Here is a 111,196-nt window from a genome sequence, read left to right as displayed (position 1 = left end):
CTCACCCTGCAACCGGGTGAGCGCGTCTCCATCGTCGGCAGCTCGGGCTCGGGCAAGACGACCCTGTTGAACCTGCTCGGCGGCCTGGACACCCCTAGCAGCGGCAGCGTCTGGCTCGATGGCGAAGAGCTGTCGGCCCTGAACGAGAAGGCCCGTGGCCTCTTGCGCAATCGTGCCATGGGCTTCGTCTACCAGTTCCACCACCTGCTGCCGGAATTCAGCGCCCTGGAAAACGTCTGCATGCCGTTGCTGATCGGCAAGGCTTCCATCGGCGAGGCCCGCGAGCGCGCCGCCAAGCTCCTGGAGCGGGTCGGCCTCGGCCATCGCCTGGGCCACAAGCCGGCCGAACTGTCTGGCGGCGAGCGCCAGCGCGTGGCCATCGCCCGCGCCCTGGTCAACCAGCCCAAGCTGGTGCTGCTCGACGAGCCCACCGGTAACCTCGACCAGCACACCGCCCACGGTATCCAGGACCTGATGCTGGAGCTGTCCACTTCGCTGCGCACGGCCTTCCTGGTGGTGACCCACGACCAAGCCCTGGCCGGCCAGATGGACCGGATGCTGCGCCTGGACGAAGGCCATCTGGTCGACGCCACGCTGGCCCGGCAGGTCTGAGGTCGTCATGTTCAGACCGCTTTCGCTGTTCATCGGCCTGAGATACACCCGCGCCAAGCGGCGCAAGTCGTTCATCTCCTTCTTCTCGCTGGTCTCCATGTTCGGCCTGGCCCTGGGCGTGCTGGCCATGATCCTGGTGCTGTCGGTGATGAACGGCTTCCAGGAAGAAATGCGCGGCCGCATCCTCGGCATGGTGCCCCATGCCTTCATCAGCGGCGCCCAGCCGCTGGACGATTGGCGCCCGCTGGCGGCCAAGGCCGAGCAGCAGCCTCATGTGCTGGCGGCGGTGCCCTATACCCAGTTGCAGGGCATGCTCTCGGTGCGCGGGCGCATGCAGCCGCTGCTGGTGGACGGCATCGATCCGACCCAGGAGAAGCGCGTCTCCATCGTCGGCGAGCGCATGACCCAGGGCAGTCTCGACGCCCTCAAGCCCGGCGAATTCGGCATCGTGCTGGGCGAGATCGCCGCGCGGCGCTTCCAGCTGGAGCTGGGTAGCCAGGTCACGGTGATCATCCCCGAGGTGGGTGCCACCGGCAGCATCACCCCGCGCCTGCGCCGCTTCACCGTGGTCGGTACCTTCAAGGTCGGCGCCGAGCTGGATGCCTCCCTGGCGCTGATCAACGTAGCCGATGCCGCGCCGCTCAAGGGCTGGCAGCCGGGACAGGTGGAAAGCATTCGTCTGGCGCTGGACGATCTGTTCCAGGCGCCGCGCATTTCCCGCGACGTGGCCAAGGTACTGGGTCCGGGCTACCAGGCCCGCGACTGGACGATCACCCAGGGCAGCCTGTTCCAGGCCATGCAGATGGAGAAGACCATGATCGGCCTGCTGCTCTTGCTGATCGTCGCGGTGGCAGCCTTCAACATCATTGCCACCCTGATCATGGTGGTGGCCGACAAGAAGGCCGACATCGCCATCCTGCGCACCCTGGGCGCCACGCCGGGGCAGATCATGGCGGTGTTCATGGTGCAGGGCACGGTGATTGGTCTGGTCGGTACCCTGATCGGCGGCGTGCTGGGCGTCATCGCGGCACTCAACGTCAGCGACTGGATTGCCGCCCTGGAGCGGCTGGTGGGCCACAAGCTGTTCGGCGGCGACATGTACTTCATCAGCAACCTGCCGTCACGGCTGGAGCTGGAAGACGTGGTGCTGATCGCCGTGGCCGCCCTGAGCATGAGCTTCCTGGCGACCCTCTATCCCGCTTGGCGCGCCTCGCGCACCTCGCCGGCCGAAGCCCTGCGCTACGATTGATCCCGGCGCCAGGCTACGTTGGCGGCTCTGCCCGTAGCCCTGGCTCTTCCCTCGCCAAGCTGCTCTAATCCGCGCATCTTAGACCTTTCGGTTCTCCACGGATGGAGTCCTGATGCGTGCCTCCCTGCTTGCCTTTGCCCTGGGCGTGCTGCTGCTGCGTGCCTTGCCGGTCCTGCCCTCGATGCCGCTGCTGGCGGCGCTCGCTGCCGTAGCCCTCATCCTGCTCGGCACCCGGCTGGCCGCTGTGGGCGCCTTCGGTCTTGGCCTGGCCTGGGCCGTGCTCCATGCCCAGTGGGCGCTGGACGATCGTCTCGATCCGGGGCTGGAACAGCGGGTGCTGTGGATCGAAGGGCGGGTGAGCGGGCTGCCGGCGGTGGACACCGATTCGGTGGGTTTCCTGCTCGCCGACGCCAGCAGCCGGCGCGACCTGAAGTTGCCGGCGCTGATCCGCCTGAACTGGTATGGCGGCCCCCGCCCCCTGGCGGGCGAGCGCTGGCGGCTGGCCGTGGAGCTGCGCAGTCCCGCCGGACTGGCCAATCCCCTGGGGCAGGATCGCGAGGCCTGGCTGCTCGCCCAGGGCATCGGCGCCACCGGGAGCGTCAAGGATGGCCAGCGACTCGTGGCCGTTAGCGGCCTGGCGACCTGGCGCGACGGCATCCGTCAGTACCTGCACAGTCGCGATCCGGCCGGGCAGGGCGGTCTGCTCGCCGCCCTGGTGGTCGGTGACGCCTCCGGTATCACCGATGCCCAGTGGCAACTATTCCAGGACACCGGCACCGTGCACCTGATGGTGATTTCCGGCCAGCACATCGGCCTGATCGCTCTGGGTGTCTATGCCTTGGTGGTGACCCTGGCGCGCCGTGGCTATTGGCCGAGCCGGCTGCCCTGGCGCCTGTCTGCGGCGGTGCTGACCATCGCCACCGCGCTGGGCTACGGACTGCTGGCCGGCTTCGAGGTACCGGTGCAGCGGGCCTGCGTCATGGTCACCCTGGGCCTGGTCTGGCAACTCGGGCGCCAGCAGGTGCGGCTGGCGGATGCCGTGCTGCTGGCCCTGGTGCTGGTACTGGTCGCCAATCCGCTGGTCAGTCTGCTGCCTGGATTCTGGTTGTCCTTTGGCGCCGTGCTGTTGCTGCTGTGGAGCTTTGCCGGCCGCCTGGGCCGCCTTTCCTGGTGGCTCACCCTCGGACGCGCCCAATGGTGCATGGCCGTGGGCCTGGCGCAGCTGCTGCTGGCGCTGGGCCTGCCCCTGAGTCTGAGCGGTCCGCTGGCCAATGCCCTGGCGGTGCCGCTCATGGACCTGGCCATAGTGCCCCTGGCGCTGGCGGGAACGCTGCTGTCCCTGCTCTGGTCGCCGCTGGGCGCTCCCGCGTTGTGGCTGGCCGGCGGCCTGCTCCAGGGCCTGCTCTGGCTGCTGGGCGGCTTGGCGCACCTGGCTGCGGCCTGGCAGCCGGTCCTCGCGCCCACCTGGGCGCTGTGGCTGGCGGGGCTGGGAGCGCTGCTGGCCCTGCTGCCCGCAGGGTTACCGCTGCGCGGCTACGGCGCGCTGCTCATATTGCCTGCCCTGTTTCCGCCTGTGCCTTTGCCAGCCGAGGGGCAGGCGCGCATCCGCGTGCTGGATGTCGGCCAGGGGCTGGCGGTGCTGGTGCGTACGCGTGACCATGCGTTGCTCTACGACGCCGGTCCGCGGCAGGGTGACTACGACAGCGGCGTCCGCGTCGTACTACCCAATCTGCGCGCCGCAGGCGTCGATCAGCTCGATGTCCTGCTGCTCAGCCACGCCGATGCCGACCACGCGGGCGGGGCGTCTGCCGTGGCCAAAGGATTGCCGCCAGGGCGGGTGCTCAGCGGCGAGTCCCGCCGACTGGAGCCCGGCTTGCGCGCCCAGGACTGCACGGATGGCGGCAGTTGGCGCTGGAACGAGGTCAGCTTCACCACCTGGTGGCGGCCCAGCGCGGATTCCAATGCCTCCTCCTGCGTGCTCAAGATCGACGCCAGCGGCGAACGCCTGCTGCTCACCGGCGACATCGACGAGCGTCGCGAGGCCGAGCTGGTGGCCAGCGGGCTGCCGCTCGCGGCGGATTGGCTCGCCGCCCCGCACCATGGCAGTCGCAGTGGCTCCAGCATCTGCTTCATCGATGCCGTCCAGCCCCGCGGCGTGCTGATCTCCCGGGGGCGGCACAATCGCTACGGCCATCCACATCCGCTCGTCATGGAACGCTATCGCGAGCGCGGTGTGTTGGCCTATGACACCGCTGAACTCGGCGCTCTGAGCTGGACCCTCGGACGCTGGGAGCGGCCCCGTGGTCAGCGCGAGAGGGCAGCTTGGTGGCGGCTATCCCCGCCGACACCCTGAGACGTTCATGCTAGAGTGGCGGCATTTTGCGGCGGGGGGTAACGGTCTCGTGTTCGAAATGGTCAAAGCTGGCGGCTGGATGATGCTGCCGATCATCCTCAGTTCCATCCTGGCCACGGCCATCATCGCCGAGCGGCTGTGGACCCTGAGACGCAGCCGGGTCGCGCCGCCCAACCTGCTCGCCCAGGTCTGGCGCTGGATCCAGGACAAGCAGCTCAACAACGAGCGACTGCGTGAGTTGCGCGCCGGTTCGCCGCTGGGCGACATCCTCGCTGCGGGCCTGACCAATTCCCGCCACGGCCGCGACATCATGAAGGAGGCCATCGAGGAAGCCGGCAGCCGCGTGGTGCACGACCTCGAACGCTATCTGAACACCCTCGGCAGCATCGCTGCCCTGGCACCGCTGATGGGCCTGCTCGGCACCGTGTTCGGCATGATCGACATCTTCAGCGCCTTCATGAACGACGGCATGGCCAATGCGCCGATCCTCGCCGGCGGCATCTCCAAGGCCCTGGTCACCACCGCCACCGGTCTGCTGGTGGCGATTCCCGCGGTGTTCTTCCATCGCTACCTGCTGCGCCGGGTCGACGAGCTGGTGGTGGGCATGGAGCAGGAAGCGGTCAAACTGGTGGACATCCTTCATGGCGATCGCGAGGTGGATGTCCGCGAAGGAGCCGCCGCGTGAAATTCCGTCGCCGCGCCGGGGGCGCCGCTCGCGAAGAGGTCTACATCAACCTGGCGTCCTTCATCGACGTCATCTTCGTCCTGCTGCTGTTCTTCGTGGTGACCGCGACCTTCAGCCGGCCCAGCCAGCTCAAGATCGAGCTGCCCGAGGCCGACAGCGCCGCCGCGGCCGCCAACCAGGGCAAGACCCTGGAGATCAGCATCACCGCCGACGGCCAGATGGCGCTCAACGGCCAGACCCTAGTGCGCAACGACCTGACCGGCCTGACCACCGCCCTGCAGCGGGAGTCCGGCGGTGACAACAGCCTGCCGTTGGTGATCACCGCCGACGGCCGCGCCACCCACCAGTCGGTGGTCATGGCCATGGACGCCGCCGGCAAGCTCGGCTTCAGCCAGTTGCGCATCACCACCCTCGAGGCTCAGGCGAAACGTCCGTGAGCCTGGGCCAACGCCTGGTTCGCGCCTGGTACCAGGGGCATCCCGCCCTGGGCCTGCTGGCGCCGCTCGAAGCCCTCTACCGCCGGGTCGCCCGGCGCAAGCGCCAGCGCTTCCTGGCGGGGCAGGGCAGTATCCATCGTGCGCCGGTGCCGGTCATCGTGGTGGGCAATCTCACCGTCGGTGGCACCGGCAAGACCCCCATGATCCTCTGGCTGATCGGCCATCTGCGTGCCCGCGGTCTCAAGGTCGGCGTGGTCAGTCGGGGCTATGGCGCCCAGCCGCCGAGCCTGCCCTGGCGCGTCCAGGCCACGGACGCTGCGGCAGTGGCCGGCGACGAACCCCTGCTCATCGTGCAGCGCACCGCGGTGCCGCTGGTGATCGATCCCGACCGCGGTCGCGCCGTCGAACGCCTGCTCGCCGATGAACAGCTCGATGTGATCCTCAGCGACGACGGCCTGCAGCACTATCGCCTGGCGCGGGATCTGGAGCTGGTGATGGTCGATGCCGCACGCGGTTTCGGCAATGGCCGCTGCCTGCCGGCCGGGCCCCTGCGCGAACCCCTGGAGCGCCTGGCCGAGGTGGACGCCGTGATTCATAACGGCGCCGCCGTCGATCCTGCCGATGGCTACGGCCTGATCCTGCAGCCCAGCGCTCTGATCAATCTGCAGAGCGGCGCAGCTCAGCCCCTGGATTTCTTCCCGCCCGGCCAGCGCCTGCATGCCCTGGCCGGCATCGGCAACCCCGGACGTTTCTTCGCTACCCTCGAAGGACTACACTGGCAACCGGTACCCCATGCCTTCGCCGATCATGCCGCCTACAGCGCCGCGGACCTGGCCTTCACGCCGGAGCTGCCGCTGGTGATGACCGAGAAGGACGCGGTCAAGTGCCGGCCCTTCGCCGCCGCCGACTGGTGGTACCTGGCGGTGGACGCCCAGCCCTCGGCCGCCTTCGTCGCCTGGCTGGATGGGCGCCTCGACCGCCTCCTGCCCGAACACTCTCTCTGACGGAACCTTCGCCCATGGACCTCAAGCTGCTGGACATCCTCGCCTGCCCCCTGACCAAGAGCCCGCTGATCCTGAGCGACGATAAAAGCGAACTCATCAGCAAGGCCGCCGGCCTGGCTTTCCCGATTCGCGATGGCATCCCGGTGATGCTGGAAAGCGAGGCGCGCGTCATCACCACGGACGAGCGCCTGGACAAATGAGCACCGCCTTCACCGTCGTCATCCCGGCGCGCCTCGCCAGTACCCGGCTGCCCAACAAGCCGCTGCTCGACATCGCCGGCAAGCCGATGATCCAGCACGTCTGGGAGCAGGCCCGGCGCAGTGGCGCCGAGCAGGTGGTGGTGGCGACCGATCACGACGACATCCTGCGCGCCTGCGAAGGCTTCGGCGCCCAGGTGCTGCTGACGCGGGCCGACCATGCCTCGGGTACCGATCGCCTGGCCGAGGTGGCCGAGTTGCTGGGGTTGGCCGACGAGGCCCTGGTGGTCAACGTCCAGGGCGACGAGCCGCTGATCCCCCCGGCGGTGATCGATCAGGTGGCGGGCAATCTCGCCGCCCATCCCGAAGCCGGCGTGGCCACCCTGGCCGAGCCCATCCACGACGTCGACAGTCTGTTCAATCCCAATGTGGTCAAGGTGAGCACCGACGTGAACGGCCTGGCGCTGACCTTCAGCCGGGCACCGCTGCCCTGGGCGCGCAACGCCTTCGCTGGCGACCGTACGCAACTGCCTGCCGGCTTTCCCTATCGTCGCCACATTGGCATCTATGCCTATCGCGCCGGCTTCCTCGCCGATTTCGTCAGCTGGGGCCCCTGTGCCCTGGAAGAGACCGAAGCCCTGGAACAGCTGCGCGCCCTCTGGCATGGCGTACGCATCCATGTCGCCGATGCCTTGGAAGCGCCCCAGGCCGGCGTGGACACCCTGGAAGACCTCGAGCGCGTCCGCCGCCTGCTGGGAGCCTAGATGAGCCTGCGCATCCTGTTCGTCTGCATGGGCAACATCTGCCGTTCACCCACCGCCGAAGGCATCCTGAGGGCCAAGCTGGCAGCGGCCGGTCTGGCCGAGGCCGTAGAGTTGGATTCCGCGGGCACCGGCGACTGGCATGTCGGCAAGGCCCCGGATTCCCGTGCCATCCAGGCCGCCGCGGGTCGCGGCTACGACATCAGTGACCTGCGCGCACGTCAGGTCACCACAGAAGACTTCCAACGCTTCGACCTGATCCTGGCCATGGATCACGACAACCTCGCCTGGTTGGAGCAACTGCGCCCCGAGGGTGGCGTGGTGCCCGAGCTGTTCCTGGCTCGCCAGGGGCTCGCGGTGGACGAGGTGCCCGATCCCTATTACGGCGGCGCAGCGGGTTTCGAGCGGGTCCTGGATCTGCTCGAAGATGCCTGCGATGGCCTCGTCGCCGAGGTGGCCGCTCGTCATGGTCGCTGAGCTGCAGCAACAGGTCCCGCTGCAGGGACTCAATACCTTCGGCCTGGTGGCCGAAGCCGACCGCTATCTGGAGGCCGCCAGTGATGCCGAGGTCCAGGAGGCCCTGGCGCTGGCCCGGCAGCTAGGCGTGCCCCTGCGGGTGCTGGGCGGTGGCAGCAACCTGGTCCTGCCCGAGCGGGTCGAGGGCCTGGTGCTGCGCCTGACCTCGCGCGGCATCCGCCTGCTGGCGGAAGAGGGCGACGCCTTGCTGGTGGAAGCCGAAGCTGGCGAACCCTGGCATCCCTTCGTCATGACCACCCTTGCCAATGGCTGGTACGGGCTGGAAAACCTCAGCCTGATCCCGGGCACCGTGGGCGCTTCGCCGATCCAGAATATCGGTGCCTATGGCGTCGAACTCAAGGACAGGTGCGCCGGGGTGACAGTCCTCGACCGCCACAGCGGCGAACTCCAGGACCTGGCGCCAGAGGACTGCGCCTTCGCCTATCGCGAGAGCCGCTTCAAGGCCGAGGCCGGGCGCTGGATCGTACTGCGGGTGCGTTTTCATCTGAGCCGCCAGCCACAGCTGGTGCTGGACTATGGCCCGGTGCGCCAGGCGCTGGCCGAGGCCGGCGTCGAGCAACCGACACCTGAGGCCGTCAGCGCGGCGATCTGCGCCATCCGCCGCAGCAAGCTGCCCGACCCTGCAGTGCTGGGCAACGCCGGCAGCTTCTTCAAGAATCCGGTGGTCACCGCGGCTGCCGCCGCCGCACTCAAGGAAGCCTATCCGACGCTGCCGACCTATCCCCAGGCCGATGGCTCGGTCAAGCTGGCCGCCGGCTGGCTGATCGACCAGGCCGGCTGGCGTGGCTATCGTGACGGCGCCGTTGGGGTACATGCCGACCAGGCGCTGGTGCTGGTCAACTTCGGCGGCGCCAGCAGCCGCGATGTCCTGGCCCTGGCGGAACGCATCCGCGCCTCGGTACGGGAGCGCTTCGGCGTCACGCTGGAAATGGAGCCGGGAAGCCTGACGTGACCGACGACTCGCCCGATGCCCGGCGTCGCCGCCTGCTGATCGCCACCACCTCCGCCGTAGGCGGCCTGGGTCTGGTGGCGGGTAGCGTGCCCTTCGTCTGCGCCCTGCGGCCCAGTCGTTCGGCCCAGGTGGCGGCGGAACCGGTGCAGGTCGATATCTCCGCCTTGCGCGAAGACGAGCAGCTCACGGTGCAGTGGCGGGGTCAGCCGGTCTGCGTGCTGCGGCGCAGCGTGGCGGATCAGGCGCGACTCCTGGCAGACGAGGCCGGCCTCGCCGATCCAGACTCCAAGGAATCCAGCCAGCCGTCCTATGTCGATCCACGGCTGAGATCGCGGCGGCCGGACATCTTCGTGGTCACCGCCATCTGCACCCATCTGGGCTGTATTCCCTCGCTGGACACCGCCGCGACGAACAAAGGCTATCTCTGCCCCTGCCATGGCTCCCATTTCGATCTCGCCGGGCGTGTCTATCGCGATCAGCCAGCACCTCTGAATCTGGCCGTGCCTCCCTATCACTTCAAAGGCGAGAACCTGCTGGTGATCGGCAGTGACGGGGAGGGAGCAGCGTGAAAGACCGCGAGCACGACTGGCTGGAGCGCCGCCTGCCACTGCGCGCCTTCTGGCGCCGCCACGTCAGTGACTATCGCGTGCCGCGCAACCTAAACGTCTTCTATCTATTCGGTGCCCTGCTGGTCTTTATCCTGGTGCTGCAGGGGCTGACCGGGCTCTGGTTACTGTTCGGCTATGAGCCCACCGTGAAGGGCGCCTTCGCGTCGGTCCAGCTGTTCATGCGCGAGGTGCCCTTCGGCTGGCTGATCCGCTACCTGCACGCGGTAGGCGCCTCGGCGCTGTTCGTCTGCCTTTATCTGCACTTGCTGCGCGGCCTGTTGTACGGCTCTTATCGCGCCCCGCGCGAGCTGGTCTGGAGTTTCGGCGTGCTGCTCTATGTCCTGCTATTGGCCCAGGCCCTCTTCGGTTACCTGCTGCCCTGGGGGCAACTGTCCTACTGGGGTGCCCAGGTGTCCCTGAGTGCCGTCGAGGCGCTGCCTTTGGTGGGCCCAACCCTGGCCGACCTGCTACGGGGCGGAGTGGTGCTGTCCGATGCCAGCCTGCGCCGCTTCCAGGCCCTGCACGTGGTGGGGCTGCCGCTGCTGATTCTGACCCTGGTGGCGTTGCACATCATCGCTCTGCGCCAGACCGGCTCGAACAACCCCGAGGGTGACGACCGCGACCTGCGCGGTGCTGCAGGGGTGCCTTTCCATCCCTACCTGACGCTCAAGGATCTTTGTGGATTGGCGATCTTCCTGCTGGTCTTCCTCGCCGTAGTGCTGCTGGCGCCGGACCTGGGCGGGCTGGTGCTGGAACCGGCCAACCAGCAACCGGCCGATCCACTGGTCACCCCCAGCCACATTGCTCCGCCCTGGTATCTGGCACCCTTCTATGCGCTGCTGCGGGCGGTACCGAGCAAGGCCGGTGGTCTGGGTCTGGCAGCGCTGGCCGTCGCCCTGTTGTTCGTGTTGCCCTGGCTGGATCGCAGTGCAGTCCGCTCGGTCCGTCGCAAGGCCTGGCCGGCACGGCTGGGCTTGTACGTCGGTTGCCTGGCCTTCGCCGCGCTGGGTGTTCTAGGCGTGGTGTCCCTCACCGACGAACGCCTGTTGCTGGCACGCCTGGCCGCCGTCGTCTATTTCGCCAGTCTGCTGGGCATGCCTTGGTATAGCCGTCTGGGGCGTACTCGATCGCTCCCGGAGCAGATGCCATGAAATACCTGCTGTTGAGCCTGCTGCTGTGCGCGGGTTTGGCGATTGCCGCCGAGCCGGGTGATCCACGTGCGGGTGCCATTACCTTCGGCCGCTATTGCCTCGCCTGCCATGGTCAGGAATACCAGCGCTTCGATCGCGTCGCCGCCGATCTGCACTTGGATCTCGCCAGCTGGGCACCCGGCCGTACCGCCAGTGCGACCATGCTCAGCCTGCTCAAGCCCGAAGACGCCCGCCGCGCCTTCGGCAGCGTGCCGCCCGATCTCACCCTCATCGCTGCCGTGCGCGGCGAAGCCTGGCTGCGCGCCTTCCTGCAGGAATTCTATATGGCTCCGGGTCGCCCGCTTGGGGTCGATAACCTCACGGCTCCCGGTACCCGCATGCCCGACGTCCTGGCCGCCCTGCGCGGTCGGCAGGTGCGTGACTGTGGCGACGGGCGTTGCGTGCTGCGCCTGGAACCCGGCAGCGGTGCCCAGACGCCCGAGCAATTCGCTCGGACGGTCGAGGATCTGGTCGCCTATCTGGGGTATTCCGCTGCTCCCGAACGCGGCCTGGCCTGGCGTCTCGCGCCCTGGGTGCTGGGTTATCTGGTGCTGTTCGCCGTCCTGGCCTTCTGGCTCAAGCGCGAATTCTGGCGGCGATTGCCCGACGATGAGCGATGAGACTAGGTTGCAGGTGGCAAGGTGCGAGATAATCCCGCCTTTACAGCTTTGCCCCCACCGGGGGAGGGACCCATGGGCGCCATAACCCGCCTGACCTGTTTCCACGATCCCGAAGATCACTATAGCCACCGCATTCGCCTGATCCTGGCGGAGAAGAACGTCGAGTGCGAGCTGGTTGCCGTGCGCCGGGGCGAGTGTCCGCGGCAGCTGGCCGAGCACAATCCCTATGGCACCGTGCCGACGCTGATGGATCGCGACCTGGTGCTCTACGGCACCGAGGTGCTCATGGAGTACCTTGAAGAGCGCTATCCGCACCCGCCGCTGCTGCCGGCCTATCCGGTCACGCGCGGCCAGTCCCGGCTGTTGATGCACCGCATCGGCCGTGATTGGTGCAGCCTGGCGGATGCCATCCTGCAGGCGGCGCCCGGTGCCGACCTGGCGGTCAAGCGCAAGGAATTGCGGGAAAGCCTGACCGGCGTGGCGCCGATCTTCGCGGAAAAGCCTTTCTTCCTGAGCGACGACTTTTCCCTGGTGGACTGTTGCCTGCTCCCCCTGCTGTGGCGACTACCGCGCCTGGGCATCGAGCTGCCCCGGGCGGCCAAGCCGTTGCAGGACTACATGGATCGTATGTTCGCCCGCGACAGTTTCCGATCCAGCCTTTCGGTCACCGAGCGTGAGATGCGCTAGAGGAGAACCCCATGAATTCCAGTCGCCCTTACTTGGTCCGCGCGCTCTATGAGTGGATCGTGGACAACGACTGCACGCCGCACCTGCTGGTCAACGCCGACTACGCCGAGGTGCGGGTGCCGCCGGGCTATGCCAACGACGGCCAGATCGTGCTCAACGCTTCGCCCAGTGCCGTGCGCGACCTGCACATGGACAACGAAGCCGTGAGCTTCAATGGCCGCTTCGGCGGCGTGGCCTACAACCTCTATATCCCGGTGGGCGCCATCCTCGCCATCTATGCGCGGGAGAATGGCCAGGGCATGGTCTTCGACAGCGAGCCGACGCCACCCGATGATCAGGGGCCGGACAAGGGCGGCAGCAAGCCCGAGGCGCCCAAGCCGGCTCCCGCGCGACCGAGTCTGAAAGTGGTCAAGTAAGCCTGGCCGATACCCCGTCGCAGATCACCTTTGCGGCGGGCATGAAAAAGCCCCTGACGGCAGCGCCGGCAGGGGCTTTTTCGTGATCGCTACAGGCTTAGCGCTTGAGCGAAGCCGGCAGGTGCGGCTGGATCTGGGTCAGCAGCCCGCGGAAGCACTTGGGGTTGCCGGCGACGATGTGGCCCTTCTCGAGGAAGTCATGACCGCCGTTGAAGTCGCCCACCAGGCCACCGGCTTCCTGCACCAGCAGGGCGCCTGCCGCCATGTCCCACTCAGACAGGCCCATTTCCCAGAAGGCATCGAAGCGACCGGCGGCCACGTAGGCCAGGTCCAGGGCGGCGGAACCGGCGCGGCGGATACCGGCGGTCTGGCCAATCAGGCTGCGGAACATGCCCAGATAGTTGTCCAGGTGATCGACGTCATTGGCGCGGAAGGGGAAGCCGGTACCTAGCAGGGCGCCGTCCAGGCTGCGACGGTTGGTGACGCGGATGCGCCGACCGTTCACTGCGGCGCCGCGGCCGCGGCTGGCGGTGAATTCTTCCTGGCGCACCGGGTCCAGGACCACGGCGTGTTCCAGGCGGCCCTTGTACTTGCAGGCGATGCTCACCGAGAAGTGCGGGACGCCACGGAGGAAGTTGGTGGTGCCGTCCAGCGGGTCGACGATCCAGACGTAATCCGCGCCTTCGCCTTCACCGGCCAGGTAGCCCGATTCCTCACCGTAGAAACCATGGGTGGGGTAGGCCTTGCGCAGGGTGGCGAGAATGGTCTGCTCGGCGGCACGGTCCACTTCGGAGACGAAGTCGTTGGCGCCTTTTTCGTCGACTGTGATCACGTCCAGGCGCTCAATCGAACGGAAAATCAGTTCACCGGCGCTGCGGGCCGCGCGCAGGGCGATGTTCAGCATGGGCTGCATGGATAGATCACCTGGGTTGTATAAGGAAAGCCGGCAATGATAGCAGACTTCGCGGCGCGGGAAGGGGTATTCGTAGCATGCGGGCGCCGGTGGGCGTAGTATACGGCGCCGATTTCCCGCGTCCGCTCGAGGATAGCCACGTGCTGAATAACATCCGTGTCGTTCTGGTCAATACCAGCCATCCCGGCAACATCGGCGGTGCCGCCCGGGCGATGAAGAACATGGGCCTGTCGCGCCTCTATCTGGTCGAGCCCGAGGACTTCCCCAGTGGCGAGGCCAATGCCCGCGCCTCCGGCGCCAACGATGTGCTCGATGCCGCCATCGTCGTCGATACCCTGGAAGAAGCCCTGACCGGTTGCAGCCTGGTGCTGGGTACCAGTGCCCGGGATCGCCGTATCCCCTGGCCGCTGCTGGATCCGCGTGAGTGCGCCACCACCTCCCTGGCCCAGGTGGAGCAGGGTGGTGAGGTGGCTCTGGTGTTCGGTCGTGAGTACGCCGGCCTCACCAACGAAGAGTTGCAGCGCTGCCACTACCATGTGCACATCCCCTCGGACCCGGCCTTCGGTTCGCTCAACCTTGCCGCCGCGGTCCAGGTGCTGGTGTACGAGGTGCGCATGGCCTGGCTCGCCGCGCAGAATCAGCCGACCAAGATGAACAAGGTCGAAGCCACCGCCATGCTCAACACCCAGCCGGTGACGGTGGAGGAGCTGGAACTCTATTACCAGCACCTGGAAGAGACCCTGGTGGAGATCGGCTTCCTCGATCCGGCCAAGCCACGCCACCTGATGAGTCGCCTGCGTCGACTCTATGGTCGCGCCGGCATCAGCAAGCTGGAGATGAACATCCTGCGCGGCATTCTCACCGAAACCCAGAAGGCCGCCCGCGGCGAATCCCATCCGCGGACTATCCCGCCGATAGATAATGCCTGAGTGATTTGCTCGGTTTTAAAGTTGACCTTTTTTGTCGGGAATCCGATAATTGCGTCATCCGATGCAACCCGCTCGAGTTCGTCATGAGACTGACCACCAAAGGCCGCTACGCCGTCACCGCCATGCTCGACCTGGCGCTGCATGCCCAACGGGGCCCGGTGTCGCTGGCCGACATTTCCGAGCGGCAGGGCATTTCGCTGTCCTATCTGGAGCAGCTGTTCGCCCGGCTGCGCCGCGGCTCCCTGGTCAACAGCGTGCGCGGCCCCGGCGGCGGTTACCAGCTGGCGCGTGACATGAGCGGTATCCATGTGGCCCAGGTGATCGATGCCGTCAACGAGTCCGTGGATGCCACCCGTTGCCAGGGCAGCGGCGGCTGTCACCAGGGTGATACCTGCCTGACCCACCATCTCTGGTGCGACCTGAGCGATCAGATCCACACCTTCCTGAGCGGCATCACCCTGGCCGACCTGGTCGCCCGCAACGAGATCCAGCAGGTTGCCAAGCGTCAGGACACCAAGGTCTGTGCCAGCAAGCAATCGCCTTTAGCGGTCGAAAAAATCGAAGCGTCCACCATCGACTGAGCAGAGACGCCCGTCTGATTAGGAGTAACCGATGAAATTGCCGATCTACCTAGACTATTCCGCCACCACCCCCGTCGATCCGCGCGTCGCTCAGAAGATGAGCGAGTGCCTGCTGGTGGACGGCAACTTTGGCAACCCCGCATCGCGCTCCCATCTGTTCGGCTGGAAGGCCGAGGAAGCTGTGGAAAATGCCCGTCGTCAGGTGGCCGAACTGGTCAACGCCGACCCGCGCGAGATCGTCTGGACCTCCGGTGCCACCGAGTCCGACAACCTGGCCATCAAGGGTGCCGCGCACTTCTATCAGAACAAGGGCAAGCACCTCATCACCTCCAAGATCGAGCACAAGGCGGTGTTGGACACCACTCGTCAGCTCGAGCGCGAAGGTTTCGAGGTCACCTACCTTGATCCGGGCGAAGACGGTCTGATCACCCCCGACATGGTCGCGGCGGCCCTGCGTGAAGACACCATCCTGGTGTCTATCATGCACGTCAACAACGAGATCGGCACCGTCAACGACATCGCCGCCATCGGCGAGCTGACCCGTTCTCGTGGCGTGCTCTTCCACGTTGACGCCGCCCAGTCCACTGGCAAGGTCGAGATCGACTTGGAGAAGCTCAAGGTCGACATGATGTCCTTCTCGGCGCACAAGACCTACGGTCCCAAGGGCATTGGTGCCCTCTACGTCCGCCGCAAGCCGCGCGTCCGTATCGAGGCCCAGACCCATGGTGGCGGTCATGAGCGTGGCATGCGTTCGGGTACCCTGGCGACCCACCAGATCGTCGGCATGGGCGAAGCCTTCCGCATCGCCAAGGAAGAGATGGTCCAGGAAAATGCCCGTATCAAGGCCCTGAGCGAGCGTTTCTACCGTCAGTTCGAAGGCCTGGAAGAGGTCTACCTGAACGGCAGCCTGATCCATCGCGTGCCGCACAACCTGAACCTGAGCTTCAACTACGTCGAAGGTGAGTCGTTGATCATGGCGCTCAAGGATCTGGCGGTCTCGTCCGGTTCGGCCTGCACCTCGGCCTCCCTGGAGCCGTCGTACGTCCTGCGTGCCCTGGGTCGCAACGACGAATTGGCCCATAGCTCCATCCGCTTCACCTTCGGTCGCTTCACCACCGAGGAAGACGTTGACTACGCCGCGAGCAAGGTCACCGAAGCCGTCAACAAGTTGCGTGAATTGTCTCCGCTGTGGGACATGTTCAAAGAAGGCGTAGACCTGAGTCAGGTCGAGTGGCAAGCCCACTGACCCACCCTGATAAGCGAGGATTGCACCATGGCATACAGTGAAAAGGTCATCGACCACTACGAAAACCCGCGCAACGTCGGCAAGTTCGACGCGGCCGATCCCGATGTCGGCACCGGCATGGTCGGCGCTCCGGCCTGCGGCGACGTGATGCGTCTGCAGATCAAGGTCAACGAGCAGGGCATCATCGAAGACGCCAAGTTCAAGACCTACGGTTGCGGTTCCGCCATTGCCTCCAGCTCCCTGGCCACCGAGTGGATGAAGGGCAAGAGCATCGAGGAAGCGGCGTCGATCAAGAACAGCATGATCGCCGAAGAACTGGCCCTGCCGCCGGTGAAGATCCACTGCTCGGTGCTCGCCGAAGACGCCATCAAGGCGGCCGTCAGCGACTACAAGCAGAAGAAAGGCCTGCTCTAAGGAGGAACCATGGCGATCAGCATGACTGAGTCCGCCGCCCGTCACGTGCAGCGCTCCATCGATGGGCGCGGCAAGGGTGCCGGCATCCGCCTGGGCGTTCGTACCACGGGCTGCTCGGGACTGGCCTACGTGCTCGAGTTCGTCGATGAACTCGCGGCCGAGGATCAGGTGTTCGAAAGCCATGGCGTCAAGGTCATCATCGACCCCAAGAGCCTGGTCTACCTGGACGGCACCGAGTTGGATTTCGTGCGTGAAGGCCTCAACGAGGGCTTCAAGTTCAACAATCCCAACGTGCGTGGCGAGTGTGGCTGCGGCGAAAGCTTCAACATCTGAGGCCGGCCATGGGTAAGCCCTGTCACTTCGCGCTGTTCGAGATCAAGCCCGCCTTCGAGATCGATCAGGCGGGCCTGTCTTCGCGCTATCGCGATCTGGCGCGCACCATGCACCCGGATCGCTTCGCCGACGCGCCCGAGCGAGAGCGCCGCCAGGCACTGGAGCGTTCGGCCGAGCTCAATGAGGCCTATCACGTGCTGCGGGCTCCCTCGCGCCGTGCACGCTATCTGCTGGAACTCGAAGGGCATGAGATGCCCCTCGAAGCGACCATCCAGGATGGCGACTTCCTCATGCAGCAGCTGCAATGGCGCGAAGAGCTGGAAGATCTGCAGGAGGCAGGCGACAGCGCCGGCATTCCGGCTTTCCGTCAGCGTCTCAAGGATGCGCAGCGCGACATCGAGCAGGCCTTCGCCGCGATCTGGCAGGACGCCACCCAGCGCGAACACGCCGAGCGTCTGGTCCGTCGCATGCAGTTTCTCGACAAGCTGGCCAGCGAGATCCGCCAGCTCGAAGAGCGTCTGGACGATTAATCACAGGTGCCGCTCCGGCACCGACAACCATAAGCCGACTAGCCAATGGCTCTATTGCAGATTGCCGAACCCGGGATGGCGCCTAAGCCGCATCAGCGCAAGCTGGCGGTAGGCATCGACCTGGGCACCACCAATTCCCTCGTGGCCGCCGTGCGTAGTGGCGTGGCCGAGACCCTGCCCGATCTGCAGGGTGAGGTGATCCTGCCGTCCGCCGTGCGCTATGCCGCCAGCGGCGTGGAAGTGGGCGCTGGCGCCAAGGCGGCCGCGGCCCAGGACCCGTTCAACACCATTCTGTCCGTCAAGCGCCTCATGGGGCGTGGCATCGCCGACGTCAAGCAACTGGGCGAGCAGTTGCCCTATCGCTTCGTCGCCGGTGAATCGGAGATGCCTTTCATCGAGACCGCTGCCGGGCGCAAGAGTCCGGTAGAGGTCTCCGCCGACATCCTGCGGGTGCTGCGCGAGCGCGCCGAAGCCACCCTGGGTGGCGAGCTGGTCGGCGCCGTCATCACCGTGCCGGCCTATTTCGACGATGCCCAGCGCCAGGCCACCAAGGATGCCGCTCGCTTCGCCGGGCTGAACGTGCTGCGCCTGCTCAACGAACCCACCGCGGCGGCCGTGGCCTATGGCCTGGACCGAGGCGAGGAGGGCGTGGTCGCTATCTACGACCTGGGTGGCGGCACCTTCGACATTTCCATCCTACGCCTGACCCGCGGCGTCTTCGAAGTCATGGCCACCGGTGGCGACAGCGCCCTGGGCGGTGACGACTTCGACCATGCCATCGCCAACTGGATCGTCCAGCAGGCCGGGCTGTCCAGTGACCTGGACCCGGCTACCCAGCGCCGCCTGCTGCAGAGCGCCTGCGCCGCCAAGGAGGCCCTGTCCGCCGCCGAGCGCGTCGAGGTCAACCACGGCGACTGGTCCGGCGTGCTCGAGCGCAGCACCTTCCAGGAACTCATCGCCCCGCTGGTCGCGCGCAGCCTCAAGGCCTGTCGCCGCGCCCTGCGCGATGCGGAAGTGGAGCCGGCGGATATCCGTGCCGTGGTCATGGTCGGTGGCTCCACCCGGGTGCCCTATGTCCGCGAAGCCGTAGGCGAGCTGTTCGAGTGCGATCCGCTCACCGACATCGATCCGGATCGCGTGGTCGCCATCGGCGCCGCGCTGCAGGCCGACTCCCTGGCCGGCAACCGCGCCGGTGAAGAGTTGCTGCTGCTGGACGTCATCCCGCTGTCCCTGGGACTGGAAACCATGGGCGGCCTGATGGAAAAGATCATTCCGCGCAACACCACCATTCCGGTGGCGCGCGGCCAGGACTTCACCACCTACCGCGACGGCCAGACCGCCATGCTGGTGCATGTACTGCAGGGCGAACGCGAACTGGTCAAGGACGCCCGCTCCCTGGCGCGCTTCGAGCTCCGCGGCTTCCCGCCCATGGTCGCCGGTGCCGCCAAGATCCGCGTGACCTTCCAGGTCGATGCCGACGGCCTGCTTGGCGTCAGCGCCCGTGAGCTGTCCAGTGGCGTGGAAGCCAGTGTTCAGGTCAAGCCGTCCTACGGCCTGACCGACGGCGAAATCGCCAACATGCTGCAGGATTCCTTCCGTCATGCCGGCGACGACATGCAGGCCCGTGCGCTGCGCGAGCAGCAGGTCGAAGCCCGGCGGCTGATCGAGGCGGTCACCGCTGCGCTGGCCGCCGATGGCGAGCGCCTGCTGGACGCCGAGGAGCGTCAGGTGATCGAGCTGGAAATCGGCCGGCTGGCCGAGCTGCTGGACGCCACCGACGTCCAGGCGCTCGAAGAGCAGACCAAGCGTCTTTCTCACGTGACCGATGCCTTCGCCGCCCGGCGGATGAACGCCTCGGTCAAGGCGGCCCTGGCGGGTCGCCGTCTCAACGATATCGAGGAGTAGTTCCATCATGCCGCAGATCACCCTGCTGCCCCACGCCGAGCACTGCCCCGAAGGCGCGGTCTTCGAAGCCAGCGAAGGCGAAACCATCATCGCCGCGGCCCTGCGCAACGGCATTGACATCGAGCACGCCTGCGAGATGTCCTGTGCCTGCACCACCTGCCACGTGGTCATCCAGGAAGGCTTCGATTCCCTCGAGCCTTCCGATGAACTCGAGGACGACATGCTGGACAAGGCCTGGGGCCTGGAAATGCGTTCGCGCCTGTCCTGCCAGGCCGTGGTAGGCAGCGAGGACCTGGTGGTGGAAATCCCGCGTTACACCATCAACCAGGTGTCCGAAGGTCACTGAGGGAGAAGCTGTCATGGCACTGAAATGGACCGATGTGCTGGATATCGCCATCGAACTCAACGATGCCCACCCGGACGTGGATCCGCGCTACGTGAACTTCGTCAAGCTGCGTGACTGGGTCGTGGCCCTGCCGGAGTTCGACGACGATCCCCAGCGCGGTGGCGAGAAGGTGCTGGAGGCCATCCAGGCCGCCTGGATCGAAGAGTCCGCCTGACGCCTCGCCCGTACCGCGCTACGCTTTTCACCGTGACCCGCGTATAATCCGCGGGTTTCGTTTTTGCTCTATTCCCACATTCGGAGTTCACATGTCTGTTCAACGTACCCTGTCGATCATCAAGCCCGATGCCGTAGCCAAGAATGTCGTCGGTGAGATCGTCACCCGCTTCGAGAAGGCTGGCCTGCGCGTCGTCGCTGCCAAGATGGTCCAGCTGTCCGAGCGCGAAGCCGGTGGCTTCTACGCCGAACACAAAGAGCGTCCCTTCTTCAAGGACCTGGTCTCCTTCATGACTTCCGGTCCGGTCGTCGTTCAGGTGCTGGAGGGCGACAACGCCATCGCCAAGAACCGTGAGCTGATGGGCGCCACCGATCCCAAGAAAGCCGACGCCGGCACCATCCGTGCCGATTTCGCTGTCTCCATCGACGAGAACGCCGTCCACGGTTCGGATTCCGAAGCGTCCGCCGCTCGCGAGATCTCCTACTTCTTCGCAGCTACCGAAGTCTGCGAGCGCGTCCGCTAAGGATGAGCGCCGGCCAGGGAAGCGGCCAGCCCGCCTTCCTGGCACCGCCCGCGCCTTGCGCGGGCTTCAAACAGATTTCGTCGAGGTGATCCCATGACCACAGCCACCGATAAGGTCAACCTGCTGGGCCTGACCCAGCCGCAACTCGAGTCGTTCTTCGAGTCCATCGGGGAGAAGCGCTTTCGCGCCGGCCAGGTCATGAAGTGGATCCATCACTTCGGCATCGATGATTTCGACGCCATGAGCAACCTGGGCAAGGCGCTCAAGGAAAAGCTCAAGGCTACCGCGGAAATCCGTGGCCCCGAGATCGTCAGCGAAGACATTTCCCGCGACGGCACCCGCAAGTGGGTGATCCGCGTCGCCTCCGGCAGTTGCGTCGAGACCGTCTATATCCCGCAGAACGGCCGCGGCACCCTGTGCGTGTCGTCCCAGGCCGGTTGCGCCCTGGACTGCAGCTTCTGCTCCACCGGCAAGCAGGGCTTCAACAGCAACCTCACCGCCGCCGAGGTGATCGGCCAGGTGTGGATCGCCAACAAGTCCTTCGGCACCGTACCGGCCAAGATCGACCGTGCCATCACCAATGTGGTGATGATGGGCATGGGTGAGCCGCTGCTGAACTTCGACAACGTCGTCGCCGCCATGCGCATCATGATGGACGACCTCGGCTACGGCATCTCCAAGCGCAAGGTCACCCTGTCCACCTCGGGCGTGGTGCCGATGATCGAGGAGCTGGCCAAGCACATCGACGTCTCCCTGGCGCTGTCGCTGCACGCGCCCAACGACGAGCTGCGCAACGAGCTGGTACCGATCAACCGCAAGTATCCGCTGGCCATGCTGCTCGACGCCTGCCAGAGATACATCGGCCAATTGGGCGAGAAGCGCGTCCTGACCATCGAGTACACCCTGCTCAAGGACGTCAACGACCTGCCCGAGCATGCCCATCAGATGATCGAGTTGCTGCGCAACGTGCCCTGCAAGATCAACCTGATTCCCTTCAATCCCTTCCCGCACTCTGGCTACGAGCGGCCGAGCAAGAACGCTACCCGCCGCTTCCAGGAGCTGCTGCAGCAGGCTGGTTTCAACGTCACCGTGCGCACCACCCGCGGTGATGACATCGACGCCGCCTGCGGCCAGTTGGTCGGTCAGGTCATGGACCGTACCCGTCGCAGCCAGCGTTACATCGCCGTTCGCCAGCTCGACGGTGCCGAAACCGTAACGCCGCTCCAGGGCTGAGGGCGCGACCATGGCGATCACGCGCTTTGCGGCTGTCGCGCTCGCCCTGGTGGTCGGCGGCCTCGCCGGCTGCGTGACCGAGGGTGATCGTAACCCCATGGATACCCGCGAGGGGCGGATGCAGGCCCGTGACGCCTACATCCAGCTTGGCCTCGGCTATGTCCAGCAGGGCAACACCGAACAGGCCAAGGTGCCGCTGAAGAAGGCCCTTGAGCTGGATTCCTCCAGCGCCGATGCTCATGCCGCCCTGGCCCTGGTGTTCCAGGCCCAGGCGGAAGTGCAGCTGGCCGACCAGGAGTATCGCCTGGCCCTGCGCGAACGTCCCCACGATGCCCGCATTCTCAACAACTACGGCAGCTTCCTCTATGAGCAGGGGCGCTACAAGGATGCCTACGAGCGCTTCCAGCAAGCCGCCGAGGACAGCCTTTATCCCGAGCGTGCCCGGGTGTTCGAGAATCTCGGCCTGACCGCCCTGAGGCTCAATCAGGTCGACTTGGGTAAGGAAAATCTGGAAAAATCCCTGCGGCTGGATCGTAATCAGCCCAGGGCCTTGTTCGAATTGGCTCAACTGGCCTACCAGACGCGCGACTACGTGCCGTCGCGCAGCTATTACCAGGCCTTCAGCCAGCTCAGTCCCCAGGATGCCCGCAGCCTGTTGCTCGGGATCCGCCTCGCCGAAGTGTTCAATGACCGCAACACCGCCGCGAGCTATGCCCTGCAGCTGAAGCGCCTGTACCCGAACTCACCTGAATATCGTCAACTTCAGTCGGAGCAGAAATGACCGCAGTGCAATCCGAAGCGGTACACGCCGGACGGGGCCACCCCGGTGAAATCCTGCGGCAAAAACGCGAGGAGCTTGGCTGGAGCCAGGCCCAGGTCGCCCAGAGCCTCAATCTCAGCGGGCGCATCATCGAGCAACTCGAAGCCGGCAACTACCAGCAGATGCCGGGGCATACCTTCACCCGAGGTTACATCAAGGCCTATGGCAAGCTGCTCGGCCTCGATCAGGTGGAGCTGGTGCGCGCCTTCGATGGCTATACCGGTACCGATGCCAAGGGCAGCACCGTGCACAGCCTGGGGCGGCTCGACGAACCGGTGCGGTTGTCCCGTAACGTCCTGAGATTCGTCAGCTTCATCCTGGTGGTGCTGATCATCGCCATGGGCCTGTTCTGGTGGCAGGAACGCAGTCGCCAGGCCTCCAGCGCCAGCGCCGTGAGCATGGAGCATGTCGAGGTCGAGGGCGCCGACGGCAAGACCGAGATCCACCCCATCGACGAGCCCGAAGAGCAGCCCCAGGCGCAAGCCCAGAGTCCGGCTGCCAGCACGCCGGCGCCCAATGCCGGCGCAGTCGCCAGCATGCCCGCGCCCGTGGGCACTCCGGTACCAGATGCCAGCACCGTGGCCGCCATGCCCACGCCGACTACCCCGGCCCCCGTTACGCCGGCGCCGAGCAGCACGGCCCCGGCAGCGACGCCGGCAACCTTGCCCGGCACGCCAGCAGCTAGCGCTTCCGCGACCGCTCCGGTGGCGGGTGCCGACAGCCTGAACATCCGTTTCTCCGCCAATTGCTGGCTGCAGGTCAGCGACGGCACCGGCAAGATCCTCTTCAGTGGTATGAAGAAGGGCGGCGAGACCCTCGACTACGCCTCGATCAAGGCACCGGTCAATATCCGTCTCGGTTTCGCCCGCGGAGCCCAGATCACCTACAACGGTCAGATCGTCGACCTCGCGCCCTTCACCAAGGGCGAGACCGCCCGAATCAAACTCGGTCAGGCCGGACAATGACGTCCGGCGACCTCATGGGAAACCAGCATGCATAGCGAATCGCCCATCAAACGTCGGCCCTCCCGGAAGATCTGGGTCGGCTCGGTGCCGGTCGGCGGCGATGCCCCCATCGCCGTGCAGAGCATGACCAATACCGAAACCTGCGACGTCGACGCCACCGTGGCGCAGATCCAGCGCCTGCAGGATGCCGGTGCCGACATCGTGCGTGTCTCCGTGCCCGACATGGATGCCGCCGAGGCCTTCGGCCGCATCAAGCAGCGGGTCAGCCTGCCGCTGGTGGCCGACATCCACTTCGACTACAAGATCGCCCTGCGCGTGGCCGAGCTGGGCGTGGACTGCCTGCGCATCAACCCCGGCAACATCGGTCGCGAAGACCGGGTGAAGGCGGTGGTCGATGCCGCGCGCGAGCGTGGCATCCCGATCCGCATCGGCGTCAACGCCGGTTCGCTGGAGAAGGACCTGCAGAAGAAGTACGGCGAGCCGACCCCGGAAGCCCTGGTGGAATCGGCCATGCGCCACGTCGATCATCTGGAGAAGCTGGACTATCCGGATTTCAAGGTGAGCGTGAAGGCCAGTGATGTCTTCATGGCCGTGGCTGCCTATCGCCAGCTGGCGACGCGCATCGAACAGCCGCTGCACCTGGGCATCACCGAAGCCGGTGGCCTGCGCTCGGGCACGGTAAAATCCGCCGTGGGCCTGGGCATGCTGCTGGCCGAGGGCATCGGCGACACCATCCGTATCTCCCTGGCGGCCGATCCGGTCGAGGAGATCAAGGTCGGTTTCGATATCCTCAAGTCCCTGCGCCTGAGATCCCGTGGCATCAACTTCATCGCCTGCCCGAGCTGCTCGCGGCAGAACTTCGATGTGGTCAAGACCATGAACGAGCTGGAAGGGCGCCTGGAAGACCTGCTGGTACCCCTGGACGTCGCGGTGATCGGCTGCGTGGTCAATGGCCCCGGCGAAGCCAAGGAAGCCCACGTCGGCCTGACCGGGGGTACGCCGAACAACCTGGTGTACATCGACGGCAAGCCGGCGTCCAAGCTGAACAACGACAATCTGGTGGACGAGCTGGAAGGGCTCATCCGCCGCAAGGCGGCCGAAAAGGCCGCAGCGGATGCCGCGCTGATTGCGCGCAGCTGAAAGATCAAGGAATAAGGCCCTTTCGTGAGCAAGTCCCTGCAAGCCATCCGTGGCATGAACGATATCCTGCCGGAGCAGACTCCGGCCTGGCGTTACCTGGAGCGTACCTTCGCGACGTTGCTCGACGGCTATGGCTACCACGAGATCCGTCTGCCCATCATGGAGTTCACCGAACTCTTCGCCCGCGGCATCGGCGAGGGCACCGACGTAGTGGACAAGGAGATGTACACCTTCCTCGACCGTAACGAGGAGTCCCTGACCCTGAGACCCGAAGGCACCGCGGGTTGCGTGCGGGCGGTGCTGGAGCACGGCCTCACCGGCGGTGGCCAGGTGCAGAAGCTCTGGTACGCCGGCCCGATGTTCCGCTACGAGAAGCCGCAGAAAGGCCGCTATCGCCAGTTCCACCAGATCGGCGTGGAGGTGTTCAACCTGCCGGGGCCGGACATCGATGCCGAGCTGATCGTGCTCACCGCACGCCTGTGGCAGCGCCTCGGCCTGACCGACGCCGTCACCCTGCAGCTCAACAGCCTGGGTTCCAGCGCCGATCGCGCGCGCTATCGCGAGGCCCTGGTGGCCTATCTGCAGGAGCGCTTCGACCAGCTCGACGAAGACAGCCAGCGCCGCCTGACCACCAATCCGCTGCGCATCCTCGACAGCAAGAACGCCCAGACCCAGGCGCTGCTGCAGGAGGCACCGACCCTGGCCGATTATCTGGACGACGAGTCCCGCGCCCATTTCGACGGCCTCAAGGCGCGTCTGGACGCCGCCGGGATCCGTTACCAGATCAATCCCAAGCTGGTGCGTGGCCTGGATTACTATGGTCGCACCGTGTTCGAGTGGGTCACCGACAAGCTGGGCGCCCAGGGCACCGTCTGTGCCGGTGGCCGCTACGATGGCCTGATCACCCAATTCGGTGGCAAGCCGACTCCCGGCGTCGGTTTCGCCATGGGGGTCGAGCGCCTGGTGCTGCTGCTGGAGACCCTGGAGTGCCTGCCTAGCGATCTGCAGCGTCCCGCCGACCTCTACCTCTGTGCCTTCGGCGAGGCGGCCGAGCTGGCCGGCCTGCGCCTGGCCGAGCAGTTGCGCGATGCCCGTCCCGATCTGCGCCTGCTGGTCAACGCCGGTGGCGGCAGCTTCAAGAGCCAGTTCAAGAAGGCCGACAAGAGCGGCGCGCTCTGGGCCATGATCCTCGGTGAGGACGAGCTGGCCGCACAGCGCGTGGCGCTCAAGCCGCTGCGGGGCGATGCGCCCCAGGAAACGGTCGAGTTCGCGGCCCTGGCCGCACGTCTGGACGAGATTTTGCCCCCGGCCGCTGCCGGTCGCGGGAATTGAGGAGAACGGATTTGAGTTCCATCGACGACGACAATCTGGTGGTCGCCAAGGCCTGGTGGCAGCGTAACGGCAAGCCGCTGGTGGCCGGCGGGGTCATCGCCTTGGTGGCGGTACTCGGCTGGCAGGGTTGGCAGCGTTACCAGAACAACCAGGCGCAGGGCGCCTCGGTGCTCTATCAGCAACTGGTTGAAGCGGCCCTGGCGCCCGGTGGCAAGGTCGACACCGCCCAGGTGACCGATACCTACGGCAAGCTCAAGCAGGATTATTCCGGTACCGCCTATGCCCAGTACGGCAGCCTCTTCGTCGCCAAGGTGGCGGTGGAGAACAACCGGCTGGACGATGCCGCCAATGAGCTGAAGGCGGTGGTGGACAAACCCTACGACGCCGAGCTCGGCGAGCTGGCGCGCCAGCGCCTGGCGCGGGTCCTCGCTGCCCAGGGCAAGGCCGAGGAAGGCCTGAAGCTGCTCGCCGGCGATGCGCCCAAGGCCTATGTCGCCAATCGCGAAGAATTGCGCGGTGACCTGCTGGTGGCGCTGAAGAAGCCCACCGAAGCCCGTGCGGCCTACGAAAAAGCCCGCGCCGCGCTGCCCAATGATGCAGCCGAAGGCGTGTTGCAGATGAAACTCGATGATCTCGCCAAAGGAGACGCCTGATGTTGCGCTGGAAGCCTATCGCGGTACTGGGTCTCGCCCTTGCGGTCGTCGGGTGCAGCAGCACCGGCAAGAAGGAGCTGCCTCCGGCCGAATTGAAGGACTTCAAGGCGGAGGTCCGGTTGGATGAAGTCTGGAGTCGCTCCGTGGGTGACGGTCAGGGCAAGGAATACAACCGCCTGGTGCCGGCCGTGGACGGCCAGACCATCTTCGCCGCCGATGCCGATGGCCGGGTCATGGCGATGAATCGCGAGACTGGCGCGGTGCTGTGGAAGAAGGACCTGGACCTGCCGGTCTCCGGTGGGGTTGGGGTCGGTTCCGGCCTGGTAGTGGTCGGTACCCTGCGTGGCCAGGTGATCGCCCTCGACGCCGCCAACGGCGAGGAGAAGTGGCGCGCCCAGGCCTCCAGCGAAGTGTTGGCTCCGCCGGTCGTGAACAATGACGTGGTGGTGGTCCAGTCCCAGGATGACAAGCTGCAGGCCTTCGAGCTGGGCAGCGGTACCCGTCGCTGGATGTACGAAGACACCCAGCCGGTGCTGAGCCTGCGCGGTACCGGTGCGCCCCTGGTGACCAACCAGGTGGTCATGGCTGGCTTCGCCAGCGGCAAGGTGGTCGCCCTGGACGTCCAGCGTGGCCTGCCGCTGTGGGAACAGCAGATCGCCGTGCCCAAGGGCCGTTCGGAGCTGGAGCGCATCGTCGACATCGACGGTGGCCTGTCGCTGTCGGGCGATACCCTCTATGTGGTCAGCTACAACGGTCGGGTCGCGGCGCTCAATCCGGCCAATGGCCAGATTCTCTGGCAGCGTGACGCCTCCAGCTACGATGGCGTGACCGAAGGCTTCGGCAACGTCTACCTGAGCCTGGACAACGGTACCGTCGAGGCGGTCGAGGAATCCTCCACCTCCACGCTGTGGACCAATGCCGATCTGGCTCGCCGCCAGCTCACCGGTCCGGTGGTCTGGTCGAGCAACGTGGTGGTAGGCGACTACGCCGGCTACATCCATCTGCTGAGCCAGGTCGATGGCCGTTTCGTCGGCCGTACCAAGGTCGATGGTGATGGCGTCCGGGTACGACCGCTGGTCGTCGGCGATATGCTCTACGTTTACGGCAATGGCGGTAAACTCGTCGCCTATCGTCTGCGCTAGAACTTTTTATCCTCAACCGATGGCCGCTACCGGGAAGTTCGGTAGCGGCCATCGTGTTTTCTGCTCTGGGAGAGCCGCATGGTTCCCGTAATTGCCCTGGTGGGGCGGCCGAACGTCGGCAAATCCACGCTTTTCAACCGCCTGACCAAAACCCGCGACGCCATCGTCGCCGACTTCGCCGGCCTGACTCGCGATCGCAAGTACGGCGAAGCCAAGTGGCAGGGACGGACCTACATCGTGGTCGACACCGGCGGTATCTCCGGTGACGAGGAAGGCATCGACCTGAAGATGGCCGAGCAGTCCCTGCAGGCCATCGAAGAATCCGATGCGGTGCTGTTCCTGGTGGACTCCCGCGACGGCCTGACCGTCGCCGATCAGATGATCGCCGAGCACCTGCGCAAGAGAAACAAGCGCACCTTCCTGGTGGCCAACAAGGTCGACACCGTCGATCCCGACATTGCCCGGGCGGAATTCAGCCCGCTGGCCATCGGCGACGCCTATCCCATTGCCGCAGCCCACGGGCGTGGCGTGAACAACCTGCTGGAAGCCGCCTTGGGCGTCTTCCCCAAGGATGAGGTAGAGGTCGAGGAGCTTTCCGAGGAGCAGGTGCGGGCGGCTGCGGAAGAGGGCGGTGACATCTTCCGCCGCGTGCAGGGCATCGACGAGACCACCGGCATCAAGATCGCCGTCATCGGTCGCCCCAACGTCGGCAAGTCGACCCTGGTCAACCGCATGCTCGGCGAAGAGCGGGTGATCGTCTATGACCAGGCTGGCACCACCCGCGACAGCATCTACATTCCCTTCGAGCGCAACGAAGAGCGCTACACCCTGATCGATACCGCCGGTGTGCGTCGCCGCGGCAAGATCTTCGAGGCGGTCGAGAAGTTCTCGGTGGTCAAGACGCTGCAGGCGATCCAGGACGCCAACGTGGTGATCTTCGTCATGGACGCCCGCGAAGGCGTGGTCGAGCACGACCTCAACCTGCTCGGCTTCGTGCTGGAGACCGGTCGCGCCCTGGTGATCGCCCTCAACAAGTGGGACGGCATGGAGTCCGGCGAGCGCGACTACGTCAAGACCGAGCTGGAACGCCGCCTGCTGTTCGTCGACTTCGCCGACATTCACTTCATCTCGGCGCTGCATGGCACCGGCGTGGGCCACCTGTACAAGTCGGTACAGCAGTCCTTCGCCTCGGCCACCACCCGTTGGCCGACCAGCCGCCTGACCCAGATCCTCGAAGACGCGGTGCAGGAGCACCAGCCGCCGATGGTCAGCGGTCGCCGCATCAAGCTGCGCTATGCCCACCTGGGCGGTGCCAACCCGCCGCTGATCGTCATCCACGGCAACCAGACCGAGGCGGTACCCAAGTCCTATACCCGCTACCTGGAAAAGACTTATCGCCGGGTACTAAAGCTGGTAGGGACGCCGATCCGCATCGAGTACCGTGGCGGTGAAAACCCCTTCGAGGGCAAGAAGAACACCCTCACCGAACGCCAGGTGAACAAGAAGCGGCGCCTGATGAGCCACCACAAGAAGGCGGAGAAGAAGCGCAAGGACAAGCGGCGGTAGGGCTCTATCAACCAGGCGGTCCGGCATCTGCTCGCGGCCATAATCGCGGCCATGGGCCGCTCCTACAAGTAAGGGCTAGCCTGTAGGAGCGGCCCATGGCCGCGATTACTGTGTAGCCGAGCGGTGCGGATAGGCGCGCGTACCCAGCAGCCCCTCTCCCTTAGGGAGAGGGAGTCTCTCGTAACAGATTACCCTTGTGGAAAAGGCTGCGCCGTTTTCCACGCTACGGTGGTTGCCTGCCTAGCGGCCGTGACAGTTCACCGAACGACCCCCTCTCCCTCTGGGAGAGGGTTGGGGTGAGGGAAGCCTTGTAGCGCATGCGGATTAAGTGCCCCAGTGGAAAAACTGCGCCGTTTTCCACGCTACGTCGCCAAACGGGGAAGCTGACTGCCAGCGGTTGCCCTCACCCTGGCCCTCTCCCGGAGGGAGAGGGGATGTTTGGATTGAGCTCTGCACCCAGACGTTGGCCTAGCAAGACTTGCCCTTAGCCACAAAAAATCGCAGTCTGCCGTTCTCCTTCCAGCCAGACCTGTGCCCGCGCGATGATCCAGAGCAAGCTTCCCGACCTCGCCGTCACCATCTTCACCCGCATGTCCCAGCTCGCCACCCAGACCGGTGCGCTGAATCTTTCCCAGGGCTTTCCCGATTTCGATGGCCCGGCCGAGCTGCTGGAGGCCGTCGGTCGTCATGTCGCGGCCGGCCACAACCAGTACGCGCCCATGACCGGCTTGCCGGCGCTGCGTCAGCAGGTGGCGGCCAAGGTCGCCGCCTTCTATGGCCGCGAGGTGGATGCCGAGACCGAGGTCACCATCGTGCCCGGCGCCACCCAGGGGCTGTTCTGCGCCCTGCAGACGCTGGTGCGGCCGGGAGATGAAGTCATCGTCTTCGATCCCTGCTACGACAGCTACGAACCCTCGGTGCAACTGGCCGGCGGACGTTGCGTGCATGTGCCCCTGGCGCTGCCGGGTTTCGGCATCGACTGGGCGGCGCTGGAAGCGGCTATCGGCCCACATACTCGTGCCATCGTCCTCAATACCCCGCACAATCCCAGCGGTGCCCTGATCGGCGCCGCCGAGCTGGATCGCCTGGCGGCGCTGATTCGCGGCCGCGATCTCTATCTGGTCAGCGACGAGGTGTACGAGCACCTGGTCTACGACGGCCAGCGCCATGCCAGTGTCATCGCCCACGACGAACTCTATGCCCGCGCCTTCGTGGTCAGCTCTTTCGGCAAGACCTATCACGTTACCGGTTGGAAGACCGGCTACGTCGTGGCGCCGCCGGCGTTGTCCGCCGAGTTGCGCAAGGTGCACCAGTACGTGAGCTTCTGCGGCGTGACGCCGATCCAGTGCGCCCTGGCCGATTTCATGGCCGCCCACCCCGAGCACCTGAGTGAACTACCGGCCTTCTACCAGGCCAAGCGCGATCTCTTCTGCGATCTGCTGGGCAACTCGCGCTTCAGCTTCCAGCGTGCTGCCGGCACCTATTTCCAGGTGGTGGATTACTCCGCCATCCGCCCGGACCTGGACGACGTGGCCATGGCCGAGTGGCTAACGCGCGAACACGGCGTCGCGGCCATTCCGCTGTCGGTGTTCTACCAGACGCCGCCCGCGGATCTGCGCTTGGTGCGCTTCTGCTTCGCCAAGCGTGAAGAGACCCTGCGCCAGGCCGCGGAGCGGCTATGCGCGATCTGACCCCGACCCAGGACCTGCGCCTGGCTCTGCTGCAAACCGAACTGGCCTGGCACGATCCAGCGGCCAACCGCGCTCATTTCGAGGGACTGCTGGCAGAGGTGGGCGAGACTGACCTGGTCATCCTACCGGAGATGTTCACCACCGGTTTCTCCATGGAGTCGGCAACCCTGGCCGAACCGGCAGACGGCCCCACCGCGGCCTGGATGCGCAGGCAGGCACAGCGGCTCGGCGCCGTGGTGACCGGCAGCCTGATCGTGCGCGACGCCGACGGCCAGTATCGCAACCGGCTACTGTGGGCGACGCCGGAGGGCGAACTGCTGCACTACGACAAACGTCATCTCTTTCGCATGGCGGGTGAGCACGAGCACTATGCCCCGGGCGAGCAGCGGCTGCTGGTGACGCTCAAGGGGTGGCGGATTCGTCCGCTGATCTGCTACGACCTGAGATTCCCGGTGTGGAGCCGGGCGCAGGACGACACCGATCTGCTGCTCTATGTAGCCAACTGGCCGGCGCCGCGGCGCGGCCACTGGAATCGCCTGCTGCCGGCGCGAGCCATCGAGAATCTCTGCTACGTCGCCGCGGTGAATCGGATCGGCAGCGACGGCAATGGCCATCCCTATGCCGGCGACAGCCAGGTGCTGGACTTCCAGGGTGAGCCCCTGGTCGAAGCCGGCGCGGCGGCCGGCGTCTTCCATACGACGCTCTCGGCCGCCGAGCTCATCGCCTATCGCCAGCGCTTCCCGGCGCAGCGCGACGCCGACACCTTCAGCCTGGACTGATCAGGCCCAGAAGGGCGCTGGTTGGGCCTGATGGGCCTGGATCAGGGCGATGGCCTGGTCCACGTCCTGCTCGGTGGTGTAGCGACCCAGGCTGAAGCGGTAGCTGCGGGAAGCCTGGTCCGCCGTGAGGCCCAGGCCGAGCAGTACATGGGACGGCGCCGCCTTGGCCGAGCTGCAGGCCGAGGTGGTGGAAAAGGCTAGCTGGCGCTGCAGCGCGGCCGTGTTCAGCGGGGCGGCGAAGGTCAGGTTCAGGGTGTGAGGGATGCGCTGCTGGGCGCAGCCGTTCAGGCGGGTACCGGGGAGTGCCTGAACACCCGCCAGAAAGCGATCACGCAGCTCAGTGAGGCGTTCGTTCTCCCGCGCCATGGCCTGGCCGGCGAGGGCGAAGGCGGTACCCATGCCGACGATCTGGTGGGTGGCCAGGGTCCCCGAGCGCAGGCCGCTTTCGTGGCCCCCGCCATGGATCTGCGCCTGGAGGCCGCCCACGGCGCGCGGGCCGACGTAGAGGGCGCCGATGCCCTTGGGACCGTAGGTCTTGTGCGCGGAGAAGGACATAAGATCGACGTCCAGCGCGGCCAGATCGATGGCGACCTTGCCGGTGGCCTGGGCGGCGTCCACGTGGAAGAGCGCGCCGCGGACGCGGACCTCGGCGCCGATAGCGGCGATGTCGGTCAGGGTGCCCAGTTCGTTGTTCACCCGCATCAGTGAGACCAGGAAGGTGTCTTCACGCCAGGCGTCGATGACGGCTTCCGGGGTGATGAGGCCTCGCTCATCCGGTGCCAGGTAGGTGACGGCGAAACCTTCGGCTTCCAACTGCGCGGCCGTATCCAGCACCGCCCGGTGTTCCAGGCAACTGGTGATGAGATGACCTTGGCCGCGGCGGCGGGCGCAACCTAGTAGTGCAAGGTTGTTGGACTCGGTGGCACCGGAGGTCCAGATCAGTTGCTGGGGCTGGGCGCCGACCAGTTCGGCCACCTGCTGACGGGCCTGTTCCACTGCGCGATGGGCGTCGCCACCGAAGGCGTGGCCCTTCGACGCGGGGTTGCCGAACAGGCCCTGCCGGCCCAGACAGCCGAGCATGGCTTCGATGACGACGTCATCGACCGGGGTAGTGGCAGCGTAGTCGAAGTACAGCGGGGAAGCGTCCATGGCGGGTCTCGGGCTTTTGGATGGCATCAGGTTAACGCCGTCGGCCCCGAAGAAATTTGCTTTTCGCTCGCTGAGTCGTGCTCGAATTCGAATATGATTCTTAAATCTGGCGCTTAGAGAGAAAATTTTTCCATGGACCGTTTCGATCGCGCCATTCTCGAGGTGTTGCAGCAGGACAGCACCCGGCCAGTGGCCGATATTGCCGAGCGTATTGGCCTGGGTACCACCGCCTGCTGGCGGCGCATCCAGAAGCTGGAGGAGCAGGGCGTCATCCGTGCGCGGGTGGCGCTGCTCGACCCGGCGCAGCTCAATGTGGGAGTGACGGTGTTCGTTTCGGTGCGCACCAACCAGCATGCCATGGACTGGCTGCAGCGCTTCCACGCGGCGGTAGCGGCCATCCCCGAGGTGGTGGAGCTCTATCGCATGGCCGGCGATACCGACTACCTGATGCGCATCGTGGTGCCGGATATCGCCGCCTACGATGGCGTCTACAAGCGGCTGATCCAGGTGCCGGGGCTGTTGGACGTCAGCTCCAGCTTTGCCATGGAGCAGATCAAGTACAGCACGGCCTTGCCGTTGGATTATGTGCGGTGAGGGGCGCCCTCACCCTAGCCCTCTCCCGGAGGGAGAGGGGATTGTCCGAGCAGGGGGCATTTCCATCAGCCCAGGCAGGATCGCGGCCATGGGCCGCTCCTACAGGTCACAAGCCTTTGTAGGAGCGGCCGCATCGGCGCACCGCCATGGCCGCGATGAGCTCAAAATGCCTATGGGGACGTAGCGTGGAAAACTGCGCAGCCTTTTCAACTGGGGATACGCTGCGAGAAGAGTACCCTCACCCCAGCCCTCTCCCGGAGGGAGAGGGGGCGTCGGTGTCACGGTGTACCCCATATCCACGTACCCGGGACATACCGTGATCGCGCCCATGGCAATCCACCGATGTGACGCTCTTAAGGCTGTGACAATCCTATCGCGGCCATGGGCCGCTCCTACAGGTCACAAGCCTTTGTAGGAGCGGCCGCATCGGCGGACTGCCATGGCCGCGATGAGCTCAAAATGCCTATGGGGACGTAGCGTGGAAAACGGCGCAGCCTTTTCCACTGGGGATACGCTGCGAGGGGAGTACCCTCACCCCAGCCCTCTCCCGGAGGGAGAGGGGTTGTTCGAGCAGGGGGCATTTCAGTCAGTCCAGACAGGATCGCGGCCATGGGCCGCTCCTACGATGGCGTGACGTGCTGTAGGAGCGGCCCGGGGCCGCGATGTCTCACTGATAGGCGCTGACCTGGTCCAGCAGGGTGAGGTCGTCGTCTGGTAGTTGCAGCCGGGTCGCGGCCACCAGGTCGTCGAGTTGGGCCTGGGAGGTGGCGCTGACGATGGGGGCGGTGATGCTGGGGCGGGCGATCAGCCAGGCCAGGGCGACCTGGCCCGGGGTGGCGTCGTGCTTTTCGGCGATCTCGTCGAGACCGGCGAGGATGGCCATGCCGCGTTCGTCCATGTAGCGCTTGGCCATCTCCGCACGGGAGCCCTGGAGATCCTCCTTGGTGCGGTACTTGCCAGTGAGGAAGCCGCTGGCCAGGGAAAAGTAGCTGATCACGCCCAGGCCGAGTTCCTTGACCACGGGCTCCAGGTCCGTCTCGTAGTCCTTGCGGGCGTGCAGGTTGTAGTGCGGTTGCAGGCTCTGGTAGGCGGGAACCCCCAGGCGCTGGGCGACCTGGGCCGCCTCGCGCAGTCGCTGGCCACTGTAGTTGGAGGCGCCGATCACCCGCACCTTGCCCTGTTCGACCAGCCGGGCGAAGGCGCCCAGGGTTTCTTCCAGAGGGGTGTCGGCATCGTCGCAATGGGCCTGGTAGAGGTCGATGCGATCGGTCTGCAGGCGCTTGAGCGAGGCTTCCACCGCCTGCTGTACGTAGCTGGCCTTGAGGCCCTTGCGGCCTTCACCCATGTCCATGCCGAGCTTGGTGGCCAGGATCACCTGGTCGCGTTTGCCGCTCCTGGCGAACCACTTGCCGAGCAGGGTTTCGGATTCGCCGCCCTGGTTGCCGGGCGCCCAGCGGGAATAGACGTCGGCGGTGTCGATGAAGTCGAGTCCGGCCTCGAGCAGGGCGTCCAGCATGCGGAAGGACTGGGCCTCGTCCAGTGTCCAGCCGAAGACGTTGCCACCGAAGCAGAGCGGCGGGACCTGCAGGTCGGAGTGGCCAAGGGTACGTTTTTGCATGGGATCCTCTGCCGAAAGGGGGAGTCGTGCAGGTTACGACCGATGGCCGCGGCTCAAGGTTCGAAGCGGGGTGGCCCCTGCCACTCCTGCAGCGGGATGGGTTTGCCGAGGGCGTAGCCCTGGGCGTAGTCGACGCCGATGGCACCGAGCAGTTCGAAGGTCGCCCGGGATTCGACGAACTCGGCGATGGTCTCGGCGCCCAGGTGATGGGCAACCTGGTTGATGGACTCGACGATGGCGCGATCCAGCGGGTCCTGGTCGAGGTTGCGGACGAAGCTGCCGTCGATCTTCACGTAGTCGACGCGGAAGTGCTTGAGGTAGGCGAAGGAGCTGAGGCCGGCGCCGAAGTCGTCCAGGGCGATGCGGCAGCCGCGCTCGCGTACCTGGCTGATGAGGGCGGAGGCCACCGACAGCTTGTTGATCACCGCGGTTTCGGTCAGCTCGAACAGCAGGCGCTGCGGGTCCAGCGGCGAGGCGGCGATCAGCTCCAGCAGTTCGGGCAGGAAGTCGGGATCGCTCAGGCTGTTGCCCGACAGGTTGATGCCCACCTGCAATAGCGGCCGCTCCTGCAGCCAGGGCACCAGGTCGACCAGCACCTGGCGCACCACCCAGCGGTCGATGTTGCTCATCAGGCCGAAGCGTTCGGCGGCCGGGATGAAGGTGGCCGGCGAGATCAGCTGGCCCTGGACGTCACGCAGGCGCAGCAGCAGTTCGACGTGCTGCTCGTCGCGGCGGCTGGGGTGGGTGGCGACGATGGGCTGGGCGTGCAGTTCGAAGCGGTGCTGCTCCAGCGCCTCGCGCAGGCCGCTGGCCATGAGGATTTCCCGGTGCTGGCGCTCGACGTCTTCGCTGCCCGCCCGGTAGAGCGCGGCGCGATTGCGTCCGGCGTGCTTGGCGGTGTAGCAGGCGACGTCGGCCTGGCTCATCAGTTCGGCGGGGCTGAGGGTTTCGGCGGTGATGGCGACGATGCCGGCGCTGGCACCGACGTCGTAGACCCGATCCTGCCAGTTGAAGCGCACCGCGCCGATGCTGGCGATGAGTTTGTCGGCCACGGCTTCGGCCTGCACCAGGTCGCAGTCGCGCAGCAGCAGGGCGAATTCGTCGCCGCCGATCCGCGCCACGGCGTCGGAGCCGCGCAGGGAGTCGCGCAGCAGGGTGCCCAGCTCGCGCAGCAGCAGGTCACCGGCGGCGTGGCCGGCGGAGTCGTTGACCACCTTGAAGCGATCCAGATCGATGAAGCACAGCGCGTGCTGGGTGGTGCCGGCCTGGGCCTGCTGCCAGGCACCTTCGAGCTCCTGTTCGAACTTGAGGCGGTTGTACAGCCCGGTGAGGGCGTCGTGGGAGGCGTTATAGCTCAATTCGCGCTGCAGGTTGCGGGCGTGGGTGACGTTCTGGAACACCAGTACCGCACCTATGATGCGCCCGTCGACCGTGCGCACTGGCGCGGCGGAGTCCTGGACCTCGTGGCGCTCGCCGTGGCGGCTGAGCAGGACGGCGCCTTCTTCCAGGGAGATGACCGTCTGTTCGTGCAGGCAGCGGGTCACTGGGCTGGGCAGGACCGCGTCGCTCTGGCTGTCCTGGATGAGAAACACCTCTTCGTGGGGACGCCCCTGGGCGTCGGCCAGCGACCAGCCGGTGAGTTGCTCGGCCACCGGATTGAGGAAGAGGATGCGACCGTCGATGTCGGTGGTCAGCACGGCATCGGCGATGGAGGCGAGGGTGACCTGCAGCCGTTCCTTTTCTTCGTAGAGCGCCGTGGTCAGGCGATGGTGTTCGGTGACGTCGCTGTTGCTGCCCACCAGGCGGACATGACCGTCGGGGGCGACCACCGAGATCAGGTCGGAGCGGATATGGCGGACCTCGCCCCCCGGACCACCGCGATTGATGCGGAAGTTGAAGGTGTAGAACATCGATTCGCTGGCGACCTTGTCGAACACGTCCAGCGAGCGCGCCTTGTCGTCGGGGTGGATGAAGGTGAGCCAGAACTCCATGTCGCGGCTCTGGTTGTTCGGCGCGATGCCGTAGAGATCGCGCAATCGGGCGTCGGCGTTGAAGCCCGGCGAGCGGGTATCCCATTCCCAGATGCCGAGATTGCTGGCGCGGATGGCCAGTTCCAGGCGTTCGCGCAGGCTGGCATTGAGCTCGTCGGCGCGGTGCTCGGCGTCGATGTCGCGCACCTGGATCAGATAGCCCGTCAGCAGGTCCTGATCGTCGTGGTCGGGGGAGCAGGCCAGCTCCACCCAGAGGGCATGACCATCGTGGTGGCGCAGCTGTAGCCGTTGCTCGACCTCGCCGAAATCCGGCTCGTCGCCCTGTTCCGCGAGCAAGACCTTCAGGGGACAGCCTTCGAGCGCATTCCGGGCATAGCCCAGCATGCGCTCCAGAGCCGGGTTGACGTCGGTCAGCAGGCCCTGGGTGGACACCAGGGCCATGCCGTAGGGTGCGGTCTGCATGGCATGTCGATAGCGCGCCTGATTACGCAGCAGGCGCCGATGCTGATAGCGGCTCTGCTGAATGGCGGCGGCCAACAGCAGTGGCGGGATCTGCATCAGGGCCACGGGGATGTAGGTGAAAGCCTGGATGGCCACCGAGGCCTGACGCAGGTCGATGATATGACCATGGGCAAGCAGGGTACCCAGCAGTAGCACCTGGAGTCCGCCGACGAGCGCCGTGCCGGTCACGGTCAGGCGCATGGTCATCAGCATCAGCAGCGTGGCCAGATAGACGAACGGATAGGGCAACTGCCAGAGCGTCAGCAGCGTTAGGGGGGGACTCAGGAGCAGCAGCGCGAGGAATTCCCAACGGCTGTGGCGGGTGAAGAGCGACCAGCGCAGGGGCCAGGAAAGATTGGCCAGCGGCAGTACCACCAACAGGCCCAGCGCATCGCCGATGTACCAGTGGACGGCCACCGTGACCAGGTCAGCGGCGTCGTCCAGGACGATCAGGGTACCCAGGATGGCGCCCAGCAGCGGGGGCAATAGCACCCCGTAGATCAGCAGCCGGCCCATGGCGGCGACATTGCGTTCGAAGCCAGGGTAGTGCCGGCGCAGGAGCAGGGCGCCGAGCAGCACCTCGCTCAGATTGCTCAGGCCGATGCCCAGGCCGCGCAGCACGCCGCCGCCGCTGGCGAGATCCGTCAGCACGGCAGCCACCAGCACCGCGACGGCGTGCAGGGGCCAATGCCAGCGCCGACTGCGCAGCAGCCAGACCAGTGCCAGGCCGTTGGGCAGCCAAAGGGTGGCTACCGTGGTGAACTGGCGGCTTAGCGCCAGGCACAGCAGGGAGCTGAGGAAGAAGACGCCGCAAAGCGCCAGAGCGCTACCCAGCGCAGGCGGGAGGCGAAGCGGGGAGACGTTCATCGACCATCCGTACCAGATCGTACCGGATGCCGCAGGCGGCGGTACGAGGAATCCTTGAGACGGTCAGTATCGATGCAGCGGCGCCATAAAAAAAGGGAACGCCGACGGGCATTCCCTTTGCTTTGACGAATGTCAGCGTCAGGCGGCCTTGGCCTGCGCTTGGATGACCGCGCGATTCAGGGCGCTAAGCAGGGCGCGGAAGCTGGCGGTGGTGATGTTCTCGTCGATGCCGATACCATGCAGCGGACGCTGGCCCTCCAGGCGGATCTCGATGTAGGAGGCGGCCTTGGCGTTGGTGCCGGCGCCGATGGAGTGCTCATGGTAGTCCATGATCTCCACCGCTTCCGGCAGGCTCGCCACCAGGGCCTCCAGCGGACCCTTGCCGGTGCCGTGCCAATGCTCAGTGCGGCCTTCCACGGCCACCTGGATATCGACGGTGGAGGTACCGTCCTCCTCGCGCAGCTTGTGGCTGACCAGGGTGTAGGGCGTCTTGGCCTGCAGATATTCCTGTTCGAGCAGGCCATGGATCTGGGCGGCGGTCATCTCCAGGCCCAGGCGATCAGTTTCGCGCTGCACCACCTGGCTGAATTCGATCTGCATGCGGCGCGGCAGGCTGATGCCGTACTCCTGCTCCAGCAGGAAGGCGATGCCGCCCTTGCCCGACTGGCTGTTGACGCGGATGACCGCCTCGTAGTCGCGACCGATGTCGGCCGGGTCGATGGGCAGGTAGGGCACTTCCCAGAGGGCGTCCGGCTTTTGCTGGGCGAAGCCCTTGCGGATGGCGTCCTGGTGGGAACCGGAGAAGGCGGTGTGGACCAGGTCGCCGACGTAGGGGTGGCGCGGGTGCACCGGCAACTGGTTGCACTCCTCGACGGTCTTGCGCACGGCGTCGATGTCGGAGAAGTCCAGCTCGGGGTCGACGCCCTGGGTGTAGAGATTGAGCGCCAAGGTCACCAGACAGACGTTGCCGGTGCGCTCGCCGTTGCCGAACAGGCAGCCCTCGACGCGATCGGCGCCGGCCATCACCGCCAGCTCCGAGGCGGCCACGCCGGTTCCGCGGTCATTGTGGGTGTGGACACTGATCAGCACGCTGTCGCGGCGGTCGATGTGGCGGCCGAACCACTCGATCTGGTCGGCGTAGTTGTTCGGCGTGGCGCACTCGATGGTGGCCGGCAGATTGAGGATCAGCTTGTTGGCCGGGGTCGGTTGGAACACCTCGATCACCGCGTTGCACACCTCGACGGCGAAGTCGGTCTCGGTGGAGCTGAACACCTCGGGGGAATACTCGAAGCCCCACTGCGTTTCCGGACGCTCGGCGGCCAGGCGCACGATGGTCTGGCCGGCGGCCACGGCGATGGCCTTGACGCCGGCCTTGTCCTGGTTGAAGACGATGCGGCGGAAGCTCGGCGCGCAGGCGTTGTAGTAGTGGACGATGGCGCGCTTGGCGCCCTTGAGCGATTCGAAGGTGCGCTCGATGAGGTCGTCACGGGCCTGGGTCAGCACCTGGATGGTGACGTCGTCGGGGATGTGGCCACCCTCGATCAGTTCGCGGACGAAGTCGAAGTCGGTCTGGGAAGCGGAGGGAAAGCCCACCTCGATTTCCTTCAGGCCCACGGCGACCAGGCACTTGAAGAAGGCCATCTTCTTCTCGGCGTCCATCGGCTCGATCAGCGACTGGTTGCCGTCGCGCAGGTCGGTGGACAGCCAGATCGGCGCCTTGTCGATGATCTTGTCCGGCCAGGTACGGTCGGGCAAGGCGACGGGGGTGAAGGGACGGTACTTCTGCGAAGGGTCTTTGAGCATGGTCATGGCGATTCTTTCCTTGGACGTGGTCGGGAGTTACGAGGCGAGCGCGGTCGAGCGTCGCAGTCGTGGACTGACCAAGCGCAGGCAGCGGTGCTGCCGGAGGAGGATGAGGGTCTGTGCGTTGTGCATGGCGCTACGTTAGTCGTCCAGGGCAGGGGTCGCAATGTTCTTTTTGAAATTGGCAGGATTACGCGTTATAGGTCTGGTTTTGGTGGATAATTGCGAGATAAATGCTTTTATTGGTTTTTTCTAAAATAGCCGCCGTGAGGTTTTCGGTAACCGCGAATCTCAGGGGCGATCCCGGTGCCCGTCCTGAGGTCAATGCTGGAGATACCCGCCATCGCCCCGGAGAACAGCCTTGATGAAGATCCCGCCTTTAGCCGGCCTTGCCACCCTGCTGCTCGCGGGGCTGGTGACTAGCGTTCAGGCTGCCGACAACCCCTTGGCGGCCGAACGCTGGAAGACCCGCCCGCTGATCCTGGTTGCACCCACAGCGGATGATCCCCAGGTCAACCGGTTGCGCGAGGAGCTGGCGCAGCCGGCCAATCGCGAGGCCTTCGCCGAGCGGGAGATGGTGCTCTATACCGTGGTGGGGGAAGCTGGTAGTCGCAACGACGAGCCGCTGAGGCCGGAGCAGACCCGGGCGTTGCTGAAGGCGCTCGATGCCCGGGCCGGGCAGCCGACCACGCTCTATCTGGTGGGCAAGGACGGTGGCATCAAGGTGCGTGAGCAGCAGGGGTGGTCGCTCAAGGCGCTGTTCGGCACCATCGACAGGATGCCGATGCGGCGGTAGTCGTCCCGGCCCTCACCCCAACCCTCTCCCGAGGGGAGAGGGGGTTACCGAGGTAGTCCGGACGCCGCGTAGTGTGGACAACGGCGTAGCCTTGCCCACGTGGGAGTGAGCCGGGCTGCCAGTGGAGAACGCGCCTGAACTGATCGCGGCCATGGGCCGCTCCTACAGGCTCCGACGTAACCGTAGGAGCGGCCCATGGCCGCGATAAGACAGTTGCTCCTACAAGCTAGCCCGCACCCGTAAGCAGCGGCCGCATCGGCGGATCGCCAGGGCCGCGATAGTGTGGTTGAGACCGCAGCTACGAGGTTGGATTGAGCGTTTAGCGAAGCCCAACAAGCCCAGCCGTCAGGCGTAGACGTAAGGCCCACCCTGTTCCAGCGCGCGCTGATAGGCGGGGCGGGCGTGGATGCGTTGCAGGAAGTCCACCAGCTTGGGGCGCTTGCCGTTGTCCAGGCCGGCGCGAGCCTTGGCGGCTTCCAGGGGGAAGCTGAGCTGGATGTCGGCCGCGGTGAAGCTATCGCCGACGAACCAGCCGCTGGCACCCAGTTGGCTTTCCAGGTAGTCCAGGTGCAGGTCCAACTGGGGCTGGATGAAGCTGGCGGTGGCCTTGGCGGCGATACCCTTGGCGATGGGTTTGGCGAAGAAGGGCATGGGCGAGGTGGCGATGCGGTCGAACACCAGCTTGAGCAGCAGCGGCGTCATGGCCGAGCCCTCGGCGTAGTGCAGCCAGTAGGTGTAGCGGACGAACTCGGGGCTGTCCTGGGGTGGCAGCAGCTGCTGGCCGTAGCGGCGCGCCAGGTAGTCGACGATGGCGCCGGACTCGGCCAGGGTCAGCTCGCCGTCGACGATGATCGGCGACTTGCCCAGCGGGTGCACCTTGCGCAATTCCGGCGGGGCGAACAGGCCACCGGCAGCGCGCTCGTAGCGCTGCACCCGGTATTCGATGCCGAGCTCTTCGAGCAGCCAGAGCACCCGCTGGGAGCGGGAGTTGTTCAGGTGGTGAACGACGATCATGGTCTTTCCTTAGCCCGCGGAAGGGGATCAGTGCGCCGGGATACCCGGTTCGCCGAGAGAGGTCATGGCCTCCCGTGATTCCAGCCGCCCGCGAAAGTCGCGGCCGCTCGGGTGCTGGAATACATGGAGCCCGAATTCCGGGAGGATGGCGAGCAGGTGATCGAAGATGTCCCCCTGGATGCCTTCATATTGCGCCCACACCGTGGTGTTGGTGAAGCAGTAGACCTCGATGGGCAGCCCTTCGGCAGAAAGCGGCATCTGCCGCACCAGCAGGGTCATGTCCTGGCGCACCCCGGGATGGGCGCGCAGGTAGCGCTCCACATAGGCCCGGAAGGTACCCAGATTGGTCACCCGGCGGGTGTTCACCGATTCCTGGCCGCGCTTTTCCAGCTTGCGATTCCAGTCCGCCAGCTCCTGCTCCTTGGCGGTGAGGTAGTCGTCCAGCAGGTTGAAGCGGTGCAGGTGTTCGCGCTCGGCGTCGCTCAAGAAGTGCACGCTGTTCTGGTCGATGTTGAGCGAACGCTTGATGCGTCGGCCACCGGCTTCCTGCATGCCGCGGTAGTTGCGGAAGGAGTCGGTGATGAATCTCTTGGTGGGGATGGTGGTGATGGTCTTGTCGAAGTTCTGCACCTTGACCGTGTGCAGGGCGATGTCGATGACGTCGCCGTCGGCATTGAGCTGGGGCATCTCGATCCAATCGCCGACGCGGATGATGTCGTTGCTGGAAATCTGCACGCTGGCCACCAGGGACAGCAGGGTGTCCTGGAAGATCAACAGCAGCACCGCGGCCATGGCACCCAGGCCGGAGAGCAGGATCAGCGGCGAGCGGTCGATCAGGGTGGCGATCATCAGGATGACCGCGATGGCGTAGATGACGATCTTGCTGACCTGGACGTAGCCCTTGATCGGCTTGAGCCGCGCCGAAGGTCGCCGCGAGTAGAGCACGTTGATGACGTTGAGGGCGCTGCCCAGGGCCAGGGCGATGGTCAGCACGATGAAGGCGCTGCAGACGTTCTGCACCACGGTGACCAGCGCCTCGGGGCGGCCGGGCACCAGCTCGATACCGCCCGACAGCACCAGCGCCGGGACGATGTTGGCCAGGCGGCCGATGACCCTGTGGTGGTTGAGCTCCTGGTCCTGGCCGAAGGAGGTGCTGCGCAGCAGGCGGTAGAAGCCGCGGACCAGGATGCGCTTGACGATCCAGTTGAGCAGCCAGGCGGCCAGCAGCAGGCCGAGACAGGCGACCAGGGTGAGCAGTTGCGGGTGTTTTTCGAGGTCGTCGAGCAGTTGGGTGAGGGCCGTGGGCATGGGGGTCTCTTGACGGGATACTACGGGCGCGACATTAGCAAAGCTGCGCCCCGCTTGCCGTATTCGGCGTCCGCGGTCGGTCCAAGGTTCAGCTCTTCCAGGAAAATTTCCATGCGCGTCTTCCCTGCCTTGCTTACCCTCGGTGCCTTCCTGCTGCTGGCTGGTTGCGCTGTTCGCCCCTTCGGCCCGCCGACCCTGGATGATCGCCTGGCCGAACTGGGCTATCGGCAGGGCGCGCCCCTGGATACCATCTTGGGCTTCGATCTCTCCGGCTGGCACTACCTGGATACCCGCCACCTGGCACTGGGGACCGGCCTCGGCCGTGCCTATCTGGTGGACTTCGCCGTGCCCTGCCGCAACCTGGCTGCCGGCAACCGCCTCGGTTATCGCTCGCGTGCCGCCGGCCTGCAGGCGGGTGATACCCTGGTGTCCACCGATGCCCGGGGCGGCCGGCTGGACTGCCCCATCGGCAGGCTGTATCGCCTCGATCCGCTGCGCTGATTCGCCATGATCCTCACCCTCGGGCATTCCAATCATCCGCTCGCGCGCTACGTCGAGCTGTTGCAGGCGCAGGGCGTGACGGCCGTGGCCGATGTGCGCTCCCAGCCCTATAGCCGGCACGTGCCGCAGTATTGCCGCGAAGCCTTGCGCGAAGGGCTGGCAGCCGCCGGGATCACCTATGTCTTCCTCGGCGCGGAGCTGGGCGCGCGCAGCCCCGATCCGGCGCATTACCAGGACGGTCGGCTTCGCTACGATCGCCTGGCCGCCAGCGCGTTGTTCCAGCAGGGCCTGGTGCGGTTGGAGCAGGGCCAGGCCCGTTGGCGGATCGCCCTGCTGTGTGCCGAGCGCGATCCCCTGACCTGCCATCGCGGACTGCTGGTGGCGCCCTGCCTGGCGCGACGGGGCCTGGCGGTGGCGCACATCCATCCGGACGGCCGGCTGGAATCCCAGGCGGAACTGGAGGATCGGCTACTGGCCGCTAGTGGGCTGGCGGATGGCGATCTGTTCAGCTCGCGGGAAGAGCGGCTGCAACAGGCCTATGCCCGACATGGCTGGGGCTAGTGCTTAGCGCTCGACCGGCTCGCGCTTCTTCCACCAGCCGGCATAGAGGCCGATGGGATAGACACTGACCAGCACGGCGTAGACCACCCAGGTACGCCAGGACCAGGCCGACAGCACGAAGCCCTGGGAGAAGCCCACGAGCAGGTAGCAGGCCGCGGCGACCAGCAGGATGCTGCCGAGGGCGCTGCCGAAGCGGGGTCTTGGGGTCATGATGGTTCCAGGTCCGGGCGGAGGAGGCGTTCCTTTTAAGCCAGCGCCGGGTGCCTGGCAATGCCCTGGACTGCAACCGGGTGTGTGTGGCCGATCAGGGCTTGAACGCCCCGATGAAGATGCTCGGGTCGACGCGCACGTCGTTGAGGCTGACGTTCCAGTGCAGGTGCGGCCCGGTGGCGCGACCGGTGCTGCCGACGCGGCCGATCACGCCGCCGCGGGGCAACTGCTGGCCGACCTGGACGTCGATCCGCGAGAGGTGGCAGAACATGCTGATGAAGCCCTGGCCGTGGTCGACGAACACCGTCTTGCCGTTGAAGAAGTAGTCGCCCACCAGCACCACCTTGCCCGCCGCGGGGGACTTCACCGGGGTGCCGGCCGGCACGGCGAAGTCCAGACCCGAGTGGGGATTGCGCTCCTGGCCATTGAAGAAGCGGCGCAGGCCGAAGGGGCTGGAGAGCGGACCGTCCACGGGTTTGTCCAACAGCAGGTTGCTCGGCTGGTTCGGCGAGAACAGCCGGTAGGCGGCCTGCTGTTCGGCCAGCTCGCGCTCGAACCTCTTGAGGTCTTCGGGGTTGGGGGTCACTTGGCGCTGGTTCTTTAGGGTAATGCGCTGTTCGGCGTAATGCCGGCTACCAACGTTGAACGCCAGGGGCGCAGCGCCAGCGACTTGCAGCTGCTGACGCTCGGCCGCGGTACCCAGGGGGATACCGACGATGGCCACCCAACCGTTGCCGTCCTTGACCACCAGCACCGGCTTGCCCTGATAGCTCACCCGCGGCGCCTGCTCGCCGGGGACCGGCACCACGGCCACGCCACCCGGCACGGGCTTGTCCAGCAGACGTTGCAGATAGGTACCGGCGTGGGCCGGGAGGGTCAGCAGCAGGCAGCAGAGCAGGGTGAACAGGCGGGGCATGGGCGCATCCGGTGGCGAAAACGCCCATGCTGGAGCAGGCGAGGGCCAAAGGGCAAGGCGCCCAGAACCCTCTTAGAGCCTATTCAAAGTCTGCTGCGCGTCGGCCAAACGGCGTTGAAAATGCCTTCGGAATGCTCATTTACTACTCGTAAACTCCGCTTCCTCAGGCATTTTCACCTTGTTTGCCTCTAGCTCGCGAGACTTTGAACAGGCTCTAAGTCAGTTGGGGACGATCTTGTACAGCACGGTTTCCAGCGCCGGTCCCTGCTTGGGATCGAAGAAGCTCATCTCGGGGATGCGCGAATCCGTGACGTAGACGGTGCCGTCCGCGCCGCGGGCGAAGGTATCCGGCCAGATCAATTTCTTGTCCTGCACCAGGGTGGTGAGCTGACCATTCTCCCGGATTTTGACCGCATGCTCTTCCACCGCGCTGACATAGAGTCGGCCCTGGGGATCCATCAGCAAACCATCGGCCGGCCCATTCTCGCCGACTTTTTCCACCTTGGCCGGCAGGCTGGTGAGGTCGTCGCCCTGCAGGGCGGCGGTAGGGATGCGGTAGAGAGTGTTGCCCTTGACCGCCTGCCAATAGAGGTAGTCGCCGGCTGGAGAGAGGGCGATGCCGTCGGCGGAGAATTCCACGCCGCGGCCATCCGGGCGCACCAGGGGCTTGCCATCGGCCTTGACCTTGACGCCCTTCTCGGCCTGGGTGCTCGGGTCGCCGTCCAGGGCGCGGCGGGCCTTGCCACTCTCCAGGTCCAGCACCACCAGCGCACCGCGGGCACCGGAATCGGTGATGTAGGCATGCCGGCCGTCCGGGCTGAATCTCATGTCGTTGAGGTAGCTGCCCTGGGGCGCCACGCTCTCGTCCAGCGCATAGACCTTGCTGACCTGGTTGCTGGCGAGGTCGATCTTCACCAGCTTGGGCGCGCCGGGTACCACCAGGGCCTGGGCGGGGGCACCCGGGTCGATCACCCAGAGGTTGCCGCGGCCGTCGGCCACCACGGATTGCACGCATACCCAGCGCTCGCCCGGCGTCAGCTCGTCGCGCTGGGCGTTGCGCCAGCCGTTCCAGGCGGCGTCGGGATAGGGCACCAGGCTGCCATCGGGCTTGAGTTCGGCCACCGAGACCTCGCTGTCTTCGGTCCAGCGCGGGAAGTTGACGAAAATCCGCCCGGTCTCGCTGACGGTGACGCCGGTGACCTGGTGATCGAAGCTGGCGACCTTTTCCAGCTTGGCGCTGGGTTCGGCAGCGAAGGCGGCGGGTGCCAGGGGCAGGGCGGCCAGCAGGGTGGCCAGGGCGAGGCGGGAGAGGGCGAGGCTGGGCATGGCAGTGTTCCTTGTAGGAGGTGACCGGAAACTCCGGTGCTACAGGTACGACTGCGCCTGGCGCGGCGAAGATCGCCAGGGCCGACGACCGGCCGGACGTGCCTTGGCGGGGGAACGCGACCGGGAATTCGGCAGTCCTCCTTGAAACCCCAGAGGAGAAGACCATGCCCCGTTTCGTCACCTGCAGCCTGGCCCTGCTGACCCTGAGCGCCTTGCTCGCCGGCTGCGACAAGACACCGGAAACGCCACCACCCCAGCGCAGCGAGGTAGTGCAGAAGAGCGCTCCGGGCAGCGATCCCGCCACCCAGTCGCCTGGGCACACCGTGGAGCAGACCCACAAGGACCTGCTGGCGCCCCGGGCGCCGGACACCGCCAATCCGTCCCAGGCGACGCCGCAAGGGACGGAGCGGGCGCAGTAGGGCTTAACTCGCCGGAACGCCCTTCTGCCACACATCCCAGTGCTCGACGATCTCCTGCACCAGAGGATTGCCGGTGCGATAGAGATTCTCCAGCGCCGGGGCGAAGCCGCCCTGCTTGGCGTAGTCGAGCAGATTGTCCACCTCGGAGGCGCCCTTGGCCGGACGGTCGAAGTCCGAGCCAGCACGGACCACCGCCAGGCGCTGCAGGTCGACCTTGCCGAGGCGGCTGGCCCGCAGCAGCGCTTCGTAGGTGGCGTTGTCTTCCTGCTGGGTGGTGCAGTAGCGGCCCTGGCCATTGGTGAGCAGGCGGGTCCATTCCTCGGCCCTTTCGGAGAGGCGGGTGCCGGAATACCAGGTGTCGCCGGCCAGGGTGTCACAGCGCGTCACCACCGGCGGCTGGTTGGCCGGCGCGTAATCGTAGCGTTGGCGCCAGGCCTTGGATTCCGCACTCTCGGTCAACTCGGCTTTACGCGAGAGGGCATAGGCCTTGTCCCTCAGGCGCACATTGAGTTCGAACACCTCGGTCTTGTAGTCCAGCGGTGGTTTCTCGCTGGGGCTGCGAGTGTTGATGCCCAGGTAGCCGGTCGGCCAGTCCTTGGGCACGTCGCGCGAATCGATTTCCCACTGGATACCGAAGTCCACCAGGTAGCGGGCCCAGGCGGTGGTGCCCAGGGTGCCTTCCTTGGGGCTGATCCCGGCAATGCCGGCGACCATGAAATAGGTCTGTTTGAGGTCGAATTTGGGCGACAGGGTCAGCGCCAGGGTCGAGGCGGCGGCGTTGGCATGCCCCATTCCGGTGGTCATCAGGCACACCCGTGCCTCATTGCAGAGCACATCGGGATAGTCGGCGGAGAGACCGTCGACAGCGACCTTGTGGGTGAGCTTGAGGCGATCGATCCAGGTCTGGGCCTCGGGGCCGAACATCGCCACGATCATGACCTTGGGTTGCATTGGCGCGGCGGGCGGGGTCGCGGCCTGGGCCGCGCCGGCCAGCAGGGCGGTGGTAAGGGGGAGCAGGGAAGCGCGTAGAAGGGAATGCATGGGGGGCCTCGGTAAGGGGAAATCCTGACCGAGGGTTCAAGATACGTGCCACCATCGGTCCGGGTTGGACCGTTTAGTCCAACAGAGACAGAGTGGTTGGTTCCTGGTGATTGTCCAGTACCCGTACCGCCAATTCGCCCTCGGCGAGCCGGGCGGTGAGCTTCTGCCCATTGGCGACCTCGGCGGCGGAACGCACCGCATGGCCGCGCTCGTCGAGCAGGATGCTGTAGCCGCGGCCCAGAGTGGCCAGGGGACTGACGATCTGCAGCGTCTGCACCGCGCCGGCCAGGCGTTGCTGGCGCTCCTTCAACTGCCGCTGCATGACGCGCGGTAGGCGTTCGGCTAGTTGCTCCAGACGTTGGCGCAGCAAGGCCAACTGGCGACCGGGATGCTGGCCGGCCAGGCGGGTGTCCAGGTGCGCCAGGCGATCCCGGCGACGATTCTGGGCGATGACGTAGGCGCGACGTAGACGCAGATCCAGGTCGTCCAGGCGCTGGGCCTGCTGGCGTAGGCGCTCGCCGGGATGGCGTAGGCGGCGGCTACAGGCTTCCAGGCGCAGCCGCTCGCGCGCCAGGCGCTCACGCATGCGCAGCAGTAGTTGACGATGCAGGCCGTCCAGGCGCTGGCGCAGGTCGGCGCTGTGGGGTGCCAGCAATTCCGCCGCCGCTGAAGGGGTAGGGGCGCGGACATCGGCAACGAAGTCGGCGATGGAGACATCGGTCTCGTGGCCGACAGCGCTCACTACCGGGGTCTGGCAGGCGGCCAGGGCGCGGGCCACGGGTTCTTCATTGAAGCACCAGAGGTCTTCCAAGGAGCCGCCGCCGCGGGCCAGGATCAGCGCATCGAAGCCCTGGCGGTCGGCCAGTTGCAGGGCGCGGACGATCTGGGCGGTGGCCTCGCGACCCTGCACAGCGGTGGGGACCAGGGTCAGTTCCACCTGGGGCGCGCGTCTCTTGAAGACGCTGACGATGTCGCGGATCACCGCGCCGGTCGGCGAAGAGACGATGCCGATGCGTTGCGGATGGGCGGGCAGCGGTCGCTTTCGCTCAGCGGCGAACAGGCCCTCGGCGGCCAGCCGCTCCTTGAGCGCCTCGAAGGCCAGGCGCAGGGCGCCATCGCCGGCCGGCTCGACGCTGTCGAGGATCAGTTGGTAGTCGCCACGGCCTTCGAACAGCGAGACCTTGCCGCGCACCTTGACCGCCAGGCCATCGCGCAGCGCCTGGCGCACACGGCTGGCATGCTGGCGGAACAGGGCGCAACGCACCTGGGCCTGGCCATCCTTGAGGGTGAAATAGAGGTGGCCCGAGGCGGGCTTGGCCAGGTTGGAGATCTCGCCCTCGACCCAGACCTGGGCGAAGACGTCCTCCAGCAGCACCCGGGCGCGGCTGTTGAGCTGGCTGACGCTGAGCACCTCGCGGTCGAGACCGAGGCGGGCGAAGGGGTCCTTGAACATGGGGGGCTTTCTGTGGCTTTCGTCGGCCTCACCTTAGCAGCTATGGGCGCAGGGCGAGCAGCGGATTAAGCTGCGCGCCCCTGCCTTTGAGACCCACGCTCCATGACTCTGCGCCAGACCATCCTCGCCCCTCGTATTTCCAGCCATCCGCGGGTCGAGCGTACGGCGGTGGAAATCCTCGGCTGGCTCGCCGCCGCTGGTGTGGTCCGGGCTGAGGCCTCGCCCTGCCTGCCCAGTCGCGGCCGGCGGGGCCATGCGCCGGGAGCACGATTGACCGAGGTGTTGCGCCTGACGCCGGGCATGGACGATCCGCGCGACTATCCCGACGGGGGCCTGGAGATCGTCACCGAGCGCTGCATCTTCACCCCGCTGGACGGCTTCGAAGGTCGCGCGCGCTGCCCCGCCTGCCGCCGCGAGATCGGCGAAGCGCTGTTCGAGCACCTGGAGGTGTGGATGCCGGCGGAGAGCGACAATTTCGCCTGTCCGGAATGCGACCACGAAGACGACATCAACGGCTTCGACTTTCCCCAGCCCTGCGCCTTTTCCGACCTGGGCTTCATCTTCAACCACTGGCCAGCACGGGCCTTCGCTCCGGCGTTCCTGGAGGAATTCCGCCGGCGCCTGGGGCAGCCGTTGGCGGTGGTGGAGGTTTAGGAGTTTTCCCGGGGGTTTTATCGCGGCCATGGGCCGCTCCTACACGCTCCAATTTGGCCGTAGGAGCGGTCGCTACGGCGCACCGGCATGGCCGCGATGGATCCGTAGCGTGGAAAACCGCACAGCGTTTTCCACTGGGCAGCGGGGTCTGACGGCGGACGTGCGCGGTGTTGGGCTTCGCTGCGCTCAGCCCAACCTACGGATTTACGCCTGCAACTTACGCAACCACTCCAACCCCGCCGAGGTATCGCCCCGCGGGCGGTACTCGCAGCCGATCCAGCCGTCGTAGCCGAGGGCGTCGAAGCGTTCGAACAGGTAGGGGTAATGGAGCTCGCCCAGGTCCGGTTCGTGGCGGTCGGGCACGCCGGCGATCTGCACGTGGCCGATGCCAGCGAAGTCCCGCTCGAAGGTCTTGCTGACGTCGCCCTCGACGATCTGGCAGTGGTAGCAGTCGAATTGCACCTTCAGATTGTCAGCGCCGATGGCCTGGCGGATGGCCTGGGCGTCGTCCTGGCGATTGAGGAAATAGCCGGGCATGTCGCGCGGGTTGATCGGCTCGATGAGGATGGTCACCCCGGCCTTCGCCGCCTGTTCGGCGGCATGGGCGAGGTTGCCCAGGTAGGTGTCGCGGGCGCGGGCCCGGTCGACCCCGGCGGGCAGCAACCCGGCCATGACATGCACCAGGCGATTGCCCAGCACGGCGGCGTAGTCCAGGGCGCGGTCGATGCCGGCGCGGCACTCGGCCTCGCGACCGGGCAGGGCGGCCAGACCACGTTCGCCAGCGGCCCAGTCACCGGGCGGGGCGTTGAACAGCACCTGGGTCAGGCCGGCGGCGTCCAGGCGGGCCTTGATCTCGGCGGCACTGTGTTCATAGGGAAAGAGGTATTCCACGGCCTGGAAGCCATCCGCCGCAGCGGCGGCGAAGCGGTCGAGGAAGGCATGCTCGGGGTAGAGCATGCTGAGGTTGGCGGCGAAGCGGGGCATGGCTTGTCTCCTAGATCAGACGAAGGGCCAGAGCAGCAGGGTGATGGCGAAGCCCAGGCACCCCAGCAGGGTGGTCAGGACGGTCCAGGTACGCAAGCCGTCGGCGACGCTCAGGCCCACCAGCTTGGTGAAGATCCAGTAGCCGGCGTCGTTGATGTGCGACACGGCCAGACCGCCGGCGCCCATGGCCAGGCACAGCAGCGCCATGTGGTTGGCCGAGAGGTCCAGGGTGGCGATCAGCGGGCCGAGGATGCCGGCGGTGGTGACCAGGGCCACGGTGGTGGAGCCCTGCACCGCGCGCAGCAGCAGGGTCAGTACGAAGCCCAGCGCCAGCACCGGCAGGCCGGTGGCGCGTAGCAGCTCCGAGACCACCGCGCCGATGCCGGTGTCCACCAGCACCTTGCCGAAGACGCCGCCGGCACCGGCGATGAGGATGACCATGGCGACGCCGGGCAGCGCCGAGCCGATCACCTCCGACACCTGCTCGCGCGACCAGCCGCGGCGAAAGCCCAGCACATAGGCACACAGCAGGGTGTCGATCAGCAGCGCCACCAGGGGCGCGCCGACCACGGTGAGGATGTCGCGCAGCAGGTTGCCGGCGGGCAGCCAGCTGGTGGCCAGGGTCCCCAGCAGGATCAGCACGATGGGCAGCAGGATCAGGGTCACCACCAGACCGAAGCCGGGCGCCGGGGCGGGCGGCAGACCGGCGGCGAGGCCGGCCGGGGTCTCGTCGACCTTGACCGCGGCGGCGCCGAGGCTGGGCAGGCCGGGGGCCATGTCCTGGCCGCGGCCCCACTGTTGCAGATGGGTGTCGGTGATCTGGGCGCCATAGACGTCGGTGCGGATGTCGTCGGTCATGGGGTAGTGACGGCGGGTCATGCGCCCGGCCACCCACCAGCCGATCAGGGCCAGCACCGCGGTGATCGGCAGGCCGAACAGCAGCACCCGACCGAGGTCGGCGCCCAGCTGGCCGGCGGCGGCTACGGCGCCCGGGTGGGGCGGCAGCATGGCGTGCACGGTGAGCATGGTGGCGCACATGGGCAGGGCGAAGACGATCAGCGGCTTGCGCGCGGTGCGGGCGATGCCATAGGCCAGCGGCATCAAGACGATCACGCCGACCTCGAAGAACACCGGGATGCCGACCAGGAAGCCGGCCAGGGTCAGGGCCAGCGGCGTGCGCCTGTTACCGAAGCGCTCGATCAGCGTCTTGGCCAGGGCCTCGGCGCCACCGGAGAGTTCGATGATGCGACCGATCATGGCGCCCAGGGCGATGATGATGGCGATGTGGCCGAGGATCTTGCCCATGCCGCCTTCGATGGTGGCGACCAGCTTGGACGGCTCCACTCCAGCGGCCAGGGCCACCAGGATGCTCACCAGCATCAAGGCCACGAAGGGCTGGAACTTATACTTGAGGACCAGGAACAGCAGCAGGGCGATGCCCGCCGCGGCGATGAGGACCAGCAGCAACGGACTCATGAGCGGTGCTCCGGGCGGGTAGAGCTGACGACGTGGGGCATGGCACTTTCCTCGCTATTGTTGTTGTTCAGGGCAAGCCGATCCCGCGACGGCCAAAGGCGGCCATCGTGGGCGGGTGTTTCAGGGGCGGGCTTCAGCTCACCAGACGGCGCCGAAGGTCTCCGCCAGTTCGGCCAGGGCGGCGGCATCGAGCGGCGCCGGGCGCGGCTCGGTCAGCAGCCACAGCCGCGCGGTTTCTTCCAGCTCCTCCAGGGCGAAGCTGGCCTTGCTCACGCTGCTCTCCCAGACCACCGGGCCGAGGCGTTCGAGCATCACCCCGCGGACCCGGTTGGCCAGTTGCGCCACCTGTTCGGCGACGCTAGCGGCACCCGGGCGCGCATAGGGGATCAGCGGGATATGGCCGACCTTCATCACCTGGTAGGGCGTGATGGGCGGCAGGATGTCGTCCGGACGCCAGACGCCGGCCAGGGTCAGGGCCACCAGATGGGTGGAGTGGGTATGCACCACCCCGCCCACGCCGGGATTGCGGTCATAGACCTGGCGATGCAGGGCTAGGGTCTTGGACGGCTTGTCGCCGGAGACCCAGTCGCCGCCCAGGCCGACCTTGGCGATGGCCGCCGGATCGAGGCGACCGAGGCAGGCGTCGGTAGGGGTGATCAGCCAGCCGTCTTCCAGGCGGGCGCTGATGTTGCCGGCGCTGCCCACGGTGTAGCCGCGGGTATAGAGGCTGGCGCCGACGGTGCAGATCTCCTCGCGCAGCCGGGCTTCGTTGCTCATGCTTTTTCTCCTGCCAGCTGGCGCAGGGCCTTGGCGAAGAAGTCGCGGCTGCCGAAGTTGCCGGACTTGAGCGCCAGGGCCAGGGGTTCGCCCTGCACCTGTCCTAGCGTGGCCGGCACGCCCGGATCGATCTGGGCGCCAATGCGCAGGGTCCGCACGCCCAGCGCCTGGACCACGGCGCCGGAGGTCTCGCCACCGGCCACCACCAGGCGGCGCACGCCGCTGTCGAACAGGCCACGGGCGATCAGGCCGAGGGCGCGTTCCACCAGTTCACCGGCACGGGCCACGCCCAGCTCGCGCTGGATGGCCTTGACCTCGTCGGCGGGACTGGTGGCATAGATCAGCACGGCTTGGCCCTGCTCACGCGCCCAGGCGAGGGCGGCGTCGATGGATTCGTCACCCTGGGCCAGCGCCAGCGGATCCAGGCGCAAGGCGGGGCGGTTGGCTTCCAGCCAGGCGGCGACCTGGCCATTGGTGGCCTGGGAGGCACTGCCGGCGAGGACCGCCTCGCCACCGGCGGGCAGCTCCAGGGCGGCGGCGTCGTGCGCCTGGAGCAGGCCGGCGCGACGGAAATTCTCCGGCAGGCCCTGGGCGATGCCCGAACCGCCGGTCACCAAGGGCAACTCGGCACAGGCCGCGCCCAGGGTGTGCAGGTCGGCATCGGACAGGGCATCGGCGATGGCCAGGCGGTGACCCGACTCGCGCAGCTTGGCGATGGCCACGCGCACGGCCTCGGGGCCCTTGGCGACCTGGTCATAGCGCAGCAGGCCGACTTTGCCGCGACTCTGCGCCTGCAGCACCCGCACCAGGTTGGCGTCGCCCATGGGCGTCAGCGGGTGGTGCTGCATGCCGGATTCGCTGAGCAGTTGGTCCTGCACGAACAGATGGCCGCGGAACAGGGTGCGGCCGGTCTCCGGGAAGGCCGGGCAGGCCAGGGTGAAGTCGCAGTCCAGCGCCTCTTGCAGGGCCTCGGCCACCGGGCCGATGTTGCCTTCGGCAGTGGAGTCGAAGGTGGAGCAGTACTTGAAGAAGAACTGCCGGCAGCCACGCTGGCGCAGCCAGGCGAGGGCGGCCAGGGATTCGCTCACCGCCTCGGCAGCCGGCGTGGTGCGGGATTTCAGCGCCACTACCACGGCGTCGGCAGCTTCCAGTTCGGCGTCCGCCGCGGGTACGCCGATCACCTGCACGGTGCGCATGCCGCCGCGCACCAGCATGTTGGCGAGATCGGTGGCGCCGGTGAAGTCGTCGGCGATGCAGCCCAGCAGCGGGCGATTTTCGGTCTGGCTCATCGGGATCACTCCGCGGCCTTGGGCAGCTCGATGCCCGGGAAGATCTTGATCACCGCCGAGTCGTCTTCACGACCGTAGCCGGCGGTGGAGGCCTGCATGAACATCTGGTGGGCGGTGGCCGACAGCGGCAGCGGGAATTTCGAGGTGCGCGCGGTATCCAGCACCAGGCCCAGGTCCTTGACGAAGATGTCCACCGCGGACAGCGGCGTGTAGTCGGCCTTGAGGATGTGCGGCACGCGATTCTCGAACATCCAGGAGTTGCCGGCACTGTGGGTGATGACCTCGTAGAGGGCGTCCGGATCGACACCCTCGCGCAGGCCCAGGGCCATGGCCTCGGCGGAAGCGGCGATGTGCACCCCGGCCAAGAGCTGGTTGATGATCTTGACCTTGGAACCCTGGCCGGGGGCATCGCCCAGGCGATAGACCTTGCCGGCCATGGCGGCCAGGACCGCCTCGCCCTTGGCATAGGCGGCGGCGGTGCCGGAGGTCATCATGGTCATTTCGCCGCTGGCGGCCTTGGCTGCGCCGCCGGAGAGCGGGGCGTCCAGCAGCAGGATGCCACGCTCGGCCAGGCGCTCGCCCAGCTCGACGGCGTAGGCCGGGGCCACGGTGGCGCAGGCGATCACCAGGCTGCCCGGACGCAGGGCGGCTACCGCGCCGCCGTCACCGAACAGCACGGCTTCGGTCTGCTCGGCATTGACCACCACGGTGATGAGGATGTCGCAGCTGTCGGCCAGGGCCGCAGGCGAGGTGCAGGCCACTCCGCCTTCGCTGGCGAAGGCTTCCAGCACGCTGGCGCGCACGTCGCAGGCATGCACGGCGAAGCCCGCGCGCAGCAGCGAGCGGGCGACGCCCAGACCCATGGCCCCGAGGCCGATGACACCGACGTTGTCTTGCATCTTGTTGTTCTCCGAAAAGGTCAGGCGAAGCCGGCCTGCCGCAGGCGGCGGGCGGCGTTGTAGATGTGCTGGCGGGCGGCGTTGGCGGCGGCCAGGGGATCGCCGAGGCGGATGGCGGCGACGATGGCCTGGTGTTCTTCGTGCACCTGGCGGGAGAAGTCCTCGCGCCGCGCCTCGTTGGTGCGGGTGATGCGCGTGGCCGTCTCCAGGTACTGGCTGACAAATTCCAGGGTCTTGATGAAGTAGGGGTTGCCGGCGGCCTGGGCGATGGTGCGATGGAAGGCCACATCGGCGCGTACCCCGTCATGGCCGTCGGCGACGTCTTCGTCGATGGCTGCCAGGGCCTCATCGATGGCGACCAGATCGGCTTCGCTGCGGTTGATGGCGGCCTCGGAGGCGATCTCGGCCTCGATGGCGCGGCGCAGCGCCAGCAGATGGAAGACGCTGCCGGGCAGGCTGGCTTCGTCGGCGTCGATACGTAGCGGACGAATGGTGGCGTGAGCGGTGACGAAGATGCCGCGACCCTGCTGGGGCTGCAGCACGCCTTCGTTCTTCAGTCGCGAGATGGCCTCGCGCACCACGGTGCGGCTCACGCCGAAGGCTTCGGAGAGCAGGGCTTCGCTGGGGATCTTGCTGCCGGGGGCGAAGACGCCGGCTTCGATCTTGTCCAGCAATTGCTGAGCGACGTTATCGCTCAGGACATTGGCGGGGACCTTGGCGAACATAGAGACCTGCTTATGTGGTTGTAAGGTTGTCATACAGGTTGTGGTTTTACTTTCTCACAGGCGTTTGGCTTTGTGTAGTGGTTTTCGTCGAAGCACTACGGAATTTTTGTGATGGACTCCGCGGGGGACAAGGCCAGGCTAGAGCAAGTGGGAAGTGTTATAATATAACATTTGCTATTGGAGAGCCGTCCCATGACCCCCGAAGAACTCCTGGCCCAACCCGAGTCGGCCTACATGAACGAGGCTCAACGCGCCTTCTTTCGCGGGCTGTTGCTCGCTCAGAGAACGGATCTGCAGCGGCTGATCGACGAGCAGGTGCAGGACTTGCGCGGCATGGACGCCCATGGTGATCCGGCCGACGTCGGCAATGCCGAACAGCAACGCCAGTGGCAACTGCGCCAGCTGGAGCGCGAGAAGAAGCTGCTGGACAAGATCGATGAAGCCCTGGAGCGCCTGGCCCGCGATGAGTACGGCTGGTGCGAGGAAACCGGCGAACCCATAGGTCTGGCGCGCTTGCTGCTAAGACCTACCGCGACCCTGAGCGTGGAGGCCAAGGAGCGCCAGGAGCAGCGTGAGCGGCATATGCAGTCGTCGTGAGGACTGCGCGCTTGGGCTTCCCTCACCCCAACCCTCTCCCGCAGGGAGAGGGGGCGGTATGGTGTGGAGGGGGACTCTGGAGCAGGCGTAGGGTGGAAAACCGCGCAGCGTTTTCCACGCGGGCTGTGGCTCCGGCGTGAAGGGTTTTCCCTCACCCTAGTCCTCTCCCGGGGGGGAGAGGGGTCGGTATGGTGTGGAGGGGGGTGCTGGAGCAGGCGTAGGGTGGAAAACCGCGCAGCGTTTTCCACGTAGGCAGGGTTGTATCTGAGGTTGGGCGAGCGCAACGAAGCCCAACCTCCCGCCCAAGGAATTGCGGTTATGGCGGTCCGTCGATGCGGCCGCTCCTACAGGGGTAATGCTCTTTGTCGGAGCAACTGCCTGCCCACATTATCGCGGCCATGCCGGGGCGCCGTAGCGACCGCTCCTACAGCAGCATCACACCCTGTAGGAGCGGCCCATGACCGCGATAGTCCAAGCCAGAGCGGCCGCATCGGCGGAACGCTGTGACCGCGATAAACCTAGCGGGGCTGTTGGGCCTCGCTAGGTTCAACCTAACTCACTAAAGCCGCTGCGCTTCGAACAGCTCGCCCGGTCGCACGATCTGCTCGCGCGCCGCGATCAGCGGCAGGTCGCGACTGCCGGGGCCGGTGCGGGCGACCAGGGCGTAGAGGGCGCTGACCGCATGGGACGCCGCGGCTGGCGTGCACTGGCCGTTGAGCAACTGGCCCAGCAGCACGGCGGAGAAGACGTCGCCCATGCCATTGGGCAGCGGCTGCAGATCCAGGTAGGGCGTCTGCACCAGCCAGGCGTCGTTCGCCTCCACCACCAGGGTGCTGAGGACGTCGGCAGGCAGGTCGGGAGTGCGCAAGCTGGTGATGACGATGGTCGCCGGTCCCGGCTGGCCGGGGCGACCGAGCAGCAGCCGGGCGGCACTCACGGCATCGGCGGTGTCGACCAGTGGCTGGCCATGCAGCAGCTCGAATTCGTACTGGTTGGGGGTGATCAGGCTGGCCTGTTCGATGGCGCGGCGGCGTAGGAAGTCGGGGATGCCGGGGCGGACGAAGATGCCGCGGCCGACGTCGCCCATCACCGGATCGCAGAGGTATTGCAGATCGCCGCGCTGACGGCGGATCTCCTGCACCACGCCGAGGATCACCTCGCCGATGGCGGCGTCGCCCAGGTAGCCAGAGAGTACCGCCACGCAGCGCTCCAGCACGCCGCGGGCACGCAGGCCGTCGAGTACGTCGTGGATGTGTTCGGGCGGAAAGACCTGGCCCTTGAATTCGCCGTAACCGGTATGGTTGGAGAACTGCACCGTGTTGACCACCACCGGCTGCAAGCCGAGCAACTGCAGCGGCAGGGTGGCGGCGGCATTGCCGACATGGCCGTAGGCGACATGGGACTGGATGGACAACACCAGCGGCGGCTGGGCGGGCAGGGCGGCAGGCATGGCGATCTCTCGAATGGCGGGCTCGTGGTCAGGAGCCGAAGGGGGGAATGCCTGCAGCTTACCCCAGCGCTTCCGGCGAACCCTAACCCACCCGCGGCGGTCTGCATCGGCAGTGCGGACCGCTACCGACACGCGGCTGTCTGGCTGGCTACACTGGAGCGGCTGTCATCCACTCACGGCCCCAAGGAGAAACGGGGAATGTCCGAGCTTCGCTTCGCACGTCTGGTGTTGGGTCTGCAGGCCCTGGTCTGGTTTGGACTCGCCCTGGCGCACTGGTTCTATCCCTACGAGATGGCCAACGCCCGCGGCATGGTGCTGATGGATTCGGCCTCGGTGGCCGAGGCGCGGGTCTGGTATGGCGGCATGCAGTTCGCCCTGGCGCTGTTCGCCGTGCTGGCCTTTCGCCGGGCCGAGTGGCTGTCGGCCGGCCTGCTGCTGGTGGCCTTCGTGCAGCTGACGCTGTTCGTGGTGCGGCTGATCAGTGGCGTACTGGGCGAGTCGGCCACCGCCGAGCTGGATCTCTACTCCCAGGGCTATCGCCTGTTGATCGGCATCCTGGCCTTGCTGGCCCTGCGTGCCCACCGCCGCCACGAGCAGCGGGAGCTGGAGAATCGGCGGATTTACCAGGGCCAGTGATCAGCTCAAGGGCCGGGGCCGCGCGGTGTCGATCTGATCGCTACGGCTCAGGCCCAGGGTCAACTGCCGGCAGAGGTCGAGGAATTCGACCATGGCCCCGGTCTGGTACTTCTGCTTGTGCCAGATGAAGCAGAACTGCCGGCGCAGATCCAGGGTGGGCGTGGCGATGGGTACCAGGGTGCCGCGAGCGAAGGCGTCTCTCAGCGCCAGGCGTGACAGGCAGCCGATGCCCAGTCCCGACTCCACTGCCCGCAGGATGGCCTCGGTGTGCTCCAGCTCCAGGCGCACGTCCAGCGGCTGGGCGTGATGCCGCATGGCCTGGTCGAAGGTCAGGCGGGTACCCGAGCCCTGTTCGCGCAGGATCCAGGCCTGGGCTTCCAGCTCGGCCTGGGTGGCCGTACCGTTGGCGAGGGCATGGGCCGGGGCGCAGAACACCACCAGTTCGTCCTCGATCCAGGGCTGCACCTCCAGATCCGGATTCTGGCAGTCGCCTTCGATCAGGCCGAGGTCGATGTCATGGTTGGCGACCCGCTGCACCACGCTGGCGGTGTTGTGTACGTGCAGCCGCACCCGGCAGTCGGGGTGGCGCTGCATGAAGTCGCCCAGCAGCAGGGTGGCCAGGTAGTTGCCGATGGTCAGGGTGGCGCCCAGCTCCAGGGAGCCGAAACCGGTCTTGCCGCGCAGCAGGTTTTCCACCTCGGCGCTGCGGTCGAGCAGGGCCACCGCCTTGGGCAGCAACTGCCGACCCAGGGCATTGAGCGTCAAACGCTTTCCCGCGCGGTCGAATACCCGGCAGTCGAACTGCCGCTCCAGTTCGCCCAGGGCGGTACTGGTGGCGGACTGCGACAGATTGAGCGCTTCGGCCGCCCGGGAAACGCTTTCCTGGCGGGCCACGGCGACGAATACCTCGAGTTGACGTAACGTAAATCGCATATCTGCCTTTTGGATAATCGATATTCGAATTATTCATTTCACGGATATTTTCCCCCTCTATAAACTGTCGCGCAATTTCTATCCAGCCCCGGGCTGTACCGATTTTTCCTGGAGTCATCGATGAGCAACCTGTACACCGAGCGCGTCCTGAGCGTTCATCACTGGAACGACACCCTGTTCAGCTTCAAGACCACCCGTAACCCGGGCCTGCGTTTCGAGAATGGTCAGTTCGTGATGATCGGCCTGGAAACCGAAGGCGGTCGCCCGCTGATGCGTGCCTACAGCATCGCCAGCCCGAACTACGAAGAGCACCTGGAGTTCTTCAGCATCAAGGTGCCGGACGGCCCCCTGACCTCGCGCCTGCAGCACCTCAAGGAAGGCGACAACCTGATGGTCAGCCGCAAGCCCACCGGCACCCTGATCCTCAGCGACCTCAAGCCCGCCAAGCATCTCTATCTGCTGAGCACCGGCACCGGCATGGCGCCCTTCCTGAGCACCATCCAGGATCCAGAGACCTATGAGCGCTTCGAGAAGGTGATCCTGGTCCACGGCGTGCGCTACGTGAACGAACTGGCCTACGCCGACTTCATCACCAAGACCCTGCCCGAGCACGAATTCATCGGCGATCTGGTGCGCGAGAAGCTGATCTACTATCCCCTGGTCACCCGCGAGGAATTCCGCAACCAGGGTCGCCAGACCGATCTGATGCGCAGCGGCAAGCTGTTCGCGGACATCGGCCTGCCGCCGATCAATCCGCAGGACGACCGCGCCATGATCTGCGGCAGCCCGAGCATGCTGGACGAGACCAGCGCCGTGCTGAACGAATTCGGCCTGACCATCTCCCCGCGCATGGGCGATCCGGGCGACTACCTGATCGAGCGTGCCTTCGTCGAGAAGTAACGCCGCCAGGCTCCACGAAAACCCGCCCTCCGGCGGGTTTTTCGTTTTCCGCCAAGTCCGGGCTGAACTCCCCGGGCGCCGGGCCGGTCGGTTCCTGCAAGACGTGTCATGGCGACACGCCCTTGCCAGGAGTCCCCATGAAGCCCTATGTGATCTGCCATATGATGTCGTCGGTCGACGGTCATGCCCTCACCGATGGTTGGGAGCGGCCGCTCAAGAAGCAGGCCGATGAAACCTACGAGCGCCTGGCCGAGCGTTTCAAGTTCGATGCCTGGGCCTGTGGCCGGGTGACCATGGAAGAGATCGCCCATGGCGAGGGCTATCCCACCGGTGTCGCCCAGGCGCCCATCCCCCGCACCCACCATTTCGCCAGGCGCGATGCCGCCAAGTACGCCATCGCCATCGATCCCCAGGGCAAGGTCGCCTGGAAAAAGAACGAGGCCCTGGATTCCCATGTGGTGGCGGTGCTCAGCGAAGGGGTGAGCGACGACTACCTGGCGCACCTGCAGAATATCGGCGCTTCCTATGTCTTCGGCGGCAAGAATGAGCTGGACCTGGCCGCCGTGTTGGAACTGCTGAACACCGAGCTGGGCATCGAGCGACTGGTGGTGGAGGGCGGGCCCCACGTCAGCGGCTCCTTCGTCGCCGCCGGGCTGGTGGATGAAATCAGCGTGCTGATCATCCCGCTGGTGGATGGCCGCGGCGCCCACCCGGCGTCTTTCGAGATCGCCGAGCAGTCCTGGCAGCAGCCGCTCTACCTCAAGCTGGATTCGGCCGACGCCCAGGAAGATGGCAGCGTCTGGCTGCGTTATCGCCGCCGCTAACCCAGCGCCTTGGCCAGGGCCAGGGCATTGGCGTCGAGCTGGGCCTGCTGCGGACAGACCCCATTGGCATAGCGGGCGATCACCTCGGACACCTGGTTCAGGGGCACCGGCCGGCTGATGTGGTAGCCCTGGATGAAGTCGCAGCCCAGGGCGCACAGCAGGCGGAGTTGCTCCAGGTGTTCGACGCCCTCGGCGGTGACCTTCAGCTTGAGCGGCCGAGCCATGCCAATGATGGCCTGGACGATCTGGTGGTCGGCATTGCCCTCGGTGAGTCCGGTGACGAAGGAGCGCTCGATCTTCACGGTGTCGATGGGCAGCCGCTTGAGATAGGCCAGTGACGAGTAGCCGGTGCCGAAGTCGTCGATGGAAACGGTCACGCCCAGGTCGCGGATGCGTTGCAGCAATTCGGCTGTGGGTTGCACGTTCTTGACCAGGGCATTCTCGGTGACCTCCAGCTCCAGACGTCGCGGCGACAGCCGGTGGTCGTCCAGGCGCCAGGCGATCTGGCTGGGCAAGGCTTCGTTGCTTAGGCTCAGGGCCGAGCAGTTCACCGCGATACGCAGATTCGTCAGGCCCGCGGCGGTCAGTTCGGCCAGGTCGCGGCAAGCGCGCTTGAGCACCCAGGCATCCAGCTCCTCGATGAAGCCATTGGCCTCGGCGACGCCGAGGAAGACGTTCGGCGTCAGCATACCGAGGCGGGGGTGATCCCAGCGGATCAGCGCCTCGGCCTTGTCCAGCTGACCGCTGGCGACGTCGAGGATCGGCTGGTAGTAGAGCTGCAGGCCGCGTTCCTCGACCAGGGCCTCGCGCAGTTCGGCTTCCAGCTCCAGCTGCAGCGAGATCTTCTCGCGCAGGGTCTCGTCGAAGAAGCTGAAGGTATTGCGGCCATTGCCCTTGGACAGATAGAGCGCCAGATCGGCGCTCTTGAGCAATTCCTCGCAGCAACCGCCGTCGCGGGGATAGAGACTGATGCCGATGCTGGTGGTCATCACCAGGGTCCGGCTGCCGATGGTGATCGGGTTGCGTAGCCGCTCGAGGATGCGCTGGGCCAGGTGACGTGCCTCGTCGGGGCTGCCGAGACTGGCCAGGATGCAGAATTCATCACCGCCGAAGCGCGCGACCAGATCGCCTTCGCGCACCGCGTCGCGAATGATCTTGGCCATGGCCACCAGCAACTGGTCGCCGGCGTCGTGGCCGAGGCTGTCGTTGATGCGCTTGAAGTGATCGATGTCGAGGAACATCACCGCCAGGCTGCGACCCTGCTGGGCGTGGCGCTCGAGGATCTCGGCGAAGGCCTGGTTGAAGGCGCGGCGGTTGTGCAGATCGGTGAGGGGATCGTAGTGCGCCGCCTGTTGCAGCGAGGCGCGGGCTTCATCGAGCTGGCCGACCAGGGAGTTGACCCGCTCCAGGTCGTTTTCCTTGCGCTGCAACTGACGATCCGCCCAGGCCGCGCCGAGGCCGCCCACCACCAGCAGCAGGGCGATGATGGCGATGCCTACCCCGAGCTGCCAGGAATTGCTGGCACCCTGCAGGGCGTTGTCGGTCTCGGCCGGCGCGATCAGTACCATGGACCACATGCCGGTGAAGTGCATGGCGGCGATGGCCAGGCCCATGACCAGGGCGGTGGCCATGCGCAGCCAGCGATAGATGCCGGTGTAGTGGCGGCGAAAGATCTGCATCAGCTGCAGTGCGGCGAAGCTGGCGCCCACGGCGATGGCGATCGACAGCAGGAAGGGGCCCGGACGATAGAGCACCACCGCGTGGGTGTGCACGGCGGTCATGCCGGTGTAGTGCATGAGCACGATGCCCACGCTCAGCACCACGCCGGCCTTGAGGCGCTGGCCGAGACTGAGGTCGGGCTGGCTCAGGGCCGGCATGGCCATGAGCCCGGCCAGCACCACGATCAGCAGCGAGGCCAGGGTGATCAGGAGGTCGTAGCGCACCTGGGTGGGCACGGTGAAGGCCAGCATGGCAATGAAGTGCATGCCCCAGACGCCGAAGCCGAAGCTCAGAGCGCCCATCAGGCTCCAGGCCCGCTGCCGCGACAGGGTACGGGTCTGGCCGATACGCTCGGCGAACACCAGGGTGACGTAGCAGGCACTGACGGCCACCAGATAGGCGAGCGCCACCAGCCAGACATTGTGCTGGCCGTGCAGGTGCACCTGGTCATGGGCGAGAGGGGCGACGAGGAAGTCGAGTCCCAGCCAGTTGTTCATTCCGTTGCCTCGGCAGGAAATCCGGCGTGACGGGGTGAAGCCGTTCCGGCGGGATCTCCGCCCCGGTCAGCGTTCAGCACGTCAGCCACCGCTTTGAGTTTAGCTTGCCTTGCCCTATCGGCTCGGTGAAGAGGGGCTTTAGCTCGGACCTCGGCAGTTAGCGCGCGAGGTTTTTTTTCGAGCGGCAGGTGCGCGAAAACGATGACTGACAGGCCAAATCGAAGCGCTCTAGATAGCTAGCTAGCGACTTACTGATATCACCTGGCTAGCAAAGTGACCGTTCGTCGATCAATGGCCTGGACCAACGGTCATCTAGGAGAGAAACCGGCCGAAAAGGCCGGCGTGAAAGGATTCAGCTCACCACGCGATAGCAGGGCTCATAGGCCGCGCCGCCAGGGAGCTTCATGCGGTGCTGCTCGACGAAGGCCTGCAGCAACTGGTCCAGCGGGCCCATGATGGCGGGATCGCCATTGATCTCGTAGGGACCATGCTCCTCGATCAGCTGGATGCCCTTGGCCTTGACGTTGCCGGCGACGATGCCGGAGAAGGCCCGACGCAGATTGGCGGCCAGCTCGTGGGGCGGCAGGGCATGGGTCAGTTCCAGCGCGGCCATGTTGGCGTGAGTGGGGTCGAAGGGCCGCTGGAAGCCTTCCTCGATGCGCAGCAACCAGTTGAAGTGGAAGGCATCGTGGCGCTCGCGGCGGAACTGCTTGACCGCCTTGAGCCCCTGGGCCATCTGCCGGGCCACCTCGGCCGGATCGTTGACCACGATCTGGTAGTGGCGCTGGGCGGCCTCGCCCAGGGTGGCGCCGATGAAGGCGTGCAGCTGTTCCAGGTAGGGTGCGGCGCTTTGCGGCCCGGTGAGCACCACCGGGAAGGGGATGTCTCTGTTGTCCGGGTGCATCAGGATGCCCAGCAGGTAGAGGAATTCCTCCGCCGTGCCGGCGCCACCGGGGAAGATGATGATGCCGTGGCCGACGCGGACGAAGGCCTCCAGGCGCTTCTCGATGTCCGGCAGGATCACCAGTTCGTTGACGATGGGGTTGGGCGCCTCGGCGGCGATGATGCCCGGCTCGGTGAGGCCCAGGTAGCGCCCGCCCTGGATACGCTGCTTGGCGTGGGCGATGGTGGCGCCCTTCATCGGGCCTTTCATCACGCCCGGACCGCAGCCGGTGCAGATGTCCAGGCTGCGCAGGCCCAGTTCGTGGCCGACCTTCTTGGTGTACTTGTATTCCTCGGTGCTGATGGAGTGGCCACCCCAGCAGACCACCATCTTCGGCTCGACGCCGGCGCGCAGGGTACGGGCGTTGCGCAGCAGGTGGAAGACGTAGTCGGTGATGCCCTCGGAGCTGTCCAGATCGATGCGCAGGCTGCTCTGTTCGCTCTCGGTGTAGACGATGTCCCTCAGGGCGCTGAACAGCATCTCGCGGGTGCTGGCGATCATCTCGCCGTCGACGAAGGCGTCGGCCGGGGCGTTGATCAGTTCCAGGCGCACACCGCGATCCTGCTGGTGGATGAGGATCTCGAAATCCTGATAGGCCTCGAGGATGGTCTTGGCGTTGTCGCTATGGGCGCCGGTATTGAGGATGGCCAGGGCGCACTGGCGGAAGAGTTGGTAGAGGTTGCCCGAGCCGGCGGCGCTGAGCTGCTGGACCTCGCGCTGGGAAAGGGTCTCCAGGCTGCCCTTGGGGCTGACCTGAGCGTTGATGACCTGTCTGCTTGGAGCCATAGATGTTTCCCTAATCGGTGATACGGTCGAACGGCGACCGTAGCCGCGTGCGGATCGCCTCATGCGATCCGGCAGCCCCATTGTTGGGGCCTCGCGTCGCGGAATGCAAACCGGTTGGCCTCAAGACGCAGCGGTCACGTCCAGAACGTGGATCTGGTTCGCGGTCGGATAGTGCCAGTGCACCTCCACATCCCAGAGGCGCACCCCATAGCGTCGCTCGGGCGCGGGCGCCTGATAGGCCGGGCGCGGGTCCTGGGCCAGGCATTGCTCGATCAGCGCGATCAGGGGCTCGCCCAGGCGCTGGCCCTGGACGTCCGCCTGGACGCGCGCCGCATCCGCCCAGCTCACCGCCAGGGCCGGCGGCGGCGCCTCGGCGATGGCGTTGAAGGCGCCCGCTGGGCTGTCGGCGTAGGGCACATAGGGCTTGATGTCGAGCACCGGGGTGCCGTCGAGCAGATCGATGCCCGACAGCAACAGGCGCCCGGGTTCGATGCCGTCCAGGCGCACCACCGACTGGCCGATGCCATTGGGCCTGTGGGTGGCGCGGGTGGCGAACACTCCCAGGTATCTATTGCCGCCCAGTCGCGGCGGACGCACGCGCAGTCGAGGTTCGCTTTCCAGCGTCTGGTGGAAGAGGAACAGCAGCCAGACGTGGCTCACCTGCTCCAGGCCCTGGACCGCCTCCGGGCGGTCGAAGGGTGGCAGCAGTTCCAGCACGCCGCGGGCGGCCGGGGCCAGGGCAGGCTGTCGGGGGATGGCGAATTTCTCCTTGAAGCAGGAGCGGACGTGGCCGATGGGGGAGACGCTGTACGGCATGGCGGAGGGTCGTCTGACGCAGGGCCGACCATTATGCCTGCCCTGAGCCCTCGGCGAGGGAGGTGGCAGCGGGGCCGCCGGCATTGCGTCGCACGCCACGCAGGTTCATGGCCGCCAGGCCCAGTTGCAGCACGATCAGGGCATAGGCCTCGGCTTGCAGGCCCCAGGCGATCCACAGGCCATTGCTCAGCAGGAAGACCCAGAAGCCCAGGTTGCGCCGGCCCTGGCGCTGAGAGGCTACCAGCCAGGCGGCGAGCAGGGTGATGGCCATGGCTGGCCATTGCAGCAGATCAAGCGCTTCCATAGGCACCTTGAATAGAATGACTATTAAAGCTGAGCCCTGCACTGGATACCAAGTTCCGACTGGATGGGCTCAGGGCGCCGGATGGTGCGCCCGGGCGTAGGCGATGAAGCCTTCGATGTCGCCGCTGCAGAGTTGCCTGCCGGCGGCGAGGATGTCGGCCTCCGGCCAGTCCCACCAGGCGATGTCGAGCAGCGCCGCGCGGATCTCCTCGGGGAAGCGCCATTTGATGAAACGCGCCGGATTGCCGCCCACCACCGCATAGGGCGGTACGTCCCGGGTCACTACCGCGCCGGCGGCCACCACCGCGCCATGGCCGATGGTGACCCCGGAGAGCAGCAGGGCATTGGTGCAGATCCAGCAGTCGCTGCCGATCACCACATCGCCGCGGGTACCGCCGTAGTCGGAGATGTGGGCCAGGTCGTCGACGAAGGCGGGGAAGGGGTAGGTGGTCACCCAGTCCAGCCGGTGCAGGCCGCCGAGCAGGATCTGCACGCCGCTGGCGATGGAGGTGTAGCAGCCGATTCTGAGGGTGGAGCCTTCCTGCAGGTCCGAGACCTCGGGCATGCCGTAGGTTCCGGCGCCGATTTCGTAGTTCGGCAGGGCGTTGCGAAGCCGGGTGGTGCGCTGATGGAGCTTCGGCAAGGCCTTGATGGCCTTGCGCTCGCGTTTCTTGCGGAGTCGGTCGAGAAAACCCATGGGAGCGCCCTGGTGAAAAAAGTATCGGCGAGGATACAGAGCGCTCGGGTACCCCTCAATCGATCTCAGACCTCGCCAGGTTCTGTACGAAAAGTGTCTGCGCTCGGTGATGCTTCGTTGCAAAAAGGCATTCGGAATGCTCATTTACCACTCGTAAACTGCGCTTCCTCAGCCTTTTTCGCCTCGCCTGACCGTCGCTCGCCGACTTTTCGTTCAGAACCTAAGGTCCTCGGCAGCGCTGGCGGGTAGGCCGAGCTGGTCGGCCAGATCCTGCAGGTCGCTGGCCTCCAGGTCCCAGTCGCCCTGGGAGACCTCACCACCGGCAAGTCCCCTTTCCCGGGGTCGCTGGATGAAGGCAGTGGCCAGCCCCAACTCCTTGGCGGCCTGCAGGTCACCATTGTGGGCGGCGCAGAGCATTACCTGTTCGGGTTGCAGATCGAGCAGGGCGCAGGCGCCGAGGTAGACCTCCGCCGCCGGCTTGTAGCGCCGGAACAGATCGGCGCCGAACAGCATGTCCCAGGGCAGCCCGGCGTGGCGGGCCATGTCCAGCAGCAGGCTGACGTTGCCGTTGGACAGGGCGCAGACCGGATAGCCCTGGCGCAGGCGCTGCAGCCCCGGCACCGCATCGGGCCAGGGTGCCAGCTGATGCCAGCGGCGGTTGATCCAGGTCACCTCGGCCTCGGTGAGCCCGGCCAGGCCGTGGCGCGGCAGCAACTCGTCCAGCGCCAGCCGATGGACCTCGTCGAGGGGCAGCCAGGGCAGGGTACGGGCCTCGATCTGCGGCAGGATGGCCTCGTAGGCCTCGGCGCGCCAGGCGTCGGCCAGGGCGCCCCAGTCGGCCTGCACGCCGTGCTTGGCCGAGAGTCCCTGCAACTGGTCGACCAGGCTGCCGCGCCAGTCCACCACGGTGCCGAAGACATCGAAAAGCAGCGCACGAACGGTCGTCGTCATTGGGTAGACTCCTGCAGGTGGTTGTTTCCACCAGACGGAGCGTGCGGGACGAGGGTTCCCCCCGTGCGCCCGGAGGTCACTCTTTTTCCCTGCAGGATACTGCCGATGACATTGCGCCAACGCAGCCACTGGGTGTTCGACCTGGACGGCACCCTGACCCTGGCCGTGCACGACTTCGCCGCCATCCGCCGCCACCTCGGCATCCCCGAACAGGCCGACATCCTCCATCACCTGGCCGATCTGCCCGCCACCGAGCGGGAAGCCAAGCATGCCTGGCTGTTCGAGCACGAGCGCGAGCTGGCGGTGGCTGCCCGCCCGGCGCCGGGTGCGATCGACCTGGTGCGCAGCCTGCACGGGCGCGGCTGCCGGCTGGGCATTCTCACGCGCAATGCCCGCGACCTGGCGCTGCTGACCCTGGCCGCCATCGGCCTGGAAGACTGCTTCGATCCCGCCGCCGTGCTCGGCCGTGATGAGGCGGCGCCCAAGCCCGATCCGGGTGGCCTGCTGCAGCTGGCCGAGTTCTGGCAGGTGACGCCCACCCAATTGGTGATGGTGGGCGATCACGGCTATGACCTGGAGTGTGGCCGCGCCGCGGGCAGCTGGACGATCCAGGTGAACAGTCCGGACGACCGCTGGGCAGCGGTGCGCGACCTGCATTTCGACGACTGCGCGGCGTTGTTGCAGGCGCTTTGAGGCTCTAAAGCGCCCGTTTGGTTACTGCCTCTGTACTAAAGGTCGGCTGCCGAGCCTATGATGGCAATTCGCTCATCTTCGGGTTCGCTCCATGAATTCTCGCGCCACGGATTTGGCCGCTGGGCTGGTCGCCAGCGACGTTCGTCACTATGAACGGCAAACGCTGGAAAGCCTGGCCACCGGCGAGCCCCTGGCTGCGGTGCTGTATGCCTTCATGGAGCGCTTCGAAAAGCTGGCCCAGGTGCCCTTGCATGCCTGCATCCTGCTGTTGGACGAGCAAGGGCGTTCGTTGGGCGATGGCATCGCACCGACCCTGCCGGCGTCCTACAGCGGCGCGCTGGGACGGGTGGCGATCGGCGATGGTATCGGCTCCTGCGGCACCGCCGCCCATCGCCGGGAAGCGGTCTATGTCGAGGACATCGCCCAGGATCCGCTGTGGAACGACTTTCGCGAGCTGGCCTTGGCCCATGGCTTGCGGGCCTGCTGGTCGATGCCGATCCTGGCATTGGACGGCCGTCTCCTGGGTACCTTCTCCAATTATTTCGACACACCGCGCCGGCCAACGGCGGCCGAGCAGAACGCCTTTCGCCTGGTGACCGAAACCGCCGCCCTGGCCATCGAGCGGCACGATGCCGAGCGGCGTCTGCGTGACAGCGAAGACCACTACCGGCATCTGGTGGAGCTCAATCCCCAGTACACCTGGACCTGCGACAGCGACGGCCGCAACATCGTCCTGTCCTCGCGCTGGCACCGGCTCACCGGGCGCGCCGAACTCGACGCCTCCAACATCTGGGAGGTCATGCACCCCCGGGACCGGGCTGCGGTCCAGGCGTGCTGGCGGGAGGCGCTGCTCGCGGGGCAGCCGTTCGATCACGAGCATCGCGTGTGCCTAGCCGATGGCAGTTACCGCTGGATGCGGTCCCGAGCCTATCCCCGGCATGACCTGAACGGCGCGGTGATCCGCTGGTACGGCACCACCGAGGACATCCACGACCGCTGCCAGGCCGAGCAGGCCTTGCGCCGTCAGCACGATACCCTGGAACTGCAGGTGCAGCTTCGCACCGCGGAGCTGGAGGCGGCCAACCAGCAGTTGCGCGAAGAGATGCAAAGCCGCGCCCAGGCCGAGGCGTTGCTGCGCCAGGCGCAGAAGATGGAGGCGGTGGGCCAGCTCACCGGTGGCATCGCCCACGACTTCAACAATCTGCTGGCGGGCATTCAGGCCAGCCTGGATCTGGTCGCTCGCAAACTACCACCGCAGGTGCTCAAGGAGGTCACTGGGCTACTGGATACCGCCATTCAGTCGGTGGGGCGCGGCGCCAGTCTTACCCACCGCCTGCTGGCCTTTTCCCGTCGGCAGACGCTCAATCCCCAGGCGATCGATGTCGCTGGGTTGATCGGCAACTTCCAGGAAATCTTGCTGCGCAGTCTGGGGCCACGGATTCACTGCCAGTTGCTCCTGGACGAAGGTCTCTGGCAAGCGGATGCCGATCCCAACCAGCTGGAAAATGCCCTGTTGAACCTGGCCATCAATGGCCGGGATGCGATGCCTGGGGGAGGCATCCTGACCATCAGCGCGCGCAACTGGACGCAGCCGACCAGCCAGGGTCCCCTGACCGCGGGTGACTATCTGCTGATCGAGGTGGTCGATAGCGGCGAGGGGATGGCGCCCGAGGTGCTGGAGCGCGCGTTCGAACCCTTCTTCACCACCAAGCCGGTGGGCCAGGGCTCAGGCCTGGGGCTGTCGATGATCTATGGCTTCGCCCAGCAGTCGCGGGGCCATGTGACGATGGCCAGTGCGCCGGGCCAGGGGTGTCGGGTGAGCCTCTACCTGCCGCGCTATCACGGGGCGACACCGCCAGCGCCGGTGGCCCTCGCCCGGGCGGCGAGCGTGGTGCAGGATCTGGTCGCTGTCCGGGTGTTGCTGGTGGAGGACGATGCGGTCATTCGCAGTCTGTTGGTCCAGTTGTTCGCCGAGTTGAACTGGCCGTGCTGCGCGGTCTCCGCAGCCGAACCGGCCTTGGCGCGGGTGAGTGAAGGCGAGGCCTTCGATCTGTTGATCACCGACCTGGGTTTGCCGGGAGACAGTGGCCAGGCCTTGGTCAGTGCCGTCCGTGCCTTGTGCCCCCGGTTGCCGGTGCTCTTCATCACCGGCTACGCGAAGGATATCGAGCTGCAGTCCACCTTCGTGACCGCGGGCATGGCGCTGCTGGCCAAGCCCTTCTCCCTGGAGGCCTTCGTCGTCAAGGTCCGGGGGCTGCTGAATGAATGTCGGTCAACGGCCGGAGCCGAATAGCGCCTGACGTCCCGCCGGCGAGGTGAAGATGGCGTCGCCGTCATGCCCCACACCCGGGACTTCGACCAGGCGCTGGGTCAGGCCTGGATGGCGGCCCTGCAGGTAATGGTAGTAGTTCAGCCCTCGCGCCAGGCGATACGGCCCCTGGGCCTCGGCAGCGCAACTCTTGTCCAGCGCTGGATGATTGGGGTTGGTGTCTTCGGCGCCGAGCAGATAGGTGATGGTCTGCTGGGCGTAGTGACGTTCCAGCGCCGCGGCGTCGCGTCCCTCGGCATAGGCCGGCAATCCCTGCATGCCGTACTTCCAGGTATCGAAATCCGGGCAACTGGCGGCGCCGGTGAAGGGCGCGGGACGTCCCTGGGCGTCGGGCCGGCTGGCGTCGAAGTAGGCATAGGACGAGGGATTGGCGATCACGAATCTTAGGCGGATGCCGCTGGCCGCCAGCGGCTTCTCGCCCTGGCCGAGCACGGCGTAGCGCTGCACCACCTGGCCGCCGCCGGAGTGACCGGCGATCACCACCTCCTGCAGATTGGGCAGCAGGCGACGATCCGCCAGGCGGGCGAGGAGGGCGTCGAACACCGCGAAGCTGCTCAGTGGCTGCGGCCCGAGGGCGGGTTCGCCGCCCATCCAGGCGTTGCCTTGCCAGCGCAGCAGGTCATCCGGCAACTGATGGCGCTCGACGTCCTGTTCGTTGAGAAACTGCGGGGCGATCACCAGGGTGTCGGCGCTGGCACCCGCGGCCTGGGTGGCGTTCTGCCCGGAGCGGAAGTAGGTGGCGGCATTGCGCAGTCGGCCATGCACGATCACCAGGGCGCGATGGATTTCCGGGTGGGGTCTATTCCAGTCGGTCGATAGCTGGAGCGCGGCCTGCGCCGAGCCGATCGGCAGACGGTCGTCGACGATGCGGGCGACGCCGGCGTGGGGCGCCGCCAGGGTGGAGCCGCAGAGCAGGACCAGGCACAGCGCGAACAGGCGACGCATCGACGGACTCCCGGGGCAGGTCAGAGCGCCTGCGTAGCGAAGGTGTTGCAGCTCTCCACCTTGCCACTGTCGAAGCCGGTGCGGAACCACTTCACCCGTTGCGCCGAGCTGCCATGGGTGAAGGAATCCGGCACCACGCGCCCCTGGGCCTGGCGTTGCAGGCGATCATCACCGATGGCGTTGGCAGCGTTCAAGGCCTTCTCCAGGTCACCCGGGTCCAGCCAGTTCAGCCGCTGCTGGGCATCGTTGGCCCAGACCCCGGCATAGCAGTCGGCCTGCAGTTCCAGGCGTACCGACAGCCCCGTGGCACCTTCGGTGGGGATGCCACGGCGCCGCGCCGCCTCCATTTTGCTGGTGGTGCCGGTGAGGTTCTGCACATGGTGGCCGACCTCGTGGGCGATGACATAGGCGCGGGCGAAGTCGCCGTCGGCGCCGAAGCGTTGCTGCAATTCCTGGAAGAAGGTCAGGTCCAGATAGACCTTGCCGTCCACCGGGCAATAGAAGGGACCACTGGCCGCGGTGGCGCCGCCGCAGCCGGATTGCACCTGGCCATTGAACAGCACTAGCTTGGGCGGCTGGTACTGCTCGCCGTGGGCCTGGAAGATGCGCGTCCAGGTATTTTCGGTCTCGCCCAGCACCACGCGGACGAAGTCCACCTGGCGGTTGTCGGCCGGGGCGGTGGTCTGTTGCTGGCTCGGCGCGCTCTGGCCGCTGAGGCTGATCAGGGTGCCGAGGATCTGCGTCGGGCTTTGGCCGCTGAGCAGACCGAACACCACCACCAGGGCCACACCGCCGAGGCCCAGGCCACCGCCGATCTTCAGGCCGCGTCCGCCGCTGGCCTGCTCCACGTTGTCGCTACGTTGTCCCTTGTCCCATTGCATGGCGGCCGCCCCTTGCTCTTGATTGTCGTCAACGCTAGGACCGCGAAGCGCAGCGAAAATGCGTTACCGGAAATGACAACGCCCGCGACGGGCGCGGGCGTTGTGGAGCGGGCGACGAACGCGGATCAGGCCGCGGTCTGGCCCTGCTTGAGGCTCTGCATGTCGATCACGAAGCGGTACTTCACATCGCTCTTGAGCATGCGCTCATAGGCTTGGTTGATGTCGTGGATGGCGATCTGCTCGATGTCCGAGACGATGCCGTGCTTGGCGCAGAAGTCCAGCATCTCCTGGGTCTCGCGGATGCCACCGATGAGCGAACCGGCCAACTGGCGGCGCTTCATCACCAGGTTGAACACGCTGGGCGCGGGGTGCGGCTCGTCGGGTATGCCGACCAGGGTCATGGTGCCGTCCCACTTCAGCAGGGTGAGGAAGGCATCCAGGTTGTGCGGCGCGGCCACGGTATTGAGGATGAAGTCGAAGCTGCCGGCGTGGGCGGCCATCTCGTCTTCGTTCTTCGACACCACCACCTCGTCGGCGCCCAGGCGCAGGGCGTCGTCCTTCTTGCCGGCGCTGGTGGTGAAGAGCACCACGTGGGCACCCATGGCGTGGGCGATCTTCACGCCCATGTGGCCGAGGCCGCCCAGGCCGACGATGCCGACCTTCTTGCCCGGGCCGACCTTCCAGTGGGCCAGCGGCGAGTAGGTGGTGATACCGGCGCACAGCAGCGGGGCCACCGCGGCCAGGTTCTCGGTGTGGCTCACCTTGAGCACGAACTTCTCGTTGACCACGATGTGGTCGGAATAGCCGCCCTGGGTGTTTTCGGCGCCGCCATAGAGGTTGCCGTTGTAGGTGCCGGTGAAGCCGTTCTCGCAGTAGGACTCCTCACCGGCGTCACAGGGGGCGCAGTGCTGGCAGCTGTCGACCATGCAGCCGACGCCGACGGTGTCGCCGACCTTGAAGTTCTTCACGTGGGCACCGACCGCGGTGACCTTGCCGACGATCTCGTGGCCCGGTACGGACGGGTACAGCGTGTTGTTCCACTCGTTGCGGGCGGTGTGCAGGTCCGAATGGCAGACGCCGCAGAAGAGGATGTCGATCTGCACGTCATGGGCGCCGGGTTCGCGCCGCTCGAAGGAGTAGGGCGCCAGGGGTTGGTCGGCGGACTGGGCAGCGTAGCCTTTGGCTTGGCTCATGGAATACCTCATCTGGATGGTGGAACGGGGCGGCCAGACTGGCCTGGCCGAATAGCGAACCGGTAATCCTGCGGAGCCGAGCCCCGCGGGACCAATCGATCGTCTCGATACTCGTCATGCCGCGTATCGATGGAACCTGGCGACTGCTCAGGTACGACGTTTTACGACTGGGGGCTGGCGCCGGTGTTCCCGTGCGCCGAAGGCCGGTCTTGGGCGCTCGCCAAGCTGAGAACCTCAGCGCGAAATCGCGGGCGCCACCGTGGCGATCAGGCGGCTGGCCAGGTGGTCGAGCAGCAGGCGCACCTTGGGCAGGGTCTCCCGGGCGCGTGGCCACACCAGGTTGATCGGCAGGCCGTCGACGGCGAAGTCGGGCAAGACGTCCACCAGGGCGCCACTGGCCAGGTGCTCGGCGATCAGCCAGGTCGGCAACTGGGCAATACCGTGCCCGGCCAGCGTCGCCAGGACCTCGCCTTCGCCGTCGCCCACCACCAGCCGGGGCTGGAACACCCAGCGCTCGACCTCGCCCGGCTGCGCGCCCTTGAGGTGCCAGGGGCTGACCAGGCTGTCGGCCTGGCGGAAGCCGATGCAGTGGTGGTCGACGAGTTCGGCGGGATGGCGCGGCCGGCCATGGCGGGCGAGATAGGCGGGGGCAGCGCAGAACACCTGGCGCTGGGTGCCCAGGTAGCGGTGGCCCAGGCTGGCCGGCCAGGCATCTGAGCCACCGATGCGCACCAGGATGTCGATGCCCTCGTGGACGGGATCGACGAAGCGATCTGACAGTGACAGATCGGGTTGCAGCAGCGGATAGCGATGCAGCAGGTCCAGGATCAACGGCAGCACGTGCAGGCGACCATAGGCCGCGGGCAGGTCGATGCGCACCCGGCCGTGGGGTTCGCCGTCCTGCGCGGTCAGTCCCAGTTCGGCCTGTTCCAGCTCGGCCAGCACCCCGGTGCAGGTGCGGTAGAAACTGGCGCCGGCCTCGGTGAGGGTGAGGCGGCGGGTGGTGCGCTGGAACAGCCGCACGCCCAGGCGCTCTTCCAGCCGGGCCACGCTCTTGCCGATGGCCGAACCGGTGAGATTCAAGCGTTCGCCGGCCGCGGTGAAGCTGCCGAGATCGGCCACGGTGACGAAGACGTCGAGTCCCTTGAGGCGTTCAGAGGAATACAAGGCGCGCTCCCTATTGTGGAATTCATTTCCGATAAAAAGGGAATTTATACCCTGAATAAGCCGTTAATTCTCCAATAGGCTGGAATCAAGTCAGAGCCAAAGCACTCCCTTATCTACAGCGCCTGTAACCGCAGGCACTCTTTCATCCCTATTGGAGGTTCCATGCGTAAAGGCACCGCTCTCATCGTCGGCGTGACCGGCATTTCCGGCTACAACCTGGCCCACACCCTGGTCGCCTCGGGTTGGACCGTCTACGGGCTGGCGCGCAAGCCGGTGGAGCAGGAAGGCGTCATCCCGGTCGCCGCCGATCTGCTGGATGCCGACGCCACTCGCAAAGCCCTGGCCGGTCTGCCGATCAGCCATGTGTTCTTCTGTACCTGGACCCGCCGTGCCACCGAGAAGGAAAACGTCGAGGCCAATGGCGCCATGATGGACAACCTCTGCCAGGCCCTGGAAGGCGCGCCGCTGCAGCACCTGGCGCTGGTCACCGGCACCAAGCACTACCTGGGTTCCTTCGAGGAATACGGCAGCGGCAAGGCGGAGACCCCCTTCCGCGAAAGCGAACCGCGCCAGCCCGGTGCCAACTTCTACTACACCCTGGAAGACATCCTCTTCGCCGCCGCCGAGCGCCACGGCTTCGGCTGGAGCGTGCACCGCTCCCACAGCATGATCGGCCAGGCCAAGGGCACCAACGCCATGAACATGGGCCTGACCCTGGCGGTCTACGCCTCCCTGTGCAAGGCCACCGGCCAGCCCTTCGTCTTCCCCGGTTCCCGTACCCAGTGGGACAGCCTCACCGACGTCACCGATGCCGGCCTGCTGGCCGAGCAGCTGGAATGGGCCGCCCTGGCGCCAGCGGCGCGCAACCAGGCGTTCAACACCGTCAATGGCGACGTCTTCCGCTGGCGCTGGCTGTGGGGTGAGATCGCCGCCTTCTTCGAGCTGGAGCCGGCGCCCTATCCTGAGCAGCCCATGCCGTTGGAAGCGCGAATGAAGGACACAGCCCCGGCGCAGTGGCGCAAACTGGCCGAGGAACACGGCCTGGTGGAGCACGACGTCGACAAGCTCGCCTCCTGGTGGCACAGCGACGCCGACCTGGGGCGTGAGCTCGAGTGCCTCAACGACATGACCAAGAGCCGCGACCTGGGCTTCTTCGGCTATCGCGACACCCGGGCGAGCTTCCTCGACCTCTTCACCCGGCTGCGGGCCCAGCGCCTGATTCCCTGAACCGCTCTGGAGCGCCGGTCGCCGTGAAGGCGGGCGGCCGGCGGTTTTCATAGGGGGCAGCCGGGGCGCAGAATGCGGCATCTTGTCGCAGGATGCGCCCCATGCTCGAAACCCTCGCCGCTCTGATTCCCGCCTTCAGCCCGCTCGACTGGCTGTTCATCGAAGCCATCGTGGTCCTGGCCTATCTGATCTTTGGCGTTGCCGGCTTCGGCAGCGCCCTGGTCGCTGGCCCGCTGCTCACCAGCTGGATGCCCCTGTCGCGCATCGTGCCCCTGCTGGTGATGCTGGATTTCCTCGCTTCCTTCCATAACTGGCTGCCGGATCGCCGCGCCATCGCCGGGCGCGAACTCAGGCGGCTGCTGCCCATGCTGCTCCTGGGCGCGGCGCTGGGTACCTATTTGCTGATGCGTACCGATGCGCGGCTGCTGATGCTCTGGCTCGGGTTGTTCGTGGTGGCCTACTCGACGTACAGCCTGCTGTCGCCCAGGGGCTTTCGCCAACTGGCGCCGGCCTGGTCGATTCCCGCCGGTGGCGTGGGTGGCCTGTGCGGCGCCCTGTTCGGCAGCGGCGGCTTCCTCTATGCGCTCTATCTCAATGGCCGCCTGCAGGACAAGAACGCCATCCGCGGCACCCAGAGCTTCCTCATCGGCTGCAGCGCCTCCATCCGCATCGCCCTGCTGCTGATCGCCGGGGCCTACAGCGATGGCAGCCTGATTTTGCTCGCCGTCTGCCTCTTGCCAGCCATGCTGCTCGGCGGCTGGATCGGTCGCCACCTGCAGCGCCGCCTGTCGCGGGAGCGCTTCACCCGGCTGGTGACCTGGCTGGTGCTGGTGTCGGGTGTGACGCTGATCGGACGGTATCTGGCGGGGTAGCTATCGCGGCTATGCCGGTGCGCCGTAGCGACCGCTCCTACAGGAGGAGGCACGCCGGTTTAACCTGATCTTGCCGTGGTTGATGGAACTTGACGCCTGCTCGGATAGCCCCTCTTACCTCGGGAGAGGGTTGGGGTGAGGGCGCCTCTTGCCACGACGTCTCCAGTGGAAAAGGCTGCGCCGTTTTCCACGCTACGTGATGTATCCCTACAGCGATAAGACAGTTGCTCCTAGGGTTATAGCGGAGGCTGTAGGAGCGGCCCATGGCCGCGATTATCAATTCCTCCGGAGGGCGACTTGGCGCCGCGGATGAATTCACCACTTTTCGCGGTGGTACGAGAGTATTGGCTGGAGGTTGGGCGGAGACGGCTCCATCGCCGAAGCCCAACAGGACCAGGCATCTCGCGTTGGACTTCGTTACTCAGCCCAACCTAGACAAGCCTTATCCCTTGCCCAACACCTCCGGATTGGCCAGCCCGGTCGGTTCGCCGCTGAAGAAGCCCACCAGGTTGGCGAAGGCCTCGCCGAAATAGAGTTCGTAGCTGTGCTTTTCCACATAGCCCAGGTGCGGGCTGCAGAGTACCTGCGGGTGGGCGAGCAGGGGATCGTCCGGGGCCACGGGTTCCTGCTCGAAGACGTCCAGGGCCGCCTGGCCGGGATGGCCCAGTTCCAGGGCGGTGAGCAGCGCGCCGGGTTCGATCAGGCCGGCGCGGGCGGTGTTCACCAGCAGGGCGCTCTTCTTCATCCGCGCCAGGTCCTCGGCGCGTACGCAGCCGCGGCTGCGCTCGCTGTATCTCAGGTGCAGGCTGATGACGTCGGCCTCGGTGAAGAAGGCCTCCTGGCTCGCCGCCGCGCGATGGCCGTCGGCTTCGGCGCGGGCGCGCGAGGCTTCGCTGCCCCAGACCAGCACCGGCATGCCGAAGGCCTGGCCATAGCGCGCCAGGCGCTGGCCGATCTTGCCGTAGCCCCAGATGCCGAGGATCTGCCCGTCCAGCCGTTCGCCGAGATTGACCTGCCAGCGCCCGGCATAGAGGGCATCGATGGCCGGCTTGAGCTTGCGGCGGGCCATGAGGATCAGCGTCCAGGTCAGCTCGGCGGTGGAGACCGGCGAACCGCTGCCTTCGCAGACCGCTATCCCGCGGTGGGTGCAGGCCGCCACATCGAGGTGGGCGGTGGCCTTGCCGGTCTGGCTGATCAGCTTGAGGCGGGGCAGGTGCGCCAGCAGCTCGGCGTCGATGCGGGTGCGCTCGCGGGTCAGCACCAGGGCATCGGCATCGCGGAAGCGCTCCACCAGCACCCTGGGGTCGCGCTCGGCGTCGTGGTAGAGCGTCACCTGGTGCCCGGCGCGCTGGAGCAGGGGATAGCAGTCCAGGGTTTCGACGACGTGCTGGTAGTCGTCGGGGATGACGATATGCATGGCGGGCTCCGGTTGTTGTTCTGAGCTGCCAGTGGAGCACCTGCGGGGTCGTCCGACAAGCATGAGGCGGGTGGTGGACAAGGCTGCGCCGTTGTCCACCCTACCCGTAGCCTGGAAAACCGCGCAGCGTTTTCCGGGGCCCAGCTAGTAGGGAATCACCAGCGGCGTACCCGCCAGAGGATTCTCGATCACTGCACACCTGAGGCCGTACAGCGCCTCGATCAGTTCGGGGGTGACGATCTCCACCGGCGGGCCTTCGGCGAGGATGCGGCCGGCGCGAAGGGCGATGATGTGGTCGGCGTAGCGGCAGGCCTGGTTGAGGTCGTGCAGCACCGCCACCAGGGTACGACCACCCTCGCGATTGAGCCGGCAGAGCAGCTCCATCAGCTCCACCTGGTGGGCTATGTCCAGGAATGTGGTGGGTTCGTCGAGCAGCAGCAGCGGCGTCTCCTGGGCAAGCGCCAGGGCGATCCACACCCGCTGGCGTTGGCCGCCGGACAGGCTGTCCACCGCTCGCTCGGCGAGCTCCAGGGTGTTGGTGGCTTCCAAAGCGTGCTGTACCGCGCGCTCGTCGGCATCCGTCCAGCCGGCGAAGGCCTGGCGGTGGGGATGGCGTCCGCGGGCGACCAGGTCGCTGACCAGGATGTCCTCAGGCGCCACGGCGCTCTGCGGCAGCAGGCCGATGCGCCGCGCTACCTCGCGGGTCGGCAGCTCCTGGATCAGCCGACCGTCCAGCCGTACCTCGCCGGCACTTGGGCGGATCAGCCGCGCCAGGCTGCGCAGCAGGGTCGACTTGCCACAGCCGTTGGGGCCGATGATGACGGTGAAGCGCCCATCGGGCAGGCGCACGTCGAGATCGGCGCAGATCGGCAGGCCGCCATAGCCCACGGTGAGACGGTGGGCAGCGAGGCGACTGGAGGAGGCGTCTTGGCTCATGAGGTCCGCCGCCATTCGCGGCTCAGCAGGAAGATCAGATAGAGGCCGCCCAGGGCGCCGGTGAGCAACCCGACCGGAATCTGGAAGGGCGCCAGCAGCCGCTGGGCCAGCAGGTCGGCCAGGGCGGTGAGACAGGCGCCGAGCAGCGCGGGCGCCAGGATGCCGAGGTCGGTACTGCGGGTCAGGCGGCGCGCCAACTGGGGCGCCGCCAGGGCGACGAAACCTATGGGCCCGGCGGTGGCGATGGCCAGGGCGGCCAGGGCTACCGCCACCGCCAGCAGCAGGTTCTGGCTACGCAGCACCGGCAGGCCCAGGGCGCGAGCCAGGTCGTCACCCAGCTCCAGCAGGCGCAGGCGCCGGGCCAGCAGCGCCGCCAGGGGCAGGAGCAGCAGGCAGCCGGCGAGCAGGGTGAGGGTACGGCTCCAGGTCATGCCGTCCAGGCTGCCGAACAGCCAGAGCCGGGCTTCCTGGGCTTCGTCCAGTTCGGCGCGGGTCAGCAGGTATTCGTTGAGCGAGGCGAGCAGGGCGCTGATGGCGATGCCGAGCAGGATCAGCCGCTCGCCGCGAATGCCGGCCAGAGCGGCGAGTCCGGCCACTAGCACGGCGGCCAGCAGGCCACCGGTGAGGGCGCCGAGCATCAGCGCCGCGCCGCCCAGTTGCAGCCAGAGCAGGGTGATCAGGGCACCGCTGGCCGAGCCGACGGTGAAGCCCACCAGGTCCGGGCTGGCCAGCGGATTGCGCGCCAGTCGCTGGAAAATGGCACCACTGGCCGCCAGCGCGGCGCCGACGCCGAAGGCCGCCAGCAGCCGCGGCAGGCGCAGGTCCAGCAGGATCAGGCGGGCGAGGGCATCGCCGTGGCCCAGCAGAGTGGTCATCACCCGATGGGGCGCCGGGGCGAAGGCGCCGCCGGTGAGGGTCAGGGCGCCGATGCCGACCACCCCCAGCAGAAGCAGCAAGAGGCAGGCCTTGAAGCGGGCCGAACGCCGCGGGGCGAAGCGATGACGACTCAAGGACGCACCCGCCTTGCCGCGCGGATGACCAGCGCCAGCAGCACCGGGGTGCCGAGCAGGGCGCAGACGATCCCGGCCTCCAGCTCTCCCGGCAACGCCATGCGGCGGCCCAGGGTGTCGGCCAGCAGCAACAGGTTGGCGCCGGCCAGGGGCGCCAGCGCCAGGATCCAGCGCCAATCGGCGCCCACCAGCAGGCGCAGGGCGTGGGGCACCACCAGGCCGAGGAAGCCGATAGGGCCGGCCACCGCCGTGGCGGCGCCGCACAGCAGTACTATGGCGACGAAGGCCAGCAGGCGCACCTGCCCCGGCTTGGCGCCGAGGGCGCGGCCCAGGTCGTCGCCCAGGGCCAGGGCATTGAGGCGACCACCCAGGGGCAGGCCCAGCAGCAGGCCGATCAGCAGCAGCGGCAGGATGGCCAGGGCGCCCCCGGGCGTCTGGCCGCTCAGGGCGCCCACCGCCCAGAAGCGGTAGCTGTCGAATACGGCGCTGTCGAACAGGGTGATGATGCCGGTGCAGGCATGGAGGCTGGCGCTGAGGGCGATGCCAGCCAGGACCAGCCGCAGCGGCTGGCCGCGGGCCGGAGCGCTGCCGCCGAGCAGATAGACCAGGCCGGCGGCCAGGGTCGCACCCAGCAGGGCGCAGGCCAGGCGCGTGGGGGCGTCGTCCAGCCCCACCAGCGACAAGCCCGCCACCACCGCGAAAGCGGCCCCGGCATTGATTCCCAGCAGACCGGGATCGGCCAGGGGATTGCGCGTCAGTGCCTGCATCAGCGCGCCGGCCAGTCCTAGCGCGGCGCCGACCAGCAGTCCGAGCAGGGTACGCGGCAGGCGCAGGTCCCAGAGCACCAGGGCGTCCTTGGAGTCGTCGGGCGCGAAGAGCAACTGCAGGATATGGGTGGCCGACAGCGGTCGCGCACCTAGGCCCAGGCTCGTCACCACCGCCAACGCCAGGGCGATCAGCAGCAGGACCAGCACCAGGCCACCACGGGCGAAGGAGGTGCGGCGGACGACGGGCGCGGAGCAGGCCGGCTGGGTCATGCCACCCCCAGGGCGCTGGCCACGGTGGTCACCACCTGGCGCGCCGCGACCGGGCCGGCGTTGAGATAGAAGGCATCGGTATCCACCCGGATCGCCCGTGCCTGGCGCACCGCTTCCAGTCGTGGCCACAGTGGCTGCCGCGCCAGGCTGGCCAGGGCGGTGCCCTGCTCGGCGTAGAACAGCCAGTCGGCGTCGGCCAGGTCCAGCAACTCGGCGCTCACGTCGCGCGAGGTGCCTTTGAAGCGCTGCGCAGCCGGACGGGTCAAGCCCATGGCCTGCAGCAGACCGCCGGCAAAGGAGTCCACGCCCATCAGGCGCAGGCGAGCGCCGCTGGAAAACAGCAGGGAAGCGGAGGGCGGTTGGGCGGCGAGGCGTTGGGCGATGCCGGTGAGCTGACGATCCAGCGTTGCGAGTTGCCCCTCGGCCTGCTCGCGACGCCCCAGGGCGTCGGCCAGCAGCAGGAAGTCCGGTCGCCAGTTGCCGCCGGTGCCGCGGGCCACGACGGTCGGGGCGATGCGCGAGAACAGCTCGAAGCCACCCCCACGCAAGACGGTCCGATTGAGCACGATGAGATCCGGCGCCAGCCGCGCCAGGGCTTCCAGGTCCGGCGCCTGGCGACTGCCCAGGTCGACCATAGCCTCCAGCTCGCCGGCCCGCTCGGCGTAGGCCGCACGTAGATAGGCCGGCGCCAGTTCCCGGTTGTCCACGCGACTGCTGCCGGCGGGCACCACGCCCAGGCTCAGGGCGGCGTCCAGCTGGCCGGTGGAGATCACCGCGATCCGCCGCGGCTCGCGCAGTAGGGTGGTGCTGCCCGCCATATGCTCCACCTGCCGCGGAAACTTGCCGTCAGCGAGCACCGTACGCGCCAGCGCCCGGCCAGGCAGCCCGGCGAGCAGTGCGGTGCAACTGGCGAACTGAATGAAGGCACGACGATCGAGCATGGGGGCCACTGGCTGACATAGAAAGCCCCGCCACGAGGGCCGGGGCCCCCTGGCGGGGCGGCTAGGATAGAGCATTGCCGCCTGGCTGGCACTCGTCAGCGAACTGGCCTGGAGCACCGTGCCAACCGTCGTGCTCCATTCCGCCCCCTCTCCCCCTGGGAGAGGGTTGGGGTGAGGGAACGCCCAGGTCAGAAGCTGACCGTGGCACTCAACCGCGCCGTGCGCGGCTCGCCGACGCTGACCTGCAGCGGGCTGTTGGCGCTCGACGGGTAGTACTGTTTGTCGAACAGGTTGTCGACGTTCAGCTGCAACCGGGTCTGGTAGCCGGTCACCGGCAAGTCCCAGCGCAGGAAGGCATCGGCCACGGTGTAGCTGCTCATGTAGAAGCTGTTGGCCGGGTCGCCAGCGCGTTCGCCGACGTAGCGGGCGCCACCGCCGACATGCCACCCGCCGAGGTTGGACGGTACCAGCAGGTGATGGGTCAGATAGAGGCTGCCGCTGTGCTTGGGCGCCTGGGGCAGGCGATTGCCCTCGTTGGCCGGGTCGTCGAGTACCTCGGTGTGGTCGTAGGCATAGGTGGCGACGATGTCCCAGCGCTCGGCCAGACGACCGGTGAGGTCAACTTCCAGGCCTTGCGAACCGACCTTGCCGGCGGCCTGGCTGATGCTCACGCCACCGACGGTGCTGGTGGTCACCACGTTCTTCTTCTCGATGTCGTAGAGCGCCACGTTCAGGTTCAGGCCAGGCGTCAGGTCGTATTTGGCACCTACTTCGAAGCTACGGCCTTCTTCGGGATCGAAGGTATTGCCGCGGTCGTCGACGGTGGTGTTCGGCACGAAGGAACGACTGTAATTGCCATACAGCGACAGCGTATCGGTCGCCTGGAACACCAAGCCCGCGAGGGGCACGGCCGCGTGATCGCGCTTGTCCAGGTTGACCACGTAGTCCCGGCCCAGACCCTGGTCACTGTATTGCTCGAAGGTCTGGTAGCGCCCGCCCAGCACCAGAATCCAGCGATCGTTCAGGTGCCAATTGTCCTTGACGTAGAGCGAGGTGGATTTCAGGTTGCTGTCCTGGTCGCTCTGGGTGGTGCTCAGCAGGCTGGGCGGCGCCAGATTGCCGTACACCGGCGCATTGATATTGAGGTTGCGCCGCGAGGCATTATTGTTGCGGTAGGTATTGCCGCGGAATTGGTCGTTGTCTTCGTGATCGACGCCCAACAGCAGGTCATGGCGTTGGCCGAAAAGGTCCTGGCGACCGATGAAGTCCCAGCTGGCGTAGGTGGTCTCGTAGTCGTAGTCGGCGCCATTGGCGACCCGCAGCAGATTGCCATTGGCCGCGAGGGAGACGGGTTGGGCGAAGTCCAGGCTGTAGCGGTCGTTGTTCCAGGCATAGGTCAGGCGGGTCTTCCAGTCGTCGCTGAGCTGGTACTCGAAACGGGCACTGGCGGTTTCGGTGATGCCTTCGCTCTTCGCCCACTTCTCGTCGAGGCGCTTGCCGTAGCTGGCGCTGCTCGGATGCCCATTGACGAACACCGTCCCGCGATCCACCGGACCGGTGTAGTCGTTGTAGGAATAGGCCAGGGTCAGGCTGGCACGCTCGCCGGTCCAGGACAGCGACGGCGCCACCAGGGTGTGCTGGTCCACGCCGTAGTTGCGCCAGTAGTCTTCGCTCTGGCGCTCGGCGATCAGTCGATAGGCGAAGCCGCTGTCACCCAGCGGGCCGGTGGTGTCCAGGCCGAGGTTGCCGCCGCCTTCGCTATAGGCCGAGCCGCTCAGGGTGGTGCGCTGCTGGTATTGCGGCTGCTTGCTGACCACGTTGATCAGGCCGCCCGGCTCCAGGGCGCCATAAAGCAGCGAGGCGGGGCCTTTCAGGACTTCCACGCGCTCGGCGGTAGCATCGAAGTTGTGCGAGAGGTTCGAGCGCACCCCATCACGGAAGATCGAACCGTCGTTATTGGTGCCGAAGCCGCGCTTAACGAAGGCGTCCTTGGTGCCAGCCAGGGTGTTGCTCTGGGTCACGCCGCTGACGAATTTCGAGGCGTCGTCCAGGGTGCGTACCTCGTAGTCGTGGATCAACTGCGGGGTCACGGTCTGCACCGACTGGGCTTCTTCCTTGAGCGGCACCTCGCTCTTGCTCGCCGTGGAGGCGGTGGTCGCCCGATAGCTGTCGTCCGCCTCGCTGGCCGTGGTGGAAATGTCCATCGGGGCGAGAGTGGTGCTCTCTGCCGCCAGCAGGCCGGAACTGGTCGCCAGGGCCAGGGTGCTGAGGGCGAAGGGAGCGAAGCGGCGCAAGGCTCTGGGCTGGGTGTTCAAGGGCGGTCTCGATGGGTGGGAAGGGGAGGGTCGGCGATTCTAAGTTGATAGCCATTCTCAAGTAAATCGATTCCCGAACCGTTGGTGTCCTAGCGCGTTGCCGCCCATCACAAAGCGCAGGTATAATGTCGCGCTCCTAAATTTTCCCGCCCGGGAGCGCCCGCCATGCTGCGCATCAGCCAAGAAGCCCTGACGTTCGACGATGTTCTCCTCATCCCCGGCTATTCGGATGTCCTGCCGAAAGACGTCAGTCTCAAGACCCGCCTGACCCGTGGCATCGAGCTGAACATTCCCCTGGTGTCCGCCGCCATGGACACTGTGACCGAATCCCGCCTCGCCATCGCCATGGCCCAGGAAGGCGGCATCGGCATCATCCACAAGAACATGACCGTCGAGCAGCAGGCCGCGGAAGTCCGCAAGGTCAAGCGCTTCGAGGCCGGCGTGGTGAAGGACCCCATTACCATCGACGCCGATGCCAGCGTGCGCGACCTGTTCGACCTGACCCGCCAGCACAACATCTCCGGTGTTCCGGTGCTCTCCGGTCGCGACCTGGTCGGTATCGTCACCTCCCGCGACGTGCGCTTCGAGACCCGCCTGGACATCCCGGTGCGCGACGTCATGACCCCCAAGGATCGCCTGGTGACCGTACGCGAAGGCGCCGACAAGCAGGAAGTCCGCGAGCTGCTGCACAAGCATCGCATCGAGAAGGTGCTGATCGTCGACGCGACCTTCGCCCTCAAGGGCATGATGACCGTCAAGGACATCGAAAAGGCCAAGGCCTACCCCAACGCCAGCAAGGACGACGCCGGTAGCCTGCGCGTCGGTGCGGCCGTCGGTACCGGCCCCGAGACTCCCGAGCGCGTCGCTGCCCTGGTCGCCGCCGGCGTCGACGTCATCGTCGTCGACACCGCCCACGGCCACTCCAAGGGCGTGATCGAGCGCGTGCGCTGGGTCAAGGAGACCTATCCGCAGGTCCAGGTGATCGGCGGCAACATCGCCACCGCCGAAGCCGCCAAAGCCCTGGCAGACGCTGGCGCCGACGCGGTCAAGGTCGGCATCGGCCCGGGCTCCATCTGCACCACCCGCATCGTCGCCGGTGTCGGCGTGCCGCAGATCTCCGCCATCGCCAACGTCGCCGCCGCCCTCGAAGGCACCGGCGTCCCCCTGATCGCCGACGGTGGCATCCGCTTCTCCGGTGACCTGTCCAAGGCCATCGTCGCCGGTGGCTACTGCGTGATGATGGGCTCCATGTTCGCCGGTACCGAAGAGGCTCCGGGCGAGGTCGAGCTGTTCCAGGGCCGCTCCTACAAGTCCTACCGTGGCATGGGCTCCCTGGGCGCCATGTCCCAGACCCAGGGCTCCAGCGACCGTTACTTCCAGGACTCCGCCTCCGGCGCCGAGAAGCTGGTGCCGGAAGGTATCGAAGGCCGCGTTCCCTACAAGGGCCCGCTGGCGGCGATCATCCACCAGCTGATGGGCGGCCTGCGCGCCTCCATGGGCTACACCGGTTGCGCCACCGTCGAGCAGATGCGTACCAAGCCGCAATTCGTGCGCATCACCGGCGCCGGCATGGCCGAATCCCACGTCCACGACGTGCAGATCACCAAGGAAGCGCCCAACTACCGCGTTGGTTGATGCCTAAACTGTTTGTCCTTCTACGTTGCGATTCGGGGCTGTCTAGACAGCCCCGAATCGTCTGAACCTAGCGCTCACCGAGACCTGGCCATGTCCCAAGACATCCACGCCCACCGCATCCTCATCCTCGACTTCGGTTCCCAGTACACCCAGCTCATCGCCCGCCGCGTGCGCGAACTGGGCGTCTACTGCGAGCTGCACCCCTTCGACATGGACGACGCCGACATTCGCGCCTTCGCTCCGCGCGGCATCATCCTCGCCGGTGGTCCCGAGTCGGTCCATGAGGCCGGCAGCCCCCGCGCACCCAAGGCCGTCTTCGACCTGGGCGTCCCGCTGCTGGGCATCTGCTACGGCATGCAGACCATGGCCGAGCAACTCGGCGGCAAGGTCGAAGGCTCCAACATCCGTGAATTCGGCTACGCCAAAGTCGACGTGGTCGGCAAGAGCCGCCTGCTGCAGGGCATCGAAGACCACATCGACGACGACGGCGTGCTCGGCCTGGACGTCTGGATGAGCCACGGCGACAAGGTCGGCAAGCTGCCGGAAGGCTTCCACATCGTCGCCAGCACCCCCAGCTGCGCCATCGCCGCCATGGGTGACGACGAACGCGGCTGGTACGGCGTGCAGTTCCACCCCGAGGTGACTCACACCAAGCAGGGCGGACGCATCCTCTCGCGCTTCCTGAAGGAAATCTGCGGCTGCGAAGCCCTCTGGACCCCGGCCAACATCGTCGAGGACGCCATCGCCCAGGTGCGCGCCCAGGTCGGTAGTTCCAATGTGCTGCTGGGCCTCTCCGGCGGCGTCGACTCCTCCGTGGTCGCGGCCCTGCTGCACAAGGCCATCGGCGACCAGCTGACCTGCGTCTTCGTCGACAACGGCCTGCTGCGCCTGCATGAGGGTGACCAGGTGATGGCCATGTTCGCCGAGAACATGGGCGTCAAGGTGATCCGCGCCAACGCCGAGCAGCGCTTCCTGACCAACCTGGAAGGCGAAGCCGACCCGGAGAAGAAGCGCAAGATCATCGGCCGCACCTTCATCGACGTCTTCGACGCCGAAGCCAGCAAGCTCGACAACATCAAGTTCCTGGCCCAGGGCACCATCTACCCCGACGTCATCGAATCGGCCGGCGCCAAGACCGGCAAGGCCCACGTCATCAAGTCCCACCACAACGTCGGCGGCCTGCCCGAGGAAATGAACCTCAAGCTGGTCGAGCCGCTGCGCGAACTGTTCAAGGACGAGGTGCGCAAGATCGGCCTGGAACTGGGCCTGCCCTACGACATGGTCTACCGCCATCCCTTCCCCGGCCCGGGCCTGGGCGTGCGCATCCTCGGCGAAGTGAAGAAGGAATACGCCGACCTGCTGCGCCGCGCCGACGACATCTTCATCACCGAACTGCGCAAGGCCGACTGGTACCACAAGGTCAGCCAGGCCTTCGTCGTCTTCCAGCCGGTCAAATCCGTCGGCGTGGTCGGCGACGGCCGCCGCTACGCCTGGGTCGTCGCCCTGCGCGCGGTGGAAACCATCGACTTCATGACCGCCCGCTGGGCCCATCTGCCCTACGAGCTGCTGGAAAAGGTCTCCAACCGCATCATCAACGAAATCGACGGCATCTCCCGCGTCACCTACGACGTCTCGAGCAAGCCGCCGGCGACGATTGAGTGGGAGTGATCCCGAGGCCGGCATAGACCGGCACCGAGTGGTAAGAAGTACCCCTAAAGCCTGCATAATTGCGGGCTTTAGGCATTTTTTGGATCTGGCAGGTTCGGGTAGCCTTATGTATCACCAGGCATGATTTTTGGGGGCATGGTACGGGGTACTAACTGCGTCTGATGCCATGCATGACGCTTTATACGATGCCCCTCGTTTCAGGATAGGTACGGTAGTAAGGTAGCCAATAGGTCCGTTTTACTGGGACAATTCCTATTTTTAAGCTTTCAAGGCATGGTTTTTTTCATGGAACAAGTGGAGACCATGCTCACTGACACCAAGCTCCGAGACCTCAAGCTGCAAGATAAGCTTTACAAGGTAATTGATCGCGACGGCTTGTCCGTCGCTGTCACCACGGCTGGGTCTATCTCCTTTCGCTACAACTGCTCCATCGATGGTCGGTAGTAGACCGTCACCTTCGTCTGGTTTCCAGCCACCCTACGTTGCCGGCTGGCATCCGCCTTAATGATGCCGGCGTCGATGGCGAAAACTACGCCCTTGACCAGACCTGCCGCAATGCAGTGCCGCAGTGATTCATTGAGCAGCCAGCGGAACAGGCCGCTGTCACTGAAACGCCCCTGGCGATTCTTCGAGAAGGTCGAGTGATTGGGTACTTCGTCCTCTAGACCCAGTTGGCAAAACCAGCGATCGGCCAGATTAAATGCACCTCATCGCGTAGTTTTCGCTCGGAACGAATGCCGTAGCGGTAGCCAACGATCAGTCCCCACACCATCAACTGAGGGTTGGTCGGGGGGCCAATGGAGCTGTAGAAGTCGACCAGATATGCATGCAAATCGCTGAATCCAGGCACAGGTCGCGAAACAGGTGTTGGGGCGGAACGTGGTCTTCCATACTGAACGATCAGAACAGGCGCTGCGTCCCGTCCGGTAGCTGTCCCGTCATATTTTTCGCTCCGCATCCACTGACAGAGCAATTCTGTCAACAGCATGGTGAAGCAGCTACTTTTTCAACAGAATCGGCCGATAACAGTTGCTGCTTTCGCTCCATATGCTTTGATCCATAGCAGTCACTTCTCAAAGCCCCTCCCCAACCTTCATCTCGTTATCTCTAGGATAGATCCTCACTGCTGACGCTCCGACGCGATTGAGGTAGGATGCTGTGGTAAAGAGAATTCGTATAGCCCCCAATTAGGCGTACTCGCGTGATAAATAAATTAAAGATCGAGAACTTTAAATCCATTAAATCGATTGGCCTTAGTTTAGGTCGCATCAATGTGTTTATTGGGGAAAATGGCGCTGGGAAAAGCAACATCCTGGAAGCCATTGCGTTGGCCGGCGCTGCAAGTGCAGACAAACTCGACAACGAATTCCTTTCATCTAGGGGGATTCGAGTCACTGCTCCCAGCCTAATGAAATGTGCATTTGAAGAATCAGAGCCTAGCTCTCCAATAATTATTAAAGTTATAAAAAGCAAAGAAACCATCACCTACACACTTACAAACGATGAGCAGCCTTATTCAAAGTGGGCATATACTGCAGACCACGAGTACAGTGGCACAATGACCCGTGATGCTGAAGAGATTAAAGTAAGGATCAGGCTGGATAGTTTTCTTGATTCACTAACTACTTTTATGGCTAACACCGACCTTGCCGAAGAAATAAAAAAACAGGCGCTGCACGAATTTTCCACCAAGTGGATTGAGCAAAACCAAACAGTCAATACAAAAAAAACATCAAAAAAATCTGCAGAAACAGCAGGGATCGTTACAGTTGATGGTGACAATGCTTTTGCAAAATATATAGCGGATAGTGTTGAAAAAAATAAAAAAAAGGACATGGAGCGCGCGCGCCAAAAAACTATAAAGCTTTCTGATTTTATTATTTTCTCCCCAGAAAATACTGCGCTTAGAGATTATCAGAAAGAAGGTCAGATACTGCCGTTAGGCATCAATGGCGAAGGATTGCTTCAGCTAATCGAAGTAGAGTCTAAGTATTCAGGTAGTGATTATCTAGAAAGGCTCAATGATTTTTTATCATTATTCGGATGGTTTAGAAGCTTTTCACTTGCAACCGAGCCGTCGGCAAAACAGCCTGTTGATATCGGTGATATTTACATATGCGATAGCCGAAATAAACTAGACATGAGAAGTGCAAATGAAGGTTTTCTTTTCCTTGTGTTCTACTTTGCTCTATTTTCATCGAAGCTAACGCCAGATTTTTTTGCTATCGACAACATTGATGCATCGCTAAACCCAAAACTCTGCAAAAAATTAATAGAAGAGCTGGCCAAGCTTGCCGTCAAACATGATAAGCAAGTTTTACTTACTACACATAACCCCGCTATTCTTGATGGCTTGAATCTAGATGAAGATGAACAGCGTCTATTTGTAATATCACGAGCAATGGAAGGCGAGACAAAGGTTAGAAGAATATTTAAGCCGAAATCAGTTGTCGGCGCTCCCCCTCTAAAGCTTTCCGAAGCCTTTATGAGAGGATCACTCGGTGGACTACCAAAAGGATTTTGAGAATTGCCTAGCTTCGCTCTTATATCTGAAGGAATTACAGATCAAGTTGTAATTGAGTCCATCCTAGACTCATTTTACAAAGGAGAAGTTGACGACTTATCCGTTGCATATATACAACCCACTCGAGACGCTACAGATGTATCGCGACAAGACAGAGAGGACTTCGGTGGGTGGGAGCAAGTTCTTGAGCACTGCTCCATCGCGGAGCATATGTATGAGGCGCTTGCCCTGAATGATTATATAATAATCCAAATAGATTCTGACATTTGTTGGCATCCTGCGATTAAAATAGACCCAGGTTTGCAATGGAATGAGCTAGTCGAAGCCATTCAAAACCTGATCTTAAGTCGAATTGACCCAGCTATAATTGCCAGTCATCAAGAGCAGTTGATTTTTGCAATAGCAATTCATTCCACAGAGTGCTGGTTAATTCCGCTCTACACAAAGGTGCTAGGAGAGCTAAATCGAGTAAATGATTGCGAGGGTTTGCTTGGCTGCATAATTCGGCGCAACAACGGAGTGTTCAAGAAAGAATATAGGATCTTCAAGGATCTAGTACGCCCACTTAGAAAGAAGAAAAATCTGTTGGCCGCCCTATCTTCCTCACCTAGCCTAAATAATTTTGTATCCAAGCTCCCAGTGGTTAAAGATGAAAGTGCCTAGATATCGAAAGTTTAAAACTTCGACATGACAAAAAGGAATAAATTTATTTATAAGGCAGTCAGTCCGCTTTTGGCCGTTAGCTGCCAGTCGTGGATAGCTGCTGTCGCCCCTAGCCACGCGAAAGACTCGTTAGGTCTAATGCAAGCGTTTGGTCAAGTGGGTATAATTTCGCAGCTTGGCGCATTCGCTCTATCGAAAGCCTAAAACAGTCAGTAATTGAGTACAGAGCTTTGGATACTGCCAGGCGCTCGATCTCCAGCCTTCGCGCAATTTCTGGCTGTTTAAGACCAAGTCTATGGAGCGTAATTATTTGCTCTTTTCGGTCAGAAAACCCTATGTCGACCATAAGGCGAGCAATATTTTTGAGCTTGGTCACATGTGCTACCTGAATCGTCAGGCTAAACATGTAGTAAAAGAAATGTGAATCGGCAAACTTCCGCCTGATTTCGCCTGAGGCTTTGCACATATAGAGGGGGAAGGGGAACAGATTTGTTTTTGACGAAAATAAATCTGTTCCACTTTCGATCCTCCAAGCCAAGTTAGCGTCGTGCCCATTGGATTGGTTCTGTAAATTTGTGTCGCTTCCATCGTCACATGGAAAACTGCCTAAACTAAAAGCTGGTTTAAAAGGCAATTCTATCTATAATTGCTGCGGTCATAGTTTGAAGAGTTGGTGCAACGGATGAAGGCGTTGTAGTAATTTTTGAGACTATTGTTTTTCATAGCGTGTGCGAGCAATTTCAGATTCCGGGATTTTCTCTTCTTCCCAAAAGCGGTTAATTTCACCGGAAGTCATGTATTTTGCATGATTCTCGTTTATCTGATTCTCATAGATGTGAGAACGACCAAAATATAGCGCGGATACAAATGCAATGCGGTCTGCAGAGTCTGGATACCGTCTGAGGAACTGTTCTGCAGACACTTCGGATTGAAATGGGATCTTTGGGTAAATGGTGGTCAATAAATTATCTATATGGGTCATGGTAACATACTTATGGTGCTGTTGATAGACTTTATAAGCTGTGTTGTGAGTGGGTTCCACGGCAACAACCAACTTTTCTGGTATCAGAAAATATTTTAATTTCGGTGGCCCAGTTCGCTGTGTCGATGGTCCACTGTATAAGTTTTTTTAATCATGGGTGCTTAGCTTAATAAAGTAATTGTTGAGTAATATTCCGCATACACGATACTCAAGAAATTTTCTAACGGCAGGGTAAATTTCAAGATAAAGAGTGCAGGGGGTAGCGAAGCCGAGAAGGTCTAATTTTTTTGCCAAGTCTTCAAGGTGCTTGATGAATGCGCCAGAATGCAATGTATAAGCTGAGTCACCACGGTTGATGATTGCTTGAATAATGGCGTAGAGTTCTTTCTGATTAACTTTAAAACTTGCAGAAAGTTAGTGCACTTTAAGCGCTTAAAAGTTGTGTCGAATGTTATTTAGGGCTTTTGAGTCTGGCCCATTTGGCATGTAACTGGCAAGAGTGCTGGGGTGCAGAAATAATTCGTCAAATTAGAGGCCTAGCTCGGAATGCTGCCAAGCATATATTCGATAGATTGAAAAAAGCAGTAATGCCTTGAGGCCTCCCGCTGCGAGCCCAGGAGGAGCGTCCTCTACGGAGCTGCACCGATCATCTAAATGTGACACCTAACGGTTAGCTACCGGTTGCTGATTTCTGCTTTCGCCCTTAGCTATGCGAAAGACTTGTTCAGATCGAATGCAGACGCTTGGTTAAGATGTGTGATTACATAGCTTAAGGCAATCACGTGGTCGGAAGTCGAAAGAGGTCAGGAATTGCGCAAAGAGTTCTTGATACTGCTTTTAATAGATTCCCAGTCTGCCATTAATTTCTAGCTAGTCGAAGCCGAGTTTTCGCAGTACTAGGATTTGCTTTTTCAGTCTTTCTGTTTCATGTCACCATTGGGTCGAGCGAGATTTATTAGCGTCACTCTGGAAGGTTCGAAGAGCGCTATGCGTCGCCAATCAAGATATTTACGTCGCTTCCGATGAAAGAACAAATGCATCAAGGTATTCGTGACCACGGAAGAGCAGTCGATACTTGCCGCGCAAACGGGCAGGGTTAAATAGGTGCTTTCTCTGGCTACAGTATTGAAGGATTGCGTCTCGTATTTGTTGGGTCAAATCTTTGAAAGGCTTCGGCATGGAATGCCAGGATGACCTGCGAAAGCCCAGACGTGGCAGGGTGTTGCGAGATTACAGCCGCGAACCGGCAGAACTGAATCAGGGGTTGTCATCTGAGCATAATCGGGAGTCGCCCCCCGCCCTCTCGACAGATCAAACCGCCAACACCTTTCCCAAATGCTCCCCCTTCAACCACCCCCTAATCTCACTCGCCCGCATCGGCTTGGCGAATAGATACCCCTGCGCCCTGGCGCAGCCGAGGTTTTTAAGCGCACCCAGCTCTTCCGCAGTTTCCACCCCCTCCACGATGCATTCCAACTCCATGTCCTGGCACAGGGCGATCAGGGATCTGACGATCTTCACGCTGGCCGGGTCGAGGTGGAGGTTGGTGACGAAGGTGCGGTCCACCTTGAGTTTGGTCAGGGGCAGGGCGTGGATCTGGCTCAGGCTGGAGTAGCCGGTGCCGAAGTCGTCGAGGGAGATGCCGCAGCCCAACTCGCGGAAGCGGCTGATGGCGCGTTGGGTCTGGGGCAGGTCCTGGATGGCGGCGGTTTCGGTGATTTCCAGATCAAGGCATGCCGGGTCGAAGCCGCTGCGCTTGATTAGCTCGACGATCTGCTGGGCGGCGTCTTCCGAGCCGCAGTCGTGGGCGGAGAGGTTGAAGGCCAGGCGGATGCCCGCCGGCCAGCGCGCGGCGGCGTTCAGGGCCTTGTTCAGCAAGGGTAGGGTGAGGCGATTGATCATGCCGACGCGCTCGGCGACTGGGATGAAGTCACCGGGCGGTACGAAGCCCAGCTCGGGGCTTTCCCAGCGGGCCAGGGCTTCGAAGGCCACGGTTTGCTTGCCGTGAAGATCCACGATGGGCTGGAACACCATGTAGAACTCGCGCTCCAGGTCGGCCCGGCGCAGGGCCTGTTCGGTCAGGCCTTCGCGATGGAGCTGTTGGCGATGGGCAGCGCTGAACAGGCAGACGGTGCCGGGGCGGTGGCGCTTGCTCTGATAGAGGGCGTAGTCGGCGTATTCATAGACGTCGGTGGCGGAGGTAGCCTGGTCCGGGTAGGTGGCGATGCCCAGGGAGCCACTGATCTGGATGGGGATGTCCACCAGCCGGAAGGGCTCGCGCAGGCTGGCGCAGAGCGTCTCGCCGAAGGCCCGTAGCTGGTCGTCGCTCAGGGCCTTGGTGATGATGAGGCTGAATTCGTCGCCGCCGAGGCGGGCCAGGTGGACGTCCTCGTCGAGCAGTCCGCTCAGGCGCTGGCCCACCTGATGGAGCAGCCGGTCACCCACGCTATGGCCATAGAGATCGTTGACCGGCTTGAAACCGTCCAGATCGATCAGCCCCACGGCCAAGCGGGTTTGTTGCTCTTGGGCGCGGGCCAGCAGGATGTCGAGCCGGGAAAAGAATTGCCGGCGGTTGGCGAGGCCGGTCAGGCTGTCCTGATTGGCCAGCTTGAGGTTTTCTTCGCTGAGTTTCGCCGTCTGCGCCTGCATGTTCACCAGCCGGGTGAAGTCGGCGTACTGCGCCCTGAGGATGACGAGCATGCCGATGGACACCAGCAGGACGTCGATCGCCGTGGCCACGAAGGTGACGATGGTGGTGGAAGCGAAGAAGACCACGAAAGCCGTGTTGACCACGGCAGCGGTGGCCAGGGCGGCGGGCAGCAGGTGCATCATGCAGAAGATGCAGCCGATGACGGTGATCGCCATGTAGAAGGCGACGTGGGCCTGGGTGTAGCTGTCGCCATAGGGGAACAGCGCCAGCGACCAGGCGGTGAAGGCCACGGCCACGATGGGCGCGAGCCTATTGGTACGTTTGAGCGCCGCCAGCATCTGCGCCGTACTGCGCGTCTGATTGCGCGTGCTTAGCCATTCCGTCGCGCGAACCACGCCGAACACCGTCATGAGTAGCGGGCAATACACCGCCAGCCAGCGTGGCGCGACCTGCAGGTGGGTACCCGCCAGCATCAGGGTGTTGATCAGCAGGATGAAGTACATCATGGGCAACTGGCGCGCCAGCGCGATGTATTGCGCCTTGATCAGGCCAGGATTGTCCTTGGGCACGGACATCGAGGCTCGCATGCCGAGCAGCATTCTCTTCATCGGACGATGCTCTGAAAAAACGACCAGGTAACTAACCGCACGGAATATACTTTTCAGCCTGGATGAAGCGGGGCTGGGCGCTTCGCTTATTGGAAGGTGTCGGCCGCTCCTTGGATTTCTGCAGTCTTTGCGACTGTTGGCACTCTGCCGTCCGTTGGCCCGCCGCGCGCATCCAATAGGGACTGGCGCCGCGCCGGAAATATCTTGCGGACGCTTTATCCAGGGTTTTCTTGAGCCGGGTGAAACCCTCGCACGTCCGTCAGGATGGCTGCTCGGGCCCTCGATCAGCGAGGTGCCTTCGGCGGCCTTGACGTGGCGTGGTGCAGGAGAGCAGGCGGAAAGGCTTGCCGACGTGGGCCAAGGCTTCGCGCGGGGCCGTGGCGTGGCCGGATGCGGCGCGGTCCTCAAGGAGTCCGTGGCCGTCTCGCGAGCCCTGTCTTTGGGATCTGTCGCGCGAGCGGCTGGAGAAGGTCTCTCAGCGCCTCACTTACGAACTCAGCGCACGCCAGGGTCGCTGATCGAGAGATATGCCACCTCTGGCGGAGAAGGGCATCGGGTAGCGCGAAACATCCCGAACGCCCGCCTGAGTGCAGGCTCTGGGCTTGGTAGGTTCAACCGTTCAGCAGCCGCTGAGCTTCAAGGTGGCGGGCGAAGTCTCTTCTCCCGCCGGGCTCGGTTCAGGTGAGTGCCCCTTGTACCAGTGCCGAGTCCACATATTGCTGCATCCGTACGATCCGGCCGTCACGCAGCTGATAGAGATGGACGAAGTGGGCGGTCATCGACTTGCCGGTGGCCTTGTAGGTGCCCGAGTAGATGCCGAAGGCCGCCACCCGGTCGCCCTCGGCCAGATAGGTGTGGACGTCGGCCCGGTAGTCGTCCCATTCCGTTGCCAGCCGCTGGAAGACGCCCTGCAGCAGGGCATCGATACCGACATAGGTGCCGGCATAGGGAAAGCCTTCGGCTTCGGTCCATTCGACGTCGGGTGAGAGGGCGGCCAGCAGATGCTGGATCTTCTCCTCCGGGGACCCTTCGTAAGTTCGGCGGATGATGTCGCGATTGCTGTTCATCTCAACCCCACTGCATTTCGCCGGTGGCGACCTTGGCGCCGATGTCGAGGGCGACGCCCATCGCCAGATTCGGGAAGCGTGCAGCCAGCGCTGCCTTGAGTGCGGCGGCATCCTTGGCGCTCGCCAGGGCGTCCTCGAAGGCCTGTAGATAGGCGCGGGTGTGTTCTAGGGCGGTCAGGTCGGTCGCCGCGCCGGGCGCCAGATGACCGGGCACCACGACGACCGGCGCGCGGGCGGCGATCGCCGCGAGCGTGGCGAGCCAGGCGGAGCGTTGCGCCTGGGTCGGGGTATCGGCGGTCCAGACATGCACCCCGGAGAAGACCAGGACGCCACCGAACACGGCGCGTAGGGAGGGCACCCAGAGATAGCGGCGATTGGCGAGCCCCTCGGCCGCGACGATTTCCACCGTCTCGCCATCGACCTCCAGCGCAGGGCCAGCGAAGGCCTCGGGCAGCACGATGTCGGCCAGGATCTGAGGTCCGTTTTCTTTGAGCTGCGGCCCCCAGACGGCGAGCTTCCTGGCGACGTTGGCCTGGATGGCGGCAAGGGTGTCGGGGTGGGTGAGGACCTGGGCCTGGGGGAAGGCTTCGCGCACCGGCTTGAGGCTGAAGTAGTAGTCCGGGTCCGACTGGCTGATGTAGATCGTCTTCAGTGTCTTGCCGGTGGCCTGGATGGCGGCCACCAGGGCCTGGCCGTCGGGGTAGGTGAAGCCGCCATCGATCAGCAGGGCTTCGGTCGGACCGGTCAGCAGCACCGGCGCACGGAAGAAGCCTTGCTCTCCCGCAGGGAAGTGGGTCCAGTTCAGGCGGCTGGTCTGGGGCGCAGCGTTCATGGGGCGATCCTCGGTAACCTGGATGGTAAGAGCTGAACGTCAGTCGGCCTGCAGTTGAGCGGCCAGGGCGTCCTGGTCGCCGAACAGCGCACTGCTCGGCAGCAGCCGACTACCCTTGGCGTCCTCGATGACCAGGGTCGGCACGCCCTGGGCGCCGAAGCGTGCCATCTCGCGCTGCGCCGCCGCGAGGCGCGCTTCGTAGGCGTCGAGCAGTTCGGCATCGGGCGCCAGCACACGGCGGGCGGCTGCGGGGAAGCCGGCGGTGGACAGGACCTCGGCCACCACGGAGAGCAGGGCGTTATCGAGGCCGTCGACATAGCGGGCCTGTTGCAGGGCGCGCAAGGCCTCGCGTTCGCGTTCCGGCTCGGTCAGGCCCACGGCGACGATGCCCAGGGTTGCCGGCGTCGAGTCGAAGCGGGCGGCGGTCGCCTGGAGCACCTGCCGTTGGTAGGCCGTGGAAAACACCTGCCCGGTGAGGCGTTCGATGCGCTGGTCGTTCTGCCAGGCATAGGCGGCGAAGCTCGCATCCAGCGGACGGGCATTCCCGCCGGCGAAGAGGCCGGTGGGGGCGAGTTGCAGGGTGACGTCGTTGCGGCGCGCGAGGCGCTCCAGGGCCGGATTCGCTCCGTAACACCAGCCGCAGAGGGGATCGAAGAGGTAGGTGATGCGCATGGTCGGTATCTCTCGAAGAGGTGCCGCTACCTTAGCGAACCGACACTGTTGGATAAATCAGGTCCAATGCTACAGTCTGTAAGTCATAGGCTTACGATCAGGCAGGGTGCATGGAAGCGGTCAATCTCAATCGGCTCGCCTACTTCGCGGCCGTGGTGGATACGGGGTCCTTCACCCGTGCGGCCGAACGGCTCGGCATCACCAAGACCGTCGTCAGCCAGCAGGTGGCGAAGCTCGAAGCGGAATTGAAGACGGCGCTGCTGATGCGCACGACCCGGCGGGTCGAGCCCACCGAAGCGGGACGGCTGCTGCATGAGCGTAGCGTGAGCATCCTGCGCCAGGCCGAGGACGCCATCGGCGAGGTGACCCGCGCCAGCCTCGAACCGAGCGGGGTGCTACGGGTAGCGGCCTCCAACGACTACGGCGCCTTCCGGATCGCACCGCTGGCCGCGGCCTTTGCCCGGCGCTATCCGGCGTGCCAGGTCGAGCTGCTGCTGTCCGACAGCAGGATCGACCCGGTCGCCAAGCAGATCGACCTGTCGATCCGCGTCGGTTGGCTCGAAGATTCCAGCCTGCACGCCAGGCGGCTGGGGGACTTCCACCAGTTGCTGGTCGCCACCCCGGCGTTGGCCAGGACCCTGGCGCTCGACGATCCGGATGACCTCGCGACAGCGCCCTTCATCGCCAACGGCGCGCTCAAGGAGCCTTTGACCTGGCGCTTCGCCCGGGGCGAGGCCGAGCGGCGCACGCTGCGGCTGCGGCCGGTGCTCTCGATCAATGCAACGCCCGCCGTGCTCGCGGCGACGCTGGCCGGGGGTGGGGTATCGATCCTGCCGGATTTCCTCGTGGCCGACAGGCTCGCGGCCGGGGAACTGGTCAGGCTGCTGCCGGCCTGGTCGCTGCCGACGGGAGGTATCCACGCCGTCTATCCCACCGCGCGCTTTCGTCCGTCCAAGGTCACCACCTTCGTCGAGCTGCTGGTGGCTGAGGCGGGCCTGGTGTCCGCTGCTCCCTGAGCGGAGATCGGTGGCCTTGGGGCCTCGAACCTCAAGGCCCAGACTCGTCTATCGCCGCTCGTAGACGATGCCCTGGACCAGCACCTGGTCGGGCTCCGTCCTGGCGTCGAATCTTTGGTGCGCCTCGGCGATGGCGGTCTGGTTGGCGTTCGCCCAGTTGACCAGGGCCATGACCGGCGTCAGCAGGGTGTGTCCCAGGTCGGTGAGGGCGTAGTCGACACGCGGCGGAATCGTCGGATACAGGGTTCGCGTGACCAGGCCGTCGCGTTCCAGGCCGCGCAGGGTCAGGGTCAGCATCCGCTGGGAGATGCCGTCGATGCCGCGCTTCAATTCGTTGAAGCGACGCGGACCTCTGGCCAGCAGGGCGACGATGTAGAGGGTCCATTTGTCGCCGATGCGATCGAGGATCTGGCGGGTGGCCAGACAGCCACCCGTGTCGGCGGCGGGCAGGGCGGTCGAGGGCTCGCTGGGACTAGGTGACATGCATGTGCCTTCTTGTGGACAGGGAGGGAACCATAGCATCCTGCAGATGGATTGGTAATTCAGTATAAAAGAATTGCCTGGTTCCTTTTTTATACCTTGGAGTCGTCATGAGCCGCATCCTCCTCGTTACCTCGAGTCCGCGTGGCGCCGAAAGCCTGTCCAGCCGTTTCGCGACGGAGATCGCCGAAGGCTTGAGGGTGCGCCTGGGCGGCACCCTGACCGTACGCGACCTCGCTACCAGTCCACCGCCGCACATCACCTCGGCCTATATCCAGGGCCGGATCCTGGCGCCCTCGGCGCGCAGCCCGGAGCAGGTCGAGGCGGTGCGGATCGCGCAAGACCTGGTGGATGAGTTGCAGGCCGCCGATGTACTGGTGCTCGGTTCGGGCATGATCAATTTCGGGCCGTCCTCGCAGCTCAAGGCCTGGTTCGATCACGTCATCTGGCCCGGTGTCACCTTCGACTATGGTGACGCCGGGCCGCGAGGCCTGCTGACCGCCAAGAAGGTCTATCTGGTTACCGCGGCGGGCGGTCGGTTCGCCGAAGGTACCTGGGCAGCGTTCGATTTCCAGACCCCCTATCTGCTGCACCTGCTTGGCTTCATCGGCCTAACCGACGTCGAGGTGGTGCGGGTCGAAGGCACGGTGTTCGGAGCCGATGCGGTGAAGGCCACCCTCGCCGATACCGCGGCGGCCATCGCGGCCTTGTTGGCAAAGGCGGCGTGAGCTCATGACGGGGAAAAAGATCATCGCCATGTTCGGTGCGACCGGGCCCACCGGCAGGTATCTGATCGAGGAAGCCTTGCAGCGTGGCTACCAGTTGTCGGTCTATACCCGCGACGCCAAGAAACTCGCCGCATTCGCCGGGCGGATCGACATCGTTGTCGGCGACCTGCAGGACTCGCGCGCCCTGGCGCAGTGTATCCGGGGTGCCGATGCGGTCATCAGCGCCTTGGGGCCCAACGCTCTCAGGGTGCCCGGCGACAAGCCGGTCATGCATGGCTTGACCCGCATCATTGCCACCATGAAGCAGGCTGGCGTGCGCCGCCTCATCCAGATATCCACTGCCGCCTATCGTGATCCCGAGGATGGTTTCGCCTTCCAGCCTCGTGCCTTCGCGGCGTTGTTCAAGCTGATCGCCCGCAAGGGCTATGAGGACATCCAGGCGACGGCCGAAGAGGTCGCCCGTTCGGGGCTGGACTGGACACTGGTGCGCATCCCGAATCTCAAGGATGGCCCCGCGACAAGCGGAGTTGCGGTGGGTTGGTATGGCAAGACCAGCCTCGGCACGAGGCTTTCCCGGGGCAATCTCGCGTCTTTTCTGCTCGACCAGGTGACCGCTAGTCAATTCGTGCAGGCCGCACCAGCCATCGCCAACGCCTGACCGCCGTATAGCTTCGCCGGCAGGGCGAGATCAGCAATTCACGAGGCAAAGGTTATGCGAATCGATCTTTACACCGAGATCACCTGTCCCTGGTGCCTCGTCGGCCATCACCGTCTGGACAAGGTGCTGGCGGAGCGTTTCCCCGAGCTGGCCGTGGCTATTCGGCACCATCCGGTCCTGTTGCTGCCGGAGGCGCCAGCCGCTGGCCTCTACATTCCCGACCTGCTGCGCTCGCGCTATGGCATCACGGAGCCACGGGCTGCCTTCTCCCGCGTCGAGGGCGAGGCGCGGGCTTCGGGCCTCGACCTGGATCTCGGGCGACAACGCTGGGCCTATCCCACCCAGGCCGCGCATGCCGTGATCCTGGCTGCCGCTGGGCGCGAGACTCAGCACCGGCTCGCTGTAGCCATCACCCAGGCTTACTTCCTCGCCGCGCGAAACATCGCCGATGCCGAGGTGTTGGCCGATATCGCCGCCGAGCAGGGTATCGACCGCGAGCAGGCTCGCGCAATCGCCCGCGATCCCGAGCAGCATCGTCGCGTCGAAGCGGACGCTGCCAGGGCGGTAGAGGCCGGAGTCCGTTCGGTGCCGCATTTCGTCTTCGGCGCGGGTATAGCCATCCAGGGTGGGCGTAGCGAAGACGAGATAGCCGCGGCTATTCGGGCAGCTATGGGCGCAGGCGCATGTTGAGGTGATGGTTTCGGCCAGTGCTTGGATAAGGAGCAGAATGTCTGCCGTTTGATCGCGGCCATGGGCCGCTCCTACGGATACCGGCTCGACTATGTCAGCAACTGTCTGCTGCTTTATCGTGGCTATGGCGGTCCACCGATGGCAGCCGCTCCTACAGGTAGCAGCTCGCCTGTAGGAGCGGCCCATGGCCGCGATCAGCGAACCCCAGGTCCGGCTACCAACGACGCGGTACCGACACCTGGCCTCCATTCAAACAGGCTTGGAGTGAACAGCATCACGCCAGCGGCAGGCTTTTCACAGCTGGAGCTCTTACCCCAACTTGGTCAACAAGGCATCCGCCGCGGCTTCCGAACTGGCCGGATTCTGGCCGGTGACCAGGTTGCCGTCTTCGAGCACGAATTCACCCCAGTCCGGGCCCTTCTGGTACTGGGCGCCGAGCTGCTTGAGTTCGTCTTCCACCAGGAAGGGCACCACGTCGGTGAGTTGCACGCCAGCTTCTTCGCTGTTGCTGAAGCCGGTGACGGCGCGGCCCTTGACCAGCGGGGTGCCATCGGCCGCCTTGACGTGGCGCAGGACGCCGGGGGCGTGGCAGACCAGGCCGAAGGGCTTGCCGGAGTGGGCGAAGGCCTCCAGCAGGGCGATGGAGTCGCGGGATTCGGCGAGGTCCCAGAGCGGACCATGGCCGCCGGGGTAGAATAGGCCGTCGTAGTCGTCGGCCTGCACCTCGGCCAGCTTGACGGTATTGGCGAGTGCCTGTTGCGCCTCGGGATCCTTCTTGAAGCGTTCGGTGGACTCGGTCTGGGCGTCGGGGGCGTCGCTCTTGGGGTCCAGCGGCGGTTGGCCACCGGCGGGGGAGGCCAGGGTGATCTGGGCGCCGGCGTCCTTGAAGACGTAGTAGGGGGCAGCGAATTCTTCCAGCCAGAAACCGGTTTTCTTGCCGGTGTCGCCGAGCTGGTCGTGGGAGGTCAGGACCATCAGGATCTTCATCGCGCGTTCCTCGAATTCGTAGGGGTATCGCTAGACAGACCCTGAGTCCTGGCTGTGAGTGCCCGAGTTCTTCGGTAAGCCACGAGTACCTCACAGAAGCGGCAGGCCGCCCGGTCGATCCCCGGGCGGCCGTGCGGCTCAGGGGGTATCAACCCCAGCCGAGCGTACCGCCCGGTTCATAGCGCTCGCGGGCCGAGACGGTGCTGGCCACGTCGTCGAGGTTGTGGATGCCCACCAGTTGGATCAGGGAATCCTGGTTGTCCACCCGGCCTTCGGTGCCGGCGTCGCGGAAGACATAGGTGTCCTGGCCGTAGTGGAAGACGGCGGCATTGACGAGGCCGGTGGTGGACTGGGCCACGGTGTTGAGTGCGGCGAACAGGCTGGTGGCCTTGACCAGGGCGGTGTCCTGGATGGTGACCACGGCTTTCTCGTCGTACACCGCAGAGCCGAAGACGATGTCGTCGTCGCTCGCCTTGAAGTCGGTGACCGTCACATGGTTGGCCGCCAGCGAGCGATTGGCGGCGGCGGTGCTGCTGCCATCGAAGTTGACCAGATTGGGATCGACGGTGAGGTGGTCGCGGCCCTCGCCCAGGGTGACGGTGGCGCCGTGACCGAAGCTACCGCTGAGGTTGGCGTTGTGGGCGGCCACGCCTTTGGTGAACAGCAGGTCGACATAGTCGTTGCCGGAGCCGGCGTTGATGACGACGTCGGCCTGCTGGATATGGGCGGCGACCTGGTCGTTGTTGGCGCCGCTGTCGACGGTGATGATCTTGACCCGGGAATTGGCCAGCGAGGCGACGCTGTCCAGTTCCGTGGCGGCGATGGTGCTGACGCTCACCAGGTCCTTGCCGCTGCCGGTGATCACGCTCTTGAGGAAGGCGCTCTGGCTGGCATAGGTATAGTCCGATCCTGAGCCACTCCCATGGAGGAAATCGATCGACAGGCCGACCGTGGACTGGGAGCCGTCAAAGGTCTGCAGGCCGTCGAAGTTGTCCAGCGTGATGAGATCGCCTTCGTGGAATTCGTTGGTCGACACGTCGGTGAGGCTGACGGTGAGCTTGGCGATGCTCGAATCCAGGGTGCTGTCGCTGGTGGTGGCGCCACGAGTATGGCCATCGAGGCGGGTCAGCTGGTGTTCGAAGTGGCCGGTGAGGACCAGTTCGTTCAGCGTCGAGGCGGCCGAATAATGCGGGCCCTGGGCATCGAAGGTCTTGGCGAAGCCGACGTATTCGGGGGTGGTGTTGATGTCGAGGGTGAGGCTGGGCTTGCTCTGGAAGGCGTAGTAGGTGACGCCGTCGAAGGTGCCCGCAGGCTGGGCGGGCGCGGCTACCAGAGGCGCCTTGGCGAAGGTCGGCAGCGCGGCGAGGGCTTGGGTGAAGAGGGGGTGATCGGAATCCAGTGGCTGTTTCTTGTAGGTCATGACGGTCATCCTTAATGCATGCAGGCCGAGCGTTCGCTGGACGGTCTCGCACATCGCGAGGCGTCTTGGCAGCCGAACGTCGCGCTGACAGTGCCCACCTTTTCGCACGCAAACCGCGAACCACTCCGCAATTCCATCGGGCCACTAGTGGCACGCCGCCAAACGGTAGTTCGCTAAAAGTTCAGGCAAACACGGATGAGGACGACGAGCAGCCCCACCGCCAGTGGCGACCAGGCCGTTTTCAGGAGCAAGGCCAGGGCGACGAGGGCCAGTACCAGGTCGGTGAGGCCGTGGATGGCGCCGGTCCAGACCGGGTCGTAGAGGGCAGCGAGCAGCACGCCGACGACGCCGGCGTTGAGTCCGGTCAGGGCGCGTTGCCAGCCGGGGCTCTGGCGCAGGCTCTGCCAGAAGGGCAGGGCCGCCAGCAGGATGAGGGCGCCGGGCAGGAAGATCAGCACTGTCCAGAACAGGCCGTTCAGCCAGGCGGGTAGCGCGGAGGGGGCCAGGGTGCCGAGATAGGCGGCGAAGGTGAACAGCGGGCCGGGCACGGCTTGGGCGAGGCCATAGCCGGCCAGCACCTGGGCATCGCTGACCAGGCCGCTGGGCGCCACGACCCCCTGCAGCAGCGGCAGCACCACATGGCCGCCGCCGAACACCAGGGCGCCGGCGCGGTAGACGCCCGTTGCCAGGGAGGTACCTGGCGCTTCGATGAATGCCGTCCAGAGCGGCAGAAGCAGCAAGGGTAGCGCGAAGAGCGCCAGGGCCAGGCCGCCGAGGCGGCGCGACAGGCCGAGTCGCAGGCTGAGGCCCGCTGGCGTGGCCGGTGGCGCGAGGAAGAGGCGCCCGACCAGGGCGGCGAGGGCCAGCCCCAGCAGCTGTCCGGTCGCTCCGGGCAGCCAGAGCACCAGGCCGGCGACCAGCAGCGCCAGGAGGCGGCGTCGAGCGTCCGGGCACAGCGACCGCCCCATACTCCACACCGCCTGGGCCACCACCGCCACGGCGAACACCTTGAGGCCCTGGACGACACCCGAGTCGGCCAGTTGCGGATAGCGCGCCAGCCCCAGGGCGCAGAGGATCAGCAGCGCCGCGGAGGGCAGGGTGAAGCCGAGCCAGGCCGCCAGCATGCCCCAGCCGCCGGCGCGACCCAGGCCCAGGGCCATGCCCACCTGGCTGCTGGTGGGGCCGGGCAGCAATTGGCAAAGCGCGATCAGCTCGGCGTAGGCCGCCTCGTCCAGCCAGCGCCGCCGGGCGACGAAGGCCTGGCGAAAGTAGCCGAGGTGGGCGATGGGGCCGCCGAAGCTGGTGCAACCCAGGCGCAGGAAGATCAGGAAGACCTGCCAGGGGTTGTCGTGGCCACGGACGATTTCGCGCATGACGGCTCGCTCAGTCGTTGGGCGCTGCTGGAGGGACCACGACCTCGCCATCCTCCTTGACGAAGGGCCCGCGCTGCGGAGTGGGCAGGATCTCCAGTACCCGTTCCGAGGGCCGGCAAAGGCGGGTGCCCAGGGGCGTCACCACGATGGGTCGGTTGATCAGGATGGGATGGCGCAGCATGGCGGCGATCAGCTCGGCGTCGCTGAGCTGCGGATCGTCCAGGCCCAGTTCGGCATAGGGCGTGCCCTTCTGGCGCAGCAGGTCGCGTACCGGGATGCCCAGGTCGGCGATCAGCCGCTCCAGGTGCGCCTGATCGAGCGGGGTCTCCAGGTAGTGGATGACCTCCGGCTCGACGCCACTGTTGCGGATCAGGCCCAGCACGTTGCGCGAGGTGCCGCAGGCAGGGTTGTGGTAGATCGTGATGGCACTGCTCATGGGCGGTCTCGACGAGAAGAGTGGGCACCGCCTTCGTACCAGACGCGCGAGCCGTTCACCAGGCGCACGACCAGCAGCATCAGTGGTACCTCGATGAGGACACCCACCACGGTCGCTAGGGCGGCGCCGGAGTGGAAGCCGAACAGGCTGATGGCGGCGGCCACGGCCAGTTCGAAGAAATTGCTGGCGCCGATCAGCGCCGAGGGGCAGGCGACGCTGTGGCTTTCGCCCACCAGGCGATTCAGCCAGTAGGCCAGCGCCGAATTGAACAGCACCTGGATCAGGATGGGCACCGCCAGCAGGGCGATCACCAGCGGCTGGGCCAGGATGGCCTCGCCCTGGAAGGCGAACAGCAGCACCAGGGTGGCCAGCAGCGCCGCCATGGACAGTGGCCCCAAGCGGCCCAGGGTGCGGTCGAAGGCGGCCTGGCCGCGGCGCAGCAGGGCACGGCGCCAGAGCTGGGCGAGGATTACCGGCAGCACGAGATAGAGGACCACCGAGAGCAGCAGGGTGGCCCAGGGTACCGCGATGGACGACAGGCCCAGCAGCAGGCCGACGATGGGGGCGAAGGCGAACACCATGAGGGTGTCGTTGAGCGCGACCTGGGACAGGGTGAACAGCGGATCGCCCTGGGTGAGCCGACTCCAGACGAAGACCATGGCGGTGCAGGGCGCCGCCGCCAGGAGGATGAGGCCGGCGATGTAGCTGTCCAGCTGTTCTGTTGGTAGCCAAGGGGCGAACAGCTGGCGAATGAACAGCCAGGCCAGCAGGGCCATGGAGAAGGGCTTGACCGCCCAGTTGACGAAGAGGGTGACGCCGATCCCGCGCCAGTGCTGGCGGACCTGCCCCAGGGCGCCGAAATCCACCTTGAGCAGCATGGGCACGATCATGATCCAGATCAGCAGCCCGACCGGCAGGTTGACCTGAGCGACCTCGATCTGCCCGATGGCGCGGAACAGGCCTGGTGCCAGCTGGCCGAGGACGACGCCGGCCAGGATGCAAAGGGCGACCCAGAGACTCAGGTAGCGCTCGAAGGTGTTCATGGGGTTGGCTGGCGGAGGGCAGCGAGGGGGACTATTCATGTGGGGTCTGGCGTTGGTGTTGATGGGGTAGGCAAAGGGCTCAGCAGCAGCGCGCGGAATCGCTGACCGCGCACGGAGCGCCGGCGCAGCAGTGTTCGGTGAGATAGCCGAGCAGGGCGTTCATCTGGGCATAGGCGGCGCGATAGATGAGATTGCGCCCCTGCTGCTCCACCGAGACCAGGCCGGCGGTGGCCAGCTCCTTGAGATGGAAGGAGAGGTTGCTCCGTGCCACGTCCAGCTGGTCGGCCAACTGACTCGGGGTGAGGCCATCCGTCCCGGCGACCACCAGGGCGCGAAAGACGCTCAGGCGCTGGGGGTGGGCGAGGGCGGCAAGGGCCGATACGGCTTGCGTTTGGTTCATGGTTCAATAATACAAGGATCGTTGAATAATGGAATTGTAAGCGCGTCGCTGCTCCCTGGTCGAGCCCCCGCTCAGCTACGCAGCTGTCGCAATGCCTCCAGCACTTGCTGCAGGGCGCGGCTCAGGGGTTTGTCACGGCGCAGCACCAGGGCCAGGGTGCGGGTCAGCGGCGGTACCAGGGGTTGGACGCGGAGGCCGTGGCGATGGTGGTCGGTGGCCACGGCGATGCCTGGGACCAGGCTGTAGCCGAGGCCGGCGGCCACCAGTTCCTTGAGCGCCTCGATGCTGCCCAGCTCCATCACCGGGCGGCTGGCCTGGCCGGCGCGGCGGAACCAGTCATCGATCAATAAGCGGGTGCTACTGCCGGTCTCGAAGGCCAGCAGCGGCGTCTCGGCCAGGTCCGGCGGGGTGAGGGCCCGCTGTGGCAGGGGACTGGCCGGCAGCAGCAGGGCGACGAAGGCGTCGTCCAGCAGCGGTTCCACCTGCAGGTTGCGCCCGCTGGCCGGCAGGGTGACCAGGCCCAGGTCGAGGCGGTTGTCCTCCACCGCGCGCAGTACGTCCAGGGTATTGCCGGTGCTGACGCGCACATCCAGTTGCGGAAAGCGCTGGCGCAATTGGCCCAGCAGCGGCGGCAGCAGGTGGATGCAGGCGGTGGCCCCGGTGCCGATGGCTACCCGCCCGGTGATGGTCTCGCCGTGGCTGGCCAGGGCCTGCAGCGCCAGGTCCACCTCGGCCTGGATGCGCGCGGCGTGGTCGAGCAGCAGGCTGCCGGCGGCGGTGGGCTTGAGGCTGCGGCCGAGGCGCTCCAACAGCTTGAGGCCCAGGCGCCGCTCCAGTTGGCGGATCTGCAAGCTCACCGCCGGTTGGCTCAGCCCCAGGCGGTCGGCCGCGGCGGAAAAGCTGCCGGTGGCGACCACCTGAACGAAGGTCTGGAGTTGGGTGAGATTGAGGTCGGCCATGCCAAGGTTTCGCTTATACCTGGGATAACCGAGCATAGCTTTATCTTTGCCTGGCCGTCCCGGCATGATCTCGCCATCGAACCCTAGGCTGGATAGAACCCGTGAACACCACCCTGCAGTTGCGTGACGCCACCCCTGAGGACCTGCCGGCCATCCAGGCCATCTATGCCCAGCACGTGCTCTACGGCTCCGCCAGCTTCGAAGTGGAGCCGCCCGATGTGGCTGAGTTGGGGCGTCGCCTCGCCGCCGTGCGCCAGGCGGGGCTGCCGTACCGAGTAGCCGAGCTGGAGGGCGAGGTGGTGGGCTATGCCTACGCGGTGCTCTACCGACCGCGCCCGGCCTATCGCCACACGGCGGAAGATTCGGTGTACGTGCGCGACGGCCTGGGCGGACGGGGCATCGGCCAGCGCTTGCTGGCGGAGGTGATCGAAGGCTGTACCGCGGCGGGCTTCCGCCAACTGGTGGCGGTGATCGGCGACAGCGCCAACCAGGCGTCCATCGCCTTGCACCGCCGGCTGGGCTTTCGCCCGGTGGGGACCTTCGAGGCGGTGGGCTTCAAGCATGGCCGCTGGCTCGATTCGGTCCTGATGCAACGCAGCCTGGGCGAGGGTGACAGCACGCCGGGCGGCCGCTGATGACGCCGATGCCGAGCGACCGCGCCATCTGGCAGCTGGGCCTGATGCAACTGCTGGCCTGGGGCCTGGCCTTCTATCTGCCCGGCGTCTACGGACCGGCGATGGCGGCGGGGCTGGGCTGGGAGGAACGCTGGGTTTACGGCGGCTTCTCCCTGGCGATGCTGACCATGGGGTTGGTCTCGCCCTTCAGCGGTGCCTTGATCGAGCGGCTGGGCGGCTGCCGGACCCTGCAACTGGGCCTGGTGCTGGATGCCCTGGGTTGCCTGGGGCTAGCCGCCGCGCACTCAGCGCCGCTGTTCTATCTGGCCTGGGTGATCCTGGGCGTGGGCATGCGGCTGTCGCTGTACGACGCCGCCTTCGCCACCCTGGCGCGGCTGGCCGGCGACAGATCGCGAGCGGTGATGGTGCGCATCACCCTGCTCGGCGGCCTGGCCTCGGCGGTGTTCTGGCCGCTGGGCCATTGGCTGCTGGAGATGCTGGGCTGGCGCCTGGGGCTGGTGGTCTACGCCGGTATCGCCCTTGCTGGTTTGTTGCTCTTGCTGCCACTGCCCAATGTGCGTGGACGACTGCCCAGTGCCGAGCTGCCTCCCGTGGTGGCCGGCACCTCGCCACGGCTGGCGGGGGTGCTCTTCGCCACCGGCATGGCGCTGATCGGCTTTCTGTCGGCGGGATTGTCGGCCCATCTGCCGGCGCTGCTGGCTGAACGCGGCGTGCCGGTGGAGGTGGCCGCGCTCTGGGGCATCGGTCAGGTCTGTGCGCGGCTGGCGGAGCTGGCCTCCGGGCAGCGGCTGTCGGCTCGCCAGCTCAATCTGCTGCTGGGCCTGGGGCTCCCCTTGAGTTTCGGCCTGGCGCTGGCGAGCGAGGGTCATCTGCTGCTCACCGCCGGCTTCGTCTTTCTCTATGGCGCCCTCAACGGCCTGGTGGCGGTGCTGCGGGCCAGCCTGCCGCTGGAGCTGTTCGACCGGGCGCTCTATGCGCGGCTGACCGGCAAGCTGCTGGCGCCGAGCTTCCTGCTCTCGGCGGCGGCGCCCTGGTGCTATGCCCTGGCCCGGGAGCACTGGGGCGACCGCGGGCTGCTCGGGCTGTGCCTGCTAGTCAGCCTGGGGGTCACCCTGGCCGCCGTGGCCCTGCTCGGCCGGCGGCGGGCGGTGGCGATTAGCTAGCGAGACCAGTCGGCGCGTTGCGCCTCGATCAGCGACAGCGCCGCCTGCCAGGCCAGCTCGATGAGGCCCGCGGCGCCATCGGCCTGGAATTGCGCGGCGGTGTGCTGGCAGACGGCTTCGCTGGGATAGTGCAGCGGTACCCCGCCGGCCAGCGCCTGGACCTGCGCCTGGCAGGCGCGTTCCAGGAAGTAGATCTCATGGAAGGCCTCCGCCGGGGTGGCGCCGCCCACCAGCAGGCCGTGATTGCGCAGGATCATGGCCCGATGTGGCCCTAGGTCGGCGACCAGCCGGGCGCGCTCGTCCAGCGACAGGGCGATGCCCTCGTAGGTGTGATAGGCCAGGTGACCATAGAACTTGAGGGCGTGCTGGGTGAGCGGCAGCAGGCCGTCGCGCTGGGCGGCCACCGCCATGCCAGCCGCGGTGTGGGTGTGGATCACGCAGTGCAGGTCGGGGCGGG

Annotated in this window: 109 protein-coding genes and 2 pseudogenes (2 of these 111 only partly in view); 60 read left to right on the top strand and 51 right to left on the bottom strand. The window is 65.5% G+C overall.

Annotated features, from left to right (window positions below):
* From lolD to QZ471_RS06690, 15 genes are all read left to right on the top strand, one after another.
* Positions 1-612, top strand: partial view of a lipoprotein-releasing ABC transporter ATP-binding protein LolD gene (gene lolD / locus QZ471_RS06760; RefSeq protein ID WP_295462045.1) — the 3' portion only. 90 nt of this gene lie to the left of the window's left edge; the window shows 612 of its 702 coding nt (coding positions 91-702); its start codon lies off the left edge, out of view; the stop codon is at positions 610-612.
* Positions 613-619: 7 nt separating this feature from the next.
* Complete coding sequence (locus QZ471_RS06755; RefSeq protein ID WP_295462043.1) at positions 620-1,861, top strand: lipoprotein-releasing ABC transporter permease subunit; 1,242 nt, start codon at positions 620-622, stop codon at positions 1,859-1,861.
* A gap of 112 nt (positions 1,862-1,973) precedes the next feature.
* Complete coding sequence (locus QZ471_RS06750; protein WP_295462041.1) at positions 1,974-4,214, top strand: DNA internalization-related competence protein ComEC/Rec2; 2,241 nt, start codon at positions 1,974-1,976, stop codon at positions 4,212-4,214.
* 49 nt (positions 4,215-4,263) lie between these two features.
* A complete protein-coding gene (locus QZ471_RS06745) occupies positions 4,264-4,899 on the top strand; it encodes a MotA/TolQ/ExbB proton channel family protein (protein WP_295462039.1) in 636 nt (211 codons plus the stop codon).
* Positions 4,896-5,336 (top strand): biopolymer transporter ExbD, encoded by a 441-nt coding sequence (locus QZ471_RS06740; protein WP_059232292.1) that lies wholly within the window; start codon positions 4,896-4,898, stop codon positions 5,334-5,336. The genes QZ471_RS06745 and QZ471_RS06740 overlap by 4 nt, the downstream gene beginning before the upstream one ends.
* Positions 5,333-6,340 (top strand): tetraacyldisaccharide 4'-kinase, encoded by a 1,008-nt coding sequence (lpxK, locus tag QZ471_RS06735; protein WP_295462036.1) that lies wholly within the window; start codon positions 5,333-5,335, stop codon positions 6,338-6,340. The genes QZ471_RS06740 and lpxK overlap by 4 nt, the downstream gene beginning before the upstream one ends.
* Positions 6,341-6,354: 14 nt before the next feature.
* Complete coding sequence (locus tag QZ471_RS06730) at positions 6,355-6,540, top strand: Trm112 family protein (protein ID WP_295462034.1); 186 nt, start codon at positions 6,355-6,357, stop codon at positions 6,538-6,540.
* On the top strand, positions 6,537-7,301 hold the full coding sequence (kdsB, locus tag QZ471_RS06725) for a 3-deoxy-manno-octulosonate cytidylyltransferase (RefSeq protein ID WP_295462032.1): 765 nt from the start codon (positions 6,537-6,539) through the stop codon (positions 7,299-7,301). The genes QZ471_RS06730 and kdsB overlap by 4 nt, the downstream gene beginning before the upstream one ends.
* A complete protein-coding gene (locus tag QZ471_RS06720; RefSeq protein ID WP_295462030.1) occupies positions 7,302-7,775 on the top strand; it encodes a low molecular weight protein-tyrosine-phosphatase in 474 nt (157 codons plus the stop codon).
* On the top strand, positions 7,765-8,787 hold the full coding sequence (gene murB / locus QZ471_RS06715; protein WP_295462028.1) for a UDP-N-acetylmuramate dehydrogenase: 1,023 nt from the start codon (positions 7,765-7,767) through the stop codon (positions 8,785-8,787). Before QZ471_RS06720 ends, murB begins: the two co-directional genes overlap by 11 nt.
* A complete protein-coding gene (gene petA, locus QZ471_RS06710) occupies positions 8,784-9,356 on the top strand; it encodes a ubiquinol-cytochrome c reductase iron-sulfur subunit (RefSeq protein WP_295462027.1) in 573 nt (190 codons plus the stop codon). The genes murB and petA overlap by 4 nt, the downstream gene beginning before the upstream one ends.
* Positions 9,357-9,376: 20 nt before the next feature.
* Entirely contained in the window at positions 9,377-10,546 is a 1,170-nt protein-coding gene (locus tag QZ471_RS06705) for a cytochrome bc complex cytochrome b subunit (RefSeq protein ID WP_295462187.1), read from the top strand.
* On the top strand, positions 10,543-11,205 hold the full coding sequence (locus QZ471_RS06700) for a cytochrome c1 (protein ID WP_295462025.1): 663 nt from the start codon (positions 10,543-10,545) through the stop codon (positions 11,203-11,205). Before QZ471_RS06705 ends, QZ471_RS06700 begins: the two co-directional genes overlap by 4 nt.
* A gap of 72 nt (positions 11,206-11,277) precedes the next feature.
* Positions 11,278-11,892, top strand: coding sequence for a glutathione S-transferase N-terminal domain-containing protein (locus QZ471_RS06695; RefSeq protein ID WP_295462023.1), 615 nt, complete (start codon positions 11,278-11,280; stop codon positions 11,890-11,892).
* 11 nt (positions 11,893-11,903) lie between these two features.
* Positions 11,904-12,308 carry a ClpXP protease specificity-enhancing factor gene (locus QZ471_RS06690; protein WP_295462021.1) on the top strand — a complete coding sequence of 135 codons (405 nt, stop codon included), beginning with the start codon at positions 11,904-11,906 and terminating at the stop codon, positions 12,306-12,308.
* Between the two features lie 97 nt (positions 12,309-12,405).
* Here QZ471_RS06690 and suhB read toward each other — a convergent pair whose 3' ends face one another.
* Positions 12,406-13,221, bottom strand: a complete 816-nt coding sequence (gene suhB, locus QZ471_RS06685; protein WP_140217702.1) for an inositol-phosphate phosphatase — start codon at positions 13,219-13,221, stop codon at positions 12,406-12,408.
* 140 nt (positions 13,222-13,361) lie between these two features.
* Between suhB and trmJ the strand changes: the two genes are divergently transcribed.
* The 20 genes from trmJ (at position 13,362) to QZ471_RS06585 (ending at position 31,563) form a co-directional block, all read left to right on the top strand.
* Complete coding sequence (gene trmJ / locus QZ471_RS06680; protein ID WP_145009478.1) at positions 13,362-14,150, top strand: tRNA (cytosine(32)/uridine(32)-2'-O)-methyltransferase TrmJ; 789 nt, start codon at positions 13,362-13,364, stop codon at positions 14,148-14,150.
* 83 nt (positions 14,151-14,233) lie between these two features.
* Complete coding sequence (gene iscR / locus QZ471_RS06675; RefSeq protein WP_295462018.1) at positions 14,234-14,731, top strand: Fe-S cluster assembly transcriptional regulator IscR; 498 nt, start codon at positions 14,234-14,236, stop codon at positions 14,729-14,731.
* A 31-nt stretch (positions 14,732-14,762) separates the two neighbouring features.
* Positions 14,763-15,977 carry an IscS subfamily cysteine desulfurase gene (locus QZ471_RS06670; RefSeq protein WP_295462016.1) on the top strand — a complete coding sequence of 405 codons (1,215 nt, stop codon included), beginning with the start codon at positions 14,763-14,765 and terminating at the stop codon, positions 15,975-15,977.
* Between the two features lie 27 nt (positions 15,978-16,004).
* Entirely contained in the window at positions 16,005-16,391 is a 387-nt protein-coding gene (gene iscU, locus QZ471_RS06665; RefSeq protein WP_007162419.1) for a Fe-S cluster assembly scaffold IscU, read from the top strand.
* Positions 16,392-16,400: 9 nt separating this feature from the next.
* Positions 16,401-16,724, top strand: a complete 324-nt coding sequence (iscA, locus tag QZ471_RS06660; protein ID WP_058759989.1) for an iron-sulfur cluster assembly protein IscA — start codon at positions 16,401-16,403, stop codon at positions 16,722-16,724.
* Between the two features lie 8 nt (positions 16,725-16,732).
* Positions 16,733-17,254, top strand: a complete 522-nt coding sequence (gene hscB / locus QZ471_RS06655) for a co-chaperone HscB (RefSeq protein ID WP_295462011.1) — start codon at positions 16,733-16,735, stop codon at positions 17,252-17,254.
* Between the two features lie 45 nt (positions 17,255-17,299).
* Positions 17,300-19,159, top strand: coding sequence for a Fe-S protein assembly chaperone HscA (gene hscA, locus QZ471_RS06650; RefSeq protein WP_295462010.1), 1,860 nt, complete (start codon positions 17,300-17,302; stop codon positions 19,157-19,159).
* Between the two features lie 7 nt (positions 19,160-19,166).
* Entirely contained in the window at positions 19,167-19,505 is a 339-nt protein-coding gene (gene fdx, locus QZ471_RS06645) for an ISC system 2Fe-2S type ferredoxin (RefSeq protein WP_007162423.1), read from the top strand.
* Between the two features lie 13 nt (positions 19,506-19,518).
* Positions 19,519-19,719, top strand: coding sequence for a Fe-S cluster assembly protein IscX (gene iscX / locus QZ471_RS06640; protein ID WP_295462008.1), 201 nt, complete (start codon positions 19,519-19,521; stop codon positions 19,717-19,719).
* Positions 19,720-19,810: 91 nt separating this feature from the next.
* Positions 19,811-20,242: a nucleoside-diphosphate kinase gene (ndk, locus tag QZ471_RS06635; protein WP_133862766.1), complete on the top strand. Its 432-nt coding sequence runs from the start codon at positions 19,811-19,813 to the stop codon at positions 20,240-20,242.
* 93 nt (positions 20,243-20,335) lie between these two features.
* Positions 20,336-21,475 carry a 23S rRNA (adenine(2503)-C(2))-methyltransferase RlmN gene (rlmN, locus tag QZ471_RS06630; RefSeq protein WP_295462004.1) on the top strand — a complete coding sequence of 380 codons (1,140 nt, stop codon included), beginning with the start codon at positions 20,336-20,338 and terminating at the stop codon, positions 21,473-21,475.
* Positions 21,476-21,485: 10 nt separating this feature from the next.
* Entirely contained in the window at positions 21,486-22,256 is a 771-nt protein-coding gene (gene pilW / locus QZ471_RS06625) for a type IV pilus biogenesis/stability protein PilW (protein WP_295462002.1), read from the top strand.
* A complete protein-coding gene (locus QZ471_RS06620) occupies positions 22,253-23,260 on the top strand; it encodes a helix-turn-helix domain-containing protein (RefSeq protein ID WP_295462000.1) in 1,008 nt (335 codons plus the stop codon). Before pilW ends, QZ471_RS06620 begins: the two co-directional genes overlap by 4 nt.
* A 27-nt stretch (positions 23,261-23,287) precedes the next feature.
* A complete protein-coding gene (gene ispG / locus QZ471_RS06615; RefSeq protein WP_295461998.1) occupies positions 23,288-24,400 on the top strand; it encodes a flavodoxin-dependent (E)-4-hydroxy-3-methylbut-2-enyl-diphosphate synthase in 1,113 nt (370 codons plus the stop codon).
* 24 nt (positions 24,401-24,424) lie between these two features.
* The gene (hisS, locus tag QZ471_RS06610) at positions 24,425-25,732 is read left to right on the top strand and encodes a histidine--tRNA ligase (RefSeq protein WP_295461997.1); all 1,308 of its coding nucleotides are present in this window, start codon (positions 24,425-24,427) and stop codon (positions 25,730-25,732) included.
* 11 nt (positions 25,733-25,743) lie between these two features.
* Positions 25,744-26,385, top strand: coding sequence for a tetratricopeptide repeat protein (locus QZ471_RS06605; RefSeq protein ID WP_295461994.1), 642 nt, complete (start codon positions 25,744-25,746; stop codon positions 26,383-26,385).
* The gene (bamB, locus tag QZ471_RS06600) at positions 26,385-27,527 is read left to right on the top strand and encodes an outer membrane protein assembly factor BamB (protein ID WP_295461992.1); all 1,143 of its coding nucleotides are present in this window, start codon (positions 26,385-26,387) and stop codon (positions 27,525-27,527) included. The genes QZ471_RS06605 and bamB overlap by 1 nt, the downstream gene beginning before the upstream one ends.
* Positions 27,528-27,605: 78 nt before the next feature.
* On the top strand, positions 27,606-29,093 hold the full coding sequence (der, locus tag QZ471_RS06595) for a ribosome biogenesis GTPase Der (RefSeq protein ID WP_295461990.1): 1,488 nt from the start codon (positions 27,606-27,608) through the stop codon (positions 29,091-29,093).
* Between the two features lie 542 nt (positions 29,094-29,635).
* Entirely contained in the window at positions 29,636-30,784 is a 1,149-nt protein-coding gene (locus QZ471_RS06590; RefSeq protein WP_295461988.1) for a pyridoxal phosphate-dependent aminotransferase, read from the top strand.
* Complete coding sequence (locus tag QZ471_RS06585; RefSeq protein ID WP_295461985.1) at positions 30,772-31,563, top strand: amidohydrolase; 792 nt, start codon at positions 30,772-30,774, stop codon at positions 31,561-31,563. Before QZ471_RS06590 ends, QZ471_RS06585 begins: the two co-directional genes overlap by 13 nt.
* On the opposite strand, the gene QZ471_RS06580 is transcribed toward QZ471_RS06585, so the two are convergent.
* Positions 31,564-32,712 (bottom strand): aminotransferase class V-fold PLP-dependent enzyme, encoded by a 1,149-nt coding sequence (locus QZ471_RS06580; RefSeq protein WP_295461983.1) that lies wholly within the window; start codon positions 32,710-32,712, stop codon positions 31,564-31,566.
* A gap of 132 nt (positions 32,713-32,844) precedes the next feature.
* On the opposite strand from QZ471_RS06580, the gene QZ471_RS06575 reads away from it, so the two are divergent.
* Complete coding sequence (locus tag QZ471_RS06575; protein ID WP_059232322.1) at positions 32,845-33,306, top strand: Lrp/AsnC family transcriptional regulator; 462 nt, start codon at positions 32,845-32,847, stop codon at positions 33,304-33,306.
* 667 nt (positions 33,307-33,973) lie between these two features.
* Here the strand turns inward: QZ471_RS06575 and QZ471_RS06570 are convergent.
* The 3 genes from QZ471_RS06570 to leuA form a co-directional block, all read right to left on the bottom strand.
* Entirely contained in the window at positions 33,974-34,924 is a 951-nt protein-coding gene (locus QZ471_RS06570) for an aldo/keto reductase (protein WP_295461979.1), read from the bottom strand.
* A gap of 53 nt (positions 34,925-34,977) precedes the next feature.
* Entirely contained in the window at positions 34,978-38,283 is a 3,306-nt protein-coding gene (locus QZ471_RS06565; protein ID WP_295461977.1) for an EAL domain-containing protein, read from the bottom strand.
* Positions 38,284-38,421: 138 nt separating this feature from the next.
* Positions 38,422-40,092 (bottom strand): 2-isopropylmalate synthase, encoded by a 1,671-nt coding sequence (gene leuA, locus QZ471_RS06560; RefSeq protein WP_295461975.1) that lies wholly within the window; start codon positions 40,090-40,092, stop codon positions 38,422-38,424.
* A 358-nt stretch (positions 40,093-40,450) separates the two neighbouring features.
* Here leuA and QZ471_RS06555 point away from each other — a divergent pair, with 358 nt between their 5' ends.
* Complete coding sequence (locus tag QZ471_RS06555; RefSeq protein ID WP_295462185.1) at positions 40,451-40,882, top strand: DUF4174 domain-containing protein; 432 nt, start codon at positions 40,451-40,453, stop codon at positions 40,880-40,882.
* 345 nt (positions 40,883-41,227) lie between these two features.
* Here the strand turns inward: QZ471_RS06555 and QZ471_RS06550 are convergent, their stop codons facing one another.
* Positions 41,228-41,896 (bottom strand): glutathione S-transferase, encoded by a 669-nt coding sequence (locus tag QZ471_RS06550; protein ID WP_295461973.1) that lies wholly within the window; start codon positions 41,894-41,896, stop codon positions 41,228-41,230.
* Positions 41,897-41,923: 27 nt separating this feature from the next.
* Positions 41,924-43,204, bottom strand: a complete 1,281-nt coding sequence (locus tag QZ471_RS06545; RefSeq protein ID WP_295461971.1) for a mechanosensitive ion channel family protein — start codon at positions 43,202-43,204, stop codon at positions 41,924-41,926.
* Between the two features lie 111 nt (positions 43,205-43,315).
* Here QZ471_RS06545 and QZ471_RS06540 point away from each other — a divergent pair, with 111 nt between their 5' ends.
* Entirely contained in the window at positions 43,316-43,705 is a 390-nt protein-coding gene (locus tag QZ471_RS06540) for a DUF6491 family protein (protein ID WP_295461969.1), read from the top strand.
* A 6-nt stretch (positions 43,706-43,711) separates the two neighbouring features.
* Positions 43,712-44,266, top strand: a complete 555-nt coding sequence (locus QZ471_RS06535; protein ID WP_295461967.1) for a DUF488 domain-containing protein — start codon at positions 43,712-43,714, stop codon at positions 44,264-44,266.
* A 3-nt stretch (positions 44,267-44,269) separates the two neighbouring features.
* Here QZ471_RS06535 and QZ471_RS06530 read toward each other — a convergent pair whose 3' ends face one another.
* From QZ471_RS06530 to QZ471_RS06520, 3 genes are all read right to left on the bottom strand, one after another.
* Positions 44,270-44,476: a hypothetical protein gene (locus tag QZ471_RS06530; protein WP_184285910.1), complete on the bottom strand. Its 207-nt coding sequence runs from the start codon at positions 44,474-44,476 to the stop codon at positions 44,270-44,272.
* A gap of 94 nt (positions 44,477-44,570) precedes the next feature.
* Entirely contained in the window at positions 44,571-45,392 is an 822-nt protein-coding gene (locus QZ471_RS06525) for a M23 family metallopeptidase (protein ID WP_295461963.1), read from the bottom strand.
* 219 nt (positions 45,393-45,611) lie between these two features.
* Positions 45,612-46,718, bottom strand: coding sequence for an L-dopachrome tautomerase-related protein (locus QZ471_RS06520; protein WP_295461961.1), 1,107 nt, complete (start codon positions 46,716-46,718; stop codon positions 45,612-45,614).
* Between the two features lie 164 nt (positions 46,719-46,882).
* Between QZ471_RS06520 and QZ471_RS06515 the strand changes: the two genes are divergently transcribed.
* On the top strand, positions 46,883-47,137 hold the full coding sequence (locus QZ471_RS06515; protein WP_295461959.1) for a hypothetical protein: 255 nt from the start codon (positions 46,883-46,885) through the stop codon (positions 47,135-47,137).
* Between the two features lie 3 nt (positions 47,138-47,140).
* Here QZ471_RS06515 and QZ471_RS06510 read toward each other — a convergent pair whose 3' ends face one another.
* Both QZ471_RS06510 and xseA read right to left on the bottom strand, forming a co-directional pair.
* A complete protein-coding gene (locus tag QZ471_RS06510; RefSeq protein WP_295461957.1) occupies positions 47,141-48,178 on the bottom strand; it encodes a purine nucleoside permease in 1,038 nt (345 codons plus the stop codon).
* Positions 48,179-48,251: 73 nt separating this feature from the next.
* Positions 48,252-49,631, bottom strand: coding sequence for an exodeoxyribonuclease VII large subunit (xseA, locus tag QZ471_RS06505; protein WP_295461955.1), 1,380 nt, complete (start codon positions 49,629-49,631; stop codon positions 48,252-48,254).
* Positions 49,632-49,733: 102 nt separating this feature from the next.
* On the opposite strand from xseA, the gene QZ471_RS06500 reads away from it, so the two are divergent.
* The gene (locus tag QZ471_RS06500; RefSeq protein ID WP_295461953.1) at positions 49,734-50,285 is read left to right on the top strand and encodes a sugar ABC transporter ATPase; all 552 of its coding nucleotides are present in this window, start codon (positions 49,734-49,736) and stop codon (positions 50,283-50,285) included.
* 204 nt (positions 50,286-50,489) lie between these two features.
* Here the strand turns inward: QZ471_RS06500 and otnI are convergent, their stop codons facing one another.
* From otnI to QZ471_RS06470, 6 genes are all read right to left on the bottom strand, one after another.
* On the bottom strand, positions 50,490-51,269 hold the full coding sequence (gene otnI, locus QZ471_RS06495; protein ID WP_295461951.1) for a 2-oxo-tetronate isomerase: 780 nt from the start codon (positions 51,267-51,269) through the stop codon (positions 50,490-50,492).
* A gap of 15 nt (positions 51,270-51,284) precedes the next feature.
* A complete protein-coding gene (locus QZ471_RS06490; RefSeq protein ID WP_295461949.1) occupies positions 51,285-52,745 on the bottom strand; it encodes an SLC13 family permease in 1,461 nt (486 codons plus the stop codon).
* Between the two features lie 138 nt (positions 52,746-52,883).
* Positions 52,884-53,522 (bottom strand): aldolase, encoded by a 639-nt coding sequence (locus tag QZ471_RS06485; RefSeq protein ID WP_295461947.1) that lies wholly within the window; start codon positions 53,520-53,522, stop codon positions 52,884-52,886.
* Complete coding sequence (otnK, locus tag QZ471_RS06480; RefSeq protein ID WP_295461945.1) at positions 53,519-54,811, bottom strand: 3-oxo-tetronate kinase; 1,293 nt, start codon at positions 54,809-54,811, stop codon at positions 53,519-53,521. The genes QZ471_RS06485 and otnK overlap by 4 nt, the downstream gene beginning before the upstream one ends.
* Positions 54,812-54,816: 5 nt before the next feature.
* The gene (ltnD, locus tag QZ471_RS06475; RefSeq protein ID WP_295461943.1) at positions 54,817-55,710 is read right to left on the bottom strand and encodes an L-threonate dehydrogenase; all 894 of its coding nucleotides are present in this window, start codon (positions 55,708-55,710) and stop codon (positions 54,817-54,819) included.
* Between the two features lie 20 nt (positions 55,711-55,730).
* A complete protein-coding gene (locus tag QZ471_RS06470; protein WP_295461941.1) occupies positions 55,731-56,435 on the bottom strand; it encodes a FadR/GntR family transcriptional regulator in 705 nt (234 codons plus the stop codon).
* A 192-nt stretch (positions 56,436-56,627) separates the two neighbouring features.
* Here QZ471_RS06470 and dksA point away from each other — a divergent pair, with 192 nt between their 5' ends.
* Positions 56,628-57,032: an RNA polymerase-binding protein DksA gene (dksA, locus tag QZ471_RS06465; RefSeq protein ID WP_295461939.1), complete on the top strand. Its 405-nt coding sequence runs from the start codon at positions 56,628-56,630 to the stop codon at positions 57,030-57,032.
* Positions 57,033-57,591: 559 nt separating this feature from the next.
* Here dksA and pdxY read toward each other — a convergent pair.
* The gene (gene pdxY, locus QZ471_RS06460) at positions 57,592-58,482 is read right to left on the bottom strand and encodes a pyridoxal kinase PdxY (protein WP_295461937.1); all 891 of its coding nucleotides are present in this window, start codon (positions 58,480-58,482) and stop codon (positions 57,592-57,594) included.
* Between the two features lie 198 nt (positions 58,483-58,680).
* On the opposite strand from pdxY, the gene QZ471_RS06455 reads away from it, so the two are divergent.
* Positions 58,681-59,118, top strand: a complete 438-nt coding sequence (locus QZ471_RS06455; RefSeq protein WP_295461935.1) for a DUF4345 family protein — start codon at positions 58,681-58,683, stop codon at positions 59,116-59,118.
* Here the strand turns inward: QZ471_RS06455 and QZ471_RS06450 are convergent, their stop codons facing one another.
* A complete protein-coding gene (locus tag QZ471_RS06450) occupies positions 59,119-60,051 on the bottom strand; it encodes a LysR family transcriptional regulator (protein ID WP_295461933.1) in 933 nt (310 codons plus the stop codon).
* 120 nt (positions 60,052-60,171) lie between these two features.
* On the opposite strand from QZ471_RS06450, the gene fpr reads away from it, so the two are divergent.
* Together fpr and QZ471_RS06440 are read left to right on the top strand one after the other, a co-directional pair.
* On the top strand, positions 60,172-60,951 hold the full coding sequence (gene fpr, locus QZ471_RS06445; RefSeq protein WP_059229966.1) for a ferredoxin-NADP reductase: 780 nt from the start codon (positions 60,172-60,174) through the stop codon (positions 60,949-60,951).
* 137 nt (positions 60,952-61,088) lie between these two features.
* Positions 61,089-61,775 (top strand): dihydrofolate reductase family protein, encoded by a 687-nt coding sequence (locus QZ471_RS06440; RefSeq protein WP_295461931.1) that lies wholly within the window; start codon positions 61,089-61,091, stop codon positions 61,773-61,775.
* Here the strand turns inward: QZ471_RS06440 and QZ471_RS06435 are convergent.
* The 6 genes from QZ471_RS06435 to QZ471_RS06410 form a co-directional block, all read right to left on the bottom strand.
* A complete protein-coding gene (locus QZ471_RS06435; RefSeq protein WP_295461929.1) occupies positions 61,772-63,991 on the bottom strand; it encodes a bifunctional diguanylate cyclase/phosphodiesterase in 2,220 nt (739 codons plus the stop codon). The genes QZ471_RS06440 and QZ471_RS06435 overlap by 4 nt on opposite strands.
* 352 nt (positions 63,992-64,343) lie before the next feature.
* On the bottom strand, positions 64,344-65,720 hold the full coding sequence (gene ppnN / locus QZ471_RS06430) for a nucleotide 5'-monophosphate nucleosidase PpnN (RefSeq protein ID WP_295461927.1): 1,377 nt from the start codon (positions 65,718-65,720) through the stop codon (positions 64,344-64,346).
* Positions 65,721-65,840: 120 nt separating this feature from the next.
* Positions 65,841-66,536 carry a tRNA (N6-threonylcarbamoyladenosine(37)-N6)-methyltransferase TrmO gene (gene tsaA, locus QZ471_RS06425; protein WP_295461925.1) on the bottom strand — a complete coding sequence of 232 codons (696 nt, stop codon included), beginning with the start codon at positions 66,534-66,536 and terminating at the stop codon, positions 65,841-65,843.
* Positions 66,537-66,567: 31 nt separating this feature from the next.
* A complete protein-coding gene (locus tag QZ471_RS06420; RefSeq protein WP_295461922.1) occupies positions 66,568-66,840 on the bottom strand; it encodes a hypothetical protein in 273 nt (90 codons plus the stop codon).
* Between the two features lie 69 nt (positions 66,841-66,909).
* A complete protein-coding gene (locus tag QZ471_RS06415) occupies positions 66,910-67,536 on the bottom strand; it encodes a CatB-related O-acetyltransferase (protein ID WP_295461921.1) in 627 nt (208 codons plus the stop codon).
* A 213-nt stretch (positions 67,537-67,749) separates the two neighbouring features.
* Positions 67,750-68,487 (bottom strand): haloacid dehalogenase type II, encoded by a 738-nt coding sequence (locus QZ471_RS06410; protein WP_295461919.1) that lies wholly within the window; start codon positions 68,485-68,487, stop codon positions 67,750-67,752.
* 105 nt (positions 68,488-68,592) lie between these two features.
* Here QZ471_RS06410 and QZ471_RS06405 point away from each other — a divergent pair, with 105 nt between their 5' ends.
* Positions 68,593-69,180 carry an HAD family hydrolase gene (locus QZ471_RS06405; protein ID WP_295461917.1) on the top strand — a complete coding sequence of 196 codons (588 nt, stop codon included), beginning with the start codon at positions 68,593-68,595 and terminating at the stop codon, positions 69,178-69,180.
* 91 nt (positions 69,181-69,271) lie between these two features.
* Positions 69,272-71,473 (top strand): ATP-binding protein, encoded by a 2,202-nt coding sequence (locus QZ471_RS06400; protein ID WP_295461915.1) that lies wholly within the window; start codon positions 69,272-69,274, stop codon positions 71,471-71,473.
* Here the strand turns inward: QZ471_RS06400 and QZ471_RS06395 are convergent.
* The 4 genes from QZ471_RS06395 to QZ471_RS06380 form a co-directional block, all read right to left on the bottom strand.
* Entirely contained in the window at positions 71,453-72,454 is a 1,002-nt protein-coding gene (locus tag QZ471_RS06395) for an alpha/beta hydrolase (protein WP_295461913.1), read from the bottom strand. The genes QZ471_RS06400 and QZ471_RS06395 overlap by 21 nt on opposite strands.
* Before the next feature lie 20 nt (positions 72,455-72,474).
* Positions 72,475-73,335, bottom strand: a complete 861-nt coding sequence (locus QZ471_RS06390) for a neutral zinc metallopeptidase (RefSeq protein ID WP_295461911.1) — start codon at positions 73,333-73,335, stop codon at positions 72,475-72,477.
* A gap of 125 nt (positions 73,336-73,460) precedes the next feature.
* Positions 73,461-74,528: an NAD(P)-dependent alcohol dehydrogenase gene (locus QZ471_RS06385; RefSeq protein WP_295461908.1), complete on the bottom strand. Its 1,068-nt coding sequence runs from the start codon at positions 74,526-74,528 to the stop codon at positions 73,461-73,463.
* A gap of 234 nt (positions 74,529-74,762) precedes the next feature.
* Positions 74,763-75,695, bottom strand: a complete 933-nt coding sequence (locus QZ471_RS06380) for a LysR family transcriptional regulator (RefSeq protein ID WP_295461906.1) — start codon at positions 75,693-75,695, stop codon at positions 74,763-74,765.
* A 162-nt stretch (positions 75,696-75,857) separates the two neighbouring features.
* On the opposite strand from QZ471_RS06380, the gene QZ471_RS06375 reads away from it, so the two are divergent.
* Positions 75,858-76,922 (top strand): SDR family oxidoreductase, encoded by a 1,065-nt coding sequence (locus tag QZ471_RS06375; RefSeq protein ID WP_295461904.1) that lies wholly within the window; start codon positions 75,858-75,860, stop codon positions 76,920-76,922.
* A 101-nt stretch (positions 76,923-77,023) separates the two neighbouring features.
* Positions 77,024-77,794: a sulfite exporter TauE/SafE family protein gene (locus QZ471_RS06370; RefSeq protein ID WP_295461902.1), complete on the top strand. Its 771-nt coding sequence runs from the start codon at positions 77,024-77,026 to the stop codon at positions 77,792-77,794.
* Between the two features lie 442 nt (positions 77,795-78,236).
* On the opposite strand, the gene QZ471_RS06365 is transcribed toward QZ471_RS06370, so the two are convergent.
* From QZ471_RS06365 to QZ471_RS06340, 6 genes are all read right to left on the bottom strand, one after another.
* A complete protein-coding gene (locus tag QZ471_RS06365) occupies positions 78,237-79,211 on the bottom strand; it encodes a D-2-hydroxyacid dehydrogenase family protein (protein WP_295461900.1) in 975 nt (324 codons plus the stop codon).
* A 144-nt stretch (positions 79,212-79,355) separates the two neighbouring features.
* On the bottom strand, positions 79,356-80,162 hold the full coding sequence (locus QZ471_RS06360) for an ABC transporter ATP-binding protein (protein ID WP_295461898.1): 807 nt from the start codon (positions 80,160-80,162) through the stop codon (positions 79,356-79,358).
* Positions 80,144-81,157, bottom strand: a complete 1,014-nt coding sequence (locus tag QZ471_RS06355) for an iron chelate uptake ABC transporter family permease subunit (RefSeq protein ID WP_295461896.1) — start codon at positions 81,155-81,157, stop codon at positions 80,144-80,146. The genes QZ471_RS06360 and QZ471_RS06355 overlap by 19 nt, the downstream gene beginning before the upstream one ends.
* Positions 81,154-82,131, bottom strand: a complete 978-nt coding sequence (locus tag QZ471_RS06350; RefSeq protein ID WP_295462183.1) for an iron chelate uptake ABC transporter family permease subunit — start codon at positions 82,129-82,131, stop codon at positions 81,154-81,156. The genes QZ471_RS06355 and QZ471_RS06350 overlap by 4 nt, the downstream gene beginning before the upstream one ends.
* A gap of 59 nt (positions 82,132-82,190) precedes the next feature.
* A complete protein-coding gene (locus QZ471_RS06345; RefSeq protein WP_295461894.1) occupies positions 82,191-83,135 on the bottom strand; it encodes an iron-siderophore ABC transporter substrate-binding protein in 945 nt (314 codons plus the stop codon).
* A gap of 188 nt (positions 83,136-83,323) precedes the next feature.
* Positions 83,324-85,450 carry a TonB-dependent siderophore receptor gene (locus QZ471_RS06340; RefSeq protein WP_295461892.1) on the bottom strand — a complete coding sequence of 709 codons (2,127 nt, stop codon included), beginning with the start codon at positions 85,448-85,450 and terminating at the stop codon, positions 83,324-83,326.
* A 165-nt stretch (positions 85,451-85,615) separates the two neighbouring features.
* Between QZ471_RS06340 and guaB the strand changes: the two genes are divergently transcribed.
* From guaB to QZ471_RS06325, 3 genes and pseudogenes are all read left to right on the top strand, one after another.
* A complete protein-coding gene (gene guaB, locus QZ471_RS06335) occupies positions 85,616-87,085 on the top strand; it encodes an IMP dehydrogenase (RefSeq protein ID WP_295461890.1) in 1,470 nt (489 codons plus the stop codon).
* Positions 87,086-87,175: 90 nt separating this feature from the next.
* Positions 87,176-88,753, top strand: coding sequence for a glutamine-hydrolyzing GMP synthase (gene guaA / locus QZ471_RS06330; RefSeq protein WP_295461888.1), 1,578 nt, complete (start codon positions 87,176-87,178; stop codon positions 88,751-88,753).
* Between the two features lie 303 nt (positions 88,754-89,056).
* Positions 89,057-89,194: pseudogene (locus QZ471_RS06325) on the top strand (Arm DNA-binding domain-containing protein); the annotation flags it as partial.
* 20 nt (positions 89,195-89,214) lie between these two features.
* Here QZ471_RS06325 and QZ471_RS06320 read toward each other — a convergent pair.
* A pseudogene (locus QZ471_RS06320) lies at positions 89,215-89,644 on the bottom strand (transposase); the annotation flags it as partial.
* Between the two features lie 310 nt (positions 89,645-89,954).
* Here QZ471_RS06320 and QZ471_RS06315 point away from each other — a divergent pair.
* Both QZ471_RS06315 and QZ471_RS06310 read left to right on the top strand, forming a co-directional pair.
* Positions 89,955-91,277 (top strand): AAA family ATPase, encoded by a 1,323-nt coding sequence (locus QZ471_RS06315; RefSeq protein ID WP_295461886.1) that lies wholly within the window; start codon positions 89,955-89,957, stop codon positions 91,275-91,277.
* A 3-nt stretch (positions 91,278-91,280) separates the two neighbouring features.
* Positions 91,281-91,940 (top strand): hypothetical protein, encoded by a 660-nt coding sequence (locus QZ471_RS06310; RefSeq protein ID WP_295461884.1) that lies wholly within the window; start codon positions 91,281-91,283, stop codon positions 91,938-91,940.
* A gap of 709 nt (positions 91,941-92,649) precedes the next feature.
* Here the strand turns inward: QZ471_RS06310 and QZ471_RS06305 are convergent.
* From QZ471_RS06305 to QZ471_RS06285, 5 genes are all read right to left on the bottom strand, one after another.
* Entirely contained in the window at positions 92,650-92,922 is a 273-nt protein-coding gene (locus QZ471_RS06305; RefSeq protein WP_295461882.1) for a hypothetical protein, read from the bottom strand.
* A 1,311-nt stretch (positions 92,923-94,233) separates the two neighbouring features.
* Positions 94,234-96,180, bottom strand: a complete 1,947-nt coding sequence (locus QZ471_RS06300; protein WP_295461880.1) for an EAL domain-containing protein — start codon at positions 96,178-96,180, stop codon at positions 94,234-94,236.
* 677 nt (positions 96,181-96,857) lie between these two features.
* On the bottom strand, positions 96,858-97,247 hold the full coding sequence (locus QZ471_RS06295; protein ID WP_295461878.1) for a nuclear transport factor 2 family protein: 390 nt from the start codon (positions 97,245-97,247) through the stop codon (positions 96,858-96,860).
* Position 97,248: 1 nt separating this feature from the next.
* Positions 97,249-98,079 (bottom strand): MBL fold metallo-hydrolase, encoded by an 831-nt coding sequence (locus QZ471_RS06290; RefSeq protein WP_295461876.1) that lies wholly within the window; start codon positions 98,077-98,079, stop codon positions 97,249-97,251.
* Between the two features lie 39 nt (positions 98,080-98,118).
* Positions 98,119-98,751: a DsbA family protein gene (locus QZ471_RS06285; RefSeq protein ID WP_295461874.1), complete on the bottom strand. Its 633-nt coding sequence runs from the start codon at positions 98,749-98,751 to the stop codon at positions 98,119-98,121.
* Positions 98,752-98,861: 110 nt separating this feature from the next.
* Between QZ471_RS06285 and QZ471_RS06280 the strand changes: the two genes are divergently transcribed.
* Entirely contained in the window at positions 98,862-99,767 is a 906-nt protein-coding gene (locus QZ471_RS06280; protein WP_295461871.1) for a LysR family transcriptional regulator, read from the top strand.
* Between the two features lie 48 nt (positions 99,768-99,815).
* Here the strand turns inward: QZ471_RS06280 and QZ471_RS06275 are convergent, their stop codons facing one another.
* Positions 99,816-100,250 carry a helix-turn-helix domain-containing protein gene (locus QZ471_RS06275; RefSeq protein ID WP_295461870.1) on the bottom strand — a complete coding sequence of 145 codons (435 nt, stop codon included), beginning with the start codon at positions 100,248-100,250 and terminating at the stop codon, positions 99,816-99,818.
* Between the two features lie 107 nt (positions 100,251-100,357).
* Here QZ471_RS06275 and QZ471_RS06270 point away from each other — a divergent pair, with 107 nt between their 5' ends.
* The 3 genes from QZ471_RS06270 to QZ471_RS06260 are packed head-to-tail and all read left to right on the top strand — an operon-like array spanning position 100,358 to position 102,323.
* The gene (locus QZ471_RS06270; RefSeq protein WP_295461868.1) at positions 100,358-100,975 is read left to right on the top strand and encodes an NAD(P)H-dependent oxidoreductase; all 618 of its coding nucleotides are present in this window, start codon (positions 100,358-100,360) and stop codon (positions 100,973-100,975) included.
* A 4-nt stretch (positions 100,976-100,979) separates the two neighbouring features.
* The gene (locus tag QZ471_RS06265; protein ID WP_295461866.1) at positions 100,980-101,633 is read left to right on the top strand and encodes an SDR family oxidoreductase; all 654 of its coding nucleotides are present in this window, start codon (positions 100,980-100,982) and stop codon (positions 101,631-101,633) included.
* A gap of 54 nt (positions 101,634-101,687) precedes the next feature.
* Positions 101,688-102,323: a DsbA family protein gene (locus tag QZ471_RS06260; protein WP_295461864.1), complete on the top strand. Its 636-nt coding sequence runs from the start codon at positions 101,688-101,690 to the stop codon at positions 102,321-102,323.
* Between the two features lie 309 nt (positions 102,324-102,632).
* On the opposite strand, the gene QZ471_RS06255 is transcribed toward QZ471_RS06260, so the two are convergent.
* The 7 genes from QZ471_RS06255 to QZ471_RS06225 form a co-directional block, all read right to left on the bottom strand.
* On the bottom strand, positions 102,633-103,310 hold the full coding sequence (locus QZ471_RS06255) for a type 1 glutamine amidotransferase domain-containing protein (protein WP_295461862.1): 678 nt from the start codon (positions 103,308-103,310) through the stop codon (positions 102,633-102,635).
* Positions 103,311-103,458: 148 nt separating this feature from the next.
* Entirely contained in the window at positions 103,459-104,730 is a 1,272-nt protein-coding gene (locus QZ471_RS06250) for a hypothetical protein (protein ID WP_295461860.1), read from the bottom strand.
* Positions 104,731-104,903: 173 nt separating this feature from the next.
* On the bottom strand, positions 104,904-106,103 hold the full coding sequence (gene chrA / locus QZ471_RS06245; RefSeq protein WP_295461858.1) for a chromate efflux transporter: 1,200 nt from the start codon (positions 106,101-106,103) through the stop codon (positions 104,904-104,906).
* Positions 106,104-106,113: 10 nt separating this feature from the next.
* On the bottom strand, positions 106,114-106,539 hold the full coding sequence (gene arsC / locus QZ471_RS06240; protein WP_295461856.1) for an arsenate reductase (glutaredoxin): 426 nt from the start codon (positions 106,537-106,539) through the stop codon (positions 106,114-106,116).
* Positions 106,536-107,582, bottom strand: coding sequence for an ACR3 family arsenite efflux transporter (gene arsB, locus QZ471_RS06235; RefSeq protein WP_295461854.1), 1,047 nt, complete (start codon positions 107,580-107,582; stop codon positions 106,536-106,538). Before arsB ends, arsC begins: the two co-directional genes overlap by 4 nt.
* 79 nt (positions 107,583-107,661) lie before the next feature.
* Entirely contained in the window at positions 107,662-107,982 is a 321-nt protein-coding gene (locus QZ471_RS06230; RefSeq protein ID WP_295461852.1) for a metalloregulator ArsR/SmtB family transcription factor, read from the bottom strand.
* Positions 107,983-108,053: 71 nt separating this feature from the next.
* Complete coding sequence (locus QZ471_RS06225) at positions 108,054-108,977, bottom strand: LysR family transcriptional regulator (RefSeq protein ID WP_295461850.1); 924 nt, start codon at positions 108,975-108,977, stop codon at positions 108,054-108,056.
* Between the two features lie 65 nt (positions 108,978-109,042).
* On the opposite strand from QZ471_RS06225, the gene QZ471_RS06220 reads away from it, so the two are divergent.
* Both QZ471_RS06220 and QZ471_RS06215 read left to right on the top strand, forming a co-directional pair.
* Positions 109,043-109,576, top strand: coding sequence for a GNAT family N-acetyltransferase (locus QZ471_RS06220; RefSeq protein ID WP_295461848.1), 534 nt, complete (start codon positions 109,043-109,045; stop codon positions 109,574-109,576).
* The gene (locus QZ471_RS06215; RefSeq protein WP_295461846.1) at positions 109,576-110,739 is read left to right on the top strand and encodes an MFS transporter; all 1,164 of its coding nucleotides are present in this window, start codon (positions 109,576-109,578) and stop codon (positions 110,737-110,739) included. The genes QZ471_RS06220 and QZ471_RS06215 overlap by 1 nt, the downstream gene beginning before the upstream one ends.
* Here the strand turns inward: QZ471_RS06215 and QZ471_RS06210 are convergent.
* Positions 110,736-111,196: the 3' portion of a class II aldolase/adducin family protein gene (locus QZ471_RS06210; RefSeq protein WP_295461844.1), read on the bottom strand. It continues 292 nt past the right edge of the window; 461 of the gene's 753 nt are visible here — the last part of the coding sequence; its start codon lies off the right edge, out of view; it ends in the stop codon at positions 110,736-110,738. The two genes, QZ471_RS06215 and QZ471_RS06210, sit on opposite strands and share 4 nt — an antisense overlap.

It is taken from the genome of uncultured Pseudomonas sp. (assembly GCF_913774235.1).
Taxonomy (GTDB): domain Bacteria; phylum Pseudomonadota; class Gammaproteobacteria; order Pseudomonadales; family Pseudomonadaceae; genus Chryseomonas.
Note: the sequence above shows the minus strand (reverse complement) of the source record. Positions and strands in the feature narration are given on the sequence as shown.

Excerpts from the sequence above, each read along its gene's own strand:
- QZ471_RS06255 (WP_295461862.1), bottom strand. The coding sequence starts at position 103,310 with ATGAAGATCCTGATGGTCCTGACCTCCCACGACCAGCTCGGCGACACC.
- QZ471_RS06455 (WP_295461935.1), top strand. The coding sequence starts at position 58,681 with ATGTCCGAGCTTCGCTTCGCACGTCTGGTGTTGGGTCTGCAGGCCCTG.
- kdsB (WP_295462032.1), top strand. The coding sequence starts at position 6,537 with ATGAGCACCGCCTTCACCGTCGTCATCCCGGCGCGCCTCGCCAGTACC.
- iscR (WP_295462018.1), top strand. The coding sequence starts at position 14,234 with ATGAGACTGACCACCAAAGGCCGCTACGCCGTCACCGCCATGCTCGAC.
- QZ471_RS06385 (WP_295461908.1), bottom strand. The coding sequence starts at position 74,528 with ATGAGCCAAGCCAAAGGCTACGCTGCCCAGTCCGCCGACCAACCCCTG.
- bamB (WP_295461992.1), top strand. The coding sequence starts at position 26,385 with ATGTTGCGCTGGAAGCCTATCGCGGTACTGGGTCTCGCCCTTGCGGTC.
- QZ471_RS06485 (WP_295461947.1), bottom strand. The coding sequence starts at position 53,522 with ATGAGCAACGAAGCCCGGCTGCGCGAGGAGATCTGCACCGTCGGCGCC.
- guaB (WP_295461890.1), top strand. The coding sequence starts at position 85,616 with ATGCTGCGCATCAGCCAAGAAGCCCTGACGTTCGACGATGTTCTCCTC.
- QZ471_RS06215 (WP_295461846.1), top strand. The coding sequence starts at position 109,576 with ATGACGCCGATGCCGAGCGACCGCGCCATCTGGCAGCTGGGCCTGATG.
- pdxY (WP_295461937.1), bottom strand. The coding sequence starts at position 58,482 with ATGCCTGCCGCCCTGCCCGCCCAGCCGCCGCTGGTGTTGTCCATCCAG.
- QZ471_RS06280 (WP_295461871.1), top strand. The coding sequence starts at position 98,862 with ATGGAAGCGGTCAATCTCAATCGGCTCGCCTACTTCGCGGCCGTGGTG.
- ppnN (WP_295461927.1), bottom strand. The coding sequence starts at position 65,720 with ATGGCTCCAAGCAGACAGGTCATCAACGCTCAGGTCAGCCCCAAGGGC.
- QZ471_RS06550 (WP_295461973.1), bottom strand. The coding sequence starts at position 41,896 with ATGATCGTCGTTCACCACCTGAACAACTCCCGCTCCCAGCGGGTGCTC.
- otnK (WP_295461945.1), bottom strand. The coding sequence starts at position 54,811 with ATGAGCCAGACCGAAAATCGCCCGCTGCTGGGCTGCATCGCCGACGAC.
- QZ471_RS06435 (WP_295461929.1), bottom strand. The coding sequence starts at position 63,991 with ATGAACAACTGGCTGGGACTCGACTTCCTCGTCGCCCCTCTCGCCCAT.
- QZ471_RS06360 (WP_295461898.1), bottom strand. The coding sequence starts at position 80,162 with ATGGCGGCGGACCTCATGAGCCAAGACGCCTCCTCCAGTCGCCTCGCT.
- QZ471_RS06720 (WP_295462030.1), top strand. The coding sequence starts at position 7,302 with ATGAGCCTGCGCATCCTGTTCGTCTGCATGGGCAACATCTGCCGTTCA.
- QZ471_RS06290 (WP_295461876.1), bottom strand. The coding sequence starts at position 98,079 with ATGAACGCTGCGCCCCAGACCAGCCGCCTGAACTGGACCCACTTCCCT.
- QZ471_RS06400 (WP_295461915.1), top strand. The coding sequence starts at position 69,272 with ATGAATTCTCGCGCCACGGATTTGGCCGCTGGGCTGGTCGCCAGCGAC.
- guaA (WP_295461888.1), top strand. The coding sequence starts at position 87,176 with ATGTCCCAAGACATCCACGCCCACCGCATCCTCATCCTCGACTTCGGT.
- QZ471_RS06490 (WP_295461949.1), bottom strand. The coding sequence starts at position 52,745 with ATGAGTCCGTTGCTGCTGGTCCTCATCGCCGCGGCGGGCATCGCCCTG.
- iscX (WP_295462008.1), top strand. The coding sequence starts at position 19,519 with ATGGCACTGAAATGGACCGATGTGCTGGATATCGCCATCGAACTCAAC.
- QZ471_RS06285 (WP_295461874.1), bottom strand. The coding sequence starts at position 98,751 with ATGCGCATCACCTACCTCTTCGATCCCCTCTGCGGCTGGTGTTACGGA.
- der (WP_295461990.1), top strand. The coding sequence starts at position 27,606 with ATGGTTCCCGTAATTGCCCTGGTGGGGCGGCCGAACGTCGGCAAATCC.
- QZ471_RS06570 (WP_295461979.1), bottom strand. The coding sequence starts at position 34,924 with ATGCAAAAACGTACCCTTGGCCACTCCGACCTGCAGGTCCCGCCGCTC.
- QZ471_RS06515 (WP_295461959.1), top strand. The coding sequence starts at position 46,883 with ATGCCCCGTTTCGTCACCTGCAGCCTGGCCCTGCTGACCCTGAGCGCC.
- QZ471_RS06540 (WP_295461969.1), top strand. The coding sequence starts at position 43,316 with ATGCGCGTCTTCCCTGCCTTGCTTACCCTCGGTGCCTTCCTGCTGCTG.
- QZ471_RS06590 (WP_295461988.1), top strand. The coding sequence starts at position 29,636 with ATGATCCAGAGCAAGCTTCCCGACCTCGCCGTCACCATCTTCACCCGC.
- pilW (WP_295462002.1), top strand. The coding sequence starts at position 21,486 with ATGGCGATCACGCGCTTTGCGGCTGTCGCGCTCGCCCTGGTGGTCGGC.
- chrA (WP_295461858.1), bottom strand. The coding sequence starts at position 106,103 with ATGCGCGAAATCGTCCGTGGCCACGACAACCCCTGGCAGGTCTTCCTG.
- QZ471_RS06270 (WP_295461868.1), top strand. The coding sequence starts at position 100,358 with ATGAGCCGCATCCTCCTCGTTACCTCGAGTCCGCGTGGCGCCGAAAGC.
- QZ471_RS06695 (WP_295462023.1), top strand. The coding sequence starts at position 11,278 with ATGGGCGCCATAACCCGCCTGACCTGTTTCCACGATCCCGAAGATCAC.
- QZ471_RS06535 (WP_295461967.1), top strand. The coding sequence starts at position 43,712 with ATGATCCTCACCCTCGGGCATTCCAATCATCCGCTCGCGCGCTACGTC.
- QZ471_RS06730 (WP_295462034.1), top strand. The coding sequence starts at position 6,355 with ATGGACCTCAAGCTGCTGGACATCCTCGCCTGCCCCCTGACCAAGAGC.
- suhB (WP_140217702.1), bottom strand. The coding sequence starts at position 13,221 with ATGCAGCCCATGCTGAACATCGCCCTGCGCGCGGCCCGCAGCGCCGGT.
- QZ471_RS06750 (WP_295462041.1), top strand. The coding sequence starts at position 1,974 with ATGCGTGCCTCCCTGCTTGCCTTTGCCCTGGGCGTGCTGCTGCTGCGT.
- QZ471_RS06405 (WP_295461917.1), top strand. The coding sequence starts at position 68,593 with ATGACATTGCGCCAACGCAGCCACTGGGTGTTCGACCTGGACGGCACC.
- QZ471_RS06420 (WP_295461922.1), bottom strand. The coding sequence starts at position 66,840 with ATGGAAGCGCTTGATCTGCTGCAATGGCCAGCCATGGCCATCACCCTG.
- QZ471_RS06295 (WP_295461878.1), bottom strand. The coding sequence starts at position 97,247 with ATGAACAGCAATCGCGACATCATCCGCCGAACTTACGAAGGGTCCCCG.
- QZ471_RS06520 (WP_295461961.1), bottom strand. The coding sequence starts at position 46,718 with ATGCCCAGCCTCGCCCTCTCCCGCCTCGCCCTGGCCACCCTGCTGGCC.
- iscU (WP_007162419.1), top strand. The coding sequence starts at position 16,005 with ATGGCATACAGTGAAAAGGTCATCGACCACTACGAAAACCCGCGCAAC.
- QZ471_RS06275 (WP_295461870.1), bottom strand. The coding sequence starts at position 100,250 with ATGTCACCTAGTCCCAGCGAGCCCTCGACCGCCCTGCCCGCCGCCGAC.
- xseA (WP_295461955.1), bottom strand. The coding sequence starts at position 49,631 with ATGTTCAAGGACCCCTTCGCCCGCCTCGGTCTCGACCGCGAGGTGCTC.
- arsC (WP_295461856.1), bottom strand. The coding sequence starts at position 106,539 with ATGAGCAGTGCCATCACGATCTACCACAACCCTGCCTGCGGCACCTCG.
- QZ471_RS06545 (WP_295461971.1), bottom strand. The coding sequence starts at position 43,204 with ATGCCCACGGCCCTCACCCAACTGCTCGACGACCTCGAAAAACACCCG.
- dksA (WP_295461939.1), top strand. The coding sequence starts at position 56,628 with ATGACCCCCGAAGAACTCCTGGCCCAACCCGAGTCGGCCTACATGAAC.
- QZ471_RS06525 (WP_295461963.1), bottom strand. The coding sequence starts at position 45,392 with ATGCCCCGCCTGTTCACCCTGCTCTGCTGCCTGCTGCTGACCCTCCCG.
- ispG (WP_295461998.1), top strand. The coding sequence starts at position 23,288 with ATGCATAGCGAATCGCCCATCAAACGTCGGCCCTCCCGGAAGATCTGG.
- ltnD (WP_295461943.1), bottom strand. The coding sequence starts at position 55,710 with ATGCAAGACAACGTCGGTGTCATCGGCCTCGGGGCCATGGGTCTGGGC.
- QZ471_RS06585 (WP_295461985.1), top strand. The coding sequence starts at position 30,772 with ATGCGCGATCTGACCCCGACCCAGGACCTGCGCCTGGCTCTGCTGCAA.
- QZ471_RS06250 (WP_295461860.1), bottom strand. The coding sequence starts at position 104,730 with ATGACCTACAAGAAACAGCCACTGGATTCCGATCACCCCCTCTTCACC.
- QZ471_RS06260 (WP_295461864.1), top strand. The coding sequence starts at position 101,688 with ATGCGAATCGATCTTTACACCGAGATCACCTGTCCCTGGTGCCTCGTC.
- QZ471_RS06365 (WP_295461900.1), bottom strand. The coding sequence starts at position 79,211 with ATGCATATCGTCATCCCCGACGACTACCAGCACGTCGTCGAAACCCTG.
- QZ471_RS06450 (WP_295461933.1), bottom strand. The coding sequence starts at position 60,051 with ATGCGATTTACGTTACGTCAACTCGAGGTATTCGTCGCCGTGGCCCGC.
- QZ471_RS06670 (WP_295462016.1), top strand. The coding sequence starts at position 14,763 with ATGAAATTGCCGATCTACCTAGACTATTCCGCCACCACCCCCGTCGAT.
- otnI (WP_295461951.1), bottom strand. The coding sequence starts at position 51,269 with ATGCCCCGCTTCGCCGCCAACCTCAGCATGCTCTACCCCGAGCATGCC.
- QZ471_RS06530 (WP_184285910.1), bottom strand. The coding sequence starts at position 44,476 with ATGACCCCAAGACCCCGCTTCGGCAGCGCCCTCGGCAGCATCCTGCTG.
- murB (WP_295462028.1), top strand. The coding sequence starts at position 7,765 with ATGGTCGCTGAGCTGCAGCAACAGGTCCCGCTGCAGGGACTCAATACC.
- QZ471_RS06375 (WP_295461904.1), top strand. The coding sequence starts at position 75,858 with ATGCGTAAAGGCACCGCTCTCATCGTCGGCGTGACCGGCATTTCCGGC.
- QZ471_RS06580 (WP_295461983.1), bottom strand. The coding sequence starts at position 32,712 with ATGGACGCTTCCCCGCTGTACTTCGACTACGCTGCCACTACCCCGGTC.
- QZ471_RS06415 (WP_295461921.1), bottom strand. The coding sequence starts at position 67,536 with ATGGGTTTTCTCGACCGACTCCGCAAGAAACGCGAGCGCAAGGCCATC.
- QZ471_RS06470 (WP_295461941.1), bottom strand. The coding sequence starts at position 56,435 with ATGTTCGCCAAGGTCCCCGCCAATGTCCTGAGCGATAACGTCGCTCAG.
- QZ471_RS06370 (WP_295461902.1), top strand. The coding sequence starts at position 77,024 with ATGCTCGAAACCCTCGCCGCTCTGATTCCCGCCTTCAGCCCGCTCGAC.
- QZ471_RS06565 (WP_295461977.1), bottom strand. The coding sequence starts at position 38,283 with ATGAACGTCTCCCCGCTTCGCCTCCCGCCTGCGCTGGGTAGCGCTCTG.
- QZ471_RS06395 (WP_295461913.1), bottom strand. The coding sequence starts at position 72,454 with ATGCGTCGCCTGTTCGCGCTGTGCCTGGTCCTGCTCTGCGGCTCCACC.
- QZ471_RS06700 (WP_295462025.1), top strand. The coding sequence starts at position 10,543 with ATGAAATACCTGCTGTTGAGCCTGCTGCTGTGCGCGGGTTTGGCGATT.
- QZ471_RS06575 (WP_059232322.1), top strand. The coding sequence starts at position 32,845 with ATGGACCGTTTCGATCGCGCCATTCTCGAGGTGTTGCAGCAGGACAGC.
- QZ471_RS06300 (WP_295461880.1), bottom strand. The coding sequence starts at position 96,180 with ATGAAGAGAATGCTGCTCGGCATGCGAGCCTCGATGTCCGTGCCCAAG.
- fpr (WP_059229966.1), top strand. The coding sequence starts at position 60,172 with ATGAGCAACCTGTACACCGAGCGCGTCCTGAGCGTTCATCACTGGAAC.
- fdx (WP_007162423.1), top strand. The coding sequence starts at position 19,167 with ATGCCGCAGATCACCCTGCTGCCCCACGCCGAGCACTGCCCCGAAGGC.
- QZ471_RS06555 (WP_295462185.1), top strand. The coding sequence starts at position 40,451 with ATGAAGATCCCGCCTTTAGCCGGCCTTGCCACCCTGCTGCTCGCGGGG.
- ndk (WP_133862766.1), top strand. The coding sequence starts at position 19,811 with ATGTCTGTTCAACGTACCCTGTCGATCATCAAGCCCGATGCCGTAGCC.
- QZ471_RS06440 (WP_295461931.1), top strand. The coding sequence starts at position 61,089 with ATGAAGCCCTATGTGATCTGCCATATGATGTCGTCGGTCGACGGTCAT.
- QZ471_RS06390 (WP_295461911.1), bottom strand. The coding sequence starts at position 73,335 with ATGCAATGGGACAAGGGACAACGTAGCGACAACGTGGAGCAGGCCAGC.
- QZ471_RS06500 (WP_295461953.1), top strand. The coding sequence starts at position 49,734 with ATGACTCTGCGCCAGACCATCCTCGCCCCTCGTATTTCCAGCCATCCG.
- QZ471_RS06265 (WP_295461866.1), top strand. The coding sequence starts at position 100,980 with ATGACGGGGAAAAAGATCATCGCCATGTTCGGTGCGACCGGGCCCACC.
- leuA (WP_295461975.1), bottom strand. The coding sequence starts at position 40,092 with ATGACCATGCTCAAAGACCCTTCGCAGAAGTACCGTCCCTTCACCCCC.
- QZ471_RS06345 (WP_295461894.1), bottom strand. The coding sequence starts at position 83,135 with ATGCTCGATCGTCGTGCCTTCATTCAGTTCGCCAGTTGCACCGCACTG.
- arsB (WP_295461854.1), bottom strand. The coding sequence starts at position 107,582 with ATGAACACCTTCGAGCGCTACCTGAGTCTCTGGGTCGCCCTTTGCATC.
- QZ471_RS06230 (WP_295461852.1), bottom strand. The coding sequence starts at position 107,982 with ATGAACCAAACGCAAGCCGTATCGGCCCTTGCCGCCCTCGCCCACCCC.
- iscA (WP_058759989.1), top strand. The coding sequence starts at position 16,401 with ATGGCGATCAGCATGACTGAGTCCGCCGCCCGTCACGTGCAGCGCTCC.
- QZ471_RS06755 (WP_295462043.1), top strand. The coding sequence starts at position 620 with ATGTTCAGACCGCTTTCGCTGTTCATCGGCCTGAGATACACCCGCGCC.
- QZ471_RS06410 (WP_295461919.1), bottom strand. The coding sequence starts at position 68,487 with ATGACGACGACCGTTCGTGCGCTGCTTTTCGATGTCTTCGGCACCGTG.
- hscA (WP_295462010.1), top strand. The coding sequence starts at position 17,300 with ATGGCTCTATTGCAGATTGCCGAACCCGGGATGGCGCCTAAGCCGCAT.
- QZ471_RS06690 (WP_295462021.1), top strand. The coding sequence starts at position 11,904 with ATGAATTCCAGTCGCCCTTACTTGGTCCGCGCGCTCTATGAGTGGATC.
- hscB (WP_295462011.1), top strand. The coding sequence starts at position 16,733 with ATGGGTAAGCCCTGTCACTTCGCGCTGTTCGAGATCAAGCCCGCCTTC.
- tsaA (WP_295461925.1), bottom strand. The coding sequence starts at position 66,536 with ATGCCGTACAGCGTCTCCCCCATCGGCCACGTCCGCTCCTGCTTCAAG.
- QZ471_RS06510 (WP_295461957.1), bottom strand. The coding sequence starts at position 48,178 with ATGCATTCCCTTCTACGCGCTTCCCTGCTCCCCCTTACCACCGCCCTG.
- QZ471_RS06225 (WP_295461850.1), bottom strand. The coding sequence starts at position 108,977 with ATGCTCGGTTATCCCAGGTATAAGCGAAACCTTGGCATGGCCGACCTC.
- QZ471_RS06305 (WP_295461882.1), bottom strand. The coding sequence starts at position 92,922 with ATGACCCATATAGATAATTTATTGACCACCATTTACCCAAAGATCCCA.
- QZ471_RS06620 (WP_295462000.1), top strand. The coding sequence starts at position 22,253 with ATGACCGCAGTGCAATCCGAAGCGGTACACGCCGGACGGGGCCACCCC.
- rlmN (WP_295462004.1), top strand. The coding sequence starts at position 20,336 with ATGACCACAGCCACCGATAAGGTCAACCTGCTGGGCCTGACCCAGCCG.